The following is a 115343-nucleotide window of genomic DNA, read 5'->3' as shown; positions in this document are numbered from 1 at the left end:
CACGGCCCGACCGTGCTCGTATCGGCCCGCCACGACGGCGTCGACAACGTGATGGCCGCCGCGTGGGCGTGCGCGCTGGACTTCATGCCGCCGAAGCTGACGGTCGTGCTCGACAAGTCCGCGAAGACGCGCGAGCTCGTCGAGCGCAGCGGCACGTTCGTGATCCAGGTGCCGACGGCCGCGCAGATTCAGCTCACGCACGCGGTCGGCAGCCACAGTCTTGCCGAGCGGCCGGACAAGCTGCGCGAGGCGGGCGTCACGCTGTTCGACGTCGCCGGGTACGACCTGCCGTTCGTCGCCGGCTGCTCGGGCTGGCTCGCGTGCAAGCTGATTCCCGAGCCGCACAACCAGCAGACCTACGACCTGTTCATCGGCGAAGTGGTCGGTGCGTGGTCCGACACGCGCGTGTTCCGTGACGGCCACTGGTATTTCGAGTCGGCCGATCCGGCGCTGCGCAGCCTGCACTACATCGCGGGCGGCAATTTCTATGCGATCGGCGAATCGCTGCACGTCGATCCGGACGCGCAGTAGGCGTCTGGTCACCGACCGTTCATCGTCAGGGCGCGCGGTTCACGCGCGCTTTTTCAATTCCGCCAGCATCGCTTCGGCGAACGCCTGCGCAACGCGCGGCAGCGTGCGCCCGCGTTTCGTGACGAGCGCGATCGGCCGCACGAACGCGGGATCGTCGATCGGCTTCGCGACCAGTTCGGGCTCGGCGCGCACCTCGCGCGCAGTTGCGGGCAGGATCGTCACACCGAGGCCGCCGCGCACCATCGCGACGGCCGTCATCATGTAGGTCGGCTCGCATGCGATGTCGGGCGTGCAGCCGGCCGCGTCCAGCGCGGCATCGACGACGCTGCGCACGCTCGTGCCCTGCGCGGTGAGCACGAGCGGCACGGCCGCGACGTCGGCCGTGCTCACGCGGCGCTTGCGCGCGAGCGGATGATCCTTCGGGCACACGGCGACGAGCCGGTCGGCGCCCGCATACAGCACTTCCAGCGATGCATCGAACGTGTCGCCGCCCGTCAATCCGAGATCGGCTTCCTCGTTGCGCACGAGCGCGGTGACGAGGCTCGCGACGCCGTCGCGGATCTCGAAACCCGCGCGCGGCACGTCGCGCCGGAACGACTGGATCAGCTCCGGCAGCACGCTGGATGCGAAGGTCGGCAGGCACGCGAGCCGCACCGAGCCGCTCGTGCCTTCGCCGAGCGCGCGCGCATCGCGCAGCACGCGCTCCATGTCGTCGAGCGAGCGCTGCAGCAGCGGCAGCAGCTCGCGCCCGGTCTGCGTGAGCGCGACGCTGCGGCTGTTGCGGTCGAACAGCCGCGCGCCGACGATTTCCTCGAGCCGGCGAATCTGCACGGTCAGCGCCGGCTGCGACAGGTGCAGCCGCGCGGCGGCGCGCGTGAAGTTGCCGGCGTGCGCGACGGTGACGAACGCGCGGATGTCGCGAAGATTCAGATCCATAACGATTCGTGATTGCTGCGATCAAATCATTTCAATTGTGCTATTGCTGCGCCGACCTTACGCTCGTCTCCAACAAAAGACAAGGTAGGAGACACGGATGCTGCCGTTACTCGGGCTTGGCACGATCGTCGTGCTGCTGGCCGCGATTCTGTCGAAGCGGATGTCGCCGCTCGTCGCGCTGATCATCGTGCCGATCGCGGCCTCGCTGATCGGCGGCTTCGGGCTGCATACCAGCAAGTTCGTCATCGACGGGCTGAAGGGCCTCGCGCCCGTGGTCGGGATGTTCGTATTCGCGATCCTGTATTTCGGCACGATCACCGATGCCGGCACGCTCGACCCGATCATCGACCGCATCCTGCGCGCGGTCGGCACGCGGCCGACGCGGATCGTGATGGGCACGACGCTGCTCGCGCTGCTGATCCACCTCGACGGCTCGGGCGCCGTCTGCTTTCTCGTGACGATTCCGGCCGTGCTGCCGCTGTACGACCGGCTGAAGATGGACCGGCGCGTGCTGGCCGCGGCCGTATCGATGGCCGCGGGCATCAACTTCCTGCCGTGGACGGGGCCGATGATCCGCGCGTCGGCGTCGCTGCACCTGCCGGTGTCGGCGCTGTTCAATCCGCTGATCCCGGTGCAGGCGATCGGGCTCGTGTTCGTGTTCGGCGTCGCATACTGGCTCGGGCGGCGCGAGGAGAAGCGGCTCGGCCTGTCGCGCGACGCTGCGTCCATCCCGCTGCCCAAGCGCGAGCTGACGCCCGACGAGCAGGCGCTGCGCCGGCCGCACCTGTTCTGGTTCAACCTCGTGCTGACGCTCGTCGTGCTTGGCACGATGGTCGTGATGGGCGAGAAGATCCCGCCTGCGATCATGTTCATGGTCGGGCTGTGCATCGCGCTGATGGTGAATTACCCGGACGTCGACATGCAACGCAAGCGCATCGACGCGCATGCGCGCGCCGCGCTGATGATGGCCGGCATCCTGCTCGCGGCCGGCGTGTTCACGGGGATCATGCAGGGCAGCGGCATGCTGAAGGCGATGGCGCAGGCGGCGGTCGGCTTCGTGCCGCCGTCGATGGCCGGCCACATTCCGGTCGTGCTCGGGATTGCGTCGATGCCGCTCAGCATGCTGTTCGATCCCGATTCGTTCTACTTTGGCGTGCTGCCCGTGATCGCCGAAGTGGCCGGCCAGTTGGGTGTGCCGGCGGTACAGGTCGGGCAGGCCGCGCTGCTCGGCCAGATGACGACGGGGTTCCCGGTCAGCCCGCTGACACCCGCGACGTTCCTCGTCGTCGGCCTGTGCGGCATCGAGCTGGCCGAGCATCAGAAATTCACGTTCCCGCTGCTGTTCGGCGCCTCGATCGTGATGACGATCGCGTGCGTCGTGCTGGGCATCTTTTGATTTTTTCTGGCGGCGCAACCCGCCGGACGACGGTACGGACATGACAGCACAACAACCTGAACGGCGTGTGCGCATCGGCGCGGGCGCTGGCTACTCGGGCGACCGGATCGAGCCCGCGGTCGAACTGGCCGAACACGGGCAGCTCGACTATCTCGTCTTCGAATGCCTGGCCGAGCGCACGATCGCGATCGCGCAGCAGGCGCGCCGCAAGGACCCGGCGCTTGGCTACGATCCGCTGCTCGACGCGCGGATGCATGCGGTGCTGCCGGTCGCCGTGCCGAACGGCGTGCGCATCGTGTCGAACATGGGCGCGGCGAACCCGCGCGCAGCGGCAATGCGCACCGCGCAGATCGCGCAATCGCTCGGCATCGCGGGGCTGAAGGTCGCGGCGGTCGAAGGCGACGACGTGCTCGATGTCGTGTTGCGCGGCGCATTCCGTTTCGAGGAATCGGGTGACGAAGTCGCCGCGTATCGCGACCGCATCGTGTCCGCGAATGCGTACCTCGGCGCCGCGCCGATCGTCGACGCGCTCGCGGCCGGTGCGGACGTCGTGCTGACCGGGCGCGTCGCCGATCCGTCGCTGTTCGCCGCGCCGCTGATCCACGCTTTCGGTTGGCGGATGGACGACTGGGACACGCTTGGGGCCGCGACCGTCGTCGGCCATCTGCTCGAATGCGCGGGGCAGGTGACGGGCGGCTATTTCGCGGATCCCGGCTACAAGGGCGTGCCGAACCTGGCGCGGCTCGGCTTCCCGATCGGCGAAGTCGCGGCCGACGGCTCGGTCGTGATCACGAAGGTGCAGCATGCGGGCGGCCGCGTGAGCGCGGCGACCTGCAAGGAACAACTGCTCTACGAAATTCACGATCCGGCGCGGTATCTGCAGCCGGACGTCGTCGCGGATTTCACGCGCGTCGCGGTCGCCGAGGAGGCGACGGACCGCGTACGCGTGACGGGCGGGCGCGGCACCACGCGTCCCGATACGCTGAAAGTGTCGGTGGCCTATGTCGACGGTTACATCGGCGAAGGCCAGATCTCGTACGGCGGCCCGGGTGCGCTCGCACGCGCGCGCCTCGCGCTCGACATCGTCCGCGAGCGGCTGGCGCTGACCGGTGTCGCGGCGACCGAGTGGCGCTTCGACCTGATCGGCGTCGATTCGCTGTATGGCGACGCAACGCCACCCGTGCGCGGCGACCCGGCCGAGGTGCGCGTGCGGGTGGCCGGCCGTGCGGCGAGCGCTGCCGAGGCCGCGCGGATCGGCAACGAAGTCGAGACGCTCTATACGAACGGGCCGGCCGGCGGCGGCGGCGCGTTCAAGTCGACGCGCGAGGTGATCGCCGTGCAGTCGGTGCTGCTGCCGCGTGCGGCCGTGACGCCGTCGTTTTCATTCGTGGAGGCATGATGCAACTGCGTGAACTCGCGCATGCGCGCACCGGTGACAAGGGCAATACGCTGAACGTGTCGGTGATTTGCCGCGATCCGCGTCATTACGATCATCTGCGCACGCATCTGGATGCGCAAGCGGTGAAGGCATGGCTCGCGGGCATCGTGCGTGGTGACGTCGTGCGTTACGAATTGCCGTCGCTCGGCGCGTTCAATTTCGTGCTGCGCGATGCGCTCGGCGGCGGCGTGACGCGCTCGCTCGCGCTCGATGCGCACGGCAAGTCGGTCAGTTCGGCGTTGCTGGCGATCGAGGTGCCCGACCCGGCGTGATGCGTGGCGTCGCCGCCGCCGGGCGGGTCGATGCCCGTTACGGAATCAGCAGTTCGCGACGCCCGTCCGCATGCTCGATGCGCTCGCCGGCGATGTGCAGGCGCTGATCGTTGCGATAGTCGTAGACCGCGCGCGATGCGGCGAGCTGGTCGAAATCGAATTCGACAGCATGACGCGATTCGGTGTTGCCGGCTTCGAAGATCAGGTTGCCGAACGGATCGGCCGCCAGGCTGCCGCCGGCGAACACGACGTCGTGCGTGCTGTCGCCGACGCGATTGGCGACCGCCGCGAACACCTGGTTCTCCATCGCGCGCGCCGACACCGACGTGCGGTGGACGTTGCGGTACGGCTCCATGTTGCCGTCGGTCACGAGGATCAGCTGCGCGCCGAGCGTCGCGAGCGCGCGCCCTGTTTCCGGAAATTCGCTGTCGTAGCAGATCAGCAGGCCGATCCGCACACCGCGCCATTCGACGGTCGCGTAGCGGTCGCCGGGCAGCACGACGCCGTGCTCGCTCACCCACAGATGCGTCTTGCGATAGCGCAGCGCGATGCCGTCGGGCGTCACGAACGCGGTCGTGTTGTAGAAGCGGCCGCCATCGTTCTCGATCAACCCGACCACGACCGCGACGTCGCGTGCGCGCGCGGCGGCGATCACCGCGCCCATGCTCGGCCCGTCGAGCGGCTCGGCGACTGCCGCGAGATTCGACGGATCGAGGAAGCCGGTGAGCTGCGCTTCGGGAAACATCACGATGTCGGTGCCGGGCGCGCAGGTTGCGATCGCCTCGAGCGTGCGCTGCAGGTTGTAGTGCGTGTCGCCGTCGCGACCGGCGAGCTGCACGATGTCGAGCTTCAGTTTCATGGGCGGTTTCGGGGGAAGAGGCCCGTCGCAGCAGGCGGCGGAGCGGTTGGAACGAGGTCCTAGTATGCGCCGAACCATTCGTTTGCCCATCCCGCCGACGCGTTAACCCGTCGGGGGTATTGATCTCGCGGGCGACGTGCCGGAAGCCATGGCGAAAAAAACGCCGACCCTTCTGCAAGGGTCGGCGAAGAGGTCCTGACTGACGAGGAGGTGCCATCAGAACCCAGGCCAGCGTCGGCCGCCCGTTTCGTCTCGAACGGGCAGGCAGGATCGGATCGCGCAAGGATAGGGGCGAGCGGTTCGTTTGCACAGAAGACGCAGCCGATAACGCGTATCGGCGGCACGGGAGGGGGAGCGAGCGGGGCACGTCACGCCGCCCGCCGATCGTCACGTATCGGTCTGGGCCTTCAGGAACAGCGAAAAAAGTTCAGACTGCGAATTGATCGAAAGCTTGGCGTAGATGTTGCGGCGGTGCACCTTGACCGTTTCCACCGAGATTTCCAGCTTGTTCGCGACTTCCTTGTTCGAGCGTCCGCTCAGGATCAGCCGGATCACGTCGAGTTCGTGTGCCGTCATCGTCCGTGCCGCCGCGACCGGCGCGTGTCGCACGCGGGCGCAGACGATCCAGTCCGGCGAGGATCGTGTCGGCCCCCCGTTTTGCGCGGAACGCGCGGCCGATAGCGGATCGCCGATAGCGGTGGTTCGCGCCGCCGCTAACCGTCGAGCAGCGCCCAGTCGAACAGTTCGCCGCGCGTGCGCAAGCCGAGCTTCGCGAACGCGCGCTTCACGTAGGTTTCGGCGGTGGAATGGCGGATGTCGAGCAGCGCGGCCGCTTCCGGTACCGAGCGGCCGCTCAGCAGCAGCTTGCAGATTTCCTGCTCGCGGCGCGACAGCCGCACATCCTGCCGCGCGACGCGCGTATCGAAGCCGTGATGCGACGGTGCGTGACCGGCCGCCGGCGCGATGCGCCGCGCGGCGCACGAACGCGCATGCATGTCGAGCAGCGGGAACAGCAGGTCGGCCATCTGCCGCAGGTGAAACAGCTCGTCGCGACTGAATGCGGCGTGATCGGTCGAGCGCGTGATCGACAGCGCGTACTGCACGTTCGCGTTGCCGTGCACGAGCATGCATTCCTGGGTGACACGCTGTTCGTCGAAGAAGCGCCGACGAAAATCGCCGTCGGGGAGGCCGCCGACGTGCCGCTGCAACAGCAGCTTGCCGTTCGTGCCGCGCACCGGCGCGACGAGCGGATCGGTCTGCCAGAAATCGCGGTAGTACGCGTCCATCAGCACGCACAGCTCGTGATGGCGGTCGCCCCAGCTTCCGAACCATTCGATCTGGTAGCCGGACGCAACACCCGGATCGGGCCGCCAGCGTTCGAGGTGGATCGCGTCGATGACGATGCTCTCGTTGACGAAGCCGGCGACGGCGTTGGCGAACCCGGCGGTGCCGGCCGCCCGGATCGCGTTGCCGAGTGTTTGCGGCCGCACGCCGATGACGGGGCCGCCGGGGTGGGGCAGGGCGGATGGAGGGGTGAGCATGACGGGCGCCCGGGAGGATGAACGATACGCAGACCATACGCGAGCGCCATGCGGGCGTCAGCCGGGGATTGCCCGTGTCCTTGCCCGTACCGGCTCGCGGCGGCAGTCCGCGTTACGCGTCGGTCTGCGCCTTCAGGAACAGTGAAAACAGCTCCGATTGCGAGTTGATCGCGAGTTTCCCGTAGATGTTGCGGCGATGCACCTTGACCGTTTCGGCGGAAATCGCCAGCTTGTTCGCGACTTCCTTGTTCGAGCGGCCGCTCAGGATCAGCCGGATCACGTCGAGTTCGCGTGCGGTCAGCGGCGTGCCGAGCCGCGCCATCGCCTGCTCGAAGCCGTCGTGTGCGCCGGGCCGGCGCGGCGGCGCATGGTCCGCGGATGCAGGCTCGAACGCGAGCCGCTGCCGCATCAGCCCGGCCACCCACGGCCGGATCAGGTCGAGCAGCGCCACCTGCCCTGGGCTGAAGCGTCGCTTGTTGCCGAGCGACAGGCACAGCGTGCGCGCATCGTCGAGCACGACGTTGAACTGCACTTCGTCCTCAACGACGTTGTGCGTGAAATAGAGCGTGTAGTACTCGGTATCGCGGAAGCATTCGGGCGCGACGTCGGACAGCCGGAACAGGCCGCTCTTCGGCGCGTCGCGGTTCGCGATGTAGAACGGGTCGAGCTGGTACAGCCCCTGCACGTAGTCGCGGAACAGCGGATCGGGGCCATCGCCTTCATACGCGCATTCGGCGAATACCTGCGGGCGGCCGTCGTCGAACATCAGCGCGACCCAGCTGTCGACCGCGACGTATTCCTCGATCAGCCGGACCAGCGACAGCCAGAAGCCCGGCTGGTCGAGCGACTCGATGAGCCGTCCGACCGAGCGGTGCCAGGCGACATCCTGCAACGTGAGGTTCATGCGTAGGTCCATGTCGGGCAGGTGCGATGCGCGCTTGCGGAGCCGCGCCGTGCGTGTACGCTACGGGCTCGCGGGCGGATTCCCGCGCACATCGTACGGAGCCTGGGTGAAGAACGAGATCGTAACGCCGGCCGGCGCGAATGGCGAGGCCGTACGCCGCCGGCGGTTGGCGGCTGCCGCCGCGCTTGGCGCGCTCGCGGTACTCACGGCGCTCGTCGCGCTGTCGCCTGTTTATGCCGCCGAGCCGGTTCAGCTTGCCCCGCCGTTGAAGACCTTCGTCCACGACACTTACGGCAAGTGGCGGGCCGACCGCAAGGGCTGGCAGGCGGACGGGGACGACTTCATCTACGCGCCGTGCGGCTCGCTGCGCGTCGCGACCGCGGATGGCCCGCGCACGCTGCTCGCGATGTGCGGCGAGACCGAGGCAGCGGTACAGAACGGGACGCCGGGCATGGATTCGGACGCGTCGACCGGCACGATCGACCTGTACGTGCTGAAGCCGACGGCCGACGGCAAGACGCTCGAGCCGATCGTGAAGAAAACGGAGATCGCGTCGGGCAAGCGCGGCGAGCCGGGCACGGTGCGCATCGAGCGCCTCGGGCCGCACCTGTTCGGGTTCGTCATCGGCGAAGGGGACATGCGGCAAGGCTATACGCAGGCTTTCCGTTCGATCTGGCTGCCGTACGGCAATGCGCTGGTGCTGGCGGCAGCGCGCATCGACGAGGCGCTCGACAATACGGAGTCGAGCGAATGTGCGAACGCGCGGGCAAGGTGCGAGGAACGGCGTTTCGAGGTTGCGCCGGACCTGACCGGCACCGGCGACGTTTATCCGCTGACGGTCACGGAAACGGGCACGCGCGGCGACAAGGCCATCCACGCGCGCCATACGGTGACGTTCGACGCGGCACGCGGCCGCTACGTCGTGCCGAAGGCATTGCGCGAAGGGTACTGATCCTTCGCGCAGGCACGGGCGGCGTTGCGCCGCCCGCGCATCACACGTACAGGTAGCGTACGAGGTGGAAGAACACCGGCGCGGCGAAGCAGATCGAGTCGACGCGATCGAGCATCCCGCCGTGGCCGGCGATCATCGAGCCCCAGTCCTTCGTGCCGAGCGAGCGCTTGACGGCCGACAGCACGAGCCCGCCGACGAAGCCGGCAATCACGATCGCGAGCGAGATCCCGAATGCCGCGCCGAAGCTGAACGGCGTCACGCGATACAGCGACGCGCCGCACAGCGTGGCCAGCAAGCCGCCACCGACGAAGCCTTCGATCGTCTTCGACGGCGACAGCTGAGGTGCGATCTTGCGCTTCCCGAACAGCTTGCCGACGACGTATTGCAGCACGTCGCTGATCTGCACGACGAACAGGAAGAAGAACAGCAGCAGCGCGTTCTGCCCCGCGTAGTGCGGGATGTCGAGGATCAGCACGGCCGGCGCATGGCTCAGCCCGTACACGCACACCATCAGCGCCCAGTTGATCTTCGCGTTGCGGCTCAGGAACTCGCGCGTGTCCTGCGTGAGCGCCGAGACGAGCGACATCGCGAAGAACAGGTGCACGGGCACGAAGATCGAATACATCCCGTACCAGTTGATTCCGAGCAGCAGGTACTGCACGGGGATCGCGACGAAGAACGCGATGAACAGCGTCGTATGGTCGCTCGCGGTGGTCGGCGTGAGCGTGATGAACTCGCGCAGCGTCAGGTACGACAGCAGCGCGAACACGAGATACGTGACGTTGTTGCCGAGGCCGATCGCGATGGCCATGATCGCGATCATCGCCCACCACGCGCGGATGCGCTGGTTCAGGTTGACGATGGTCGCGCTCTGGCCGCCGCTGCGCGCGCCGAGGATCGTGCCGATCACGGTCGCGACGACGAGCACGGCCGTGACGCCCGCGACCAGTTCCCAGAAGATTGTTCGCATTGTTGATATCCGGAAAAGGGAGAAGAGGGCGCCGCGCTCAGCCCGCGGGCCGCTGCGGTGGCGCGAGCGCGACGACGGCATCGCGCATGCGGGCGAGGAACGTCGGCTTTTCTTCCTGGGCGCCGAGCGCGTCGTTCGCGCCGAAATGCACCTTGCAGATCAGCGGCACGGGCCAGATCGCGCCTTTCGGCATGATGCGCTGGAGGTTCTCGAGGTAGACGGGCGCGAGCGCGACGTCCGGGAACTCGGTCGCGAGATGGAACAGCCCGCTCTTGAACGGCTGCGGCAGGACGTCGGCGCCGCGCGTGCCTTCCGGGAAGATGATGATCGAGTGGCCCTGCCGCAGCGCGTCGCGCACGGGGTCGAGCGGGTCGCCGCCGGATTCGCGGTGGCGGTCGATCAGCACGACGTTCAGCAGCTTCTGCGCGATGTGCCGCTTCATGTCGCTGCTGTCCCAGTAGTCGCGCGCGGCGACCGGCCGAACGACCGCGCGCACGTCGCGCGGCAGCGCGGCGAGGATCGCGAGCGTGTCGATGTGGCTCGTGTGGTTCGAGAAATAGATCTTCTGCGTCGGGGACGGCGGCGCCTGATGCCAGACCGGATACGCGCCGGCGACGAGCCGCACGATGGACAGCAGGAAATCGCGCTGCCAGACGTTGAGGATGTTCATCGGCGCGGTGCCTCCTGCCTGCCTGCATGGCCCGCTGCGCATGCGCGGCGGGCGGGACCCCGGAATGCCGGCGCGGCAGGATGCGCGCCGGACGGCCCTTGTTTAAATTTTTTCAAGTTCGTGGCTGCCTGTCGCAGGTCCGCGATAATCGGACGGTTCGCCGTCGTCACGCCACGTTGCGTAGCGGCGAATGCGCCGGTGGGCGGCGTGACGATCGGCTGTTGCACGAGCGCCCGTTCGCAGTTCGAAGGGGTCTTCGCTGCGATCGGGCCAGCGGATTATCGCGAGTTTCCGTCAAAAATGCCAGATTGCCGCCGCGCGGGCGCGCCATGCGCGTGCTTGACGCATCGGGGCGGCTCGGCGACGATGAGGGCCGTCCACTGAAGGCCGACGCAGGCCGTTTTGCCGCCCGGGGCATGGCGGCGGGAACCGTGTCGGACCGTGCCGCGCGAACAATATGAATACGAAACGATGAGCCTCTACGCACTCAAACCCAAATTCCAGAACCGTCTGCGCCCGTTCGCGAACTCGCTCGCCGAGCGCGGCGTCACGGCCAACCAGGTCACGTTGTTCGCGGCTGGCGGCTCGATCGTCGTCGGTGCACTCGCCGGGCTCGGCGTGTTTGCCCGCGCGCTGTTCCTGCTGATCCCGCTGTGGCTGTTCGTGCGGATGGCGCTCAATGCGATCGACGGGATGCTTGCGCGTGAGCACAACCAGAAGAGCACGCTCGGCGCATACCTGAACGAACTTGGCGACGTCGTGTCCGATGTCGCGCTCGTGCTGCCGTTTCTCGCGATTCCGGCGTTCGCTCCGGCGGACGTCTGGCTGTTTGCGCTGACGGCCGTGATCGTCGAATGCGCGGGGCTGATCGGCCCGCTGGTCGGTGTGAGCCGCCGCTACGACGGCCCGTTCGGCAAGAGCGACCGCGCGCTCGCGCTCGGCGCGTTCGCGCTGTGGATCGGGCTCGGGTTTCCGGTCGGCGGTGTCGCCGCATGGCTGTGGCGGCTGCTGATCGTGCTGTCGATCGTGACCGTGGTGCGGCGCGTGCAGGCCGGCATCGCGGAAAAGGGTTGAAAGAGTAGTAACGGCAGTCAAAGGCAGTGGCGGTACCGGGCGCCGGAGGGCGGCGCACCAAGATACGAATAACGAAACGAGAGAAAAACACATGAGCGCACGCACGGCACGTGAGGCCGACTTCATCACGCACGACGGCGAGACGCTGTTCTATCGTCACTGGCCCGCGACGGGCCCACATTGCCGCGGCGCCATCGTGCTGCTGCATCGCGGCCACGAACATTCGGCGCGTGTCGCGCACCTCGTCGACGAGCTCGACCTGCCCGATTTCGCATTCTTCGCGTGGGACGCGCGCGGCCACGGCCGTTCGCCCGGCGCGCGCGGCTACAGCCCGAGCGCGGCCGCGTCGGTGCGCGACCTGCAGACCTTCGTCGAACATATTCGCGACACGCACGGCATCGCGATCGAGGACATGGCCGTGGTCGGCCAGAGCGTCGGCGCGGTGCTCGCGGCGACCTGGGCGCACGACTACGCGCCGCCGATCCGCGCACTCGTCGTCGCATCGCCGGCGTTCCACATCAAGCTCTACGTACCGTTCGCGCGGCCGGGCCTGCGGCTGATGCACAAGCTGCGCGGGCTGTTCTACGTGAACAGCTACGTGAAGCCGAAGTTCCTCACGCACGATCCCGAGCGGATCGCGAGCTACGCGTCCGATCCGCTGATCACGCGACCGATCGCGGTCAACATGCTGCTCGACCTGCACGACACCGCGCAGCGGATCGTCGCCGATGCGGCCGCGATCACCGTGCCGACGCAACTGCTGATCTCGGGCGCCGACTGGGTCGTGCATCGCGGCCCGCAGGACCGCTTCTTCGAACGGCTCGGCTCGGCGCGCAAGGAGCGCATCGTGCTGCCGGGCTTCTATCACGACACGCTTGGCGAGCGCGACCGCGCACAGGCGCTCGCGCCGCTGCGCGCGTTCGTGCTGCGCGAGTTCGATGCGCCGAGCCCGCGCGTGTCGCTCGCCGACGCCGACCGGCGCGGCGCGTTCCACGACGAATACGCGGCGCTCGGCCGCCCGCCCGCGAACGCGTTCGCGCGTGCGTACTGGGCGCTCACGCGCGCCGGCTTGAAAGCGGGCGGCGCGCTGTCGGACGGCATCGCGCTCGGGTTGCGGCTCGGCTTCGATTCGGGCTCGACGCTCGACTATGTGTACCGCAACCGCGCGCAGGGGCGGCTCGGCGTCGGCGCGCTGATCGACCGCACGTATCTCGATTCGCCGGGCTGGATCGGCATCCGCCAGCGCAAGGTGCACCTGCAGGAGCTGATCGGTACGGCGATCGGCCGTCTGCGCGGCCACGGCACGCCGGTGCGGATCGTCGACATCGCGGCCGGCCACGGGCGCTACGTGCTGGATGCGATCGCCACGGCCGCCGAGCGCGACGGCGCGGCGCCCGACGACATCACGCTGCGCGACTACAGCCCGCCGAACGTGGAAGCCGGGCGTGTGCTGATCGCACAGCGCGGGCTCGAGCCGATCGCGCGTTTCGAGCGCGGCGACGCGTTCGACGAGACGTCGCTCGCGACGCTGGAGCCGCGCCCGACGCTTGCGATCGTGTCGGGGCTGTATGAACTGTTCGGCGAGAACGCGCTGATCGAACGCTCGCTGCGCGGGCTCGCGCAGGCCGTGCCGCCGGGCGGTTATCTCGTCTACACGGGGCAGCCGTGGCATCCGCAGCTCGAATTCATCGCGCGTGCGCTGAACAACCATCGCGGCGAGTCGACCTGGGTGATGCGGCGCCGTTCGCAGGCCGAGATGGACGAACTCGTCGCGCGAGCGGGCTTCCGCAAGCTCGATCAGCGGATCGACGAGATGGGCATTTTCACGGTCAGCCTCGCGCAGCGGATCGACGCGTCATGAGCGAATTCGGCGGCGGAGCGCGCGGTCTGGCGGCGCAGGCGTCGGCGGCCGGCGCACGCGACGCGTCGTTCGCGCTGCGCTTCGGCTGGCTCGTGGCGATGGGCGCCGTGTTCTTCTCCACGTATGGCTTCGCGAACTGGCTCGCGGCGCGCCGGACGGCGGTGCCGACCTTCGCGTTCGGCTGGGAGCACGCGATCCCGTTCGTGCCGTGGACGATCGTGCCGTACTGGTCGATCGATCTTCTGTATGCGCTGTCGTTCTTCTTCTGGACGCGCCGCGACGATCTGCTCGATCACGTGAAGCGCTTGCTGACCGTGCAGCTGGTGTCGGTCGCGTGCTTCATCGCGTGGCCGCTGCGCTTCGGATTCGAGCGGCCCGACGCGGGCGGCGTGGCCGGCGCGCTGTTCACGCTGCTGATGGGGTTCGACAAGCCGTTCAATCAGGCGCCGTCGCTGCACATCGGCCTGCTCGTCGTGCTGTGGGCCGTCTATGCGAAGCATGTGCGCGGTACGGTCGCGCGCATCGTGTTGCATCTGTGGTTCGCGGCGATCGGCGTGTCGGTGCTGACGACCTACCAGCATCACGCGATCGACGTGCCGACCGGCGCGGCCGTCGGCTGTCTCGCGCTGTTCCTGTTTCCGCTGCGCGATGCCGCGGGCCGGTTGCCGGGCGCCGATGGGTCGCCGGGCGCGGCCGGCCGCGCGCTCGCACGCCGTTATGCGCTCGGTGCGGCGCTGGTCGCGCTCGCGGCGCTGTGGTGCGTGCCCCGCGCACCGGGCTGGGCGCTGGCGGCCGGGTGGGTCGCGCTGGCGCTCGCGTGCGTCGCGTGGGCCTATCGGCGCGGCGCACCCGGTGCGTTCCAGAAGGATGCGCACGGGCGCTTCCCGGTATTCATCCGCTGGCTGCTCGCGCCGACGATCGCCGGTGCATTCGTCAATTCGCGGCTGTGGACGTTCCGGCAGCCGGCCCCGGTGCGGATCGACGAACGCGTGTCGATCGGCCGCACGCCGACGACGCGCGAAGTACGGCGCCACGGCTTCACGGCGCTGGTCGATCTGACCGCCGAGATGCCGCGCTGGACGGCGGCCGATGCGTCGCTTGCGTATGCGGCCGTGCCGCAGCTCGACCTCGTCGCACCGACCGCGGTGCAGCTCGCACAGGCCGTCGCGGCGCTCGAGCGCCTGCACGGCGAAGGGCGCGACGTGCTGGTTTGCTGCGCGCTCGGCTACGGGCGCAGCGTGTTGTGCGCGGCCGCGTGGCTCGCCGCTCGGCGCGGGCTCGGCGATGCGCGCGACGCGCTGGCCGCGGTGCGCGCGGTGCGGCCGCACGCGGTGTGGTCGGACGATGGCGTGGCCGTGCTGCAGCACTGGATCGATCGCCGTCGCGGCGCGGCAGGCAGCGTGTGATGCGCGATCCGTCCGCACCGTTCAGGATTGCCGCCGCGCGCGGCGCGCTCGATGCGGGCGCGTGGGCGATCGCGGCCGCGCTGGCCGCGGCCGGCGCGGGCTGGTGGATTGCATCGGGCTGGGCGCCGGCGACGATCGCGCGTGTGCTGCTGGCGGTCGTCAGCACGGGCTCGGGGATCGCGGCACTGTGGTACGCGGTGCGCATCGAGATCGACCGCCGGCTGTTCGCCGCGCTCGCGCGGGCGGCGGGCGACGGGTCGGTCGACGACGGGCTCGCGGCGCTCGACCGCGCGCTCGCCGATCTCGGCTGGATCGACGCGGCGAAGGCCGGGCGCGCGCTCGATGCGCGGGTGCGCGGCGCGGTCGGGCTGTGCCGGGCCGGCGTGCTGATCGCGATCGTGCAGTGGCTCGCGGTCGGGCTCGCGATCGCCGTTCCACCAATCGGCTAGCGCCACGACACGCCAATCACGGGCGGGCCTTTGCCCCGCCTTCCAGGTGGACTTCCTCCGGGCGCGTGTTACGCGTGCATCGCACGTTGCGATCGCGTCCGCTTGGCCTCGTACATCGCCTGATCGGCATGCTCGATCAGCGCGGTCATCTCGGTGCCGTCGTCGGGCATCATCGCGATCCCGACGCTGACGCCGAGCCGCAACGCGCGCCCCTCGAATTCGAACGGTTCGCCGACCTGTTGCGCGAGCCGCGTGCATTGCGCGCGCGCGTCGTCGCGGGTGCCGATGTTCGGCAGGATCACCGCGAATTCGTCGCCGCCGACACGTGCGACCGTATCCGAGCGCCGCACCGCGCCCTGCATGCGCGTGGCGATCTCGCGCAGCGCGGCGTCGCCCGCGCGGTGGCCGAACCCGTCGTTGATCGGCTTCAGCCCGTCCATGTCGATGTTGAGAATGCCGAGCCGGCCGTTCGCGCGCAGCGCCGTGTGCATCGACTGCCGCAGGCGGTCGTAGAACAGCGCGCGGTTCGGCAGGCCCGTGAGCGCGTCGTGCGTCGCACGCAGGTACAGCTCGTTCGCCTCGTTGCGCGCCGCGTGAAACATCGCGGCGGCGATCAGCTCGGCCGTCAGCCGCAGCGTGCCGGCGTCGGCGGGCGAGAAACCGTCGACGTCCGGCGACATCACCTTCAGCACGCCGACCGTCGTGTCGGCATGCGTGAGCGGCATCACGAGCATCGAGCGCAGGCCGACCCGGCGGCACGCATCGCGATCGACGCGCGGGTCGGTTTCCGAGTCGACGCAGTGCAGCAATTGGCCTTGCTGCACGCACAGGCCCGACAGGCTGCCCGAGCGGCGCAGCCGCAGCCCGAGCATCCCCGCGGCGGTGCCCGACGCGGCGCGATACACCATGTCGTCGCCTTCGGCGAATTCGATCGCGGCGGCGCTCGCGCCGGTGAGCAGCGGCACCTGCTCGGCCACATAGGCCATCACGCTGCCGAGGTCGAGGCCGAGCTTCGCGATCTCGGTCTGGACGGCGATGACGCGCAGCAGCGTGTCGGGGGACGGGGTGGCGGTGTCGACGATTTGATTCAAGTCAGTTTTCCGTGAAAGAAAGCGCATCCGGCGTCGCGGGATTGCGGTAGCATACGCGCCGCCTCGCGGCAGCGCGTCCCGGGCGGTCCGCAACGGATCGCCGCCAGCCAGCCGCACCGCGCCGCGCCGCGCCGCGCCGGCAGTATGCCGTTCGGCCCGTTCGGCGACAACGGCGCAATTCTTACCATTCGTCCCTCTCGTGCAGTATTTCCGACAGGATTGAGGTTTTTTTCGCTTCATCGTCACGAATTCGCGTAAGTTTTGTCCTATTTTTGAGATAGTGTGACGAATGGGTGCGCGCCCGTGCCAGGTGCGCGCAGCACGACGACGGCCATTAAAGAATTCGCCGCGTTGTTTCGATAAATGCATCAGGCCAGTTCGCCATATGAGGGGAAGCAGTGGGGATGTGCACTCACGGGCATAGCTGCTTAGCGCGCGTCGGTTCCGACGTGCTTGATGACCGGATCAACAAGACTAAACGGAGGGGCGCATGAAGCCGGCCGCGTCGCTGCTCGCCCTGTCGGCCGCCATGGTTGGCGCCTTCCACACGGCCGCGTTGTCGGCCGCGCCGATGCCGGCGGTGCCGGTCGCCGCGTCGGCTGCCGGGCTCGCTGAAGCGTCGGCGCCGGCGCTCGCGGCTGCACCGGCCGCGGCCAGCGCCTCGTCCGCCGGCTTGCCGGCGACGACCGTGCATCTGCCGTTCGCATCGCTTGGCGCGTTCGATCCGCTGCGCCTGCGCGGCGCCGACGACGCGCGCACGATCAACGCGGGCGTACGGCTCGACCGTGTGGTGACGGGCGCGCGGTTGCGCCTGACCTACGCGTATTCGCCGTCGCTGGTGTTCCCGATGTCGCACCTGAAGGTGTCGGTGAACGGCGAGGTGATCGCAACCGTCCCGTTCGACGCCGCGCGCGCGGGCCGCACGGTCACACAGGACATCCCGATCGATCCGCGTTACTTCTCCGATTTCAACCAGATCGGCCTGCGCCTGATCGCGCACTACACGCTCGACCATTGCGAGGATCCTTCGAACTCCGCGCTGTGGGCCGACGTGAGCCCGACGAGCGAGCTGATCCTCGACGAATCGCCGATACGCCTGCCGAACGATCTCGCGCTGCTTCCCGCGCCGTTCTTCGACCGGCGCGACAACGGCCGCGTGCGGCTGCCGTTCGTGCTGCCGGCCACGCCCGATTCGGCGACGCTGCGCAGCGCGGGCGTGCTCGCGTCGTGGTTCGGCGCGCTGGCCGACTACCGGCATGCGCGCTTCCCGGTGTCGTCCGGGCTGCCGGCCGACGACCAGGCCGTGGTGGTCGGCACGGCCGCGACGCTGCCGGCCGGCCTCGCGCTGCCGTCGGTCAGCGGCCCGCTGCTCGCGGTTGCCGACAACCCGGCCGCGCCGGGACGCAAGCTGCTGGTCGTCACGGGCCGCACGGCGGCCGAGGTCGACGACGCGGTCGCGACGCTCGTGCTCGGCCGCGCGGCGCTGTCGGGGCCGGCGGCCACGGTCGCGCACGTCGATCTCGGCGCGCCGCGCAAGCCGTACGACGCGCCGCGCTGGCTGCCGGTGAACCGGCCGATCACGTTCCGCGAGCTCGTCAACGATCCGCGCGAGCTGGAAGCGCGCGGCACGACGCCCGACGCGATCCGCCTGAACCTGCGCGTGCCGGCCGATCTCCATTCGTGGAACGGCGCGGGCGTGCCGATCACGCTGCGTTATCGCTATACGGCACCGACCGTGCAGGACAATTCGACGCTCGCCGTGGAGATCAACGACCAGCTCGTGAAGTCGTACCGGCTCGGGCCGGCCCACGCCGAGGACGCGCGCGGCCGCATGCAACTGCCGTTGCTGTCGGTACCGGAAGGGCGCGTGACGAGCGATGTCGACATCCCGGCGTTCCGCGTCGGCAGCGGCAACCAGCTGCAGTTCCGCTTCACGCTCGATTCGCAGAAGACGGGGCTTTGTTCGAGCACGGCGTCCGAGCCGCAGCGCGCGGCGATCGATCCCGATTCGACGATCGACTTCTCGCACTTCGTCCACTACGCGCAATTGCCGAACCTCGCGTTCTTCGCGAACAGCGGCTTCCCGTTCACGCGCTTCGCCGACCTGTCGCAGACGGCCGTCGTGATGCCCGACCGGCCGTCGCCGCAGGAGCTCGAGGCTTACCTGACGATGCTTGGCCACATGGGCGAATGGACCGGCTTCCCGGCGCTGCGCGTGCAGGTCGCGCGACCGGGCGACGTGGCCGCGCTGGCGGGCAGCAAGGATCTGCTCGTGATCGACGGCTCGCCCGCGTCGCCGCTGCTCGCGCGCTGGCGCTCGGCGCTGCCGCTCGCGTTCGGCGAGCAGGGCGGTGCGGGCGGTGACGGCGCCACGCGCGTCGCGTTCACGGTGAAGGAGCGCTGGCGCAACGGCGTCGGTCTTGCCGACGGCGGCGCGCATATCGAACAGACGGGCCCGCTCGCGGCGCTCGCCGGGTTCGAGCTGCCGGGCAGCCGCGGCCGCAGCGTCGTCGCGCTGACGGCGACCGATCAGCCGCGCCTCGGCGATCTGCTCAACGTGTTCGAGAATCCTGGCCTCGTGTCGCAACTGCAGGGCGACCTCGCGGTGGTGCGGCCGGGGCAGGTCGACAGCCTTCGTGTCGGCGAGCCCTACGTGGTCGGTTTCGTGCCGTGGTATGCACGCGTGTGGACGCATGCGGCACGGCATCCGGTTGCGCTCGGCGCGGTCGGCGTCGTCGCGGGGCTGCTGCTCGCGCTCGGCGTGTTCAGCGTGCTGCAGAGAATCGCCGCGCGTCGACGGGGGATGTGACGGATGGCGCGGGTTATGACGAAGCGACGGGCAGCGCGGCCGGCGCGGCGTGTCGGCGCGACACTCGCGCTGGCGCTTGCGGTGACGTGCGCGGCGGCTGGCCTGGCCACGCGCGCGCAGGCCGCGGGCGCCACCGCGCCCGATGCGGGATGCAGCGCGGCGTGGCCGCGCTGGGACGCGTTCAAGCGCGATTTCATCTCGGCTGACGGCCGCGTGATCGACGTCGGCTCGGCCGATTCGCGCACGGTGTCGGAGGGGCAGGCGTATGGACTTTTCTTCGCGCTGGTCGCGAACGACCGGCGCATGTTCGACACGATCCTCGCATGGACCGAGAACAACCTCGCGCAGGGCGACCTGAGCGCGCACCTGCCGGCGTGGCTGTGGGGCCGGGCGCCCGACGGCGCGTGGCGCGTGCTCGACGCCAACGCGGCGTCGGACGCCGATCTGTGGATCGCGTATGCACTCGTCGAGGCCGGACGACTGTGGCACGAGCGCAGCTATACGGCACGCGGCGCGCTGCTCGCGAAGCGCGTGCTCGACGACGAGACGGCGAGCGTGCCGGGCCTCGGCCTCACGCTGCTGCCGGGGCCGACCGGTTTCAAGCTCGCCAATGGCCAGTTCCGCGTGAATCCGAGCTATTCGCCGCCGCAGGTGATCCGCGCGCTCGGCGCGCGCCTGCCCGACGACCGGCGCTGGGCCGCGCTGGTCTCCAGTACCGGGCGCGTGCTGCTCGACACCGCGCCGAAAGGCTTCTCGCCGGACTGGGCGCTGTATCGCGCGGGCACGGGCTTTGGCCCCGATCCGGAGACGCATGCGGAGAGCGCGTACAACGCGATCCGCGTGTATTTGTGGGCCGGCATGCTCGACCGTGCCGATCCGCTCGCCGCGCCGCTGCTCGCGCGCTTCGCGCCGTTCGCCGACTACATTGCCGCGCATGGCGCGCCGCCGGAGAAGGTCGATACGACGACGGGTGTCGCGGGGCCGAACGACGGCAACGGCGGGTTTTCGGCGGCGGCCGTGCCGTTCCTCGACGCGCGCGGCCAGCGTGCGCTCGCGGATGCGCAGGCGGCCCGCGTCGATACGCTTGCGCGCCAGTCGCCGCCCGGCTATTACACGAGCGTGCTGACGCTGTTCGGCCTCGGTTGGCGCGACGGGCGCTACACGTTCGGCGCGGACGGCACGCTCGACACGCGCTGGGGAGGCCGCTCGTGCGCCGCCCGCTGAAACGCGCCGCGCCGCATGTCGCGGGCTTTGCGTGGCTCGCGTCGTCGGTGTGTGCGGCCGCACCTGCCACCGCATCCGACACGGCGATGCCGAAGACTGCCGCGAGGGCAGTATCCGCTTCCGCCGATGCGCAGCGCCAGCTCGACACCGCGCGGATGTGGGGCGTCAAGCATCGCGACGACCTCGCGCGCGACGCGCTGCGCAAGGGGCTGCTGATCGCGCCGGGCGATCCCGAACTGCTGGCCGAACAGGTCCGCGTGCTGTTGCGGCTGGGCGATGCGAAGGGCGCGCAGGCGTCGCTCGCGCGCCTGCAGGCGCAGTCGCCGAATGCGCCCGCCACACGGCGGGTGGCCGACGAATACCGAGTGGCGACCAGCGGGCGCGGCGAGATGGCGCAGATCCGCCTGCTCGCGCGCAGCGGCCGCTCCGACGAGGCGGCCCGGCGGATCGTCGCGCTGTTTCCGAACGGTGCACCGTCGGGCGCGCTCGGCGCCGAGTATTACGAGATCCTCGCGAATGCGCCGGGCGGGCGCGAATCGGCGATCGCCGCGCTGCGCCGCACGATCGCGGCCGATCCGCAGGACACCGGTTCGGCCATGGCGCTGGCACGGCTGCTGAACCAGCATGCCGACACGCGTGCGGAAGCGAACCGGATCGCCTGGTCGCTCGCGAAGCGGGACGACGCCGACCATACGGAGGCGATGTCGCTGTGGCGGCGCGTGCTGCAATCGACCGGCAACGACCCCGCGTATCTCGATGCGCTGCACGCGTATCTCGCGCTCGTGCCGGACGACACCGAATTCCGCGGCCGCGTGGCCGAACTGGACAGCCGCCGTGATGCGCAGCGCCGGCTCGAACGCAATCCCGACTACATCGCGCAGCAGCGCGGCCTGCAGGCGCTCGAGCGCGGCGATCTGGCGGCCGCCGATCCGTTGCTCGCCCGCGCCGCGCGTGCGCGGGCCGACGACGCCGACGCGGTCGGCGGGCTCGGCCTGTTGCGTCTGCGCGAAGGGCGGCACGACGAGGCGCGCGCGTTGTTTGCGCGGGCGGCAACGCTCGCGACCGACCAGCGCGGCAAGTGGCAAAGCCTGGCGCGTACCGCGCAATTCTGGGGGCTGCTCGCGCAAGGGCGCGCGGCGGCTGCCGCGGGTCGGCCGCAGGATGCCGAGCGTGCGGCGCGTGCGGCGCTTGCCATGCAGCCGAACAGCCCGGACGCGAAGCTGCAGCTTGCCGATGCGCTGCTCGCGCAGCGCGACTGGGCGCGCGCGGAGCCGTTGCTGCACGAGTTGCTGGCCGCGCGTTCGCCGAGCCCGTCGGCCGTGCGTGGCGCGGCGACGCTGTATGAAAACACCGACCGCGCGGATCGGATCGGTCCGCTGCTCGACGCGCTGCAAGGGCGCGTGACGGGCCGCGACGATCGCCGCGCGCTCGACAGCCTGCGCGCCGATCTGCTCGCCAGCCAGGCGCGCGCGCTTGCGGACAAGGGCGAACGCGGGCCCGCCGCGCAGCGCTACGAGGCGGCCGTGCGCGCGGCGCCCGACGCGCCGTGGACGCGCTTCGCGCTCGCGCGCCTCTATCGCGACATGGGGCTGCCGCAGCTCGGCCGCACGGTGATGGACGACGGGCTCGCGCAAAGCGATACGCCCGAGATGCGTTACGCGACTGCGCTGTACCGCAATTCGCTCGACGATATCGCGGGCGCGCAGGCCGCGCTGGCCCCCGTCGACGACGCGCACCGTTCGGACGGGATGCGCGCGCTCGCACGCAAGCTCGACGCCGAAGGCATGCTGGCCGACGCGCGCGGCGCGCTTGGGCGCGGCGACCGCGCCGCGTTCGCGGCATCGCTCGCGCATGCACAGGCCAGCGCGCCGGACGATCCCGACATGCTCGCCGCGATCGGCGCGCAATGGATCGACGCGGGCGAACCCGAGCGCGGCCTTGCGCCGCTGCACGACTGGATCGTCGCGCATCCGCGCGAAGCCGATGCGGACGTGCGGCTGCGCTATGGCGATCTGCTCGGCAGCGCGGGGCGCGACGATGCGCTCGCCGCGTGGCTCGACGCGCTGCGTCGCGAACCGTCGCTGACGCCCGCCCAGACAGCGCGGCTCGAGGACCAGTCGCTGCGGCTCGTGCTGCGGCAGACGGACGATGCGATCGCGCAGCAGGACTATGCACGGGCGCGCCAGCTGCTCGATCGCGCGAGCCCGGCCGGCCGTGCGGACAAGCGCTACGCGCTCGAACTGGCCGATCTCGAACGCGCGCAGGGCCATTACGGTGCGGCGCGCGACGCGCTCGCGCCGGTCGTCGCGCGCACGCCGGACGACGCCGATACGCAGCTCGCGCTCGCGCGCATCGACGAGGACAGCGGCAACCGTGCGGCGGCGCTCGCACGTGTGCAGGCCGTGCTCGCACGCACGCCGGACGACGACGTCGACACGCAACTGTCGGCCGTGCGCCGCCTGAACGCACTGCGCCGCTCCGACGAGGCCGCGCAGGTGACCGGACGGCTGCATGCCGCGTATCCGGAGCGCGCCGACGTGACGGTCGCGGCCGGGCGCGTGGCCGAGGCACAGGGCCGCTATGACGACGCGGCGTCGCTGTACCGGCTGTCGCGTTCGCAGGAGCGCACGGCGGGCGTGAGCCCGGGCCGCGACGGCCTGACGCCCGCGCAGGCCGCGTTCGCGGATCTCGAGCAGCGGCGGAACCCGGAGATCGAAACCGGCTGGATGCCCTCGTACAAGTCGGGCGACGAAGGCATTTCGTCGTATCGCGCGCAGCAGGTGCCGATCTACGTGCAGATGCCGATCCGCTACGACGGGCATGTGTTCGCCCAGATCGACACCGTCCATCTGGATCCGGGCACGCTCGACACGAGCGACCCGAACGCCTATTCGCTGCAGACGTTCGGGACCTACGCGGCGCTCAGGGCACAGAACGGGCTGCCCCCTCCGTTCCAGTTGAATCAGCCGGCCGCCGCGCTGATCGCGAATCCGCCGGGCTCGCTGCACCAGTCGATGACGGGTGTCGCGCTCGGCGCCGGCTATCGCACGGACGCATGGCGCTTCGATCTCGGCACGTCGCCGCTCGGCTTCCCCGTGCATTACCTGGTCGGCGGCGTACGCTATCGCCTCGACGCGGGCCCGGCGAGCTTCACCGTGAATGCGTCGCGGCGGCCGGAAACGAGCAGCGTGCTGTCGTACGCGGGGATGCGCGACCCGTGGACGGGCGCGGTCTGGGGCGGCGTGCGCCGCGACGGCGTGAACCTGCGCGCGTCGGTCGACGTCGGCCGCACGAACCTGTTCGCGGAACTCGGCGCGGGCGTGCTGTCCGGCCGCAATGTCGAACGCAACGCGGAAGTCACGCTGCGCACCGGCTTCACGGTGCCCGTGTACGAGCGCGCGACGATGAAGGTCAACACCGGTCTCGTCGGCAGTGCGTGGCACTACGCGCAGAACCTGCGCTACTACACGTACGGGCAGGGCGGTTACTACAGCCCGCAGCGCTACCTGTCGCTCGGCGTGCCGATCGAATGGGCGGGGCGGCGCGACGCGCTGTCGTGGGACCTGACCTTCACGGGCGGGATCTCGAACAGCTACGAGAAGGATTCGCTGTACTACCCGACGTTCTCGGGCCAGCGGGCCGAGCAGGTCGTGGCCGGGTTCGTGTACGCGGGCAGCTCGACACGCGGCGTGTCGTTCTCGTACGGCTTCAACGGCATCGTCGAGTACCGCGTGAATCCGCACCTGAGCGTCGGCGCGCAACTGCAGATCGACCGGTCGCACGACTATGCGCCGAGTTCAGCGCTCGTGTACCTGCGCTATGCGTTCGATGCACGCGCGCAGCGTAGCTGGCTCGTCACGCCGACGCCGGTACGGCTTTATTCGGATTACTAGGGGAACGCGTGAATACGGAATTCGATGCCACCCGTCCCGTGCTCGGCGCCGCCGGCTTGCCGGGCCGCTTGCGCGCGTTGCTGCGCATGGGGCCGGCCGGCGGCCGCGTCGGCCCGCTGAGCCGGCTCGCGATCGACGGCCTGCCCGACACATGGACGCAACTGGAGGCGGGCGGCCTGTACGCGATCTACGCGGCCGGCGGCACGCCGGCGTGCGACGCGCTCGTCTGGGAAAGCGCGCGACAGGCACGTACGCGCGACGTGACGGTCGTGCTCGCGCGCGATGCGGCACGCGTCGCCGGCCAGATGGAATCGCTCGGTTTCGCAGGTGGCGCGCAGCCGGCCGGCTGGCCGCGCAACCTGAACGTGCTGGCGATGCCGCCGGCGGCCGAGCCGGCCGAAGGCGATGGCGCGCGCGCAACCGCCGACGCGCCGCGCCGCGCGGCGCCGGGCCCGTTCGCGCGGCTGACCGGCGGCCTGCGTGCGATGAAGCGCTACGGTTTCCGCGCGCGTTCGCTGTATTTCGTCGAAGGCGCGCAGCGCTGGTTCAGCTGGGACGACCCGGTCGCGCTCGCGGATGAAGCGCACGCACTGGCCGACTGGTGCCGGACACGCCGGATCGCGCTCGTGCTGCTGCTCGATCCCGAGTCCGCGCGGGCAGGCGACGTCGTGCGCACCGACGATGCGCCGCTCGTGCGCGATGCGGACCGCACGCCGCGCAGCGGCTTCCACGGTATCTGTTCGGGCGTCGCGCAGTTGCAGCGCACGCACGGCGAACTGCTGTGGATCGTCGATTTCTGGCGGGCGGGCGACACGCTTGCGGCCGGGGAAGTGCGGCCGCTGCGCTTTGCGCCGGGAGGCCGGCTGTCCGCGAGCGTCGATGGCGGTGCGACCGAACCGGCGCACCGGATGAAGCTCGCGAGCGACGAGGATCGTGTCGTCGTCAGCCGCGCGGTGCTCGACGGCACGAATCGCGTGCCTGCCGACTGGGAAATCGTCGAAGACAACGCGGCCGTCGTCGCGGCGTGCGCGCATGCCCAGGCCGCGACCGCGGTGCTCGCGTTCCGTTCGCATGCGCAGCTCGAAGCGTTGTGCGCGGACGTGCATGCGTTGCGCCGGCAATGCGGCGGCGCGCTGAAGATCGCGGTCGTCGAACGCGGCGAGGTGCTGCGCCAGCAGTTCGAGATGCTCGTGCTGAGCGTCGGCGCGAACCGCGTCGTCGCGCGCGATTTGCCGGTCTCGCGGATGCAGGCGGCCGTGCATGCGCTGCGCGGCCAGCTCTACGCGCGGCCCGTCGCACCTGACTATCGCGCGGCGCTCGCGGCCGCACTCGGCGATTCGGTGCTCGGCTATCTGCCGGTCGGCGCGTTCTGCCTGCGTATTCGCGCGGTGCTCGATCGAGGCGCCGTGCTCGCGCTGCCGCACACGCTCGCGAAGATCACGCTGCTGCCTGGCGTGTCGCATGTCGACGCATTGCGGCAATGCCATCCGCGCCGCGCGGGCGACGTCGTGACGGCCGACCCCGGACATCTGTTCGTGTTCCTGTTCGCGTGCGAACCGGTCGACGCCGACGATGCGCTCGCGCGGATCTTCGACGTGCCGGTCGACACGCTGTCCGATCGCGTCGTGTGCCTCGGGCAGGGCAGCATCGACACCGAGCTCGACGCGCTGAAGGCCGAGAACCGCCGCACGCCGATCGCCGACTACAGTGACCTGTTCGCCGCGACGCGCCCGGCCGGCGGCGTGCGCACGCCGCCCGCGGGCGCCGAGCTCGGCGTGAGCCCGGCCGAAGCAAGCGAGGCGATCGCGGAAATCGATGCAATCGTCGCGCTCGAGGCGATCGGTGCGACGCCGGCGGCCGAAGCCGTCGACGCACCGGCGCCGCATCCCGTCATTCCCGCCGCGCGTGCGCGCGGCGCTACCCGCAGCGCGATGCCGCTGCGCAAGCAGGAGCGCGCATGATTGCCGCACTCGTCATCGGTTTCATTGGCGGCATCGTGATCGCGGTGCCGGTGTGGATCATCGCTCAGCACCTCGGCATCGGCCGCGGCTTCCATGCGCCGCGCGGGATCGACCGGCACGACGCCGTGCCGTGCGAACTCGTGCCGGTCGCGTTGCGCGGCCGGTTGCTGCCCGGCTCCGTTGGCGGCGACAAGGCGGCACGATGAAGACGATCGCCATTACGTCGACGACCGGCGGCGCGGGCCGCACGACGCTTGCCGCCGCGCTCGCGGTGCTGCTTGCGCGCCGCGGACGGCCGGTCGTCGCCGTCGAATTCGATGCGCAGAACCTGATGGGCGCGACGCTCGGCCTCGACACGCTGGCCGAACACGGCCTCGCGCAAAGCGTGCTCGGCGGCGCCGAGCCGTGGCATGCGCATACGTGGCGCAATGCCGACGGCGTGCTGTTCGTGCCGTACGGACAAGTCGATGCCGCCGATGCCGCCGCATGCGATGCGCGGCTCGTGGCCGATCCCGCATGGTTGTCGCGCGCGCTGGACGAGATTGCGCTGCCGGCCGAGGGCGTCGTGCTGGTCGACACCGCACGCTATCCGTCGCCGCAGGCCGAGCAGGCGATCCGCCGCGCGGACCTGACGCTCGTCGTCGTGCCGCCGGAGCCGACCGCCTGCGCGACGACGGCCGCGCGGCTCGGTGCGCTCCGGGCCGGCGCCGGTGAACTGCAGATCGTCGTGAACCGGCTGAATCCGGCACGCGACATGCAGCGCGATGCGCTCGCGATGCTGCGCGCGGTCGCGGGGCCGGCATCGATGCTCGAACAGCGGATCCACGTCGACGCGGCGGTGCCCGAAGCGCTCGCACGCGGCAGCTGGATCTTCGACGACGCGCCGTATTCGCAGGTGTCGCACGACCTGAACGGCATCGCGAACTGGGTTCATGCGTGGCTGACGGCCGTCGCCGCGGGCCGCACCGGAGCGGCGCGATGAAGCCCGCGTTCGCGCCGCGGCTGCGCATGTTCGGCCGCCGTGTGGCCGACTGGTGCGCACGCGGCATCGGGCTGCCGGCCGAGCGCACGCTGGTCGACTGGCTCGTGCGGCTGTTCTTCCACGCGCCGCGGCCCGGCCGGCCCGATCACGTGCGCCGTTGGGTGCGCGTCGCGTTCCTGCGGCTCGCGCACGACTGGGGCGTGCTGCAGCCGCTCAGTCCGCGCGAATGGCTGTGGCGCGCGATCGTGCGCGCGCCGCGCGCAGCCGATGGCCGGCCCGCGCGCGATCCGCTTGCGTGGTTCGACAAGACCGTCGTGCCCGTCTACGTGGCCGTGCGCGCGGTCGGCCGGCGCATCGACGCGTTGCTCGAACGCCTGCCGTGGGTGCGCTGGGGCGGCTGGCTCGATGCACGCGCGAATGGCGTCGGCCGGCGCCGCTGGCTCGCACCGCTGCTGCTCGTGGCCGGCGCGCTGCTCTGGGCCGCGGCCGGGATGTCGCCGCTGATGCCCGGCGCGCAGTTCGCGTTCTTCGCGATCGTCGCGGTGCTGGCACTCGCGCTGCGCCGCCTGCCGGGCCATCTGCCGACGCTCGCGCTCGCGTCGCTGGCGCTGCTCGCGACGGTGCGCTACGTGTGGTGGCGCACGACGCAGACGCTCGATTTCCGCAGCCCGGTCGAGGCTATCGCCGGCTACCTGCTGTACGGCGCCGAAGCCTATACGTGGATGATCCTGCTGCTCGGCTTCGTGCAGACCGCATGGCCGCTCGACCGGCCGATCGTACCGCTGCCCGACGATCCCGACACCTGGCCGACCGTCGACATCTACATCCCGACCTACAACGAGCCGCTGTCGGTCGTGAAGCCGACGGTTTTCGCCGCGCAGAGCATCGACTGGCCGAGCGCGAAGCTGCGCGTGTACCTGCTCGACGACGGCAAGCGCCCCGAATTCGAGGCGTTCGCGCGCGAGGCCGGCATCGACTACGTGACGCGAGACGATAACCGCCACGCGAAGGCCGGCAACATCAACCGCGCGCTGCCGAAGACGCACGGCGAATACATCGCGATCTTCGACTGCGATCACGTGCCGACGCGCTCGTTCCTGCAGACGACGATGGGCGTGTTCCTGCGCGATCCGAAGTGCGCGCTCGTGCAGACCCCGCACCATTTCTTCTCGCCCGATCCGTTCGAGCGCAACCTCGGCACGTTCCGCGAGATCCCGAACGAGGGCAACCTGTTCTACGGGCTCGTGCAGTCGGGCAACGACCTGTGGAACGCGACGTTTTTCTGCGGCTCGTGCGCGGTGCTCAAGCGCACCGCGCTGGAAGAGGTCGGCGGCGTCGCGGTGGAAACCGTGACCGAGGATGCGCACACGGCGCTCAAGCTGCACCGGCGCGGTTATACGTCGGCGTACCTGCCGACCGTGCAGGCGGCCGGCCTCGCGACCGAAAGCCTCGCCGGCCACGTGAAGCAGCGCACGCGCTGGGCGCGCGGGATGGCGCAGATCTTCCGCATCGACAACCCGTTCCTCGGGCGCGGGCTCGGCCTGATCCAGCGGATCTGCTACGGCAACGCGATGCTGCACTTCTTCTACGGGATTCCGCGGCTGGTGTTCCTGACGATTCCGCTCGCGTACCTGTTCTTCCACCTGTACTTCATCAATGCGTCGTCGCTCGCGCTCGCGAGCTACGTGATCCCGTACCTCGTGCTCGCGAACGTCGCGAACTCGCGGATGCAGGGGCGCTACCGTCATTCGTTCTGGGCCGAGGTCTACGAATCGGTGCTCGCGTGGTACATCGCGCTGCCGACCACGGTCGCGTTCTTCAGCCCGAAGCACGGCAAGTTCAACGTGACCGACAAGGGCGGCAAGATCGACGAAGGCTACGTCGACTGGTCGACGTCGAAGCCGTATCTCGTGCTGTTCGGGGTGAACGTGCTCGCGATTGCCGCCGGCCTGTGGCGGCTGGTGGCCGACCAGGGCGACGAGGCGTCGACGATCCTGATCACGCTCGGCTGGACCGTGTACAACCTCGCGATGCTCGGCGCGGCGCTGGCCGTCGCGCGCGAGACCAAGCAGGTGCGCGTCACGCACCGGATCGCGATGCGCGTGCCGGCCATGCTGATGCTGCCCGACGGGTCGACGGCCGCATGCTTCACGAGCGACTACTCGACCGGCGGCCTCGGCCTCGAAGCGGTGCCGGGCCTGCCGCTCGCCGTCGGCGACACGCTGACGGTGTGCGTGACGCGCGGCGATCGTGCGTTCCCGTTCCCGGTGCGCGTGACCCGCGTGACGCCGACGCATGTCGGCGTGAGCTTCGAGGAACTGACGCTCGAACAGGAGCGCCAGCTCGTGCAGTGCACGTTCGGCCGCGCGGATGCCTGGCTCGACTGGCACGAGGGCGAACGCCTCGACACGCCGCTCGGCGGGCTGAAGGAGGTGTTGCGTATCGGCCTGGACGGCAATGTGCGAATGTGGAAGGGTGCGGCGCGTGGCCTGCTGGCCATGCTGGCGCCGAAACTCGATCGGGCGCGCGACTGACGCGGCGCTCATCATGGAGTGGGTTAGATGACGTTCTGGAATCTGTATTTCATCCTGAAGTTCGCGCTGTTCGCGACCGGGCGCCTGCAGCCGTTCTGGCTCGCGAACCTCATGTTCGCGGTGGCACTCGTTGCGAGCGCGCCGATCCGGCAGCGCGCGTGGCGCATCGTCCGGCAGGTCGTGGCGATCGCGATCGCGGTGCCGCTGCTCGCACGCGAGATGCATGCGCCGCCGCTCGCGCGTCTCGTCGACGCCGCGCGCGAAGTGAGCACGTTCCGCCTGGACTACTGGATGGAGCTGCTGCCGCGCCTGCTGCCGCCGTTGCTGGTATTGACGGTCGTCGGCGCGCTGATCGTCTATTTCATCGTCAACCGCTGGTTGCGCGTCGCGACGTTCGTGATGGCCGTGCTGATCGTGATGCCGTTGTGGCAGGCCGGCAGCGGGTTGATGGCGCGCGTCGTCGCGCCGCCCCAGCAGCAGGCGAACCTGACGGGTGCCACGCGCGCCGACCAGCCCGAGGACCACAACGCGGCGCTCGCGACGTTCCGCGCCCAGGAGTCGCAGCGGCAGGTCGCGTTCGGCCATCTCGGCAACGATCCGGCCGCGCAGTTCGACGTGATCGTGCTGCACGTCTGCTCGCTGTCGTGGGACGACCTCGATGCGGCGAAGGTGCGCAACCATCCGATGCTGAACCACTTCGACTACCTGTTCACGAACTTCAGCACGGCCGCGAGCTACAGCGGCCCGGCGGCGATCCGCGTGCTGCGCGCGAGCTGCGGACAGCAGGCGCATGCCGACCTGTACAAGCCCGCGCAGCAGCAGTGCTACCTGTTCTCGCAACTGGCGCGCGCCGGCTACTCGGTGCAGTCGCTGCTGAACCACGACGGCCATTTCGACAACTTCCTGCAGGTGATCCACGACAACATCGGCGTGGCCGATGCGCCGATGATCTCGAACACGGCCGCGCCCGTCGCGATGCACGCGTTCGACGGTTCGGCGATCAAGGACGACTATGCGACGCTCGCGAACTGGTACGCGCAGCGCGCGTCGGTGCCGGGGCCGGTCGCGCTGTACTACAACACGATCAGCCTGCATGACGGCAACCGGGTCGTCGGCAGCTCGCTGACGAGTATCGACTCGTACCCGCAGCGCGCGACGAAGCTGATGAACGATTTCGACCGGCTTGCCGACCTGATCGCGCAGTCGGGCCGCCGCGCGGTGATCGTGTTCGTGCCCGAGCACGGCGCCGCGCTGCGCGGCGACAAGAACCAGGTCGCGGGCCTGCGCGAAATCCCGACGCCGCGCGTCGTGCACGGGCCGGTCGGCGTGCGGCTCGTCGGCTTCGCGGGCAACCATGGCGCGACGACCGTGATCGACCAGCCGGCCAGCTTCCTCGCGCTGTCGCAGTTGATGTCGAACCTGGTGTCGAACAGCCCGTTCAAGCCGGGCACGACGCTCGCGCAATACGCGGCGGACCTGCCGCGCACGCGCATGGTCGGCGAGAACGAAGGCACGGTGACGATGCAGACGGCCGCGGGCTACGCGGTGAAAACTCCGGATGGCGTATGGATCGACGAACAGTAATTCTCCCGGGCGATGGCGACGGCGATCGCCTGTCGCAGCCGAACGACGTGCGCGGTCTCGCGCGGCATCTGCCCGCGCTCGATCCCGAGCGCTATGTCGACGAACAGGCGCGCCGCGCGTTCATCGAGTCGCTCGATCGCTGGCCGACGCTCGCGAAATTGATGGGATTGAAGCCGTAAACGCACGACGGCCGGCATGCATGCCGGCCGTCGCGTCGTTGCGGGCGAACTGCCTATTGCCTAGTGCGCCTTGCGCTCCGGCTGGCGCGTCCATTCGTTTTCTTCGCCCGGCACCTTGCCGAACGTCTGATCGGCCCACGCGGCGCGCGCGGCATCGATCTTCGCGCGCGTGCTCGACACGAAATTCCATTCGATGAACCGCTCGCCCGGCAGGTGTGCGCCGCCGAGCAGCATCACGCGCGCGCCGTTCGCGCTGGCGAGCGCCACGGTCGCGCCCGATTCGAGCACGGCCATCGTCGCGGGAGCGAGCGGCGTGCCGTCGACGGTGAGATCGCCGTCGACGAGATACACGCCGCGCTCGTCGTGTTCTGCATCGAGCGCGAGTTGCCCGCCCGCCATGAATTCCGCATACGCATAAAGAGTCGGCGAGAACACGGCGACCGGCGACGTGAGCCCGAACGCGGTGCCCGCGATCACGCGCACGTTCGCGCCGTCGCGCGCGAACGACGGCAGCGTGTCGGCCGCGTGGTGAACGAACGCGGGCGTGGTGTCTTCATGCTCGACCGGCAGCGCGACCCAGGTCTGGATCCCGTGCACCGGCTGATCGTGCGGACGGTCTTCGTCGGGCGAGCGTTCCGAATGCACGATGCCGCGGCCGGCCGTCATCCAGTTCACGTCGCCCGGCACGATCTTCTGCCGGAAGCCGAGGCTGTCGTGATGCATCAGCGAGCCGTCGAACAGGTAGGTGACGGTCGCAAGCCCGATGTGCGGATGCGGCAGCACGTCGATGCCGCGGCCGGCCGGCAGCACGGCCGGGCCCATTTCGTCGAAGAAGATGAACGGGCCGACGAGGCGCGCGGCGCGCGCGGGGAGCACGCGGCGCACGACGAGGTTGCCGATGTCGCTTTCGCGCGGCGTGAGCAGGGTCTTGATCGATGCGGACATGGTGGGGATTCTCGTGGTCGATGCGGAAAGCGTCAGGCGATCGCCGTGTCGATCGTGACCGGATGCGTGAGGATCTTGTGAACCGGGCACGCGTTCGCGATCTGCAGCAGGCGCTCGCGCTGTTCGCCGGTCAGGTCGCCGTCGAGCGTGATGCGGCGCACGATCGTGCTGCCCGCGCTGCCCGATTCGTGCGCGAGCTTCACGTGCACTTCGGCGAGCGGCCAGCCCTTGCGTTGCGCGTACATCTTCAGCGTGATCGCGGTGCATGCGCCGAGGCTCGACAGCAGCAGCGCCACGGGCGTCGGTGCCGCATCGCCGCCGCCGAGCGACGCCGGTTCGTCGGCGCGCCACTGGTGCACGCCGTCGCTGAAGTGGACGAGGAAATCGACCGAGCCGATGCTCGCTTCGACGGACAGTTCGCTCATTGCAGTTCCATAGGGTAAAGGGGGAGGGCCGGCGTCGGGGCCGGACGTTACGGTTCGAGCAGCCGCTGCAGCCGCAGTTCCTCGAAATCGAGCTCCGATTCGATCCGGTGCAGCACGGCATCGTCGACCTTGCCGTCGCGATGCAGGTCGAGCAACGCCTGGCGCGACACGCCGACGAGTTCGAGTTCGACGCGCAGCATGCGCGCGCGCACGCCGGCCGGTGCGGCGCCTTGCCGGTGCGCGCGTTCGTTGGACGTGACGCGGTTGCGGTATTCGGCGAGCAGGCGGTCGAGCGACTGGCGTTCGAGATCCGACCCGCGTTGCTCGCGCGCATCGAGTTCGGCGAGCGCCGCGCCGAACGTATGCGCGCGCACCGCGTGCTCGGACATCGTGTGACGTGCGGCCGGGCGCAGCTTCAGCACGCGGATCAGCGGCGCGAGCGTGCCGCCCTGCACGACGAGCGTCGCGATGATCAGCAGGAACGTGCTGAACAGGATCAGGTCGCGGCCGGGGAAGTTGCTCGGCAACGCGATCGCGGCCGCGAGGCTCACGACGCCGCGCATGCCCGACCAGCCGAGCACGATGGCCTCGCGCCACGACCACGGTGCGTGGCCCGCGCGCGGCGCGCGCAGGCGGCCCGGCAGCCACATCGCGACGAACACCCACACGACGCGCGCGCCGATCGCGGCGGCCGTCGCAGGCAGCGCGACGCGCAGGCCGGCCATCAGCACCGCGCCTTCGTGGTTCACGCGCGCGAGGATCGCGTGCAGCGCGAGACCGATCAGGATGAACACGAGCGCGTCGAGTACGAACACGATCGCTTCCCACGTCGCCTTCGCCTTGATCCGCATGTCGGCGTCGAACACGCGATGCTGGCGCACGCCGAGCACCAGGCCGCAGGTGACGACCGACAGCACGCCCGAGCCGTCGACGGCTTCAGCGATCCCGTAGCTGCCCCACGCCATCGCGAAGGTCACGACGATGCCGAGCATCGGATCGCGCAGGCGCGGCAGCACCCAGCACATCGCATGGCCGCAGGCGAGGCCGACCGCGATGCCGATCAGCGTGAGCGAGAAGAACAGGCCGGTGGCGCTCGCGGTCGTGATCGACACGGCAAGCGCGGCCGATACGGCCATCTGGTACAGCAGCAGGCCCGACGCATCGTTGACGAGGCTTTCGCCTTCGAGCACCGCGACGAGCCGCGCGGGCAGCGGATGGCGCTGCAGGATCGCCTTGGCGGCGACCGCGTCGGGCGGCGACACGATCGCGCCGAGCGTGAAGCACGCGGCCCACGGCAGCGACGGGTTGGCCGCATGCACGGCCACCGCGACCGCGACGGTCGTGAACGCCACCGCGCCGAGCGCGAGCGACGCGATCGATGCGAGCTCCTGCCGGAATTCCTTCCACGCGGTGTAGAACCCGCTCGACATCAGCAGCGGCGGTAGCACGGCCGCGAGCAGCAGCGCCGGGTCCATGTCGGGCACGCGCCTGCCGGCGATCGCGACCACGCAGCCGCCGAGCAGCAGCACGACGGCCGGTGGAATCGAGATGCGTTCGGCGAGCCACGTGAGCGCACCTGCGCCGCAGATCAACAGCAGCAGGTAATGAAACAGTTCGACGTTGGTCATGAGCGGCCGGTCGTGATAGGGGACATCACGACGGCTTGCGGTCGTTCGTCGTGCCGCCCGGCAGCGTGCCGAACATGTGCTGGCTGCACTGCGCGTCGCGCCACGCTGTGTTCAGCCGGTGGCCCGACAGCATCCTGCGCGCAAGCGGCAGGATCTGCTCGCCGGCGAGCATGCCGAGCAGGCCGGTGAGCGCGATGATCGGCGGCGCAGGCGAATTCACGCCGAGCGTGCCGTAGATGACGCCGGCGAGGATGCCGGCGCACAGCGACAGGAAATACGGTTTCATGGTGAGTATCCCGTGATGGCCGACGAGCGACGCGGTGCGTGTCGTCAAGGTCTTGAAAGCGTATCGGGTTTGCGTGAAGAAAAAAAGGGCGGGTAGCCCCGATCGGGCATCGATTCCGGAATCGGATCGATTCCATTTCTTGGGTGTTCGCGCCGCGCGTTTGCGGCTTAAATATTTCGAGCCGGATGACGATCCGGCACCGACGTACCTCCGGCTCCTCCCGTTTTGACGGTCGAGGCAGGCCCCCTTTTTTCGTTCACAGGACACCTTGCGCCATGAGCAATCCGAAACTTGAAGTACTGACGCCGCAGAACAGCCAGCTGATCTTCATCGACCAGCAGCCGCAGATGGCGTTCGGCGTGCAGTCGATCGATCGCCAGACGCTGAAGAACAACGTCGTCGGGCTCGCGAAGGCCGCGAAGGCGTTCAACATTCCGACCACGATCACGACGGTCGAGACCGAGAGCTTCTCCGGCCATACGTTCCCCGAGCTGCTCGACGTGTTCCCGAACCAGAAGCTGCTCGAACGCACGTCGATGAACTCGTGGGACGACCAGAAGGTACGTGATGCGCTCGCCGCGAACGGCCGCAAGAAGGTGATCGTCTCGGGCCTGTGGACGGAGGTTTGCAATACGACGTTCGCGCTGTGCGCGATGCTCGAGGGCGACTACGAAATCTACATGGTGGCCGACGCATCGGGCGGCACGTCGCAGGCCGCGCACGACTTTGCGATGCAGCGGATGGTGCAGGCCGGTGTCGTGCCCGTCACGTGGCAGCAGGTCGTACTCGAGTGGCAGCGCGACTGGGCGCGCCGCGATACGTACGATGCGGTGATGTCGCTCGTGCGCGAGCACTCGGGGGCGTACGGCATGGGTGTCGACTACGCATACACGATGGTCCACAAGGCTGCGCAGCGCACCGCGACGCCGCACGAGTCGGTCGCGGCAGTCCCGGCGAAGTAACGGGCCGCCGGCTGCGATCGTCGCGCGGGATGCGGCGATCGCCTGCCATCGGCCATCGCGCGTTCAGGTGTCGGGCAGCGCCCACGGTGCGTGCGCGAAGTGCTCGGCGAGGAAGTCGAGCAACACCGTCACACGCGCGGCGCGCAGCATGCCGGGCGGCGTGACGAGGTTCACATTGATGTCCGCGATCTTCCAGTCGTTCATCACTTCCTCGAGCTCGCCGCGCTGCATCGCTTCCCACACGAGGAATTCGGGCTGCAGTGCAAGGCCGTGACCGGCGACGAGCGCCGGAAGGATCACGTCGGCGTTGTTGGTGCGGATGCGTCCGTGTACGGACACGCCGACTTCGTCGCCCGAGGCCGGGTGACGGAAGCGCCAGTGCTCGGGCGTCGGCAGGTTCGTGTAGGTGAGGCACACGTGCTGTTCGATGTCGCGCGGGTGCGCGGGACGGCCGCGCCGGTCGAGGTACGCCGGTGCCGCGACGAGCGGCCGGCGCACCGCGCAGAGGCGACGCGAGCGCAGCGACGAATCGTTGAGCTCGGCGATGCGGATCGCGACGTCGAAGCCGCCGGACACGATGTCGACGATGTGATCGGTGAGCACGAGGTCGATGTCGACGCGCGGATAGCGCTCGAGAAACGCGGGCAGCACCGGCGACAGGTGGCGCAGCCCGAACGACATCGGCGCATTCACGCGCACGAGGCCGTGCGGTTCGAGCGCCTGTGCGGACGCCTCGTTCTCGATCAGCTCGGCGTCCGCGAGCAGGCGGATCGCGCGGTCGCGCAGCAGTTCGCCAGTCGGTGTGAGGGACAGCTTGCGCGACGTGCGGTACAGCAGCATCGCACCGAGACGTTTTTCGAGGCGCGCGATCGCTTTCGACACGGTCGGTTGCGACACGCCGAGCATGTCGGCGGCTTTCGCGAACGAACCGGTCTCCGCGACGCGCGCAAAGATGGCCCAGGCTTCGAGATCAGGAAGGTGTTGCATGGTCGGAATGGATGGCAGGGAAGCGAAACGGATGCGACGTGCCGCGAGGGTGCGTGCGCGATGCAGGTGATTCTAATCCGGCCGGGAGAAAAATCGTTATGGAATCTTATCTACTTTCGTTGGGCGCCGGCGTGCTGATCGGCGTCGTATACAGCGTGATCAAGGTGCGCTCGCCGGCACCGCCGCTGATCGCGCTCGTCGGCCTGGCCGGCATGCTGATCGGCGCACAGGCGATCGCGCCGGTCCGTCACTGGCTCGGCTTCTGACCGCATCGAGGACACTTCATGAGCGCAACCGATACTCAACCCGATCTCATCCTGCACAACGGGCGCATCACGACGCTCGATCGTGCGAACCCGGTCGCGACCGCCGTCGCGATCAAGGACGGCCGCTTCGTCGCGGTCGGCGGCAACGCGGACATCGTGCCGCTCGCGGGCCGCGCGACGAAAGTCGTCGACCTCGACGGCCGCACCGTGCTGCCGGGCCTGATCGACAACCACACACACGTGATTCGCGGCGGCCTGAACTACAACCTCGAACTGCGCTGGGACGGCGTGCGTTCGCTCGCGGTCGCGATGGAGATGTTGAAGCGCCAGGTCGCGATCACGCCCGCGCCGCAATGGGTGCGCGTGGTCGGCGGTTTCACCGAACACCAGTTCGCCGAGAAGCGCCTGCCGACGATCGAGGAACTCAACGCGGCGGCGCCCGACACGCCCGTGTTCATCCTGCACCTGTACGACCGCGCGCTGTTGAACGCGGCCGCGCTGCGCGTGGTCGGCTACACGAAGGACACGCCCGAGCCGCCGGGCGGCACGATCCTGCGTGACGCGGCAGGCAACCCGACCGGGCTGCTGCTCGCGAATCCGAACGCGACGATCCTCTATGCGACGCTCGCGAAAGGGCCGAAACTGCCGTTCGACTACCAGTACAACTCGACGCGCCACTTCATGCGCGAGCTGAACCGGCTCGGCGTGACGGGCGTGATCGATGCGGGCGGTGGCTCGCAGAACTATCCCGACGACTACGAGGTGATCCGCAAGCTGCACGATGCAGGCGAGATGACTGTGCGGATCGCATACAACCTGTTCACGCAGAAGCCGAACGCGGAGAAGGAAGACTTCGTGAACTGGACGAAGAGCGTCACGTATCACGACGGCACCGACTACTTCCGCCACAACGGCGCGGGTGAGATGCTGGTGTTTTCGGCGGCCGACTTCGAGGACTTTCGCGTCGCGCGGCCGGACTTGCCCGCACAGATGGAAGACGATCTCGAAGGTGTCGTGCGCGTGCTCGCGCAGAACCGCTGGCCGTGGCGCATGCATGCGACGTACGACGAAACGATCAGCCACGCGCTCGACGTGTTCGAGAAGGTGAACCGCGACATTCCGCTCGACGGGCTGAACTGGTTCTTCGATCATGCGGAAACGGTCTCCGAACAATCGATGGACCGGATCGCCGCACTCGGCGGCGGCATTGCGGTGCAGCACCGGATGGCGTACCAGGGCGAGTACTTCGTCGAGCGTTACGGCGCGAAGGCGGCCGAGGCGACGCCGCCCGTCGCGAAGATGCTCGACAAGGGGCTCAAGGTGTCGGCTGGTACGGACGCGACGCGCGTCGCGTCGTACAACCCATGGGTGTCGCTCGCGTGGCTCGTGACGGGCAAGACGGTCGGCGGCTTGCGGATGTATCCGCAGCGCAACCTGCTCGATCGCGAGACCGCGCTGCGCATGTGGACCGAGTACGTGACGTGGTTCTCGAACGAGGAGGGCAAGAAAGGGCGGATCGCGGTCGGGCAGCTTGCCGACCTGATGGTCCCGGATCGCGATTTCTTCACATGCGCGGAGGACGATATCGTGGACACGTCCGCGTTGCTGACGGTGGTCGGTGGAAGGATCGTATGGGGCGCGGGGCCGTTCGCGTCGCACGACGCGCCGATTCCGCCCGCGATGCCTGACTGGTCGCCGGTGCGCGAATACGGCGGTTATGGCGGCTGGGGGGCGACGCAACGCAACGGTGCGCCGCTGCAGCGTGCAGCCGCCACGGCATGCGGCTGTTCGAGCGCGTGCAACGTGCACGGGCACGCGCATGCGGGTGCGTGGAGCCGTGCGTTGCCGACGTCGGACGCGAAGGGCTTCTGGGGCGCGTTCGGCTGTTCGTGCTGGGCGGTTTGACGTGGCGGCCCCGACCAACCCCGGCGGCGTCGGCAATCCGGCATGGGTCCGCGCGCTGCTCGCGCAGCCGTGGGTCCTGCCGCTCGTGCGCCTGGCGCTGGTGTCCGCGTACCTGATCGGCGGCATCGCGAAGGCGCTGGACTTCGGCGGCGCGGTCGCGGAGCAGGCGCATTTCGGCTTGCAGCCGGCCGCGCTGTGGGCGGCGCTCGCGATCGCGGTCGAGATCGCCGGCTCGCTGTGCGTGGCGTTCAACCGTTTCACGTGGCTCGGCGCCGGCAGTCTCGGCATGTTGACGCTGGTCGCGATGGCGGTCGCGAACGATTTCTGGAACCGCACGGGCGCCGAGCATTTCATGGCACTCAATAGCTTTTTCGAGCATCTCGGACTGATCGCGGCACTCGTGCTCGCGACGCTGCTCGCCGATACGAAGCACGCGGCCGGTGACGGCCGCGCCACTCGATGACGATGAAACAACCAGGAAAACCCTTCATGAAAACCATTCGTTCCGTGTTGCTCGCCGCGATGATCGCGGGCGGTCTCGCCGTCGCGCCTGTCGCATTCGCGAAGACGCCGGTCACGAAGGCCGTCGCGACGCCGGCCGTGGCGGTCGGCCCGCAGTACGACACGACGCACGTGTGCGTGCCGCCTGACGATTTCGACCGCTTCACCGACAGCTTCGTCGCGACGTTCGGCGGCAAGAAGTCGAAGCAGGGCGTGTTCCAGGTCACGCCCACGCCGAGCCAGACGATGTCGCAGCTCGTGCTCACGCCGGTCGGCACGATCTCGGTGTTCGGCTTCAAGACGCCGATCCCGTATCCGTTCTGCGCGGAGCGCACCGGTTATCTCGTCACCGATCTCGACGTCGCGATGAAATCGGCTCGCGCGCACGGTGCGGACGTGGTCGTCGACACATTTCCCGATCCGATCGGCCGCGACGCGATCATCCGCTGGCCGGGTGGCGTGAACATGCAGCTGTACTGGCATACCGAAGCGCCGCGCTACGACGCGCTGGAGACGGTGCCCGAGAACCGCGTGTACGTGTCGCCGGAAAGTGCCGACAAGCTCGTACGCGACTTCGTCGCGTTCTCGCACGGCAAGGTCGTGTCCGACGTGCGCAACGCCCCGGGCGTCGAGATTGGCCGGCCGAACGACACGTACCGCCGCATTCGCATCGAATCGGGCTTCGGCAAGATGACGGTGCTCGCCACCGACGGCCATCTGCCGTACCCGTTCGGCCGCGAGATGACCGGCTACGAAGTGACCGATCTCGCCGCGACGCTGAAGAAGGCGCAGGCCGCGGGCGTGACGGAGCTCGTGCCGGCGTTCACGTCGGACGGCCGCGACGCGGCGCTCGTGCAGTTCCCGGGCGGCTACGTCGCCGAGATCCACGCGGGCGCGGCGCGATGAAGCACGAGGACACGATCCTAGCCGCAGTGGCCGGCTTCGTCGACACGCTGAGCTTCGTCGCGCTGTTCGGGCTGTTCACTGCGCACGTGACGGGCAACTTCGTGCTGATCGGTGCGGGCATCGCGGGTTTCGGCCAGGGTGTCGTGCTGAAGCTCAGCGTGTTTCCCGCGTTCGTGTGCGGTGTGATCGCGAGCAGCCTGATCGCGCGGTCGATGTCCGCGCGGCCCGCGTGGCAGGGTACGCGGGCGCTGCATGCGGTGCAGGCCGTACTGCTGCTCGGCTTTTGCGCGGCCGGCGTGTGGGCGACGCCCGTCACGCATCCCGACAGCCTGCCGGCGCTCGTGGCCGGCATCGTCGGCACGTTCGCGATGGGCGTGCAGAACGCGCATCCGCGTGTGATCCCGCGCGCCGGTGTGCCGAACACGGTGATGACCGGCAACGTCACGCAGGCGATCCTCGACGTCGTCGACATGTTGTCTCCCGGCACGGCCGACAGCGTGCGCGCGGACGCCCGCGCGCGCTTCGCGAAGATGCTGCCGGCCATCGTCGCATTCGCGCTCGGCGCGGCGTGCGGTGCGCTCGGGTTCCGCCACGTCGGGTTCCCGGCGCTGCTCGCGCCCGTCTGCGCGCTGGCGGCGCTCGCGCTGTGCGCGTCGCAAGCGGCCGGCACCGTCAAGCAGGAGCACGCATGAGTCAGTGGCGGGAACGAAGACATCGCGTGCGCGGCTTCGATCGTGCGGCCCGCGCGTCGGTCGTCGCGGGGCTGCTGCTCGCGGGCGCCGATGCTGCATTCGCGGAAGCGGCAAGCGCGACGACAACGCAATCGGCCACTGACGGCACCGCCGCGACCTGCACGGCCAAGCGGCCGACCGTGCTGTTCAACCGCTGGCAGGAAGACTGGTCGGTGCTCGCGAATCCATGCGTGCCGCGCGCGCCGCTCGACGGGTTGAAATACATCCCGCCCGGCAACGATCCGGCCTCCAATCTGTCGCTCGGCGTGAACCTGCGCGAGCGCCTCGAGACCAACGACGCGCCGCTGTTCGGCATCGGCTCCGCGCAATCGGATACCTACCTGATCCAGCGCGTCGAAGTGCATGCCGACGCGCATCTCGGCCAGCACTGGCAGTTCTTCGTGCAGTTGCAGGACGACCGCGCATTCGGCAAGAACACGATTACGCCCGTCGACAAGAACCCGCTCGATCTCGAACAGGCGTTCGCGACCTACACGGGGGCGCTCGGCGGCGGCACGTTCAAGTTCCGCGTCGGCCGGCAGGAGATGGCGTTCGACTTGCAGCGCTTCATCGCCGCGCGCGACGGCCCGAACGTGCGGCAGGCGTTCGATGCGGTGTGGGCCGACTACGAGTACCAGAAGTGGCGCTTCATCGGATACGCGACGCAGCCGGTGCAGAACCGCACCGTGTCCGCGTTCGACGACGTGTCGAACCGCGATCTCACGTTCAGCGGCGTGCGCTTCGAGCGGCAGTCGGTCGGGCCCGGCGACCTGTCGGGCTACTGGTCGCGCTACAACCGCAGCAACGCGCGCTTTCTCGATGCGAGCGGCGCCGAGCGGCGCGACGTATGGGACCTGCGTTATACCGGTACGCAGGGCCGCTTCGACTGGGACCTCGAAACGATGTTGCAGACGGGCACGGTCGGCAGCAGCTCGATCCGGGCATGGGCGGTGGGCTCGATCGCCGGCTACCGGCTCGACGCGCCGTGGTCGCCGCGCGTCGCGCTGCAGGTCGATGCGGCGTCGGGCGATCGGCATCCGCACGACGGCCGCGTCGGCACCTTCAATCCGCTGTTTCCGAACGGCTATTACTTCACGCTGGCGGGATTTACGGGCTACTCGAACCTGATCCACGTGAAGCCGTCCGTGACGCTGAAGCCGTCGTCGAACCTGTCGCTGCTTGGCGCGCTCGGTTTCCAGTGGCGCGAGACGACCGGCGACGCGGTCTACCAGCAGGGCAACGCGGTCGTGCCGGGCACGGCAGGCAAGGGCGGGTTGTGGACGGGGATGTACGTGCAGCTGCGTGCGGACTGGACGATCGCCGCGAACCTGATCGGTGCGATCGAGGCCGTGCATTTCCAGGTCGGCGATGCGATCCGGCAGGCGGGCGGGCACAACGCCGATTACGCCGGCGTCGAGCTGAAGTACGGCTGGTAACGCACGCGCGTACCGATGAGAAAAGGGCGGCCGGGAGGCCGCCCTTCGTGCGTTCGGGCCGGCGATGACACCGGCCCGTTCGTCGCGATGCCGTTACAGGTTCGGCGACAGCGCCAGTGCGTTCGTCAGGTCGCCCATCGGCTGGCCGCCGTTCGCCTTGAGCGCGTCGTCGCGCTGTTGCAGGCCCGCGAGGCGCGGCAGCGAGAAGCGGCGCGTGATGAAGCGCAGGATCGACGCGGTGTCGTACTGCGTGTGGTCGACGAAACCCTTCTTCGCGAACGGCGACACGATCAGTGCCGGAATACGCGTGCCCGGGCCCCAGCGATCGCCCTTCGGCGGCGACACGTGATCCCAGAAGCCGCCGTTTTCGTCGTACGTGACGACCACGACCATGTTCTTCCACTGCGGGCTCGCCTGCAGGTGCGCGATCACGTTCGCGATGTGCTGGTCGCCGCTCGACACGTCCGTGTAGCCAGCGTGTTCGTTCAGGTTGCCCTGCGGCTTGTAGAACGCGACTTGCGGCAGCGTGCCCGCGTCGATCGCCTTGATGAACTCGCTGCCGTCGGTGCCGCCGTCGAGCAAGTGCTGCGCGCGGCTCGTGCTGCCAGGTGCCTGGTTCGCGTAGTAGTTGAACGGCTGGTGGTGCGGCTGGAAGTTCGGCGCCGTCATGTTCGGGCCATAGATCACGTTCGCCGTGCCGCTCTGCGCGGCCTGCAGCGCCTGGTTCCACGCGCCGCCGTACCACGCCCACGACACGCCGGCGCTGGTCATCAGGTCGCCGATGTTCTGCTGCGACTGCGGCGGCAGCGTCGACGCGGCCGACGGGTCGGCGAGGTTCGGATCGCCGCCCGACGCGGCCTTGTTGCCGCTCGGTTGATACGGCGGCTGCATCGTGTTGATCGCGTAGAAGTCCGGCGTCAGGTTGCCCGAGTTCACGAACTTCGGCGTGCCGTCGAGCGCGGATGCCGGCGAGTTGGTCGCGAGTTGCAGCGACTTGCCGTCGGCGGCGACGGCCGAGATCGAGCCGGCGGCCGGGCTCTTGTCCGCGTTCGCGTAGAACGGCGCGCATGCGCAGATCAGGTACTGGTGATTCAGGAACGAGCCGCCGAACGCGCCCATGAAGAAGTTGTCGGCCAGCGTGAACTGCTGCGCGATCTTCCACAGCGGCAGCTTCGTCGCGTCGGGCGTGTAATGGCCCATCACGAGGCCGCCCGAGTCGGCCCATGCGGCGAACATGTCGTTCTTGCCGCCGTTGATCTGCATCTGGTTCTCGTAGAAGCGGTGATACAGGTCGCGCGTCGTCACGCTCATCGGCGTGTTGAAACCGCTCGGGTCGTCGATCGCGAACGGCGCGTTCGGCAGGTTCGCCGTCATCGCTTCCGTCACGGCGGGCGTCACGCCCTTCGCGGTCAGGCCGCCCCAGACCTTCGGCAGCGTCGCGAGCGGCTGGCCGTTTCGATCCTTCTGCTGTGCGCTGGCCGCGGTCACGTTCTGCAGGCCGTTCGCGCCCGGGAAGTTGCCGTACAGGTTGTCGAAGCTGCGGTTTTCCGCATAGATCACGACGACGTTCTTCACCGTCGACAGGCCTTGCTGCTGCACGTCGTCGCCGCCGCAGGCGGTGAGGGCGGCCGCCGCCGCAACGGCGATCGGTGTAAAGCGAATCCAGGCGTGGTTTTTCATCCGTTGTACTCTCTATCTCTCTCTTGTCGCGTGGGGAACCGGCGCATTCGTGTACCGCCGGTTCGCGAGGTGACCGTGGCATGTCCGGCTGCACGCATTTTGAGGGTGCGATTTGACAGGCGGGTGTAGGCGTCCTTTCGATTAGCTGTCGGCGAGTCGTCATGCAATGGTCATGCGGCTGACATAAACTCCGGCCGCTCCTGAACCTACTTTCCGACGAATCGATGAAGCCTCGCCAACCGACAGCCGGCGCGTTCGCGCGTTCGTGGCTGCATCTCACCGGCGCGTTTGCGCTGGCCGCCGCGCTCGTCACCCTTGCCGGCTGTGACGGACAGCCCGGTGCCGGTACGCCGACCACACAGGCTGCGAGCGCGGCGAGTGCGCCGGGCGCCGCGAATCTGGTTGCGTCCGCAACGGTCGCCGCGAGCGGCGCCGTGGTCGCGACGAACCAGCCGCAGACGCGCGCGCAAGTTTACGAAGGCGTGCGCCGGATGACGGCGCTCGGCAAGCAACTTTTCTTCGACCCTACGCTGTCAGGTTCCGGCAAGCTCGCGTGCGCGTCGTGTCACAGCCCCGATCACGCGTTCGGCCCGCCCAATGCGCTGGCCGTGCAGTTGGGCGGCGACGACATGAAGCATCCGGGCTTTCGCGCGGTGCCGTCGCTGAAGTACCTGCAGGGCGTGCCGCAGTTCACCGAGCACTTCCACGATTCCGACGACGAAGGCGACGAGAGCGTCGATGCAGGCCCGACGGGCGGCCTCACGTGGGACGGTCGCGTCGATACGGGCGCCGAGCAGGCGCGCATTCCGCTGACTTCGCCGTTCGAGATGAACAGCTCGCCCGCGAAGGTCGCGCAGGCCGTGAAAGCCGCGCCGTATGCGGACGAGTTCCGCGCGGTGTTCGGCGTGAAGGTGCTCGACGACGATGCGGCCACGTTCAAGGCTGTGCTGCGCGCGCTCGAAACCTTCGAGCAGACGCCGGAACTGTTCTCGCCGTACACGAGCAAGTACGACGCGTATCTCGCAGGCCATGCACAGCTCACGCCGGCCGAACTGCGCGGGCTGCAATTGTTCAACGACGAGAAGAAGGGCAATTGCGCGAGCTGCCACATCAGCCAGCGTGCGCTCGACGGCACGCCGCCGCAGTTCAGCGATTTCGGGCTGATCGCGATCGCGGTGCCGCGCAACCGCGCGCTGCCCGTCAACCGCGACCCACGCTTCCACGATCTCGGCGCGTGCGGCCCCGAGCGCACCGACCTGAAGGGCCGCGACGAATTCTGCGGGCTGTTCCGCACGCCGTCGCTGCGCAATGTCGCGCTGCGCAAGACCTTCTTCCACAATGGCGTCTATCACACGCTCGAGGACGTGATGCGCTTCTACGTCGAGCGCGACATCCATCCGGAGAAGTTCTACCCGGTCGTGCACGGCAAGGTTCAGATTTACGACGACCTGCCGAAGCGCTACTGGCCGAACATCAACCGTGAAGCGCCGTTCGACCGCAAGCGTGGCGAGCAGCCGGCGCTGAACGCGGCCGAGATCAAGGACGTGATCGCATTCCTCGGCACGCTGACTGACGGATATCAGCAGACGGCCGCGTCGGCCGGGCACTAGAAGACGTCTGATGCGCCACGCATGCTATGCTCGCTCGCTAACGGGCGCGGTGCGAGCCGGAGGGCCGGCCCCCGGTTCGCCGGCCTGCACTGCGCCGTTCGATCGAACATCCAAGGAGAACAACATGTCGATGCGTGCATCCCTTTCCGTCGTCACGCGTGTGCTGGCCGGCGCCGCGTGCGCAGCCGCGATGCTGCCCGCCCACGCGCAGAACAACCTGAACTTCCTGAGCGACACGCCGCTCAGCTACTTCAGCAAGACCGACCGCGCGTCGCTCGCGAAGGCCGCCGCGCAGGTGCGCGACGAAGGCAAGGACGGCGAGACCACGACGTGGCAGAGCAGCGGCCGCGGCACGCAGATCGATGCGAAGCTCACGCCGTCGACGTCCGAGAGCGACGGCAAGACCTGCCGCGAAATCGCCACCGAAATCACCGCGAAGGGCCAGACGATGACGCTCAAGCCCGTCTACTGCAAGACGGCCGCGGGCAAGTGGCAGCTGCAGAAGCGCTGAGCACGCGTGTGATGAGGCGGGGCGGCGCGCCGCGCACGGTGTCGTGCGGCGTCGTGATCCTCGATGCGGCCGGTCGCGTGTTCCTCGCGCACGCGACGGATACCTCGCACTGGGACATCCCGAAGGGGCAGGGCGAGCCTGGCGAGACGCCGGTCGACGCCGCGCTGCGCGAGCTGCTGGAGGAAACCGGCATCGAATTCGCGCCGGCGAGGCTGCTCGATCTCGGTCGCTTTGCGTACCGGCACGACAAGGACCTGCACCTGTTCGCGGTGCGGGTGGCCGAAGGCGAGATCGATCCCGCGCACTGCACGTGCACGTCGCTGTTCCCGAGCCGTCGCGACGGCTCGATGATTCCCGAGATGGATGCGTACCGCTGGACCGCGCCGGGCGACATCGACGCGTATGCGAGCCGCAGCCTCGCGCGGCTGTTTCGCACGAAGCTGTCGCTGGTGGAGCTGCATCGGCGGTTGTCGGGCGGGTGAACAGGCGGGGCCGCATTCGTGGCCGTGTTCCGCTTCGATGCATGCAATAAAAAAACCGGCCTCGAGCCGGTTTTTTCATGGTCACGCGACGGTGGCTGTCGAAGCCGCCCGCCACGTGCGGAGCGGGCCGTCAGGCCGGCTTGCCCCAGCTGTCGCGCAGCCCGACGATCCGGTTGAACACCGGCTTGCCCGGCTTCGAATCGACACGGTCGGCAACAAAGTAGCCGTGGCGCTCGAACTGCAGGCGCGTTTCCGGTGCGATGTCGCCGTTGCCTGGCTCCAGATAAGCCTGCACGATCTTCTTCGAATCGGGATTCAGCGCTTCGAGGAAGTTCGCGCCGCCGGCGTCCGGGTGCGGCTCCTTGAACAGGCGGTCGTAGATCCGCACTTCGGCCGGTTGCGCATGCTTCGCGCTGACCCAGTGGATGTTGCCCTTGACCTTGTACGTGTTCGCGCCTTCCGTGCCCGACTTGCTGTCCGGGAAGTAGTTGCAGTGCACGGCCGTCACGTTGCCGTCGGCGTCCTTGTCGAAGCCCGTGCATTCGATCACGTAGCCGTAGCGCAGGCGCACCTTGTTGCCCGGGAACAGGCGGAAATAGCCCTTCGGCGGGTTCTCGACGAAATCCTCGCGCTCGATCCACAGCTCGCGCGAGATCGGGAACGTGCGCACGCCGCGATCGGGGTGATGCGGATGCACGGGCGCCGTGCATGCTTCCTCGAGGTCTTCCGGATAGTTGTCGATCACGAGCTTCAGCGGATCGAGCACCGCGACCGTGCGCGCGGCCTTGTCGTCGAGGTCGTCGCGCAGCGCGCCTTCGAAGATGCTCATGTCGATCCACGAATCGATCTTGGTTACGCCGATCCGTTCGCAGAACAGGTGAATGCTCTCCGGCGTGAAGCCGCGACGGCGCACGCCGACGATCGTCGGCATCCGCGGGTCGTCCCAGCCGTCGACGTGACCTTCGGTGACGAGCTGCAGCAGCTTGCGCTTGCTGGTGATCGCGTACGTGAGGTTCAGGCGCGAGAATTCGATCTGTTGCGGCAGCGGGCGCGTGAACATGCCGGCTTCCGCGAGTTCGTTCAGCACCCAGTCGTACAGCGGGCGGTGATCTTCGAATTCGAGCGTGCACAGCGAATGCGTGATGCCTTCGAGCGCATCCGAGATGCAGTGCGTGTAGTCGTACATCGGATACACGCACCACGCGTCGCCGGTGCGATAGTGGTGCGCGTAGCGGATCCGGTAGATCACCGGGTCGCGCATGTTCATGTTCGGCGAAGCCATGTCGATCTTCGCGCGCAGCACGTGCTCGCCTTCCTTGAACTCGCCGGCCTTCATGCGGCGGAACAGGTCGAGGTTTTCTTCCGGCGTGCGCTCGCGGAACGGCGACGGCTTGCCGCCTTCCGTCAGCGAGCCGCGGTTCGCGCGCATTTCATCGGCGCTCTGGCTGTCGACATACGCCTTGCCGCGCTTGATCAGCAGCTCGGCGAACTCGTACAGCTTGTCGTAGTAGTCGCTCGCGAAATACTGATGATCGACCGCGTCCTTGCGCCAGTCGAAACCGAGCCAGCGCACCGCGTCGACGATCGAGTCGACGTACTCGACGCTTTCCTTTTCCGGGTTCGTGTCGTCGAAGCGCAGGTGGCACACGCCGCCGTAGTCGCGCGCGACGCTGAAGTTCAGACAGATGCTCTTCGCATGGCCGATGTGCAGATAGCCGTTCGGCTCGGGCGGGAAGCGTGTCTCGACGCGGCCGCCCCATTTGCCGGTGCGGTTGTCGTCGTCGATGATGTTGCGGATGAAATTGGAAGCCGCGGGGGCGTCGTTGCGTTCGGTGCTCATGCGGTTGGCGTCAGGTTGTGTCGGCGCGTCGCGCCGGTTTAATCCTGTAATTCTACCTGACCGGGGTCCGTCCCGCGCGGCTTGCGGGTCCGGCACCGTGCGTTCGCGCTGCGTACCGCAATATATCGAGTGTGTGTCGGCTGTAACACGACGTAAATCGGATTGCCCGCGCCGTTCGGGTTTTCCTATGATGGCTTTACCGATACAACGCCGCCATTCGTATTTTTTTCCGGGCGGAAGGAAGCCAATAACCATGATGAAGAAGACCACCTTTCTCGTTCGCACCGCGGTGATCGTCGCGGCCCTGTCGCAACTCGGCGCATGCGCGATGACGCATACGCAACGTAATGCCGGTATCGGCGCGGCCGCAGGCGGCGCGCTCGGCTACCTGATCACGGGCGGCCCGGTCGGCACCGTCGCCGGTGCGGCGGCAGGCGGCCTGGTCGGCGCCGGCGTACGCTGATCGAGGCCGGCGGGCGCCCGCGACGCGGGTGCCGCTGAACGCCGGCCGATCGTGACGCCGGTCCGAACGCGTCACGACCCGCATGAATTTCACGCACATCCCCGGTTTTTGACAGGCAGCATCAGGGAGAGGAGGGTGTGCGACACTTCGTCGACGCCACATCACGATTCCAATCGTCGACGAATCCTCCATGAGCGACCCCTTCGTTTTCGTCCTGCCGGGCTACGGCAATTCCGGCCCGCTTCACTGGCAGAGCCGCTGGGAGCGTGCCGACGCGCGCTTTTCGCGAATCGCCATGCCCGACTGGGACCGCGCGTTCCGCAACGGCTGGTGTCTCGCGCTCGACCGTGCGGTCGAAGCCGCGCGCGGCCCCGTACTGATTGCCGGCCACAGCCTCGGCACGCTGACCACCGCATGGTGGGCGACGCGCTATGCGCGCCCGGCCGCGCTCGCGAAAGTACGCGGTGCGCTGCTCGTCGCGTTGCCCGATCCCGCCGGGCCGGCGTTTCCGGCCGACGCGCACGGCTTCGGCCCGGTGCCGCATGAGCGGCTGCCATTTCCGACTTGCGTCGTCGCGAGCAGCGACGACCCGTACGGTTCGCTCGCGTTCGCGCGCGGTTGCGCGCACGCGTGGGGCAGTGAATTCCGCGAGATCGGCCCGCGCGGCCACATCAACGCGGACAGCGGGCTCGGCGACTGGCCGGCCGCCCAAGGCTGGCTCGACGCGCTCGCGCGGTAGGCGGGCGAGCGCCACCACGCGAGCCTGACGCGTCAGATCGCCTGTTTCGCCTTCAGCGCGGCAATCCGCGCATCGTCGTAACCGAGCATGTCGCGCAGCACGTCGTCGGTCTGCGCGCCGAGCAGCGGCGGGGCCGTGCGCGCGTCGGGCGGCGTCGCGCTCATCCGGATCGGGTTGCGTACGAGCTTCACGTCCGCGCCGCACGGGTGCGGCAGCGACACCTGCATCCCGCGCGCGACCACCTGCTCGTTGTCGAACACTTCGTCGAGATCGTTGATCGGCCCGCACGGCACGCCGGCCGCTTCGAGCACGGCGATCCAGTCGGCCTTGCCGCGCGCCTTCACCATCTCCGCGAGGATCGGCACCAGCGTGTCGCGATGGCGCACGCGCGACGGGTTCGTCGCGAAGCGCTCGTCGTCGGCCAGTTCGGGCCGGCCGCCGGCCTCGACGAACTTGCGGAACTGCCCGTCGTTGCCGACCGCGACGATGATCCAGCCGTCGCTCGTCTGGAACGTCTGGTACGGCACGATGTTCGGATGCGCGTTGCCCCAGCGCACCGGCGGCTTGCCGCTCGCGAGGAAGTTGGTGTTCATGTTCGCGAGCAGCGCGACCTGCACGTCGAGCAGCGCCATGTCGATGTACTGGCCTTCGCCCGTCCGGTCGCGGTGCGCGAGCGCGGCAAGCACGGCGATCGTCGAATAGAGGCCCGTCGCGAGATCGGCGATCGCGACGCCGGCCTTCTGCGGGCCGCCGCCCGGCTCGCCGTCGCGCTCGCCGGTGATGCTCATGAAGCCGCCGATCCCCTGCACGATGAAGTCGTAGCCCGCACGGTGCGCGTACGGGCCCGTCTGGCCGAAGCCGGTGACCGAGCAATAGACGAGATCGGGCTTCACTGCGCGCAGCGAGTCGTAATCGAGCCCGTATTTCTTCAACTGGCCGACCTTGTAGTTCTCGAGCACGACGTCGCTTTGCGCGGCGAGTTCCCGCACGATCTGCTGGCCTTCGGGCGTCGCGATGTCGATCGTTACCGAGCGCTTGTTGCGGTTCGCCGCGAGGTAGTACGCGGCCTCGGCGGTATCCGCGCCGTCCGCGTCCTTCAGGTACGGCGGCCCCCAGTGACGCGTGTCGTCGCCGGCGCCGGGGCGCTCGACCTTGATCACGTCCGCGCCGAAATCGGCGAGCGTCTGCGCGCACCACGGGCCCGCGAGCACGCGGGTGAGATCCAGCACGCGGATATGGCTCAGGGCACCCATCGTCGAATTGTCTCCTTTCATGGCTGGCCTGCCTTGTCAGGCAAGGCCGATTGGCATGCCGAGCATCTTAAGGCGAATCGGCCGTCCGGGTGGCCCACCCGGCCCGTCCGGAGGGCCGAGCCGCTTTGCCGGCGCTTTGCCCGGAAGCCGGCCCCGATCCCGTATAATCGATCGTTTCCGAATCCATGCCGTCGCGCGCCCGTCAAGGGCGCCGGCGTTTGAAGCCGTCTTTGCCAGACTGTCCCCGCACGCCATGAAAGCTGCCGAAATCCGCGAGAAATTCCTCAAATTCTTCGAATCGAAGGGCCACACGATCGTCCGATCGTCGAGCCTCGTGCCCGGTAACGACCCCACGCTGATGTTCACGAACTCGGGCATGGTCCAGTTCAAGGACGTGTTCCTCGGCACGGATCCGCGCCCGTACTCGCGCGCCACGACGGCGCAGCGCAGCGTGCGGGCGGGCGGCAAGCACAACGACCTCGAGAACGTCGGCTACACGGCGCGCCACCACACGTTCTTCGAGATGCTCGGCAACTTCTCGTTCGGCGACTACTTCAAGCACGACGCGATCAAGTTCGCATGGGAGCTGCTGACCACGGTCTACCAGCTGCCGAAGGACAAGCTGTGGGTGACCGTCTACCAGGAAGACGACGAGGCGTACGACATCTGGGCGAAGGAAGTCGGCGTGCCGACCGAGCGCATCATCCGCATCGGCGACAACAAGGGCGCGCGCTACGCGTCGGACAACTTCTGGACGATGGGCGATACGGGCCCGTGCGGCCCGTGTACCGAAATCTTCTACGACCACGGCCCGGACGTGTGGGGCGGCCCGCCGGGATCGCCTGAAGAAGACGGCGACCGCTACATCGAGATCTGGAACCTCGTGTTCATGCAGTTCAACCGCGACGCGCAGGGCAACATGACGCGCCTGCCGAAGCAGTCGGTCGACACCGGCATGGGCCTCGAGCGCCTCGCCGCGGTGCTGCAGCACGTGCACAGCAACTATGAGATCGACCTGTTCCAGAACCTGATCAAGGCCGCCGCACGCGTGACCGAGATCAGCGACCTCACGAACAACTCGCTGAAGGTGATCGCCGATCACATCCGCGCGTGCTCGTTCCTGATCGTCGACGGCGTGATCCCCGGCAACGAAGGCCGCGGCTACGTGCTGCGCCGGATCGTGCGCCGCGCGATCCGCCACGGCTACAAGCTCGGCCGCAAGGGTTCGTTCTTCCACAAGCTGGTGGCCGACCTCGTTGCCGAGATGGGCGTCGCGTATCCCGAGCTGAAGGAAGCCGAACAGCGCGTGACCGACGTGCTGCGCCAGGAAGAAGAGCGCTTCTTCGAGACGATCGAGCACGGCATGTCGATCCTCGAAGCCGCGCTGGCCGATGTCGAGGCGAAGGGCGGCAAGGTGCTCGACGGCGAACTCGCGTTCAAGCTGCACGATACCTACGGCTTCCCGCTCGACCTCACGGCCGACGTGTGCCGCGAACGCGGGATGACGGTCGACGAGCCGGCATTCGACGACGCGATGGCGCGCCAGCGCGAGCAGGCGCGCGCGGCCGGCAAGTTCAAGGCCGCGCAGGGCCTCGAATACACGGGCGCGAAGACCACGTTCCACGGCTACGAGGAAATCGCGTTCGACGACGCGAAGATCGTTGCGCTGTACGTCGACGGCTCGTCGGTCAACGAAGTGAAGACCGGCCAGGATGCGGTCGTCGTGCTCGACCACACGCCGTTCTACGCGGAATCGGGCGGCCAGGTCGGCGACCAGGGCGTGCTCGCGAACGCCGCGACGCGCTTCGCGGTGGCCGACACGCTGAAGGTGCAGGCCGACGTGATCGGCCATCACGGCACGCTGGAGCAGGGCACGCTGAAGGTCGGCGACGTGCTGCGCGCGGAAATCGACGCGCATCGCCGCGCCCGCACGCAGCGCAACCACTCGGCTACTCACCTGATGCACAAGGCGCTGCGCGAAGTGCTCGGCGCGCACGTGCAGCAGAAGGGTTCGCTGGTCGACGCGGAAAAGACCCGTTTCGACTTCGCGCACAACGCGCCGATGACCGACGACGAAATCCGTCGTGTCGAGCAGATCGTCAACAACGAGATCCTGGCCAACGCGCCGGGCATCGTGCGCGTGATGCCGTACGACGAAGCGGTGAAGGGCGGCGCGATGGCGCTGTTCGGCGAGAAGTACGGCGACGAAGTGCGCGTGCTCGACCTCGGTTTCTCGCGTGAACTGTGCGGCGGCACGCACGTGAGCCGCAGCGGCGACATCGGCTTCTTCAAGATCGTCGTCGAAGGCGGCGTCGCGGCCGGCATCCGCCGTGTCGAGGCGATCACCGGCGACAACGCGGTGCGCTACGTGCAGGAACTCGACGCGCGCGTGAACGAAGCAGCGGCCGCGCTGAAGGCGCAGCCGTCGGAACTCACGCAGCGTATCGCGCAGGTGCAGGACCAGGTGAAGTCGCTCGAGAAGGAGCTGGGCGCGCTGAAGTCGAAGCTCGCGTCGAGCCAGGGCGACGAGCTCGCGCAGCAGGCCATCGAAATCGGCGGCGTGTACGTGCTGGCCGCGACGCTCGACGGCGCCGACGCGAAGACGCTGCGCGAAACGGTCGACAAACTGAAGGACAAGCTGAAGAGCGCGGCGATCGTGCTGGCGGCCGTCGAAGGCGGCAAGGTCAGCCTGATTGCAGGCGTCACGCCGGACGCGAGCAAGAAGGTCAAGGCCGGCGAGCTCGTGAACTTCGTCGCGCAGCAGGTCGGCGGCAAGGGCGGCGGCCGTCCGGACATGGCGCAGGCAGGCGGCACCGAGCCGGCCAACCTGCCGGGCGCGCTGGCCGGCGTGAAGGGCTGGGTCGAAGAGCGGCTCTGATCGTCACGTCATCGATGCGGTGCCGTTTCACTGACGGCATCGCATGAGTTAAAAGACGACCCGATCGGCGGATGCCGGTCGGGTCGTTTCGTTTGTGCGCGTCGATCGATGCGGCGACGCGTGAACACGGGTCAGGCCGTCGCGGTCACCGTCGGCTTCGCCTCGTCGGCAGGCCGCTGCACGGCCTCCGTGAGCGCATCGCGCAGCGCGGCGAGGGCAGCCGACGCGTACCCCTGCCGCCACGCGAGCAGCGTGTCGATGCCCTCCAGTTCGGGGATGACGTGCGCGGCAATGTTGCCGGTCTCGGGCTGCAAATCGAGCACCGAACGCGGCGCGACCGCAACGCCCGCACCGGCCGCGACACACGCGACGATCGCGTGATACGAGCCGAGTTCGAGCACGCGCGCCGGCTTCACGCCATGCGCCGCATACCACCGCTCGACGTACTTGCGATACGTGCAGCCACGCTCGAACGCGATCAGCGTCGGCAGGATCACGTCACGCGGCGTGCGTACCGGCGGATGGCCGCGCGGTGTCAGCAGCACGAGATTCTCGCGGAAGATCGGCACCGTCTCGAACGTGTCGGGCAACGTGCCCGGCTCGGGCGGGCGCGCGAACAGCGCGGCATCGATCTCGAAGTCGCGCACCCGGTCGATCAGCCAGCCCGTCGTGCCAGTCTGCAGTTCGAGCGACACATCGGGCCATGCGTGGTGATAGTGCGCGAGTATGGTCGGCAGCCGGCTCGCGGCCGTGCTTTCCATCGTGCCGAGCCGCAGCCGGCCGCGCGGCGTGTCCTCGCGCACGGCGTCGCGCGCCTCGTCGGCGAGCGCGAGCAGGCGCTCCGCATACGGCAGCAGCGTGTGCCCGGCCGGCGTCAGCACCAGCCGGCGGCCGTCGCGCACGAACAGCGCCGCACCGAGTTCCTCCTCGAGCTGCTTGATACGCGTCGTGACGTTCGACTGCACGCGATTGAGCTTGGCCGCCGCACGCGTCACGCCGTTCTCGCGCACGACTGCCCGGAATATCGCCAGCGCGGCCAGGTCCATGATTCTCTCCAAGGGATGAGTCGATTCTCAATTATTCATTTTTCGAGAATGTTTGGTCAAGCTACGATGGAAGCACTCCGATTCCCGATCCGGCCGGCGCGCTGAGTGCCGACCGCTGCCGCCATGTCCCGCTTCGATGCCCCGACCGCCGCTGCCGGCGTGCTTTCGTCAGATCAGGCCGACCGTCGTGCCCGCGCGGCCGCGCTGGCCTGCATGATCGGTCTCGCCGTCGTGCTCGGCGTCGGCCGCTTCGCGTTCACGCCGTTGTTGCCGCTGATGCTGGCCGACGGCTCGATCGGCCTGAAGGCGGGCGGCTGGCTCGCATCGGCGAACTACGCGGGTTACTTCGCCGGCGCGGTCAGTTGCGCGGCGCTGCGCGTCGCGCCTGCGCGGATGGTCCGCTTCGGGCTCGTGGCCACCGTGCTGCTGACGGCCGCGATGGGCGTCGGCCACCTGCTGCCGGTGTGGCTCGCGGTGCGCTTCGTCGCGGGCGTCGTCAGCGCGTGGACGTTCGTGTTCGTGTCGCAGTGGGGATTGCGGCGTCTGGTCGAGCTGCATGCGCCGGAGTGGAGCGGCGTGATCTACGCGGGGCCCGGTGTCGGCATCGTGCTGACGGGGCTGATCGGCAGCGCGCTGGCCGGTCAGCGGGCGGCGTCGGGCTGGCTGGGCTTCGCGGCGCTGTCGGCCGTGCTGTCGGTTGCGATCTGGCGCACGTTCGGCACGGCGCCGGCGCAAGCGGCACCGCCATCCGTCGCCGCGCCGCATGCGGCCGCCGGCGCGACGGCAGCGTCGACGGCACCGGCTTCCGGCACGCGAAGCCGTCGCACGGACGCCGCGTGGCTCGTCGCGCTGTACGGGGCGCCGGGTTTCGGCTACATCATCACCGCGACGTTCCTGCCGGTGATCGCGCGCGCCGCGCTGCCGGCCGGCTCGCCGTGGCCCGACCTGTTCTGGCCGATGTTCGGCGCAGCGCTGATCGTCGGCGCGATTTCGGCCGCGCGGCTGCCCGGGCACTGGGACAACCGGTTGCTGCTGGCGGCCGGCTGCGCGACCCAGGCACTCGGCATCGTGGCCGGGATCGTGTGGCCGAACGCGGCCGGGTTCTCGGTCGGCAGTGCGTTGCTCGGCCTGCCGTTCACCGCGATCACGCTGTTCGCGATGCGCGAGGCGCGACGCCTGCACGGCGAGCGCGCGGCCGGGCTGATGGGCTATGCGACCGCGTCGTACGGGATCGGGCAGATTCTGGGGCCGCTCGTCGCGGCGCCGCTGGTTGCGCGGTACGCATCGTTTACGCCGGTACTGTGGCTCGCAGCCGCGGTGCTGATGGTTGGCGCGGGGGGCTTTGCGGTGAACGCCGGCGCAAGCCGGTGTCGAACGGAAAAGTGAATAGGACTGCGATGGTTCTATCTGAGCCAGCCGATACACGTCTCAAATTGAACGAAAAACGCTGCGCAGATTTCGTACTTGATCTACATACACACAGACTATCCATCTGTAGCATGCCGCGGATCATTTGATTGCCGAAGCGTGTTCGGCATTTCGACTCGGGTAGTGTGACGCATGTGGGTAGATCTAGTTGGAATCGCGGTCCGTCGCCGGGGCGATATCGGCCGCTGTCCTGTTGCCGGCTCCCGCGCGGCTAGCGGGTGTGGCGAGGGTATTGAGGGCCGCGGCATCCCGCGCATGGCCGTGGGCGTCGGCCGTGCGATGTGCATGTCGCTGTTGTGCGGAACGGGCGCCGCGAGCCTGCCCGGGCATGCGTATGCGCAGGCACCGAACGCCGGAGCCGCGATACGCGACGTCGAAACGTCACGGCCGAATCTGCCGCCGGAAGCCGCGCCCGATCTCGAGATCGTCCCGTCCGGCGCCGCCGCACAGCCGCTACCCGAAACCGGGCCTCGCGTTCTGGTACGCACGTTCGAGATCGGCGGCAATACCGTGTTCGACGACGCAACGCTGCAGGCATGCGTTGCCGATCTGACCGGCGAGATGCTGGGCTTCGCCGACCTGCAGCGTGCGGCCGAGCGGATCACCACCTACTATCGCGAGCGCGGCTACGTGCTCGCGCGTGCCTATCTTCCGAAGCAGGAGATCGATGGCGGCGTCGTGCGTATCGAAGTCGTCGAAGGGCGCTACGGCCGCATCGAGATCCAGAACCATTCCCGCGTATTCGATGCCGTGCTGCGTCAGCCGCTCGCCGCATTGCGAGCGGGCGATGTCGTGCACGGCTCCAGTCTGGAGCGCAGCCTGTTGCTGGTCGACGATCTGGCGGGTGTCGGCGCGCGCGGCACGCTGCGCCCCGGCGAGGCGCCCGGCACGACCGATCTCGTCGTCGACACCGAGCGCGGGGCGCCTGCGTCCGGATCGCTCGAATTCGACAACTTCGGCGACGTGGCGACGGGGCGGTATCGCATCGGCGGCAGTGTCGACGTCAACGCGCCGTTGCGTCTCGGCGATCGTCTGAGCCTGCGCGGGCTCGTCAGCAACGAGCGGCAACGTTATTACCGCGCCGGCTATCAGGTGCCGGTCGGGCCGGCGTCGACGCGCGTCGTCGTCGCCTATTCGTCGCTGCATTACCGGCTTGCCGGGCGCTTTTCCGACCTCGAGGCGAGTGGGCGCGCGAGCGTGCAGACCGTCTACGTCGCGCAACCGATCGTGCGTGCGCGCAATCTCGGCCTGACCGCACAGGTTCAGTACGAGAACAAGAACCTGCATGACGAATACCGCGTCTTTTCGCAGCGCAACGACAAGAACGTCGGCTTGTGGACATTCGGGCTCAGCGGGAACAGCCAGGATGGCTGGATGGGCGGCGGCCGCAACGGGTTCTCCGTGATGTTCGGCATCGGGCGCTTGCGCAGCAACGATGCGTTGAAAGCGAACGCGCTGACGAAGGCGATCGGCAGCTTCACGAAGCTGAACCTGAACGTGCAGCGCATTCAGGCCGTGGGCGGCCGGTTCCAGGTGTATGCGCAGGCCAGTGCGCAGCTTGCGTCGCGCAATCTCGATTCATCGGAGAAATTCAGCCTCGGCGGCCCATACGGTGTGCGCGCCTACGCGCTCGGCGCCGGTAGCGGCGATCAGGGCTGGCAGGCCAGCGCGGAGTTGCGTTATCTCGCCGCGCCGGGATGGCAGGTCAGCACATTTGTCGACGCGGGTTACGTGCAGCTCAACCGGCATCCGTGGACACATGAGCGCAACAAGCAACATTTGCAGTCGGCGGGATTGAGCGCGAACTGGTACGGCACGAATCGTCAGGTCACGCTGACGGCTGCATTGCCGCTCGGCGGGGGAGGCGATTCGCCGACCCGTGCGCCGGGTATGTGGGTTCAGGCCGCGCGGTACTTCTGAGCGTGCTGATCGCCGCCCGTCTTGGAAGGACGCGCATGCGCACAACTGCGGCCTGCTGAAGGCGGACGGCGGCGAGGTGCTGATGACGGCGCGGGCGGCGAACGGGTTGCTGAACGCGGTGGTGAACAACAGCGGGACGATCGAGGCGCACGGGCTGGATGCGCGCGACGGGAAGATCGTGCTGGACGGCGGTCGATGGCGGCGAGCGGTGCGAAGGCAGCGATGACGGTCAACGCGGCGGCCACGCGGGCGTCCGTTCGAACGGGCGGCGGCTGGCCGCCGGCAAACTCGCTAGAATGAAGCCTTTCCCGCGCCGAGCGGGTGCGCGGGCAGCCGGGAGGCGGCCGTCCGGCGCTCGCCAGATCCTCACCGATGACCACCGCCGACTACCGCTTTTGCCCGCGCTGCGCGAGCCCGCTGACCGAGCGCGCCGATCCCGACCATGAAGGCGGCCGCATTCGCCAGGCTTGCCCCGACGACACCTGCGGCTATGTGCACTGGAACAACCCGCTGCCCGTCGTTGCCGCGATCGTCGAACTCGACGGCAAGATCCTGCTCGCACGCAACGCGGCCTGGCCCGAGGGGATGTTCGCGCTGATCACCGGTTTCCTTGAAAACGGCGAAACGCCCGAGGACGGCATCGCGCGCGAGGTGTTCGAGGAAACGGCGCTGAAGGCCGAGCACGTGTCGCTCGTCGGCGTCTACGAATTCATCCGCAAGAACGAGCTGATCATCGCGTACCACGTGCGTGCGTCGGGCACGGTCGCGCTGTCGCCGGAACTGCTCGAATACCGGCTCGTCGATCCGCCGCTGCTGCGCCCATGGCGCGCCGGCACGGGCGTCGCGCTCGCCGACTGGATGCGTGCGCGCGGCCTCGATTTCGAGTTCGTCGACCGGCCGGGCCAGTGACGGGCCGGCCTGCCCGCAGGGTGTCATCCGCCGCGCCGCGAGCGATCGCGACGCGGCGTTCCGCTTTTCGCCCGCGTGCCGTGCCGCACGGCCGCCGCGCGTCGTCCTCGTCGTTCCCATCGTCCTGACCGCCATCGCCATGTCCGACAAGCCGCAGCCGCGTCCGCGCGACGCCTATCGCCACTTCCTGCCGATCACGACCCGCTGGATGGACAACGACGTCTACGGGCACGTGAACAACGTCGTCTACTACAGCTACTTCGACACCGTCGTGAACGAATACCTGATCCGCGCGGGCGTGCTCGACGTCGAGCACGGGCAGACGATCGGGCTCGTCGTCGAGACGCAGTGCAACTACTTCGCGCCGCTCGTGTTCCCGCAGTCGGTCGATGCGGGGCTGCGTGTCGTGAAGCTCGGCACGTCGAGCGTGCGCTACGAGGTCGGCCTGTTCGCGCAAGGCGACGCATCGCCGGCCGCGCAGGGGCATTTCGTGCACGTGTACGTCGATCGCGGGACACGCCGCCCCGTGCCGCTGCCCGACACGCTGCGCGCCGCGCTCGAACCGCTCACGGCCTGACGACTCGCGGTGCACGCGTTCGCGCTCCAGGTCTTCAGCGGCCTCAGCTACGGCTTGCTGCTGTTCATGCTGTCGGCCGGACTCACGCTGATCTTCAGCGTGCAGGGCGTGCTCAACTTCGCCCATGCGAGCTTCTACATGCTCGGCGCGTATGTCGGCTACAGCATCGCGGCCCGTGCGGGCTTCTGGCCGGCGCTCGTGCTCGCGCCGCTTGCGGTCGGGCTGCTCGGCGCCGGCTGCGAACGCACGCTGCTGCGCCGCGTGCAGGCGCACGGCCATACCAACGAACTGCTGCTGACCTTCGGTCTCGCGTACCTGATCGGCGAGGGCGCGAAACTCGTCTGGGGCCTCGCGCCATTGCCGGCGCCCGTGCCGCCGTTGTTCGACGGTGCGCCCGTGAGCGTCTTCGGCCTCGCGTTGCCGCGCTACCGGCTGTTCATGATGGCGATGTCCGCGACGATGCTGGTCGCGCTCGGCGCGCTGCTGCGCGTGTCGCGCATCGGGCTCGTCGTACGTGCGGCGCTCACGCATCGTGCGGCCGTCGAGGCGCTCGGCTACGACGTGCCGCGCGTGATGACGGGCCTGTTCGGCGCCGGCACCGCGCTCGCGGCGCTCGCCGGCGTGATCGGCGCGCCGCTCGCGGTGATCGAACCCGCGCTGGCCGAGACCGTCGGGTCGGTCGTGTTCGCCGTCGTCGTGATCGGCGGGCTCGGCTCGCTCGGCGGCGCGTTCGTCGCGTCGCTCGCGGTCGGTTTCGCGCAGACCTTCGCGGCCGCGAGCGACACGTCGCTGCGCGACCTCGCGTTATGGGCCGGGATCGCGTTGCCCGACAGCGTGGCCGCGGTGTCGATCGCGCAACTCGCGCCGCTGGTGCCGTACCTGCTGCTCGTCGCGATGCTGGTCGCGCGGCCGCGCGGGTTGTTCGGAGAACGGGTCGATGCGTAGCCGCGTGCTCGCCGGATGCACGCGCTGGGCGCTGTTCGCCGCGTGCCTGGTGCTGCCCGCGTGGCTGTGGCCACAAGGCGCGGTGCTCGGCTATCTCGCGCAGACGGCCGCGCTCGTCGTGCTCGCGCTGTCGTACAACCTGCAGCTCGGCACGACCGGGCTGCTGTCGTTCGGGCATGCGGCGTTCGCGGGCCTCGGCGCGTTCGCGGCCGCGCACTGGTTCAACCATATGGGCGGCCCGCTGCCGTTGTTGCCGCTCGTCGGCGGCGTGGCCGGCGCGGGATTCGGATTCGCCGCCGGGTTGCTCGCGACACGCCGTTCCGGCACCGCGTTCGCGATGATCACGCTCGGGCTCGCCGAATGCGTCGCGGCGGCCGCGTGGAGCGTGCCGGCGTGGTTCGGCGGTCTCGGCGGCGTGCCGATCGACCGCGCCAGCGGCACGCCGTGGGGCAACTGGCATTTCGGTGCACCGGCACACGCGTACACGGTGATCGCCGCGTGGTGCGTCGTGTCGGCGTGGGCCATGCACGCGCTGACGCGCACGCCGCTCGCGCGGCTCGCGAACGCGGTGCGCGACAACCCGGCGCGCGTTGCCGCGCTCGGCACCGATCCGCGCCGCGTGCGGCTCGCGATGGTCACCTGCGCGTCGTTCTTCGCCGGTATCGCCGGCACACTGACGTTGATCGACATCGAGATCGCGACGCCCGACAGCATGTCGATGGCGCGCTCGGCAACCGTGCTGATCGCCGCGGTGATCGGCGGCACCGGCGCGTTCTTCGGGCCGGCGGCCGGCGCCGCGGTGCTGACCGCGCTGAGCATCGGCGTCGCGGGCGTGTCGCGCGCGTGGGCGCTGTATCTCGGCGTGCTGTTCGTCGCGATCGTCGTGGCCGCGCCGGGCGGGATCGCGGGGATTGCGCGGGCACTCGCACACGCGATGCGACGCGATGCCCCGACGGCCGAGCGGTGGCGGATGTTGTGCGCCATCGGCGCGTGCCTGTTCTGGGGCGTTGCGATCGTCTGCGCGGCCGAGCTCGGTTATGCATGGCGCTTCGCGCAGGACGACGGCTCGGGTCTCGCATTCGGCGCGTGGGGCATCGATGCCGATACACCGGCCGGCTGGGCCGTCGCGTGCTCGGCGGCCGGCATCGGCACGCTTCTGTGGGGCTGGCGCGCGCGGTTCGTGCAGGGCAGCCAGGCCGGCAAGCGGGAGGACGCGCGATGAACGGCAACGCGATCGCGCTGCATGGCGTCGTGCAGCGTTTCGGTGCGCAGACCGTGCTCGACGGTGTCGAACTGAGTATCGCGGCCGGCGAGCGCCATGCGCTGATCGGGCCGAACGGCGCGGGCAAGTCGACGCTGTTCGGCGTGATTGCCGGTGCGACACGGCCGACGCGCGGGCGGGTCGTGCTGCACGGCGTCGACCTGCGCGGGCGCGGGCCCGTCGTCGCGAGCCGCCTCGGCATCGGCCGCAGTTTCCAGCAGACGAGTGCGTTCGCGCGGCTGACCGTATTCGACAACCTGCGCTGCGCGGCGCTGCATGCGCCGGCCGAACGGCGGCGCTGGTGGAACCGGCTGCGCGAATCGGCGTCGGTCGATCTCGCGGCCGCGCGTGTGCTGCACGACATCGGGCTCGATGCGCGGCGCGACACGCTGGCCGCCGAACTGAGCTATGCGGAACAGCGCGCGCTCGATCTCGGGATCGCGCTCGCGAGCGGCGCGCGCACGCTGCTGCTCGACGAGCCGACGGCCGGCATGAGCCGCGCGCAGGCGGCGCGGATGATCGCGCTGATCCGCGCGACGACGCAGGGTCGCACGGTGCTGATGATCGAGCACGACATGGACGCGGTGTTCGGTTTCGCCGAACGCATCACGGTGCTCGTACGCGGCACGGTGGTCGCGACCGGCGCGCCCGATGCAATCCGTGCCGATCCGCGCGTGCGCGCCGCGTATCTGGGCGAGGGCCGCGCATGAGCGCACTGCTCGACATTCGCGGCCTGCGCGCGTGGTACGGATTGCAGCCCGTGCTCGACGGCGTCGATCTCGCGCTTGCGCCGGGCGAGACGCTCGCGCTGCTCGGCCGCAACGGCTCGGGGCGCTCGACGCTCGCGAAGGCCGTGATGGGGCTCGTGCGCACGACTGGCTCGGTGCGCATCGCAGGCACCGAATGCGTGGGCGCGCGGACGTTCGAGATCGCGCGGCACGGTGTCGCTTACGTTGCCGAAAGCCGCGACGTGTTCCCGCTGCTGACGGTACGCGACAACCTGCGGCTCGGCTTGCGCGGCGTACGCGGCTCGGCCGAACGCGCGGCGCTCGACCGCCTGTTCGACCGTTTTCCGCTGCTGGCCGCGCGCGCGGACGTGAAAGCCGGGCGGTTGTCGGGCGGCGAGCAGCAGGTGCTCGCGCTGGTGCGCGCGCTGGCCGGCCACCCGCGCGTGCTGATCGTCGACGAGCCGGCCGAGGGGCTCGCGCCGCTCGCGGTCGACGAAGTCGGCGCCTGCCTGGCCGCGCTGCAGGCCGATGGCGTCGCGATCCTGCTGATCGAGCAGCGGCTGCAGTTCGCGCCGCGGCTCGCACGGCGCGTCGCGGTGATGGGGCGCGGACGGATCGTCTACGACGGCGCGCTCGACGGCCTCGGCGGCGAGGTCGCCAATGCGTGGCTGAGCGCCGGCTGACGGCACGTGATCGATTGTTCGGCAAACTCCGCCAGTCAATTCGTTGCGAGCCGCTTTATCGCTGCCGCGCCGCACAGTAAATTTCCAGTCATGCCGGTTGCCGCAGCAACGTATCCACGCGGCAAACGGCGCCAACCATCGAACGTCTTCTGACTGAGGAATGAAATCATGAGCAAGCTGGCAGGCAAGGTCGCGATCGTCACGGGCGCCTCGAAGGGCATCGGCGCGGCCATCGCGAAGGCACTGGCCGTCGAAGGCGCGGCGGTCGTCGTCAACTACGCGAGCAGCAAGGCAGGCGCCGACGCGGTCGTGAGCGCGATCGTCGAAGCGGGCGGCCGTGCGGTCGCGGTCGGCGGCGACGTGTCGAAGGCAGCCGACGCGCAGCGCATCGTCGATACGGCGATCGACACGTACGGCCGTCTCGACGTGCTCGTCAACAATTCCGGCGTGTACGAATTCGGGGCGATCGAAGCGATCACCGAGGAGCACTATCGCCGGCAGTTCGACACGAACGTGTTCGGCGTGCTGCTGATGACGCAGGCAGCCGTCAAGCATCTCGGCGAAGGCGCGAGCATCGTCAACATCAGCTCGGTGGTGACCAGCATCACGCCGCCGGCCAGTGCCGTGTACAGCGGCACGAAAGGTGCGGTCGACGCGATCACCGGCGTGCTCGCGCTCGAACTCGGCCCGCGCAAGATCCGCGTGAACGCGATCAACCCCGGCATGATCGTGACCGAAGGCACGCACAGCGCGGGCATCATCGGTTCGGATCTCGACAAGCAGGTGCGCAGCGAGACGCCGCTCGGCCGCCTCGGCGAGCCGGACGACATCGCGTCGGTGGCCGTGTTCCTCGCATCGGACGATGCCCGCTGGATGACCGGCGAGCACCTCGTCGTGAGCGGCGGGTTGAACTGATCCCGCGGGACTGCGCGATCGGCGCGCGTGCGCCGATTGCGTCGTTACGCGAGCATCGCCAGCGCGTTCGCGCCGACGTGCCATTGCAGGCACTCGACGACGAGCGCGTGATTGTCTTCGGAATCGAGCCCCGCGATGGTCATCGCGCCGACGATGCCGGCCCCGGCAATCCGCAACGGCACGCCGCCGCCGTCGAGCGCATAGTCGTCGGCGGACAATCCCTGCGACTGCAGCGACCAGCCGGCGCGGCGAAAGCGTGCGCCGACCGCGAGCGAACTCAGGCCGAAACGCAACACGGTGTTCTGCCGGCGGCGGATCGCGTCGCTGTCGCTTGCGCCGCTGCCGTCGAGCGCGCAGTAGAACAACGGCGCTTGCTCGCCGACGATACTCACCGCGATCGGCAGCCCGCGACGCGACGCGAGGTTGACCGCGATTTCCCCCATCCGCCGGGCGACGGCCGCATTGAAACGCGGCAACGCCGGATTCGACGCGTCGTCGTCGAAGGCGTGGGGTTCGAGGCGAAAATGGGTCGTCACCATGGCGGCTCCGTGGCGTCGCCGGCTCAGTGTGCGCGTGCCGGGCGTCGCGTCGTCACGGGCCGCGCGCGGGCCCGTCTTCCGTTCAATGCTTCAGCGTTCTTCAGCGTTTCGGCGCCGCATCGATCATCCACTCGTGCGCGGGATCGTTCTTGAACGCCCATGCGCGGCTCGGCCCGGCCATCACGTTCAGGTAGTACAGGTTGTAGCCGTGCGGTGCGACGACCGGGTGATAGCCGCGCGGCACCATCACGACATCGTGGTTCTCGACCGCGCACGCTTCGTCGAGGCTGCGATCGTCCGTGTACACGCGCTGGAATGCGAAGCCCTGCGGTGGATCGATCCGGTGATAGTAGGTTTCCTCGAGCGACGTCTCGTCGGGCGCCGCGTCGCGATCGTGCTTGTGCGGCGGATAGCTGCTCGAGTGGCTCGCCGGCGTGACGACTTCGACGACGAGGAGGCGCTCGGCGGCCGGGTTGTCGCCCATCAGGATGTCGCAGACGTAGCGCGTGTTGGTGCCTTGCCCGCGCACCGAACGGCGCATCCGTTCGCCGTCGAGACGCCGCACGGGCTTGTCGCCGCTCGCGTACGGCGCGGTGCACAGTGCGATTTCCGCATCGCGCGTCGCGACCAGCGTGACGGTCTTGCCGCCCGGCACGTACAGCGCGTCCGGCGACATTTCCTCGAACACGCTGTCGCGCTTGCCGAGCGCGTCGTAGGTTTCGCCATCGACTTCGGCACGCACGGTGCCCGTCAGCACGACCACGCACAGCTCGCGCGCGCCAGTGTCGAGCATTTCGGTATCGCCGGCCTTCAGGCGCAGCGCGCGAAAGCCGACATGCTTCCAGCCGGCCGATTCCGGCGTGACGTTGCAGATTTCGCGCTCAGGCGACGCTTTGACCAGCAGGGGAGAAATCGTCATGGGGTGGGGCTCCGCAATAGGGTGGGGCTCAAGCGCTCAGGCACTCAACCGGTCGACGATCGCGCGCAGCGACTCGTAGCCCTTCTTCGCATAGGCATAGCTCGGCGCGACGGCCGGATCCTGCTCGGCCTCGACGACGAGCCAGCCTTCGTAGCCGGCGTCCTTCAGCGTGCGCAGCGTCGCGTCGTAATCGAGCGCGCCGTCGCCCGGCACCGTGAACGTGCCGTTGATCACGCCGTTCAGGAAGCTCCAGCCGCCGTTGCGCGCCTGCGTGACGACCTGCGGCCGCACGTCCTTGCAGTGCACGTGCGCGACGCGCGACACGTGCTTCTTCAGCAGCGTCACCGGATCGGCCGCGCCGCCGAAATACGCATGGCCCGTGTCGAACAGCAGGAACACCTTAGCCGGATCGGTCAGCGCCATCAGGCGGTCGACGTCGTCGGGCGACTCGACGTACGCGCCCATGTGGTGATGGTAGGCGAGCTTGATCCCGTAGGTCGCGAGCAGGTGCGCACCGAACGCGTCGAGGCGCGCCGCGTAGCGCTGCCAGGCGCCGTCGTCGACGAAGCGCGGCCGTTTCGCGACCGGCGTGTCGATGCTGCCCTGGATCGTGCCCGCGCATTCGCCGTAGACCACGACCTTCACGTCGTTGAACTGCAGCTTCGTCATGTGCGCGCGGCAGCGCTCGATTTCCGCGGCGACCGCATCGGCGTCGCTCATGCCGGGCGCGACTTCCGCGAGGAAGCCCGAATACCAGCCGGACACGCACACGAGGCCGAATTCGGCGAGCTTCGCCTTCAACTCGGGGCCCGTCTTCGGAAACTTGTTGCCGAGCTCGAAGCCCGCGTAGCCGATTTCGGCGCCTTCCTTCAGTGCCGTTTCGAGCGGCGTCTCGCCGCCGAGCGACGGCAGGTCGTCGTTCATCCACGACAGGGGATTGATGCCGATGCGGACGTTCCAGCTCATGACGTGCTTCCTTGGTTCGGATGTGTTTTTTCGCGGGGTGGGTTCGTGGGCAGCGTGCGTCATCAGCGCCGCTGCCGCGTTTTCGCGTCGAGATACGCGCGGTGCGCGTTCTCGACGCCCGCGCGTTCGGATACCTGCGGCACTGCGACTTCCCACCACGCGCCGCCATCGTCGGTCGTGCGCTGGTGCGTGGTGTCGATCACGAGCACCTGGCTCGTCTTCGCCGCGCGGGCGCGCGTCATTTCGCGGCGCAGTTCGGCGATGTCGCGCACGTGCACGGCTTCGGCGCCCATCGCGCGCGCATGCATCGCGAAGTCGATCGTCGAGCGTTCGCCGCCTTCGGGCACGCAATCGTCGAGCATGTTGTTGAAGCTTGCGCCGCCGCAGTTCAGCTGCAGCCGCTCGATGCAGCCGTAGCCGCGGTTGTCGAGGATCACGACGATGATCTTGCGGCCGAGCATCACGGAGGTCGCGAGCTCCGCGTTGAGCATCATGTACGAGCCGTCGCCGACGATCACGATCACTTCGCGTTCGGGGCGTGCGAGCTTCGCGCCGAGGCCACCCGCTACTTCATAGCCCATGCACGAGTACGCATAGTCCATGTGATAGTTGCCCGGTACGCCGCTGCGCCACAGCTTGTGCAGTTCGGCCGGCAGCGTGCCGGCCGCGCAGACGACGAGGTCGTCGCGCGCGCTGTCGCGTCCCGCGTCGGCCGCGGAGTCGCGCACCGCGCCGATCACTTCCGCGTCATACGGCAGCGTGTCCTTCGGGATGCGCGTCGTCAGTTCGGTCACGCGTGCGTTCCACGCGGCGGCCTGGTCGCGGTTCGCTGCCGTCCAGGCCGGATCGGCGTGCCAGCCGGCCAGCGCGGCCGACAACTGGCCGAGGCCCGTACGTGCGTCGGCGATCAATTGCCGCCCGCGTTTCTTGCCGGCGTCGAACGGCTGCACGTTCAGGCTCAACAGCGTCGCGTTGCCGAACAGCGCATGCGAGCCGGTCGTGAAATCCTGCAGCCGCGTGCCGACCGCGAATACGACATCGGCCTGCGCGGCCGCGCGGTTCGCGGCGGGCGAGCCCGTCACGCCGATCGATCCGAGGTTCAGCGGGTGATCCCACGCGAGGCTGCCCTTGCCGGCCTGCGATTCGGCGACCGGCACGCCATGCGCGTCGGCGAACGCGCGCAGCGCGTCCCATGCCTGGCTGTACAGCACGCCGCCGCCGGCGACGATCAGCGGCTTCTTCGCGGCCTTCAGCACGTCGAGCGCGTCGGCGAGTTCGAGCGCGTCGGCCGGCGGCCGGCGCATCCGGATCACCGGCGGCGCGAAGAAATCCTCGGGCCAGTCGTACGCGAAAGTCTGCACGTCCTGCGGTAGCGCGAGACACACGGGGCCGCACTGCGCGGGGTCGGTCATCACCTGGATCGCGCGCGGCAGTGCGACGAGCAGTTGCTCGGGCGACGTGATGCGGTCGAAGTAGCGCGTCACGGGGCGGAAGCAGTCGTTCGCGCTGACGTCGCCCTGTTCGAAATCCTCGACCTGCTGCAGCACGGGGTCGGGCAGCCGCGACACGAACACGTCGCCGGGCAGCAGCAGCAGCGGCAGCCGGCCGACGTGCGCAAGCGCCGCCGACGTCAGCATGTTGGTCGCGCCGGGGCCGATGCTCGACGTCGCGGCCATCATCCGCTGGCGGAAATTCGCTTTCGCGAACGCGACGGCCGCATTCGCCATCCCTTGTTCGTTGTGCGCGCGGAACGTCGGCAGCCGGTCGTTCTCGGCATGCAGCGCTTCGCCGAGCCCGGCCACGTTGCCGTGGCCGAAGATCGCGAACACGCCGCCGCAGTACGGCAGGATTTCGGTGCGGCCGTCGGGCTGGACGACTTCGGCGCGCAGGGCGGCCAGGTAGCGCACGAGCGCCTGGCTGACGGTCAGTCTCACGGTGGTGGTCATCGTCGGTCGATAGAGAGGAGTCGGGTGGTCGTCACGGGCACATGCATCAGGCTGCTGCGGCGGCGCGCGCGGCGGCACGGCGGCCGAGCCACGCGTCGACCAGTTGCGTGAAGTTGCCGGCGACTTCGTCGATCAGCGCCTGGTCGTCGATGCGGCCGGCGAACCAGTTCAGCGATGCATCGGCCCACAGCGTGCGCCCGACCATGAAGCCCTTGACGATCGGGTTGGTCGCCGAGCGGAAGCTGTCGACGAGGTATTGCAGCGGCTGGTTCAGGCCGAGGATCACCGCGCCGCGGCAGTGCGGGTCGCGCTCGGCGATCAGCGCGGCGAGCCGCGTCCAGCCGTCCGCGCTCAGCGGCGTGAGCTTCCACCATTCGGGCTTCACGCCGAGGTTGTAGAAGCGCGCGACCGTGCGCAGCACCGCGTCGTCCTCGGTGCCGGCCGGCGTGACCGCGCGCGGCGGAATCATTTCGAGCAGCAGCTCGTTGCCGCTGGCCCGCGTGGCTTCCCACAGTTCCAGCACGCGCTGCTCCTGCTCGACGCGCAGGTCGACGTCGTCGTCGGGGTGGTAGTGGACGAGGCATTTCACGACCTGTTCGGTCGGCCAGTGCGTGAGCGACGAGCCGACCGAGCGCGTCTCGTCGAAACGCAGCGGCCGTGAGCCCGGCAGCTCGACCGGGCGGCCGACCCACCAGCCGCGTCCGGTGGCCGACGCGAGTGCGTCGCTGCCGTAGGCGCCGCCGTCGATCAGCACGCCGACGTGACCTTCGATATGACGATCGCGCTCGACCTGTTCGACCGCGCGCACGAGCAGGCGCTTCAGCGTCTTGATCCGCGTTTCGTCCGCGCCGGCCTGCACCGCGAGTTCGTAGAACTGGCTGCGGTGGTCGAACGCCATCACGCACAGGTCGTCCCAGTCGCGGCGCGGCACCGTCACGCGATGCAGGTGCGCGAGCGTGCGGTCGGCGTCGACCACCGGATTGCGGCTGCCGTCGAACCAGTGCGCGAGTTCGGCCGGCGTCGGCATCGCGGCCGAGCACGCGTGGCGCGACACGACGATCGCGCCGCACGCGTTCGCGATGCGCGTCGCTTCGGCCCAGTCGCTCCCGCGCAGCAGCCCCGACAGCAGGCCCGACAGGAATGCGTCGCCCGCGCCGAGCACGTTGAGCACCTCGACGCGTTCGCCGAGGAAGGTCGGCGCGGCGTCGATGCTGGCCGGAATGTCGCCTTCGATCACGCAGCAGCCGAGCGCGCCGCGCTTGACGACCAGCGTTGCGTTCGTGATCTTGCGTACCGCCTGCAACGATCCGATCAGGTCGTGCGGCACGCCGCCCGCGATCAGGAATTCCTCTTCGGTGCCGACCAGCAGGTCGAATTCACCGAGCACCTGCTGCAGCTGCCGCGTTACCTGCGCGTCCGGCACGTAGCGGTTCTCGCCCGCGCCGCGCGCGGTCAGCCCCCACAGCACGGGCCGGTAGTCGATGTCGAGGATCCGCACGACGCCGTGGCGGCGCGCATAGCCGAGCGCGGTCAGCGACGCCTCGCGCGTGCCCGGTGTCGAAAGATGCGTGCCGGTGATCGCGAGCGCCCGGCAGCCGGCGATGAAGTCCTCGCGGATCTCGTCTGCGCGCACGGCCATGTCCGCGCAGTTCTCGCGCACGAACAGCAGCGGGAACGTGTCGCGATCCTTCAGCCCGAGCAGCACCAGCGCGGTGAGGCGCTCGCTGTCGGTCTGCAGCTGGCTCGTGTCGCAGCCTTCGCGCTCGAGCGTCTCGCGCAGGAAGTGGCCCATCTGCTCGTCGCCGACGCGCGAAATCATCGCGGTCTTCAGCCCGAGCCGCGCGACGCCGAACGCGACGTTGCCCGACGAGCCGCCGAGATACATCTGGAAGCTGCGCGCATCTTCGAGGCGGCTGCCGTACTGCTGCGCATAGAGATCCACGGCCACGCGGCCGAGGCAGGCGAGATCGATGGGGCGGTCACTCGGAAAGTTCAGCTGGCTCATATCACGTGTCACGCTCGCGGCCGGCGGTCGGCGTTGCCGGCGGATTAGGGGACCGATCCTTTGGCCGCACGCCGTGACGTGCGCTGCACGACGCGAGACTGCCTGCCGCAGGGAATCGGGCTACGGACGCAGTCTAGACTTTTTGGAAATCCAGTTCCCTAGGTGAAATCACGTAGAAATAAATTTCCAAATCGTAGAGGAAGTGATCTACAGTTTCATCCGGATGCTTCAGTCCGTATCGGACTCGGCCCGGCGGCGCGCAACGCGCCGTCTTCCGCCCCCCGGAGATGAGGAGACAGATTGATCATGAAGACCAAGCTGATGGCCGTCGCGGCCGCCGCGATCCTGGCTGCGCCGCTCGCGCATGCCGAGAAGATCGGCGTGACGATGGCGTCGTTCGACGACACGTTCCTGACCATCCTGCGCAACAGCATCACCGACGCAGCGAAGAAGGACGGTGCGACGGTGCAGATCGAGGACGGCGGCAACGACGTCGGCAAGCAGTTGAGCCAGGTCCAGAACATGATCGCGCAGAAGGTCGACGCGATCATCGTGAACGCGGTCGATACCGACGCGACGCCGAAGATCACGAAGATGGTGACGGCCGCGAAGATCCCGCTCGTCTACGTGAACCGCAAGCCGGTCGATTTCGACAAGCTGCCGGCCGGCGTCGCGGTCGTCGCGTCCGACGAAAAGCAGTCGGGCACGCTGCAGGCGCGCCAGGTGTGCAAGCTGCTCGGCGGCAAGGGCGACCTCCTCGTGCTGATGGGCGAGCTGTCCAACGAATCGGCGCGCGCCCGCACCAAGGACATCGAGGACGTGATCGCGACGAAGGACTGCTCGGGCATGAAGATCGTCGACAAGCGCGAAGGCAAGTGGAGCCGCACGCAGGGCCAGGACATCACGATGAACTGGCTGAGCTCCGGGACGAAGTTCGACGCGATCATCTCCAACAACGACGAGATGGCGATCGGCGCGATCAATGCGCTGAAGGCCGCGCGCAAGTTGACGCCGAAAACGGTCGTCGCGGGTATCGACGCGACGCCGGACGGTCTCGCGTCGATGAAGGCCGGCGAGCTGAAGGTGTCGGTCTACCAGAACGCGGTCGGGCAGGGCGCGCAGTCGGTGGCCGCCGCGCTGAAGCTCGCGAAGAAGCAGCCGGTCGACCGCTACGTGAACGTGCCGTTCGAGCTCGTGACGCCCGAGAACATGAACCAGTACGCCAAGCACTGACCGGCGGTCCGTTGAACTGCGCGGGCCCGGCATCGCCGGGTTCGCGCGCGCTTTGTCGAGGAACGTCCATGTTTACAGCCAGGGTCGCGCGCCCGATGGCCGGCGGCGATGCACCGGCCGCTTCATCCGGCGGATCGTCCGCCGCGCCGGCTTCTCCCGCCGCCGACTGCGTGCTCGAGGTACGCGGCGTCGGCAAGTCCTTTCCCGGCGTCGTCGCGCTCGACGGCGTGCAGTTCCGCGTGCGCCGCGGCACCGTTCATGCGCTGATGGGCGAGAACGGCGCCGGCAAGTCGACGCTGATGAAGATCATCGCGGGCGTCTACACGCCCGACCAGGGCGAAATCCTGATCAACGGCGAACCGGTCGTGCTGAACGGTCCGCTCGATGCGCTCGACCGCGGGATCGCGATGATCCACCAGGAACTCAACCTGATGCCGTACATGACGGTCGCGGAGAATATCTGGATCCGCCGCGAACCGAAGAACCGCTTCGGCCTGATCGATCACGCGGCGCTGCGCCGCCAGACGGCCGCGTTGTTCGAGCGGCTGTCGATCGACATCGATCCGGAAACCGACGTGCGCACGCTGACGGTCGCGAGCCGCCAGATGGTCGAGATCGCGAAGGCCGTGTCGTTCGACTCCGACGTGCTGATCATGGACGAGCCGACCTCCGCGCTGACCGACAAGGAAGTCACGCACCTGTTCCGGATCATTCGCCAGCTGCGCGAGCAGGGCAAGGGCATCGTCTACATCACGCACAAGATGAACGAGCTGTTCGAGATTGCCGACGAGTTCTCGGTGTTTCGCGACGGCAAGTACATCGGCACGCATGCATCGAGCGACGTCACGCGCGACGACATCATCCGCATGATGGTCGGGCGCGAGATCACGCAGATGTTTCCGAAGGAAGAAGTGCCGATCGGCGACGTCGTGCTGTCGGTGAAGGATCTCGGCGTCGACGGCGTGTTCCGCGACGTGAGCTTCGAGCTGCGCGCCGGAGAAATCCTCGGCGTCGCGGGCCTCGTCGGCTCGGGACGCTCGAACGTCGCGGAGGCGCTGTTCGGCGTCGTGCCGGCCACGTCGGGCGAGATCCGCATCGACGGCAAGCCGGTGCGGATCGCGACCCCCGCGCAGGCGATGAAGCACGGGATGGCCTTCCTCACCGAGGATCGCAAGGACACCGGCTGCTTCCTGAATCTCGACCTGCTCGCGAACATGGAAGCGGCGGTGCTCCGCAACCGCTACGTGAAGTTCAACTTCGTACAGCAGGCGCAGCTGAAACGCGACTGCGAGGAAATGAGCCGGACGCTGCGCGTGAAGTCGCCGGGGCTGCACGAGGAAATCCAGAACCTGTCGGGCGGCAACCAGCAGAAGGTGCTGATCGGCCGGTGGCTTCTCACGCAGCCGCGCATCCTGATCCTCGACGAACCGACGCGCGGCATCGACGTCGGCGCGAAGGCCGAGATTCACCGGCTCGTCAGCGCGCTGGCCGGCAAGGGCGTCGCGGTGCTGATGATCTCGTCGGAAATGCCGGAAGTGCTGGGGATGAGCGATCGCGTGATGGTGATGCACGAAGGGCGCATGACCGGCATCGTCGATCGCAAGGACGCCGACCAGGTCCGCATCATGGATCTCGCGTCGCGCTGAGCCGAATCAAGATTGGAGACAAAGAAATGGGCAACCTGAACCCGGTCGCGGATGCGCAGACCATGACACTCAAGTCGCGGCACACGAAGTGGCCGCCCGAGCTGAGCATCTTCCTCGTGCTGGTCGGCATCAGCCTGTTCTTCGAGATCGTCGGCTGGATCGTCGTCGGCCAGAGCTTCCTGTTCAATGCCGAGCGGCTCGAGATCATCGTGCTGCAGATGGCCGTGATCGGCATCATCGCGGTCGGCGTGAACCTCGTGATCATCACCAGCGGGATCGACCTGTCGTCGGGGTCGGTCGTCGCGGCCGCGGCCGTCGTATCGGCGAGTCTCGCGCAGGTGTCGGACTTCCCGCGCGCGGTGTTTCCGCACCTGACCGACCTGCCGATCATCTGGCCCGTGCTGGCCGGCGTGTGCGTCGGGCTGCTGGTCGGCCTGCTGAACGGCACGCTGATCGCGATGACGGGCATCCCGCCGTTCATCGCAACGCTCGGCACGATGGTCGCCGCGCGCGGCTTCGCGAAGTGGTTCACCAACGGGATGCCGGTGTCGATGCTGACCGACCCGTTCGCGGCCATCGGCGCGGGTGCGAATCCGGTGATCATCTTCCTCGTGATCGCCGCGATCTTCCACGTCGTGCTGCGCTATACCCGCTTCGGCAAGTACACCTATGCGATCGGTGCTAACCGCCACGCGGCTGTCGTGTCGGGCATCAACGTCACGCGCCATCTGATCTTCGTCTATGCGATCGCGGGGCTGCTGAGCGGGATTGCAGGCACCGTGACGGCCGCGCGTGCGATCTCCGGCCAGTCGGGCATGGGCGTGATGTACGAGCTCGATGCGATCGCGGCCGTCGTGATCGGTGGCACGTCGCTGTCGGGCGGCCTCGGCCGCGTGACGGGCACCGTGATCGGCGTGCTGATCCTCGGCGTGATGACGTCGGGCTTCACGTTCATCCGCATCGACGCGTATTACCAGGAGATGGTGAAGGGCGCGATCATCGTCGCGGCCGTGATCGCCGACCAGTACCGCAACAAGAAGACGCGTCGCTGAACGCCCGCGTCGTGCCGGTAACCGCATTCGCGAAGGAAGCCTGATGAAGATCGCGCTGGACCCTTACATGATTCGCCACCTGCCGCTCGACCGGTTGCCGCACGCGGTGGCTGAACTCGGCTACGACCAGATCGAGCTGTCGCCGCGCAGCGATTTTCTCGACTGGTGGGTGATGCCGCGCGCGACGCGCGAGCGCATGGCCGCGTTCCGGCAGGCGATGCGCGCGAGCGGCGTCGGTCTCGCGTCGCTGCAGCCGATGTACCGCTGGGCGAGCCCGTTCGAGGACGAGCGTCAATGGGCCGTGCGGTGCTGGAAGAAGGCGATCGAGGTGGCGGTCGAGATGGAGTGCGCGCTGATGGTGTCGGAGTTCGGGCGCGGCGCGTCGCCCGAGCGTTCGGTCGGCGAGCGGCCGGGCGCGAACCCGAAGGAGCTGTGCGAGGCCGCTTGGTTCCGGTCGATGGACGAGTTGCTGCCGATCCTCGAGCGCGAACGCATCGTGCTGTCGGTCGAGCCGCATCCGGAGGACTGGATCGAGCAGTTGCAGCCGGCGATCGACATCGTCACGAATCTCGCTTCGCCGTCGCTGAAGCTGTCGTATATCGCGCCGCACACGTTCTACTACGGCGACGACATGGCCGCGATGATCGCGCGGGCCGCGCCGATCCTCGCGCACGTGCGCGTGGCCGACACCTTCGACCACCGCAAGAGCAGCCAGCTGCGCTACATCGTGAACCCGCCCGGATCGAACCAGATCCGCGTGCACCAGCATCTCGACATCGGGCAGGGCGAGATCGATTGGGACATGTTTTTCCGTGCACTCGGCGCGGCAGGCTTCGACGGTGTGATGTCGTCGTGCGTGTTCGCGTGGGAGGACCGCGCGGAAGCGTCGTCGCGCTACATGCGCGAGACGATCCAGCGCTTCGTCGATCGTCATTTCGATCGCACCGTGCGCTGACCGATTGCTGACCGGCGCGGCACGGGCCGCGCCGCTGATGAACGACTGGAGACTCGTAGATGACCTTGCAAATCGGCGTGATCGGCTGCGGCGCGATCGGCCAGGACCATATCCGCAGACTGACCCGCACGCTGTCCGGCGCACGCGTCGTGGCCGTTAACGACATCGATCCGCAGCAGGCGCGCGACGCGGTGACGAAGTACGGACTCGATGCCGAGATCTACGCCGACGGCCACGAAGTGGTCGCGGCCGCCGACGTGCAGGCCGTGCTCGTCACGTCGTGGGGGCCGACGCATGAAGCGTTCGTGCTCGACGCGATCGCGCGCGGCAAGCCCGTGTTCTGCGAGAAGCCGCTCGCGGTGACGGCCGACGGCTGCATGCGGATCGTCGAAGCGGAAGTCGCGCACGGCAAGCGGCTCGTGCAGGTCGGCTTCATGCGGCCGTACGACGAAGGCTATCGCGCGCTGAAGCGCGTGATCGACAGCGGCGAGATCGGCGCGCCGCTGATGCTGCATTGCGCGCACCGCAACCAGTCGGTCGGCGAACGCTACACGACCGACATGGCGATTACCGATACGCTGATCCACGAACTCGACGTGCTGCGCTGGCTGCTCGGCGAGGACTACACGAGCACGCAGGTCGTCTATCCGAAGAAGACGCGCCATGCGTCCACGCATCTCGCCGATCCGCAGATCGTGCTGCTGGAAACCGCGAGCGGCGTGCGCATCGACGTCGAGATCTTCGTGAACTGCCAGTACGGCTATGACATCCAGTGCGAGGTCGTCGGCGAGCAGGGCATCGCGAAGCTGCCCGATCCGCCGGCCGTCGGGCTCAAGCATGCGGCGCGGCAGTCGGTCGAGATCATGACCGACTGGAAGGAGCGTTTCATCGCATCGTACGACGTCGAGCTGCAGGCGTTCATCGACGGCGTGCGGCAGGGCGCGCTGACCGGGCCGTCCGCGTGGGACGGCTACGCGGCGGCGGTCGCGGCCGATGCCTGCGTGAAGGCGCAGAAGAGCGGCGCGGTCGAGCCGATCGCGATGGCCGACCGTCCCGCGTTCTATCGCGGCTGATCCAAGGCCACGCGCCGCTCGCCGGATTGACCGACATGACGATGAAAATTGGTTGCGCCCCGTGCTGCTGGGGCGTCGACGACGTGAACAACCCGCACCTGCCGCCGTGGCGGCACGTGCTTGCCGAGGCCGCGCAGGCCGGCTACTCGGGCATCGAGCTCGGGCCGTACGGCTACATCCCGCTCGAACTCGACGTGGTGAGCGCGGAGCTCGAGCGGCAGCGCCTGAGCATCACCGCCGGCACGATCTTCGACGACCTCGTGTCGCCGGAGAACCTGCCGAACCTGCTGCGCCAGACGCGCGACATCTGCGCGCTGATCACACGGCTGCCGAAATTGCCGACGCAGGCCGGCCAGCGCTACGCGACGCCGTACCTGGTCGTGATGGACTGGGGGCACGAGGAACGCGACTACGCGGCCGGCCATGCCGATCGCGCGCCGCGGCTGTCCGATGAATGCTGGGCCCGGATGGTCGAGCACATCCGGCAGATCGCGACGATCGCACGCGACGAATTCGGCGTGCGCCCGGTGATCCATCCGCATGCGGGCGGCTACGTCGAGTTCGCGGACGAGATCGACCGGATCGTTGCCGATATTCCGGCCGACACGGCCGGCCTCTGTCTCGACACCGGCCACCTGCATTACTCGGGCATGGACCCGGAAACCTGGCTGCGCCGCCATGCGGCGCGTCTCGACTACGTGCACTTCAAGGATATCGACGCGGCCGTGTACGACGCGGTGATGGGCGAGCACATCGCGTTCTTCGCCGCCTGCGCGCGCGGCGTGATGTGCCCGATCGGCACCGGCGTGCTCGACTACCGGTCGATCCGCCGCGCGCTCGACGACATCGGCTACGCCGGGTACATCACGATCGAACAGGAGCGCGACCCGCGCAATGCCGGCACGAGCCTGCGCGATGTTGCCGCGAGCCGCGCGTTTCTCGCATCGGCCGGCTTTGCATGACTCACTGAACCCGCACCAGGAACACCACCATCATGATTGACGGACAGATTCTGCTTGGACATTCGATTCGCTGGGGCATGGTCGGCGGCGGGCTCGGCAGCCAGATCGGCTACAGCCATCGGTCGGCCGCGATGCGCGACGGCAGCTTTCAGCTCGTCGCCGGCGCATTCGACATCGATCCCGAACGCGGCCGCCAGTTCGGCGTGAAGCTCGGCGTCGCGGCCGAGCGCTGCTATCCCGACTACGCGACGATGTTCGACGCCGAGGCGCGCCGCCCGGACGGGATCCGCGCGGTGTCGATCGCGACGCCGAACAACACGCACTTCGAGATCTGCCGCGCCGCGCTGAGCGCGGGGCTGCACGTGGTCTGCGAGAAGCCGCTGTGCTTCACGACCGAGGAGGCCGAGGCGCTGCAGCGCCTGTCGGTCGAGAAGAACCGGATCGTCGGCGTCGCGTACGGCTATTCCGGACACCAGATGATCGAGCAGGCGCGCGAGATGATCGCGCGTGGCGATCTCGGCGAGATCCGCATCGTGCAGATGCAGTTCGCGCACGGCTTCCACAGCGAGGGCGTCGAGGCCGCGAGCGCCGCCGCGCGCTGGCGCGTCGACCCGAAATTCGCGGGCCCGAGCTACGTGCTCGGCGACATCGGCACGCATCCGCTGTACATCTCCGAGGTGATGGTGCCGGAGCTGAAGATCAAGCGGCTGATGTGCTCGCGGCAGAGCTTCGTGAAGAGCCGCGCGCCGCTTGAGGACAACGCGTTCACGATCATGGAATACGACACCGGTGCGGTCGGCTATGTGTGGTCGAGCGCGGTGAACGCCGGTTCGATGCACAGCCAGAAGGTGCGCGTGATCGGCTCGAAGGCGAGCATCGAATGGTGGGACGAGCATCCGAACCAGTTGCGCTACGAAGTGCAGGGGCAGCCCGCGCAGGTGCTCGATCGCGGGATGGGCTACCTGCATCCGCAGGCGCTGCGCGAGGACCGCATCGGCGCCGGTCATCCGGAAGGACTGTTCGAGGCCTGGTCGAATCTCTACGCGCGCTTCGCGCTCGCGATGGATGCGGCCGATCGCGGCGACGCCGACGCATTGAAGCAGATCCGTTATCCGGACGTTCACGCGGGCGTCGAGGGCGTGCGCTGGGTCGAGAACTGCGTGCGCTCCGCCGACGCGGGCAGCGTCTGGGTCGACTATCGCTGAGCAGGGCAGGCCGGCTGCGCGGGGAACGTCATGTTTGCGCACCGACAGCCGGCCTCGGTACACGCCCTAATCTTTACGACGTCGCGAGAGCGTTGGACAATCGCTTCCAGTCTTGCCGTGGAGCGAGTGCAAGTGATGATCGAGCGCGTGGGAGCGAGCGGGCGGCGCGGGCCGTGCCGCAAACGTGATTAAATTCGCCCTTCATGCATGTATCCAGGTGAGTCCCGGGCCGCGTCCGCCAGCATCGCGCGCGCATCGGGGCCGTCAACTTCGCGCTATCCGATGAGTTCATCCGAGAAACCTCCCGCCACCGTCGAGCAGTTCCTGCAGCATCTGACGCAGGAATACGACGGTCTCAGCAATCGCCTGAAGGTGATCGCGCGACACGTGGAAACGCATCGGGACCAGCTTGGCCTGGAAGGCATCCAGTCGCTCGCGGAGGCATGCGGCGTCCAGCCGTCGGCCGTCGTGCGCTTTGCGAAGCACTTCGGCTTCTCCGGTTTCTCGGAGATGCAGCGGCTGTTCCGCGAAGGGCTCGCGCAGCAGATCGCGCCGGGGCGTGCGTACAACTTGCGGCTGCGCGACGTGATCGAGGCGGGCTCGTCGAGCCTGCAGCCCGAACAGATCGCCGACGAGTTCATCAAGGGCAGCATTGCCGGCATGCAGCAGCTGCGGCAGACGCTCGATTCGCAGGCGCTCGCGCAGGCCGTCGACCTGCTCGCCGACACGCAGGCGATCTGGATCGCCGGCTCGCGGCGCGCGTTTCCGATCGCCGTGTATCTGGACTATGCGCTGCAGCACACCGACAAGCGCATCGGGCTGTTCAGCGCGCTCGGCAGCATGCATCTCGGGCAGATCCGCTCGGTGCGCGAGGGCGACGTGATGATCGTGATCTCGTTCATGCCGTATGCGGAGGAAACCGTGCAGGTCGCGCAGCAGGCCGTGCAGCGCGGCGCGCGCGTGATCGCGATCACCGACAGCCGGATGAGCCCGCTCGCGCGGGAGGCCGAGGTGACGCTGATGGTGCAGGACAGCGAGACATTCGGCTTTCGCGCGCTGACGGCCACGATGGGCCTCGCGCAGAGCCTGTTCGTCGCGCTCGCGTACCGGCTCGAGCTGTCGTACCTGCCGACCGCCGACGGCGCGCACGGCTCGAAAGCCGGTTGACCTTTACTGCCGGCGAGCCGCCCGCGACCTCGATCGGCGGGCGGCTCGCCGGCTGGCTTACTTCGCGGTCGGCATCGCGAATTCGGCACCCTTGCCGATGCTCGACGACCAGCGCTGCATCACCGACTTCTGGCGCGTGTAGAAGCGCACGCCTTCCTCGCCGTACGCGTGCATGTCGCCGAACAGGCTCTTCTTCCAGCCGCCGAAGCCGTGCCATGCCATCGGCACCGGGATCGGCACGTTGATGCCGACCATGCCGACCTGGATGCGTCGCGCGAATTCGCGCGCGATGCCGCCGTCGCTCGTGAAACACGACACGCCGTTGCCGAACTCGTGTGCGTTGATCAGGTCGACCGCTTCGCCGAAATCCTTCACGCGCACACAGCCGAGCACGGGCCCGAAGATTTCTTCCTGGTAGATCCGCATGTCGGGCGTCACGTGATCGAACAGCGTGCCGCCCGTGAAGAAGCCCGCTTCGCGGCCCGGCACGCGCAGCCCGCGGCCGTCGACCACCAGTTTCGCGCCTTCGTTCACGCCTTGCTCGATATAGCCTTCGATGCGCTTGAGCGCTTCGCCGGTGACGATCGGGCCCATCTCGACTTCCGGCGACATCCCGTCGCCGATCACCAGCTTGCGGGCGCGCTCGGCCACCAGCGGCACGATCTGGTCCGCGACGTCGCCGACCAGCACCGCGACGCTGATCGCCATGCAGCGTTCGCCGGCCGAGCCGTACGCGGCGCCGATCAGCGCGTCGACCGCCTGCTCGAGGTTCGCATCGGGCATCACGACCAGATGGTTCTTCGCACCGCCGAGCGCCTGCACGCGTTTGCCCGACTGCACCGCGCGCTGCTGCACGTAGGCCGCGATCGGCGTCGAGCCGACGAAGCTGACGGCCTGCACGTCGGGGTGGTCGAGCAGCGCGTCGACCGCGCCCTTGTCGCCCTGCACGACGTTGAACACGCCGGCCGGCAGCCCGGCCTGCGTGAGCAGGTCGGCGATGAACAGCGCGGCCGACGGGTCGCGCTCGCTCGGCTTCAGCACGAACGTGTTGCCCGTCGCGATCGCGACCGGGAACATCCAGCACGGCACCATGCACGGGAAGTTGAACGGCGTGATGCCCGCGACGACGCCGAGCGGCTGGCGCATCGTCCAGTTGTCGATGCCGGTGCTGACCTGGTCGGTGAAGTCGCCCTTCAGGAGCTGCGGCACGCCGCATGCGAATTCGACGATGTCGATGCCGCGCGCGACTTCGCCCTGTGCGTCGGAGAACACCTTGCCGTGCTCGGCCGTGATGATCGCCGCGAGCGTGTCGCGGTGTTCGTTCATCAGCTGCAGGAAGCGGTGCAGCACGCGCGCGCGGCGGATCGGCGGCGTCGCGGCCCAGGCCGGGAATGCGGCGTGGGCGGAGGCGACCGCCTGCTGCACTTCGCTGTCGTCGGCGAGCGCGACGCGGCGCACCGCGCGGCCCAGCGCCGGGTTGAGGACGTCCTGGAAGCGGCCGCTGCGGCCGGCAACGGGCGCGCCGTCGACATAGTGGCCGACGTCGGCGTCGGACGTGTAAGCGGGAACCGGATTCATCGTGTCTCCTGGGGATGAGGTGAGGGTGGACCGGGACTAGTCTATGCACCCCGGCAAATCGGGAGAAGACCGCGAAACTTGATTCACTGTTCAGAATTCTGAATAATCGGTGGATGAATCAGCAAAATGTCCAGGCGCTCTGGCCGCATATCCATTCGCTGACGGTGCTGGCCGCGGCCGGCAGTTTCACGGCTGCCGCGCAGCGGCTCGGCATCAGCAAGGCCGCGATGAGCCAGCGCATCGCCGATCTCGAAAAGGCGGCCGGCGTGCCGCTCGTGCGCCGCACGACGCGCAGCGTGCGGCTCACCGATGCGGGCCAGACGCTCGTCGACAGCACGCGCGACGCGTTCGAGTCGATCGGGCAGCACTTCGCGCGCGTGAAGGATCTGGCCGGCGAGCCGCGCGGCCTGCTGCGCCTGACGGTGCCGGTCGCGCTCGGCCGCCAGCAGGTCGTGCCGCACCTGCCCGATTTCCTGCGGCAGCATCCGGGCGTGCAGATCGAGCTGGACCTGTCCGACCGGCTGCATTCGCTGACGCAGGAGGGGTTCGACCTCGCGATTCGTCATACGACCACCGCGCCGCAGACCCACGTCGCATGGAAACTGTGCGACACGCGCTCGCTGCTGGTCGCGAGCCGCGACTACCTCGACGCACGTGGCGCGCCGCGCCACCCGAACGAGCTCGTCGATCACAGCTGCCTGTGCTACCTGCGCGACAACGAGCCGGCCGCCTGGAGCTTCGAGCCGCACGGCCGGCGGCGCGAGCGCGTGAGCGTGCCCGTGCGCGGCAGTTTCGCGGCGAACAACAGCGAGGCGATGCGCGAGGCCGCGCTCGGCGGGCTCGGCATCGCGCTGCTGCCGGATTTCAGCGCGCAGCGCGATCTCGACGCCGGCCGGCTCGTTGCGTTGCTCGACGGCTGGCGGCCGTCGGGCGCGTTCGGCGATCACATTTTCGCGATCCGCCCGTACAGCCCGGTCGTGCCGAGCGCGGTGCGCGCGCTCGTGCGGCACCTGCGCGAGCGGCTCGCGGGCGGCTTCTCCGGCGCGTGAGCCCGGCACCCGCGCATGCCGCGCCACGGGCTGCCCGGGCAGGCACGGCGGCGCTGCGGTAAAATCGCGGCTTCCTCCCGCGCCGCATGTGGCGCGTCATTCGAAGGTCGAAAGCCGATGCAGATTCACAAGGAAGTGGATGCGCGCGGGCTCAATTGCCCGTTGCCGATCCTGCGCGCCAAGAAAGCGCTCGCCGATATGGAAAGCGGGCAGATCCTCAAGGTGCTTGCGACCGACCCGGGCTCGCAGCGCGATTTCGCCGCGTTCGCGAAACAGACGGGCAACGAAATCGTCGAATCGACGACGCAGGACAAGACCTTCGTGTTCCTGATGCGCCGCCGCTGACGGCCCGCATCGCCTGCCGCGCCGCGCCGCGCCGCGCGCCGGCCGGGCCTCTCTGACAATTCTTAAACCTCACTGCGTGACGGGCTGCGTATACTGACCCGGCCGGTCGTCCGCTCCCAGCGGACGCGCCGGCCACGGTACGTCGCAAGGCGGGCACGGGGGCCATGCCTGACGCTACCGTCGTACAACGGGGAGAGGACATGTCCTTCAGACCAGGGACCCTTCGAAGTCCGTCCGGAGCGCAATGCATTGCGCCCGCGCGCGCGTTGGAATTGAGCCGGATCGAGCTCGATCCGCAACAGGATCGCCATGCGCGTGCCGCGCTGGAGGCCTACGCGGATTCGGCTGCGGCCGATATGCCGTGGCTGGCCGAGTGGCTTGACGAACGGCTACGCGAAGCCGCACAGGACGACGGCTCGGGCCCGACCTACTGCGGTGCGACGATCGAGCGCGTGTTCGATCTGGCGCAGGCGTGGGCGGCGAGCCAGCCCGACTACGCAGCGACTGCGTGGGAGCGCGTGCGTGGCCAGCTGCAGCGGATGCTGGTTCAACCGGCGCTGTCGGAGCTGCCGTCGCCACGTGTGCCGGCGGACGATTTTGCCGAGCCGGTGGCCGGCATCGCGGGCGCCGATTAGGCGTCAGAATGCGCGACAGGAAGGATTATTCGAAGAAAGGACGGTAGTCCGCGCAATTTCTTGGCGAATTTCATACTACTATGATGAAATCGCCGGTTCGTCCGTACCCCGTTTTTGAGATATCTAACCGGGGTCGCCGGTTTGCGCAGGTGGCGCGAACGGCGAACGACGGCTCACCGGCCGATATCCGGACGCCGCGCACGTGCTGCGTGGCCGGGGTAGGCGCGGGAGTTGAATGGACGAATCGATTTCGATTTGCGGGGTGCTATGAGAATTGCTGTACTGGATGACGATCCGGCCCAGACGGATTTCGTCAGTCAAACGCTGACGGCCGTTGGCCATACGTGCTATGCGTTCAAGGAAGGCAAGGCCCTGAAGAAGCGCCTGCAGCGCGAGACATTCGATCTGCTGGTGCTCGACTGGAACGTGCCCGACATGTCGGGCGAGGAAGTGCTCAAGTGGGTGCGTGCGAACCAGACCGAGCACAGCCTGCCGATCATCTTCATGACGAGCCGCGACGACGAGGCGGGGATCACGCAGATCCTCAACGCCGGCGCCGACGACTACGTGGTCAAGCCCGTCTCGGGCCCGATCCTGCGCGCACGCATCGGTTCGCTGCTGCGCCGCGCGTATCCGGTCAACGCCGAGGCCACCGTCCGCGAGTTCGATCAGTTCCGTTTCGACGTGAACCTGAAGCAGGCCTACGTCGGCGACAAGGCCGTGAGCCTCACGCAAAAGGAATTCGAGCTCGCGCTGCTGCTGTTCCAGCACCTCGACCGGCCGTTGTCGCGCGCGCACATTCTCGATCTCGTGTGGAAACAGGCGACCGACATCCCGTCGCGCACGATGGACACGCACATCTCGATGCTGCGCACCAAGCTCGGCCTGCGGCCCGAGAACGGCTATCGCCTCGCGCCGATCTACGGGTACGGCTATCGGCTCGAGCGGGTCGGCCAGGGAGAACCGGAGTGACCACGGGAATCACGCAGCGCACGGCGAACCTGCGCACGGCGGCGCTGCGCGCGGCCTGCGCGGTCGCGTTTGCGTTCGCCGCTCAGCACGCGGCGGCGCAACCGCCCGCTGCCGCGGGCAAGATGGTCGTGTACCGCACGCAGGCGGGCGACACGCTGTACGACGTCGCCGCGCGCTATCTGCAAGGCTCGGACGACTGGCAACTGCTCCAGCAGATCAATGGCGTGCCCGCGCCGAAGCACCTGCAGCCCGGTGTCGCGCTGAAGCTGCCGGTTGCGCGCCTGCGCAAGGAAAAGCTGACCGCGCGTGTCGTCGCGGTGCAGGGCACGGCCGAGCGCGCGTCCGGTGAGGCTTACACGCCGCTTGCGAACGATGCGACGCTCACCGAGGGCGATCGCGTGCGCACGGGCGCGAACGGCTTCGTGACGCTCGAGCTTGCCGACGGCACGCACATGAGCCTGCCGCCCGACAGCCAGCTCGACCTGAAGGCGCTGCGCCGCACCGTGCTGACCGGCACGCTTGATCGCGAGTTCGAACTCACGCGGGGCTCGGTCGACAGCGAAGTCACCCATTTGAAGAAACGCGACGACCGCTTCCAGATCCGCTCGCCGTCGGTCGTCGCCGGCGTGCGCGGCACGCGCTTTCGCGTGAACTACGACGCGGCCGGCAATGCGTCGACGCGCGTCGAAGTGCTCGACGGCACCGTCGGCGTCGCGGGCAACCGGCAGCCGGCCGATCCGACGCTCGTGCATGCGAACTTCGGCAGCGTCGCGACGTCGTCCGGCGCGGTCGGTGCGCCGGTCGAACTGCTGCCGGCACCGGCGCTCGCGCATCCCGACAAGGTGCAGGACGAACCCGACGTCGCATTCGACGTCGCGCCGCTCGCGCAGGCGCATGCATACCACCTGCAGATCGCGCATGACGCGGGGATGCTCGACCCCTTCCGCGAAACGCGCACCGTTTCGTCTCGTGCGGTGTTCCGCGACGTGCCGAACGGCACGTATTTCGTGCGGGTGGCCGCGATCGACGCGAGCGGTCTCGAAGGCGTGCCACGCATCTATGCGTTCGAGCGGCGCCTGATGGGGCTCGACGCGAGCGCGTCGCCCGGCGCGGACGGCTACGAGTTCCGCTGGTCGCCGAACGGTTCCGGCAAGGATGCACGCTACCGGTTCGTGCTGTCGCGTTCGAAAGACCTGAGCGTGCCGGTCGTCGACCAGGTCGGCCTGCAGGCGCGCAAGATCACGATCGCGCGCCTGCCGCCCGGCGACTACTACTGGGCCGTGACCGTCGAGGAATTCGAAGGCGGCAAGTTCTACGAGAAGACCAGCCCGGTCAGCGCGTTCACGTTGTCGCGTTGATCCGCGGCGCATGAAATCCGGCTCCGTTTCCCCACGGCGGCACCTCGGCCGCCGCTTCCTCATCGAATGGATCGCGATCGGCTGCCTCGGGATCGCGGTGATCCTCGCGTGCGCGCTCGGCCGCCTGTCGTCGAGCGTCGACGGGCTGATCTACGACCGGCTGCTGATGCTGCGCAGCCTGCCGCTGTCTCCGGATGTGGTCGTCGTCGACATCGACAACCAGAGCGTGTCGGCGCTCGGCCGCTGGCCGTGGTCGCGCGAAGTGCATGCGCGGCTGCTCGACACGCTGGCGCGCGCGCAGCCGGCCGCCGTCGTCTACGACGTGCTGTTCACCGAACCGTCGCCGGAGGATCGCGCGTTCGCGGACGCGATGAGCCGCGTGCCGACCTTCCTGCCCGTGCTGCTGAGCCCGGAGCAGGCGGACGGCACGCGCAGCGTCGATCCGCCGGTCGCCGCGCTCGCGGCACGCGCGACGGGGCTCGGTCACATCAATCTCGAAGTCGATCGCGACGGCATCGTGCGCAGCGTCGCGCTGTTCGAAAGCGACGGCCGCGTGCGCTGGCCGCAATTGATGGTGCCCGTGTACCGCGCGATCCAGGCCGGCCGGCTGCATCCGGTCGGCGGCATGCCGGGCGCGAATGCGCACGACCTGTCGCGCGATGCGGCCGGCGAGGGCCGCTACCTGATCCCGTTCAGCCGCAATACGCCGGCCTATCCGACGCTGTCGTTCGACGACGTGCTCGAAGGGCGCGTGAAACCCGATGCGCTGCGCGGCAAGATCGTCGTCGTCGGCGTGACGGCGTCCGGGCTGTACGACCGCTTCGCGACGCCCGTGTCCGGCGAGTTCGGCCCGCTGGCCGGCGTGTATATCCATGCGAACGTGCTCGACATGCTGGCGACCGGCAGCGCGATCTCGCCCGCGTCGCGCCTGGGGCTGTTCGCCGCGTCGCTGCTGCCGCTCGCCGCGCTGCTCGGCGGTTTCATGATGCTGTCGCCGTGGCGTGCGCTGCTGCTGACGATGAGTCTCGCCGTGCTCGCCGTGCTCGCGAGCCTGGCGCTGCTGTTCGAGGCGCGCATCTGGCTGACGCCGGCGCCGGCGATCTTCGGGCTGATCGCCGTCTACCCGATCTGGAACTGGCGGCGCCTGGAAATGACGATGTCGTACCTGCGCCGCGAGCTGCAGCGGCTCGCCGACGAGCCGCACCTGCTGCCCGAGGCGCCACGCACGCGCAGCGTCGGCGGCGACGTGCTCGAGCGGCAGATGGCGCTGATGGCGCAAGCGGCACAGCGCGTGCAGGACATGAAGCGCTTCGTGTGGGACAGTCTCGACAGCATGCCCGAGCCGATCTTCGTGACCGACCTGGCCGGCACCGTGCTGATCGCGAACCATGCGGCGAAGCGCTACGGGTCGCGGCTCTCGCTGCCGCTGCCGGAAGGGCGGCCGCTGCGCAACGCGCTCGGCGAGCTGACCTTCATGAAGACCGTCGACGGCAATGCCGAACACGATGTGGCGATCCGCGAGCACTGGCCGGCCGTGCTCGACCCGACACTCGAGGCCGAACACGACGCGATGGCGCGCGGCATCGAGGTGCGCGATCGCGACGGGCTCGACCATCTGTTACGCTACGCGGCCTGTACGAACGCGCAGGGCCGCGTGACGGGCTGGATCGCGGGCCTCGTCGACGTGACCGAGCTGCACGCGGCCGAGCGGCAGCGCGAGGAAGCGCTGCACCTGCTGTCGCACGACATGCGCTCGCCGCAGGCGTCGATCCTCGCGCTCGTCGAGATCGAGCGCGACCGCGTCGACACCGACGCGATGCGCGGGCTGCTCGCGCGGATCGAGCGCTATGCGCATCGCGCACTGTCGCTGGCCGACGAGTTCGTGCAGTTGGCGCGCGCCGAGTCGCAGGTGTACCAGCTCGAGGTCACGAGCCTCGTCGACGTGCTGATCGATGCGAGCGACGAGGTGTGGCCGCAGGCGCAGGCGAAACATATCCGCGTCGACACCGAAGCTGGCACCGACATGTGCTGGGTGCGCGCGGACCGCTCGCTGATCACGCGCGCCTTCGTGAACCTGCTGAACAACGCGGTCAAATACAGTCCATCCGACACCGTGATCACGTGTACGCTGACGGTCGAGCACGCATCGAAGCGGATGTTCTGTACGATTCGCGATCAGGGGTACGGCATTGCGCCGGAAGATCAGCGGCATCTGTTCGAGCGTTTCAAGCGATTCCATGCCGGCGAGCGGCCCGAGATCTCGGGTTCCGGGCTCGGCATGGCGTTCGTGAAGACGGTCGTCACGCGCCATGGGGGCAGCGTGTCGGTCGATAGCGAAGTGGGTGTCGGCACCGCGGTGACGGTGTCGCTGCCCGCGATCGACGAGCCGTCCGCCTGACAGGGCCGGGCACGACGGCAGGTATCTGGGGAAAGCCATGAGAAAGGAATGGGCAGCGGCCGCGCTGGCGGCGTCGCTGTTGACAGGTTGCGCCGGCGTGACGAGCGGCGTGAGTACGGTCGGGCAGCCGAATGCGTTTGCATCCGGCGCGCACGGCTATGACTTCGTGCGAACGGCCGCGCAGGCGGGCGACACCGAATACCGGCAGATCGAGACGCTCGTGCGCGACGAACTCGCGCGCCGCGGCTTCGATGCGCAGCCGCTCAAGGACGCGCGCTACCGGCTGTCGATCGCCTACGCGACGCAGCCGGCGTCGGTCGCGGCGGTCGCCGACCAGTGCGGCGCCGCGAGCAGCGCCTGCGTGACGGTCGACGGGCCGGCGCCGTTCGCGCTGCCGTTCATGGGCACCGTGTATCGCCATGTGCTTACGCTGCGTTTCGTCGACGCGCGATCGGGTGCCGACGTCTACCGCGTATCGGCTGCGCTGCGCGATCGCGACCCCGGCACACAGCTGGCCGCGCCGGCGCTCGTGAAGAGCGCACTGGCGAAGGTGCCGTTCGGCGACGGCAGCGGCTGGCTCGTCAAGACGAAAAAAGACGACGCAGGCGGGATGCCGGGCGTCGTCTCGGTGAAGCCGGCCGAAGCGCACTGAGCGCCGGCCGGTGAGGTGAGGGCGGGCTCGCCGCGGCGAGCCCTTGCCGCGTTCAGGCGGCCGGATGCGCGCCGCCGCGCGTGCGCAGGTACGCGTCGAAATCGGCGCTGACTTCCGGGTGACGCAGCGCGAATTCCACCGTCGCCTTCAGGTAGCCGAGCTTGCTGCCGCAGTCGTAGCGCGTGCCCTGGTACTTGTAGGCCAGCACTTGTTCATCGGCGAGCAGCGCCTGGATCGCGTCGGTGAGCTGCAGTTCGCCGCCCGCGCCGGGTTTCAGCGCGCGCAGGTGTTCGAAGATCCGCGGCTTCAGGATGTAGCGGCCGACCACGCCGAGGTTCGACGGTGCGACTTCGGGCGCCGGCTTCTCGACGATCGCCGACATCTTGACGATCGATTCTTCCCATTCCTTGCCATCGACGATGCCGTACGACTTCGTGTCCGACGGCGGGATCTCTTCGACGCCGATCACCGAGCTGTGATAGTGGTCGAATACGTCGACCATCTGCTTCATCACGGGCGGATTGCCGTCGAGCAGGTCGTCGGCGAGGATCACGGCGAACGGGTTGTCCGCCACGAGCTTCTCCGCGCACAGCACCGCATGGCCGAGGCCGAGCGCTTCCGGCTGGCGCACGTAGAAGCAGTCGACATGGCTCGGCTTGATGCTGCGCACGAGCTCGAGCAGCTTTTCCTTGCCGCGCGCCTCGAGTTCGGCCTCGACCTCGTACGACTTGTCGAAATGATCCTCGATCGCGCGCTTGCTGCGCCCGGTGACGAAGATCATCTCGGTGATGCCCGCGGCGATCGCTTCCTCGACCGCATACTGGATCAGCGGCTTGTCGACGACGGGCAACATTTCCTTCGGGCTCGCTTTCGTTGCCGGGAGGAACCGCGTGCCGAGACCGGCAACGGGGAACACGGCCTTGGAAACTTTCAGCATGATCGAACCTTTATTCCTGTAATCGACTTGTCAGACGGTTTATGTTCACGTTCGCATTATAGTGAACGCAAACGGCCTTACCCTTTGTTACGCAGGCAACCGATCGAGCTGCGCGCGCAGTTTTTCGAGCGTGCTCTGGAATTCCGCGACGCGTTTCTGCTCCTGTTCGACCACGGCCGGCGGCGCTTTCGCGACGAAGGCCTCGTTGCCGAGCTTCGCGTTGCACTTCACGATCTCGCCCGTCAGGCGCGCGATTTCCTTCGACAGACGCTCGCGCTCGGCCGCGACGTCGATTTCCACCTTCAGCACCAGCTTGTTCGGGCCGACGATCGCGATCGGCGCGCCGTGCGCTTCCTTGTCGAGCGTCGCTTCGTCCGCGAGGATCTGCACTTCCGACAGGCGCGCGAGCGCCTGGACGTACGGCGCGAACGAGCGCAGGCGGTCGGCATCGCCGGCAGCCAGCAGCGGCACCTTGGTCGCCGGCGACAGGTTCATCTCGCCGCGCAGGTTGCGGCATGCGTCGACGATTGCCTTCAGGTCGGCCGCCCACTGCTCGGACGCCTCGTCGATCTTCTGCAGGTTCGCGAGCGGATACGCCTGCGTCATCAGCGACGCTTCGCCCTCGGCCTTGCCTTGCGGATAGCGGCCGGCGAGCGGCGCGACCTTCTGCCAGAGCGCTTCGGTGATGAACGGGATGACCGGGTGCGCGAGGCGCAGCACCGTTTCGAGCACGCGCAGCAGCGTACGGCGCGTCGCGCGCTGCTGTTCCGGCGTGCCGTTCTGGATCTGCACCTTCGCGAGCTCGAGATACCAGTCGCAGTACTCGTCCCACACGAACTTGTAGATGCCGCTGGCGATGTTGTCGAAGCGGTAATCGGCGAAGCCCTTCGCGATGTCGGCCTCGGTACGCTGCAGCAGCGACACGATCCAGCGGTCGGCCGCCGAGAAGTCGAGGTAGCCACCGGGGCCGCAATCGCCCGCGCCGCACACTTCCGGCTTGTCGCTGCCGCAGTCGTGGCCTTCGCAGTTCATCAGCACGAAGCGCGTCGCGTTCCACAGCTTGTTGCAGAAGTTGCGGTAGCCTTCGCAGCGAGCGAGGTCGAAGTTCACGTTGCGGCCGAGCGTCGCCATCGACGCCATCGTGAAGCGCAGCGCGTCGGTGCCGAACGCGGCGATGCCGTCCGGGAATTCCTTGCGCGTCTTCTTCTCGATCGTCGCAGCCTGCTTCGGGTTCATCAGGCCCGTCGTGCGTTTCGCGACCAGCGTCTCGAGGTCGATGCCGTCGACGATGTCGATCGGGTCGAGCGTGTTGCCCTTGCTCTTCGACATCTTCTGGCCTTCCGCGTCGCGCACGAGGCCGTGCACGTAGACGGTGTGGAACGGCACCTTGCCGGTGAAGTGCGTGGTCATCATCACCATCCGGGCGACCCAGAAGAAGATGATGTCGAAGCCCGTGACGAGCACCGACGACGGCAGGAAGTGCTGCAGTTCGGGCGTTTCGTTCGGCCAGCCGAGCGACGAGAACGGCACGAGTGCCGACGAGAACCACGTGTCGAGCACGTCCTCGTCGCGCTTCAGCGCGCCCGCGTAGCCCTTGGCGGTGGCCTGCGCGCGCGCTTCTTCCTCGTTGCGCGCGACGAACACCTCGCCGTTCTCGCCGTACCACGCGGGAATCTGGTGGCCCCACCACAGCTGGCGCGAGATGCACCAGTCCTGGATGTTCTCGAGCCACTGGTAGTAGGTGGTCGTCCAGTTTTCCGGCACGAACTTGATCTGCCCGTTGCGCACGACGTCGAGCGACGTTTCGGTGATTGACTTGCCCGGGGTGAACGTGCCTTCCGGCGCCGGCTTCGTCATCGCGACGAACCACTGGTCGGTCAACATCGGCTCGATCACGACGCCCGTGCGGTCGCCGCGCGGCACCATCAGCTTGTGCGGCTTGACGGAGTCGAGGAAGCCCTCTGCATCGAGGTCGGCGACGATCGCCTTGCGCGCGTCGAAGCGGTCGAGGCCGCGATACTGCTCGGGGCCGTTGTCGTTGATCTTGGCGTCGAGCGTCAGGATCTCGATCGGCGCGAGGTTGTGGCGCAGGCCGACCTGATAGTCGTTGAAATCGTGCGCGGGCGTGACCTTCACGACGCCCGTGCCGAACTCGCGGTCGACGTAGTCGTCGGCGATCACCGGGATCTCGCGGCCCGTCAGCGGCAGCGTGACGAGCTTGCCGATCAGGTGCGCGTAGCGCTCGTCTTCCGGGTGCACCATCAGCGCGACGTCGCCGAGCATCGTCTCGGGGCGCGTGGTGGCGACGGTCAGCGAGCCCGAGCCGTCGACGAGCGGGTAGCGGATGTGCCACAGGTGGCCGTTTTCCTCTTCGCTCGCGACTTCGAGATCCGACACCGCGGTGAGCAGCACCGGATCCCAGTTGACGAGGCGCTTGCCGCGGTAGATCAGGCCCTGTTCATAGAGCGTGACGAACACGTCGCGCACGGCGGCCGACATCTTGTCGTCCATCGTGAAGTATTCGCGCGACCAGTCCGGCGACGCGCCTAGGCGGCGCACCTGGCCGGTGATCGTCGACCCCGATTTTTCCTTCCATTCCCACACGCGCTCGACGAACTGCTCGCGGCCGAGGTCGTGGCGCGACACGCCCTGCGCGTCGAGCTGGCGCTCGACGACGATCTGGGTAGCGATCCCCGCGTGGTCGGTGCCCGGCACCCACAGCGTGTTCTCGCCGAGCATCCGGTGGTAGCGGGTGAGGCCGTCCATGATCGTCTGGTTGAACGCGTGGCCCATGTGCAGCGTGCCCGTGACGTTCGGCGGCGGCAACTGGATCGCGAAATCCGGGCGGGACGGATCGAATGCCGGGGCGGCATAGCCGCGTTTTTCCCACTCCGGCCCCCATTGGGACTCGATGGTGTGGGGCTCGAAGCTCTTCGCAAGCGTGTTGTCGCTCATGTTGGAAATCTGCCGAAAAATGCGTGAATTGGATGCCGAATCTGACAATTATAAATGGATGCCCATCGGCCAGCCATCGCCTTGCCGCCACGGGCCTGTCGCGACGGGGCCGCAGCGCGCCGGCAGCGCGTCCGCAACGTGCGGCCGAACGGATCGGGAACGGCATCGCGCGGCCGACTTATAATGTCGGGTCCGCATTTTTCTCGCCCGTCCGCTGCCGCTCCATGCCCGATCTGCTCGCCAATCTGAACCCCGAACAACTCGCCGCCGTCACGTTGCCGAACGAACCGGCGCTGATCCTTGCAGGGGCGGGCAGCGGCAAGACCCGCGTGCTGATCACGCGCATCGCGTGGCTGATCCAGCAGGGCTACGCATCGCCGCCCACCGTGCTTGCCGTCACCTTCACGAACAAGGCCGCGCGCGAGATGATGGCGCGCCTGTCGGCGATGATGCCGATCGATACGCGCGGGATGTGGATCGGCACGTTCCACGGCCTGTGCAACCGGATGCTGCGCACGCACTGGCGCGACGCCGGCCTGCCGCAGACCTTCCAGATCCTCGACACGGCCGACCAGCTGTCCGCGATCAAGCGGCTGATGAAGGCCGCGAACGTCGACGATGAAAAGTACCCGCCGAAGAACGTGCAGTACTTCATCAACAACGCGAAGGAGCAGGGGCTGCGTCCCGACAAGGTCGACGCGACCGACAACTTCAATCGCAAGTTCGTCGAGCTGTACCAGGCATACGACCAGCAGTGCCAGCGCGAGGGCGTCGTCGATTTCCCGGAGCTGCTGCTGCGCTGCTACGAGCTGCTCGCGTACAACGCGCCGCTGCGCGCGCACTACCAGGCGCGCTTCCGGCACATCCTCGTCGACGAGTTCCAGGACACCAACAAGCTGCAGTACGCGTGGCTCAAGATGCTCGCGGGCGGCGAGAATGCGATCTTCGCGGTCGGCGACGACGACCAGTCGATCTATGCGTTCCGCGGCGCGAACGTCGGCAACATGCGCGACTTCGAAGACGAATTCCGCGTGCGTAACCTGATCAAGCTCGAGCAGAACTACCGGTCGCACGGCAACATCCTCGACGCGGCCAACCAGCTGATCTCGAACAACGCGCACCGCCTCGGCAAGAACCTGCGCACCGACGCCGGCCATGGCGAGCCCGTGCGCGTGTACGAGGCGAGCACCGATTCGCAGGAAGCCGGCTGGATCGTCGAGGAGATCCGTTCGCTGATCAACACCGGGATGGCGCGCAGCGAAGTGGCCGTCCTGTACCGCAGCAACGCGCAGTCGCGCTCGATCGAGCACACGCTGATGTCGTCGGGCATCCCGTACCGCGTGTACGGCGGCCTGCGCTTCTTCGAGCGGCAGGAAGTGAAGCACGCGCTCGCGTACCTGCGCCTGATCGACAACCCGAACGACGACACGGCGTTCGTGCGCGTCGTGAACTTCCCGACCCGCGGGATCGGCGCGCGCTCGATCGAGCAGCTCGCCGACGCCGCGCGCCTGTACGGCTGCTCGATGGCCGCCGCGATTCCGTACGTGACGGGCAAGGCCGGCACGAGCCTCGGCGGGTTCGCGAACCTGGTCGCGAAGATGCGCGCCGATACGCAGCACATGAACCTGCCCGACACCGTCGAGCACATCGTGCGCGCCAGCGGTCTCTCCGATTTCTACCAGGGCGAGCGCGAAGGCCAGGACCGCCTCGAGAACTTGCAGGAACTCGTGAACGCGGCCACCGCGTTCATCGCCGAGGAAGGCTACGGGCTCGACACGCCGGCCCGCTCGATCCCGTTGCGCGCGGGCGCGATCGCGGCGCCCGAGCTCGGCACCGCGACCGACGATCCGGCGCTCGACGTGCTCGATCCGGCGTCGCCCGCCGATCCGGCACAGAACCCCGACACGATGACGCCGCTCGCCGGCTTCCTGTCGCATGCGTCGCTGGAGGCCGGCGACAACCAGGCGCAGGCCGGCCAGGACGCCGTGCAACTGATGACGGTGCACGCGGCGAAGGGGCTCGAATTCTCGGCCGTGTTCATCACGGGCCTCGAGGAGGGGCTGTTCCCGCACGAGAACAGCGTGCTCGAATCCGACGGCCTCGAGGAAGAGCGCCGGCTGATGTACGTCGCGATCACGCGCGCGAAGGAGCGGCTCTACCTGTCGTTCGCGCAGAGCCGGATGCTGCACGGCCAGACGCGCTACAACGTGCGCTCGCGCTTCTTCGACGAGCTGCCCGAGCACGTGCTGAAGTGGCTGACGCCGAAGGTCGAGGCCGGTTCGCGCTGGGGCGGGCGTTCGGACAACGCCGGGTACGGGCGCGACTGGTTCGCGCGGCCGGGCGGCGGCAGTCGCGAGCAGATCGTCGACGCGGCCGTGTCCGCGCCGCTGCCCGCGTTCGCGAACAAGCAGCGCGCCGCCGATACCGGGTTCCGGGTCGGCCAGCAGGTGTTCCATACCAAGTTCGGCGAAGGCACGGTCACCGCGCTCGAAGGCAACGGCACCGATGCGAAGGCGCAGGTGAAATTCAAGCGGCACGGCGAGAAGTGGCTCGCGCTCGCGGTCGCGAAACTGCAGGCGGTGGAATGATGGGCGTCGACTTGGTGGGGACGGCTTCGACCCGTCCGCTCGGCATTCTGGCGGCGCTGCCCGAGGAACTCGGCGACCTGATCGCCGCGATGCGCGCCGATGGCGCGATGAAGACGGTCACCCTCGGCCGCCGCGATTATCACGTCGGCACCGTGCACGGCGCGGCCTGCGTCGTCACGCTCGCGCGGGTCGGCAAGGTCGCGGCCGCCGCGACGGTCAGCGCGCTGATCCACGTGTTCGGCGTGTCGGGCGTCGTGTTCACCGGTGTGGCTGGCGGCGTGTCGCGCACGGTGCGGGTCGGTGACGTCGTCGTGGCCGATACGCTGCTGCAGCACGATCTCGACGCATCGCCACTCTTTCCGCGCTACGAAGTGCCGCTGCTCGGCATCACGCGCTTCGCGACCGACGCGGCGCTGACGGCGCGCCTGCGGGCTGCCTGCACGCTGTTCGTCGCGGAAGAGGGGGCGCAGTTCGCCGAGCGCTTCGGGCTTGCCGGCGCGACGCTGCACGCGGGGCTCATCATCAGCGGCGACCGCTTCGTGTCGAGCGAGCGCGAGGTCGTCGCGCTGCGCGACGCGCTGCCGGACGCGCTCGCGGTCGAAATGGAAGGCGCCGCTATCGCGCAGGTGTGCGCGGAGCACGACGTGCCGTTCGCACTCGTGCGCACGATTTCCGATACGGCCGACGACCACGCGACGCAGTCGTTCTCGCACTTCCTGTCGGCGATCGCGAGCAGCTACTCGTCCGGCATCCTCAAGCGTTTCCTGACGCTGCATGCGACGACGGCGGCCTGAAGCCGCCGTCGTATTCTCCCTTCGAGCCGATCGACCGGCCGCGGCGCACGCGCCGCGGCCGGCTCGTCACGCCTTCTTGCGCCGGCTGTTTTCGAGATTCGGCAGGAAGATCGTCAGCACGCCGATCAGCGGCAGGAACGAGCACACCTTGTAGACGAACGTGATGCTCGTCGCATCGGCGAGCTGGCCGAGCACGGCCGCGCCGACCCCGCCAAGCCCGAACGCGAAGCCGAAGAACAGGCCCGCGACCATCCCGACCTTGCCGGGCATCAGTTCCGTCGCATAGACGAGGATCGCGGCGAATGCCGACGCCAGCACGATGCCGATGATCACGGTCAGCACGCTCGTCCAGAACAGGTTCGCGTACGGCAGCAGCAGCGTGAACGGCGCGACGCCGAGGATCGATACCCAGATCACGTACTTGCGCCCGATCCGGTCGCCCACCGGCCCGCCGATCAGCGTGCCGGCCGCCACGGCCGCGAGGAACACGAACAGGTGGATCTGCGCGGCCTGCACCGACAGGTGGAACTTGTCGATCAGGTAGAACGTGAAATAGCTGTTGATGCTCGCGAGGTAGAAGTACTTCGAGAACACGAGCAGCACCAGCACGCCGATCGCGCTCATCACGCGGCCGCGCGACAGCGTCGGATGGCCGGCCGACACGGCCTTCTTCTTCATCGACGGATGCTTCTTGTACCAGTGGCCGATCTGCGTGAGCACGATCATCGCGACGAGCGCGGCCGCCGAGAACCACGCGATGCTGTGCTGGCCGTGCGGAATGATCACGAGCGCGGCGAGCAGCGGCCCGAGCGCGGAGCCCGCGTTGCCGCCGACCTGGAACACCGATTGCGCGAGCCCGTGCTGGCCGCCCGACGCCATCCGCGCGACCCGCGACGACTCCGGATGGAACACCGACGAGCCGCAGCCGACGAGCGCCGCGGCCACCAGCAGCATCGGGAAACTCGACGCGACCGACATCAGCAGCAGCCCCGCGAGCGTGAAGCCCATGCCGACCGGCAGCGAATACGGCTTCGGACGCTTGTCGGTATAGAGGCCGACGAGCGGCTGCAGCAGCGACGCGGTGATCTGGTACGTGAGCGTGATCAGGCCGATCTGTGCGAACGACAGCGCGAACTGGCTCTTGAGCATCGGATAGATCGCGAGGATCAACGACTGGATCATGTCGTTGAGCATGTGCGAGAAGCTGATTGCGCCGAGCACCGGGTAGACGGTGCTCGGCGCGGCTGGCGCGGACGGCTGGGCGGCGGCTGCGCCGGCTCCGGAGTCGAGGCTGGTTTCCATGTGAGCTGAACGAGTTGAGGTGGCGGGCGCGCTCTGATGGGGATCGGCGCGTTGTTGATTCGTTGATGCGTCAAAGAAGTGTAATGTGGCGTATCGAGAATGTCAGGCCAAGTTTTATCGCAAATCGGACATTCGTCGGATAGATCGGACGATGCGTATTTTTTTGGACGGGTATAACGCTGGCGGCGCGTCCGGCCTTCAGCGGCGGCCGCGCCGGGGGCCGGTGCGTGTTTTACCGGACTCAAGAAACGGCGGTGGCGGCCGTAGAACGACCCAATGACAACAGGCGCGCCGCGCCCGGCACCGGCTACCCGCCGGGCGGGCGAGGGACGCGCGGCATGGCCAGCCATCGCGGGAATGCCGGAGCGCCGGACCGCCGGGACCGACCTTTCCGGCAGCGTGATCCATACGGGGATAGTTCGATGAAAGCAGCATCTTTGCATCCACAGCCTGGTGCGGCGGCCGCCGCACCCGACGTTGCCGCGGCTCGCGCCGCACGGCGCACGCGCGCGACGCGCCGCGAGCGCCGGCCGTGGACCGTCAAGGCGACGTTGCGCGCCGCATTTGCGATCCTGCTGGCCGGCACGCTCGCGATCGGCGTGTTTTCGCTGTGGCAGATCAGCCGGCTGAACGCGTCGATCGCGTCGGTCTACGAGCAGGGCCACGTCGCGAGCCGTGCGGCGCAGGAGGTCCGGGCCGAGGTGCTGCGCGCGAGCCGCGCGCAGAAGATGCTGCTGACCGCGACCACCGCAAAGGAGCGCGACGAACTCGGCGCCGAGGTCGGCGCGGGGCTCGCGTCGATCGGCCAGGCGCTCGGCACGCTGCAGCGTTACGCGGATCCGGCCGATGCCGACGATTCGGCGCGGCTGCGCGCATTCTCGACGGCCGTCGGTACGTGGAGCGCGCATCTGCGCGATTTCGTCACGCTCGTGCGCGCGCAGCCGCTCGACCTGTCGCAGATGAACTGGCAGGTCGGCACGCAGGACGTGTCGCTGCTGGTCGAGACCGGCAAGCTCGAGAAACTCGTCGCCGAACTCGTGAAGACGCGCGGCGAAAAGTCGAAGGCGACGCTCGATGCGTCGGCCACCATCTTTTCGTCTTCGTTCGCGATGATCGCGGCGATGACGGCCGCGCTGATCGTGCTCGCAATCGTGATCGCCGAGCGCGTCGTGCGGCGTCTCGCGTCGCAACTCGGTGGCGAGCCGGCCCATGCGAAGGCGATCGCCGCGGACATCGCGCGCGGCGACCTGACGCGGCCGATCACGCTCGGCCGGCACGATCGCGACAGCATGGTGCGCGCGCTGGCAGAGATGCAGACGGGGCTTGCGGCGACCGTCGGCGAAATCGCCGTCAGCGCCGAGGCCATCGCGGCCGCGTCCGGCGAGATTTCGACCGGCAACCTCGACCTGTCGCGGCGCACCGAGCAGCAGGCCGTCGCGCTCGAGCGCACCGCGGCCAGCATGGAGCAGCTCACGTCGACCGTGCGGCAAAACGCCGAGAATGCGCGGCAGGCGAGCGCGCTCGCGGCCAATGCGTCGGTGGTGGCGGAGACGGGCGGTGAAGTCGTCGGGCGCGTGGTCGCGACGATGAGCGAGATCGACGACAGCGCGAAGAACATTCGCGACATCATCGGCACGATCGAGGGTATCGCGTTCCAGACCAACATCCTGGCGTTGAACGCGGCGGTCGAGGCCGCGCGCGCCGGCGAACAGGGGCGCGGCTTCTCGGTGGTCGCGGGCGAGGTGCGCCTGCTCGCGCAGCGCGCGGCAACGGCGGCGAAGGAGATCCGCGCGCTGATCGGCGCGTCGGTCGAGCGCGTCGCGAACGGCGCGGCGCTCGCACACGATGCCGGCCGCACGATGGGCGACGTCGTGCGCGCCGTCAAGCGCGTGACCGACATCATCGGCGAGATTTCGGCGGCGTCGGACGAGCAGAGCGCCGGGATCGACGAGATCGGCCGCGCGGTCACGCAGATGGACGCCGGCACGCAGCAGAACGCGGCGCTCGTCGAGCAGGCGGCCGCTGCCGCCAACGCGCTCGACGAGCAGGCTCAGGCGCTGAAGTCGCTGGTCGGGCGTTTCCGCATCGCGGCCTGAGCGTGCCGGGCCGTCCGGCCGTTACGACTTCTTCTGCTTGTCCGGATCGATGATGACCGTGCAGGTCGTGCCCGCCGACAGCACCACGTCGGCCGGCACTTCGTCGATCTTGATGCGCACCGGCACGCGCTGCGCGAGGCGCACCCAGTTGAACGTCGGGTTCACGTCCGCGACGAGGTCGCGGCTTTGCGGGTTGTCGCGATCGTAGATGCCGCGCGAGATGCTCTCGACGTGGCCCTTCATCACGCCGCCGCTCATCAGCCGCATCTCGGCCGGCGCGCCGACCTTCACGCGCGGCAGCTTGGTTTCCTCGAAGTAGCCGTACACCCAGAACGAGTGGCTGTCGACGATCGCGAGCTTCGCCTGGCCGGCCACCGCGTAGTTGCCCTTGAACGTCTGCAGGTTCGTGACGTAGCCGTCGACCGGCGCGACGACGCGCGTGCGCTCGAGGTTGAGCTTCGCGGCGTCGAGCGCGGCGATGGCCTGCTGGTACTGCGCGTCGGCGCTCGACGCGCTGTGCGCGGCGTTTTCGCGGTTTTCCTTCGACACGACGAGCGCATCGAGATCCGCGCGACGGGCCGCGTCGTCGCGGCGCATCTGCAGTTCCGCACGGCGGGCGGCGACGGCCGCCTGAGCCTGCTCGACGGCGATCTGGTAGTGCGACGGGTCGATCTGCATGATCAGGTCGCCTTTCTTCACGAGCTGGTTGTCATGCACGGGCAGCTCGACGATCGCGCCCGACACGTCCGGCGCGACGTTGACGATCTCGGCGCGTACGCGCCCGTCGCGCGTCCACGGGTCGTCCATGTAGTGCACCCACAGCGAGCGCCCGATCAGGATCGCGACGAGAAGGATGACGGCGGTCGCGACGAAGCCGAAGAGTTTTCTGAGAATCATGATGGTTCGGAATCAACGGTAAACGGCGAGACTCAGTCCGCCGCAAATGCAGACGAGAAGGCAGGCCCGGAACAGCGACGGGTGCCAGACGAGACGGTAGAGGCCCGTATAGGCGAGCAGGCGGTCGACGGCCCAGGTCGCGAGCGCGCCCAGGACGAACATCAGCACCACCGTCGGCATGTAGGCATCGAGAATGGCGATTTCACGCGGCATCATGACGAGGCTCCTGGTTGGGGACGCACGGGGCGGTTGCGGTTGAGCGGCTCGAGCGGCGATTCCGGATCGAGCAGCGCGGTACGCACGAAATGCAGGTGGCTGAGGATGCGCTGCAACCGGTGGCGCTCCTCGCGCGACGGCTCGAACGCGTCGAGCGTCTGCCGCGTCGCGTCGATCGCCGCATTGGTCGCGGCGAGCGTCGCGTCGAAACGCGCGGCGTTCGGCTTCGTGAACAGCGTGGCCAGCGCGGTGCGCATCGTCTCGATCGCGCGACGCCACGGCATCGCCGGCGCATAGCGCGGGTCGGGCGGCAGCGTCGCCAGTTCGTGGCGCAGGTCGATCGTCGCGTTGCCGGCTTCGAGCACCGCGAACATCCAGCGCAATGCGTCGCGCTGCACGTCGGGCTGGTCGGCCGACAGCGTGTGCGCCTGGTACATCAGGTCGCGCGCGCCGCTCTCGAAGCGCGTGCGCAAGCCGGCGAGCCTTGCATGGCCGGCCGCGACGGCCTGATGGCGGAGGTCGGCGAACAGCCGCTTCTTGAGCCACGGCGCGGTCGGCGGGAACAGTACCGCGAACGCGATCGCCGACACCAGCATCGACAGTACGAGCGCGAGCGCATCGTTCATGAAGCTGGTCGGGTCGTAGTGCGTGATGCTGTCCGGGCCCGCGAGGAAACAGAAGAAGATCAGGTAGCCCATCCCGTAGCCGGCGAGCTTCGGTTTCAGCGTCATGTAGATGCCGATCGCGAGCAGCGGCGCGAGTGCCACGCACAGCAGCGGGAAGCCGTCGATGTGCGGATAGATGCCGAACGTCAGCAGGAATCCCGTGCAGACGGCAAGTGCCGTGCCCATGCCCATCTGCGCGGACATCGCGGTCGGACGCGGCGTCGACGACGCGAGCGCGCAGGTGGCCGCTGCCGTCAGCGTGAGCGTCACGCCGCTCGGCCACGCGGTCTCGATCCAGAACCAGCCGAGCACGAGGATCACGGTCGCGGTGCGGATCGCCGCGATCACCATCGCGGTCATGTTGGTGCGCGGTTCGTAGCGTTCGATCCAGCGTTCGCGCTCGTGCGTCGCGGTCGACAGCGATGCGTAGGTTGCCGCGTACTCGTGCAGGTCGGTGATGAAGCGGTACAGCAGCTCGGCGGCCGTATCGAAGTCGAGCAGCGGAAAGTCCGGCTGCGTTTCGAGCGCCGCGCGCGTCGCACGGATGCGGCGCGGCAGCGCGTCGCGCCACGCGAGCAGTTGCTGGGCCGCGTGGCCCGCATCGGTCGACGTGCGCACGGGTTCGCCGGCGTGCGTCAGCAGCAGCGGCGCGATTTCGCGAAAGTACGGCTCGATCGCATCGATCGCGGCCTGCGCGCCGGCCGCATGCAGCCGGTTCATCAGCTGGTGCAGCGCATGGAAGCGGCTCGATGCGCTCATGAACTCGCTGTTCAGCCGCGCGAGGCGGCCGCTGCGCATCCGCGTGTCCGGATCCTCGAACACGGCCATGCTGCGCGCAGCTTCGAACCCGACCACATCGGCGACGAAGCGCGTATGGATGGTTTCGATATGTGCGCGGTCGAGCGTGCCCGACAGCGCCGACGCGACGTAGTCGACGAAGCTGCCGAAGCGCTTGCGCACCGTCGTGCGCATCTGCTCGCCGGTGGTCTGCGGAAACACGAGCGCGCTGACCACGCCGGCCGACACGATCCCGACCATGATTTCGGCCACGCGCGTCATCGCGCTCATGAACGCGCCGTCCGGGTGCTGCGAAGCGGGCAGCCCGATCAACGCGGTCGTGTAGCCGGCCAGCAGGAAGCCGTAGCTGCGGAAGTTGCGGTTGCGCGCGGCGCCGGCCGTGCACAGCGCGACCCACAGCGCGACGGCCAGCAGGAACAGCTGCGGCTGCTGCGGGAACAGCCCGACGAACGTGAGCGTCGCGATGAGCCCGAAGATCGTGCCGGCAACGCGGTAGAAGCTCTTTGCGAGCACCGCGCCGCTTTGCGGCTGCATCACGATGAACACCGTCGTCATCGCCGTTTTCGGCGCGGGCAGGTCGAGCCGCATCGACACGCCGGTCGCGATGAACGCGGCGAGCAGCGCCTTGAACAGGTAGAGCCACGCGGCGCCGTCGGTGCGGGCCCAGTCGCCGAACGCGGCGGTCCAGGCCGCGAACGGGCCGCTGGCGGGTGTGGAAGCGGGGGAAGAGGCTGACATGGCAGGCGCTCCGCGTTACCGTGCGGCCGTCACGCCGGACGCGCCGGTGGTCGCGACCCGCGCGGGCCGGTCGGCTGCCGCCACGGGCTTGGTGCCCGACGCGGCGGCCGGCACAGCGGCGCCGATCGCCGTCTCGTCCTTTGACGGATGGCCGCCCCGCACGTCCGTGCCCGTCTCGACACCGCCGCCGAGCGCGGCCATCAGCTGCGCATGCACGGCGAGGCGTTCCGCATCGATGCGGGCGGCCGTCTCCTGCGCGCGCAGCAGCTGCTGTTGCGCGACCAGCACGTTCACGTAATCGGTCAGCCCGCGACGGAAGCCTTCGCGCGACAGCTGGTAGCTGCGGTCGTTGGCGGCCACCGAGCGCGCGGCGTCCTTCTTCTGCGTATCGAGCGAGCGGATCCGCACGACCTGGTCGGCGATGTCCTTGAGTGCGCCGACGATCGTCTGGTTGTAGCGCTCGACTGCCTGGTCGTAGCCGGCGTTCGCCGCGCCGAGCTGCGCACGCAGCCGGCCGCCTTCGAAGATTGGCAGCGACAGCGCGGGGCCGGCTGTCCAGCCGCCGTTCATCGCGCGCAGGAAGTCGGTGAACGGCGCGGTCACGCCGAAGCCGCCGACCGTCGCGAGCAGGTCGATGTTCGGGTAGAACGACGCCTTCGCGACGTCGATCCCGCGCGCCTGCGCGTCGACCGTCCAGCGCGCCGCGACGACGTCGGGGCGGCGGCCGAGCAGGTCGGCCGGCATCGCCGACGGCAACCCGGCCGGCGCGTCGAGCGACAGCTGCGGCCGCTTGATCGCGTCGCCGGCGCCCGGGCCCTTGCCGGCCAGTGCGGCGAGCTGGTGGCGCGCGAGCTGGATCGCTTCTTCGTAGCTGTCGATCTGGCGCTCGTAGTCGGGCAGCGTCGATTCCGCCTGGCTCACTTCGAGCTGCGTGCCGAGGCCGGCCTGCAGCCGCTTGCGCGCGAGATCGGCGAGCGAACGCTGGCGTTCGAACGTTTCATGCGCGAGGTCGAGCAGCGCGTAGTTCATCGACATGCCGATATAGGCGCGCACGACGTTGACTTCGAGTTCGAGCTTCGCCGCACGCGCGTCGGCGGCGGTCGCATGCGCGGTGTCGAGCGCGCGTTCGGTCGCGTTCTTGTCCTTGCCCCACAGGTCGAGGTGGTACGACAGGCCGAGCGTGCCGGTGTTGTTCCAGGTGTCGGTATTCGCGAGCGGGCCGGGGCCGTAGTACACGTTGTCCGGCCAGTGCTGGCGCATCAGCGAGAGGTTGCCGTTGATCTGCGGCAATTCGGCCGAGCGGGCCACGCGCGCCATCGCCTGCGCTTCGCGCACACGGGCCTCGGCGGCCGCGAGGGTCGGGTTGCCGGCCTGGGCGGTGGCGATCCACGTGTCGAGCTGCGGATCGCGATAGGCACGCCACCAGTCGGCCGCGGGCCAGCCCGCGTCACGGTCGGCCGCGCGGATCGCGGCGCCGGCGTCGAGCGCGTTCGCCTCGATGCGGGCCGATTGGGGCTTGTTGTTGTCGCCCATGCTCGCGCATCCGGCCATTATTAATGAGACTGCAAGAACCGCCAGTGCGAGCGTCCCTTTTGTCGCCGGAGACTGCACGATTTTCTCCCTTTCGGATATAGATGAGTCGGATGCGATTATATTTTTCAGTGATTCCTGAATAAATGGACAACGGTGCAAGTCATTTTTACGAATCCTGAGATAATATTTGTTGGCCCCTGTGCAACAATCCCTCCGGATTCACACGGGTAATGGGATGGATACGTTACAAAACATGCGGGTGTTCGTCCGCGTGGTCGACGCGGGAAGCTTTACCGCGGCCGCCCAGCAGATGAATTCGACCACCGCCTACGCATCGCGCGCGGTCTCGGATCTCGAGGCACACCTGCGCACGCGTCTCCTGAACCGCACGACGCGCCGGATCGCGCTGACCGAAGCCGGCGAGCGCTACCTGCAACGCTGCGAGCAGATCCTGGCGTACGTCGACCAGGCCGAAGCCGAGGCCGGCGACGCGCACGCGCGCCCGTCGGGCAAGCTGAAGGTCCATTGCTTCACGAGCCTCGGCCAGCACTACCTGGTGCCGGCGATCGCGCGCTACCGCGAGCGCTATCCGGACGTGCACGTCGAGCTGACGCTCGCGCAGCGGATGCCCGACCTGCTCGACGAGGGGTACGACGTCGCGATCGTCGTCGGCCGTGACCTGCCCGATTCGGGGCTCGTGTCGCAGCGGCTCGGCGAGAGCTACAGCGTCGTCTGTGCATCGCCCGGCTACGTCGAGGCGCATGGCGTGCCGCAGCGGCCGGCCGATCTCGCTCAGCACGTGTGCCTCGGGATGGTCGCGCCGGGTTTTCATTTCGATGAATGGGCGCTGGCGGGGCCGAACGGCGACGAGGTCGTCCCGATCACGGCGCCGCCGTTCCGCGTGAACGTCGCCGAGGCGCTCGCGGTGGCCGTGCGGGAAGGGATGGGGGTCGGCGGGTTGCCGCTCTATTCGGCGATCGGCTGGTTGCGCAGCGGACACATCGTGCGCGTGATGCCGGAGTACCGGTCGCACGTGATGAACATCTACGCGCTGTATCCGTCGCGCCAGTACCTCGATGCGAAAATTCGCACCTGGGTCGATTTCCTGCGCGACGAACTGCCGGCCACGCTCCAGGCCGACGAAGCCGCGCTCGAGCAGTACACGCGTGCGACATGACAGCGCGGTTGCCCGCAATCTGACGAGATTTGTCCTTCACGCAACATTTTTTTACGAACGCGTGTCAGACAGTTTGATACTGTGAGAATTAACGAGATACGCAACCCCGGAGTAGCAATGGATACGCACCTGATGATCGGCCTTGGCGTCCTGCTGGGCGCGGCCGCTGCCGCCGCGGCGACGCGCGACCTGCTGCGCGCGATGAAGGCGAAGGCGCAGATGAAGCCGGTTCCGGTCCGCGTGCGCGAGCCGCGCCGCCCCGGCCGCTGATCCTGCCGTCACGCGTGGAGGCGGGAAGGTCGCGCAATGCGGCCTGGCGGGCCGGTGTTCAGCCGAGCTCGACGACCTTGTCCCACGCGAATGCGGTGTTTTCCCGTTCGCCGGTACGCCGGTGGATGTAACCACGCGGGTTGCACACCACGCGCGTGCCGCCGTCCGCAACGTAGTCGAATGACGTATGGGTGTGGCCGTGGAGCCACAGATCCACGGGCGGCCGCACCAGTTCCGCCATGTCCGTCACGAACCCCGCCGAAGCGAGATCTTCCGCATAGCGTTCCGCCAGCGAGTGCCGGTGCGGCGCATGATGGGTGACGACGATCGTCTTGCCCGCGAACGGCGTCGCGAGTTGCGTTTCGAGCCACTTGCGACTTTGCCGGTGCAGCGCGATCGCGTCGGCCGGCGAGAAATCCCGTTCGGCAGCGCCCGGCGTACCCGGTGCCGCATGCAGCGCCGCGTCGTGCGGCCAGGTCACCTGGATCAATCCCTTGAAATCGAGCATCACGCGCAGCGCGGCGTCGATCGCGCCGGCCATGCTGGCTTCGTCGTGGCCGAACAGCGAAAAATCGGCCCAGAGCGTCGTGCCGAGCACGCGGAAGCGCTGCTCGGGATCGATGTAGACGCCGTTGTTCAGGTAATGCACGTTGTCGAGCGTGTGCGCCGCGTCGCGCATGGCCGCCTCCAGCGCGCCGAATTCCCCGTCGTAGTACTCGTGGTTGCCCGGCACGTAGACCACCGGCACGGCCGGGTCGAACGTTTCGGCGGCCCAGCGCAGGCCTTCCGCGTGATTGTGGATGTCGCCGGCCAGCACGACGAGATCCGCGTCGGCATGCGCGATCGCGTCGGGCTGATTGCTTTCGAGATGCAGGTCGGACAGGACGCGGACTTTCACGGGCGGGGCTCCGGAGTGGGCGGCTTCAGCGCAGGACCTTGCCGGGATTCATCAGGCCGCGCGGGTCGAGCGCGGACTTCAGCGTGCGCATCAGCGTCGTTTCGACCGGCGACTTGTAGCGCTGCGCGTCGTCGATCTTCAGCTGTCCGATCCCGTGCTCCGCGCTGATCGTGCCGTGATGGCGGTGCACGTTGTCGTAGACGATCCGGTTGATCGGCGCCTGGAACGCCGCGAGGAACGCCTTCGCATCGCCGCCCTCGGGCATCTGCACGTTGTAGTGAAGGTTGCCGTCGCCGAGGTGGCCGAACGTGACCATCCGCGCGCCCGGCGCGGCCTGCTGGATCGCTGAGTCGGTCTCGTCGATGAAGCGCGCGACCGACGAGATCGGTACCGCGATATCGTGCTTGATGTTGAGCCCCTCGTCGGCCTGCGCGAGCGGAATGTGCTCGCGCAGATCCCAGAATGCGCGCGACTGCGCGAGATTCTCCGCAACCACGGCGTCGACCACGAGCCCGGCCTCGAACGCTTCTTCCATCAGTTTCTCGAACAGCGCGCGCGCATGCGCTTCGCTTTCGTTGTCGGACAGTTCGAGCAGCACCGTCTGCGCATGCGTCTGCGCGAACGGGTAGCGCAGTTGCGGGTAGTGCTTGCCGACCAGCTGCATGCAGAAATCCGACATCAGCTCGAAGCCGGTCAGGAGCGGCCCGGCGGCGCGCTGCGCGAGCGACAGGAAATCGAGCGCCGCGTGCGGCGATTCGAGTGCGGCGAGTGCCGTGACCTGCGCGGCCGGCAGCGGATGCAGCTTCATTACGGCCGCCGTGATGATCCCGAGCGTGCCTTCCGCGCCGATGAACAGGTCGCGCAGGTCGTAGCCCGTGTTGTCCTTGCGCAGTCCGCGCAGGCCGTCCCAGATTTCACCCTGCGGCGTCACGACCTCGAGCCCGAGGCACAGCTCGCGCGCGTTGCCGTAGCGCAGCACCGCGGTGCCGCCCGCATTGGTCGACAGGTTGCCGCCGATCGTGCAGCTGCCTTCCGCCGCGAGGCTCAGCGCGAACAGCCGGTCGCCTTCGCGGGCGCGCGCCTGCACGTCGGCGAGAATCACGCCGGCTTCGACGGTGATCGTGTTGTTGTGCGGATCGAGCGCGCGCACGCGGTTCAGGCGCGCGACGCTCAGCACGGCCTGGCTGCCGCTCGCGTCGGGCGTGGCGCCTCCGGCGAGGCCCGTGTTGCCGCCTTGCGGCACGAGTGCGATGCCGTGCGTGTTGGCCAGCTTCACGAGCGCGGCGACTTCGGCCGTGTTCGCGGGCTTCAGCACCGCGCACGCGGTGCCCTTGTAGCGGCGGCGCCAGTCGGTCAGGAACGGTTCGGTATCGTGCGGATCGGTCAGCACGTAGTCGGCGCCGATCGCGTCGCGGCACGCGGAAACGAAAGCTTCGGAGGACATCATCACCTTGTCGCGTAAGGGTCAGGACGCGGCGCGCGACTTTTTCGCCGCGCGCTTGTACGGCGCGACGTAGGCCAGCGCCGCCACGAAGAAGCCGACGGCAAGCGCGGTCTCGCACCAGCCGAGCGTCGCCGACAGCCCGCGATCGGACATGCCGCGCACGATGCCTTCGGCAAAATAGACGAGGATCAGCATGCTCGCCCACTGCATCGTATAGATGTTACGCCGCCAGACGCCGGGCAGCGCGAGCGCGAGCGGCACGGCCTTCAGCATCAGCGCCGAGCCGCCCGGGCGCAGCGGCGCGAGCCACAGCTCCCACGCGAGCGACAGCGCGATCAGCGCGACGAGGCACGCGGCGGCGGCCAGCGCATAACGCGGCCGGGCCGCGACGGCGGGGCGGGCGGGGGCGTTCATGCGGCCTCGGCGGCCTGGGCGGCCTGGGCGGCCGACAGCGCCGCTGCCGCGCGCGCAAGCCGCACGCCGAGCGCGGCCGCGAGCGCCCTCTCATCCGCGGACAGCCCGCCGGGCGCCGTACGATCGTGCTGCGCGACGTGCGACGCGCCGTACGGCGTGCCGCCGGTGCGCGTCGTGCTGAGTGCCGATTCGGTGTACGGGATCCCGACGATCATCATCCCGTGATGCAGAAGCGGCAGCATCATCGACAGCAACGTCGATTCCTGGCCGCCGTGCAGGCTGCCGGTCGACGTGAACACGCTGGCCGGCTTGCCGGTCAGCGCGCCCGACAGCCATTGCGGCGTCGTGCCGTCGAGGAAATACTTGAGCGATGCGGCCATGTTGCCGAAGCGCGTCGGCGAGCCGAGCGCGAGGCCCGCGCATTCCTCGAGATCGCGCAGCTCCGCGTACGGCGGGCCGTCGGCGGGGATGTCGGGGGCAGTGGTTTCGCAGACGGTCGACACGGGCGGCACGGTGCGGATGCGCGCCTGCATGCCCGGCACGCTGTCGATGCCGTTCGCGATTGCGAGCGCGAGATCGCGCGTGGCGCCGTGACGGCTGTAATAGAGGACGAGAATGTCTTTCATGGGCTACGGAGCCGCGTGCGGCCGCGCGCGTGCCCGGTGCAGTCGGCCCCTGCTGGAATCGAGCGGCTATTATAGGGGCTGAAGCCGTCGCGCAGCGCGGCGGCGGCGCGCCGTGAGGCGCGCGGCATCAAGAAGGAGAAGTCGTTTGCCGAAGTTGAGCGTCGATCTCGACACCCTCAAGCGCCTCGCGCAGTTCGCGGCCCGGCGCAGTGCCGAGGATCGCATCCCGCAAGTGGCGGGCAGCCTGACCTTCACGACGATGCTGGCGCTCGTGCCGCTCGTGACGGTCGCGTTCGCGCTGTTCACCGCGTTCCCGATGTTCGCGTCGTTCCAGATATCGCTGCAGGGGTTCCTCGCGGATCACCTGATGCCCGCGCAGTTCAACATCCAGATCTTCAAGTACCTGAACCAGTTTGCGTCGAAGGCGAAGGGGCTGACGACGGCAGGCCTGATCGTGCTGGTCGTCACGTCGGTGATGACGATGATGACGATCGAATCGGCGTTCAACCTGATCTGGCGCGTGCGCAAGCCGCGGCCGTTCGCGCAGCGCGTGCTCGCGTACTGGGCGTTGATCACGCTTGGGCCCTTGCTGTTCGGCGTGAGCCTGTCGATCTCGTCCTACCTGTTTACGCAGTCGCTTGCGTTCACCGGCGCCGGGCCGTCCACGTCGATCGTCGAGTGGCTGCTCGCGCTCGCGTCGCTGCCGCTGACGGTGCTCGCGTTCACGCTGCTGTACGTGTACCTGCCGAACTGCGCGGTCGCGTGGCGCGACGCGGTGATCGGCGGGTTGTTCGCGGCCGTCGCGTTCGAGCTCGCGAAGCGCGGCTTCGGCTACTACGTGCGGCGCATTCCGACCTATACGGCCGTTTATGGCGCGTTCGCGGCGCTGCCGGTGTTCCTGCTGTGGGTGTATCTGAGCTGGTTCATCGCGCTGCTCGGCGCGATGGTGGCGTCCGCGCTGCCCGCGATCCGCGTCGGCCAGTTCCACCGCATCCACTATCCGGGCAGCGACCTGCTCGACGCGCTCGAGCTGCTCGCGCGGCTGGCCGAAGCGCGCGCGGCCGGCAAGCGCGGCCATACGGCGATGCGGCTTGCGACCATGTTGCGCTGCGACATGGAAACCGCGCAGCGGTTGCTGACGACGATGGAGGAGCAGGAATGGATTGCGCGGCTCGACGGCGGCGGTGAAACCACGCCGCGCTACATCCTGCTCGCGAACCCGGAGCAGTTGACGCTCGCGCAACTGTTCGACGTGCTGGTGATCGACCGCACGGAGCTGACCTACCAGCTGCAGCGCCGTGGCAGCCACGTCGAAGGCGCGGCGCTGCTCGCGGTGCTGTCGAGCGAGCGGTTCGACGTGACGCTAGCCTCGCTGATCGCCGCGCACCGGCTCGCAGGCGCACAGACGGCAGGCAACCCCGGGCAGGAGCCCGACGGCGTGCCCGACCCGCACGCGCGGCCGCCGCGGCCTGCGTGAAGGCGGAGCCCGGCGGTTACAGCGGAATCTTGCCGGTGCAGATGTCCTTGAACATCACCCAGTCGCCCATCAGGCTGTAGATCGGGTGCCGGAACGTGGCCGGGCGGTTCTTCTCGAAGAAGAAGTGTCCGACCCACGCGAACCCGTAGCCGCAGACGATCGCCGCCGGCAGCCACAGCCAGTTGCCGGTCGCGATCGCCATCGCGACGCAGCCGATCACGCCGAGCGAGCCGATGAAGTGCAGCCGCCGCGATGTCAGGTTCTGGTGTTCGTTCAGGTAATACGGGTAGAAATCCGCGAAGCTCGCGAATTGCTCCGAATGCGTATGCGCCATGGCCGTCTCCTCGGGCCGCTGTCGATGGGGCCATTGTGCGGCGGCTGGTCCGTGTCCGCAAGCGGGGGCGGGCCGCCGCGCCGGGCCGCGCTTTCCTTTTGACAGGCTTTCCGATAGGATCGAAAGAGATTTTGCATTCAAGCATGAGGGGACTACGATGCGCGTCAGCGATATTCTGAAAGTGAAGGGCAACACGCTGTTTACGGTGACGCCCGATAAACCGCTGCGCGAAGCGGTCGACACGATGGCCGAACACGATATCGGTTCGCTCGTCGTGATGGAGTACGGCGATCTGGTCGGGATGCTGACGTTCCGCGAGATCATCCTGCGCCTGCACGTGAACGGCGGTGCGATCGGCGACGTCCAGGTGCGCAAGGTGATGGACGAGCCGCTCACGTGTACGCCGGAAACCGACGTCAACGAAGTGCGCCGGATGATGCTCGAGCGTCACGCGCGCTACATGCCGGTGCTCGACAAGAAGGTGCTGATGGGCGTCATTTCGTTCTACGACGTCGCGAAGACGGTCGTCGAGGCGCAGAGCTTCGAGAACCGGATGCTGAAGGCGTACATCCGCGACTGGCCGGAATCGGAAGCCGAAGCGCACAAGCCGTGAACCGCGCCGCGCCCGGCACCTTGATGCATGGGCGCCGCCATCCGGCATGCGGCGGCGCAGGCTTGTCCTGCGCCGCCGTTTTTTCAACGACAACACGAGGCCCGCGCAGCTTCGCCGAGACGACGCGCGCGTATTCCGCATGAGCGATCACACGCAAGCCACTTCGGAGCGGCGCGACGAACGGCGCGCCCACGCATCGCAGTTCGACCTGCTGCGCGAGCGCCGCTTCGCCCCGTTCTTCACGACCCAGTTCCTCGGTGCGCTGAACGACAACGTCTTCAAGATCGGCTTCACGTCGCTCGTCACCTATCACACCGCGCGGTTCTCCGGCGTCGACGCCAAGACGGCCGCGTTCCTGATTTCCGCGATCTTCATTCTGCCGTTCGTGCTGTTTTCGGCGACGTCCGGCCAGATCGCCGACAAATACGACAAGGCGACCCTCACGCGCTTCGTGAAGACCTTCGAGATCGCGCTGATGCTCGTCGGCGCGGCCGGCTTCGTCACGCATAGCGCGACGCTGCTGTATCTGTGCACGTTCATGATGGGGATGCACTCGACGCTGTTCGGGCCCGTCAAATATTCGTACTTGCCGCAGCATTTGGGCGAGCATGAGCTGGTCGGCGGCAATGGTCTCGTCGAAATGGGTACGTTCATCGCGATCCTGATCGGCACGATCATCGGCGGCGCGGCCGCGGGCATCGAAGGCGCCGGCGAGCGCGTGCTCGCGGTAAGCGTCGTCGTGATCGCGCTCGCGGGGCGGCTCGTTGCACAGCGTGTGCCGTCGACGCCGGCGCCGCAGCCCGATCTCGTGATCAACTGGAACCCGTTCAGCGAAACGTGGCGCAATCTCGGGCTCGCGCGCCAGAACCGCACCGTGTTCCTCAGCCTGCTCGGCATCTCGTGGCTGTGGTTCGTCGGCGCGACGTTCCTCACGTCGTTCTTCAATTTCGCGAAGGACGTGCTGTCCGCGAGCCCCGACGTCGTCACGATCCTGCTCGCGACGTTCTCGGTCGGCATCGGCCTCGGCTCGCTGCTGTGCGAGCGGCTATCGCAGCGGCGCGTCGAGATCGGCCTCGTGCCGCTCGGCTCGATCGGCATCAGCGTGTTCGCGATCGAGCTGTATTTCGCGAGCCACGCGCTGCCGTCGCCCGGCCATCTGCTGTCGGTCGGCGAATTCCTGGCCGGCGCGCGCCACTGGCGCATCCTGGCCGACCTGTTCCTGCTCGCGATGTTCGGCGGCTTCTACAGCGTGCCGCTGTATGCGCTGATCCAGAGCCGCAGCGCGCCGACGCACCGCGCGCGGATCATCGCCGCGAACAACATCCTGAACGCGCTGTTCATGATCCTGTCGGCCGTGATGGCGATGGGGCTGACCAAGGCCGGCGTCGACATCCCGGGGCTGTTCCTCGTCACCGCGCTCTTGAACGTGATCGTCGCGACGTATATCTACCTGCTCGTGCCCGAGTTCCTGCTGCGCTTCGTCGCGTGGGTGCTCGTGCATACCTTCTACCGGATCCGCCTCGTGCATGCGGAGCGGATCCCGGCGGAAGGGGCGGCCGTGCTCGTGTGCAACCACGTCAGCTACGTCGATGCGCTCGTGCTGGCCGCCGCGAGCCCGCGCCCGATCCGTTTCGTGATGGATCACCGGATCTTCAAGACGCGCTTTGCGAGCTGGGTGTTCCGGCATGCGAAGGCGATCCCGATCGCGCCGCGTCACGAGGATCCCGCGATGCTCGCGCGGGCGTACGACCTGTGCGAGGCCGCGCTGAAGGACGGCGAGCTCGTGTGCATCTTCCCCGAGGGCAAGCTGACGAAGACGGGCGACATCAACACGTTCCACCACGGCATCACCGAGATCCTGGGTCGCACGCCGGCACCGGTGATCCCGATGGCGCTGCGCGGGCTGTGGGGCAGCTATTTCTCGCGGCATTCCGATGCGCGGATGCCGCGTCCCATCAAGCGCGGCATGATGAGTCGGCTGACGCTGGCCGTCGGCGAGCCGATCCCGGCGTCGGTCGCGACGCCCGAGTCGCTGCAGGCGGCGGTGACCGAGCTGCGCGGCGCGCGGAAGTAGGCGGGTGCCGGCGCACCGCACCGGCATTCGGCTGCTGCCGGGCCGGAACGGGCATTCGGCTGAGACAATCGGGCCGCACCGGCATGTGCCGTGCGGCCGGCCGGCGTTTCATGCGGCCCGCGGGCCCGGGACGGCTGGCATAATAGCGGTTTACCTCTTTTTCTCGACCGGCAAACGATCGATCTGCCTGCGGCACGGGCAGCGCATCGGTTTGCCCATTTCTCTTTGGGCGGTTCCATCATGTCCGGCAATACCCTCGGCACGCTTTTCACTGTCACGACCTTCGGCGAATCGCACGGTCCCGCGATCGGTTGCGTGATCGACGGCTGCCCGCCGGGGATGGGGCTGACCGAAGCCGACATCCAGGTCGAGCTCGATCGCCGCAAGCCCGGCACGTCGCGGCACGTGACGCAACGACAGGAGGCTGACGAGGTCGAGATCCTGTCGGGCGTGTTCGAAGGCGTGACGACCGGCACGCCGATCGCGCTGCTGATCCGCAACACCGACCAGCGCAGCAAGGACTACGGCAACATCGTCGAGACCTTCCGTCCCGGCCATGCCGATTACACGTACTGGCAGAAATACGGCATCCGCGACTACCGCGGCGGCGGTCGCTCGTCCGCGCGCCTGACCGCGCCGATCGTCGGCGCAGGTGCGGTTGCGAAGAAGTGGCTGCGCGAGCGCTTCGGCGTCGAGGTGCGCGGCTACATGAGCGGCCTCGGTGAGATCGACGTGCCGTTCGTCGATTGGTCGCACGTGCGCGAGAACCCGTTCTTCTCGCCGAATGCGGCGGTCGTGCCGGAACTCGAGGCGTACATGGATGCGCTGCGCAAGGATGGCGATTCGATCGGCGCGCGCATCGACGTCGTCGCATCGGGCGTGCCGGTCGGCTGGGGCGAACCCGTGTTCGACCGTCTCGATGCCGATATCGCGAAGGCGATGATGAGCATCAACGCGGTGAAGGGCGTCGAGATCGGCGCGGGCTTCGACAGCGTCGCCCAGCGCGGCTCGGTGCACGGCGACGAGTTGACGCCGGGCGGTTTCGTCGGCAACCATGCGGGCGGCGTGCTTGGCGGGATTTCGACGGGGCAGGACATCACCGTGTCGATCGCGATCAAGCCGACGTCGAGTATCCGCACGCCGCGCCGTTCGATCACGAAGGCAGGCGACGAAGCGACCGTCGAGACGTTCGGCCGCCACGATCCTTGCGTCGGCATTCGTGCGACGCCGATCGCGGAGTCGATGCTTGCACTGGTGCTGATCGACCATGCACTGCGCCATCGCGCGCAGTGCGGCGACGTCGAGACGTCGACGCCGAAGATTGCCGGCAGCGCGACCTGACGCAAGCGGGCGGGGTGCTTCGAGCTTCGCCTGACAGTCGTGCCGGGAATGCAAAACGGGGCGCTGCTTCAAGCAGCGCCCCGTTTCGTTTGTGGCGGCCCACAAAAACGCGCCGCTCGTGGCGGCGCGCTATGGCGGA

Annotated in this window: 99 protein-coding genes and 1 pseudogene (1 of these 100 running past the window's edge); 65 read left to right on the top strand and 35 right to left on the bottom strand. The window is 68.5% G+C overall.

From position 1 onward, the window contains the following. Positions 1–531 carry the 3' portion of a flavin reductase family protein gene (locus U5809_RS26230; protein WP_322088645.1) on the top strand. 54 nt of this gene lie to the left of the window's left edge, so 531 of the gene's 585 nt are visible here — the last part of the coding sequence; the start codon falls outside the window, past its left edge; it ends in the stop codon at positions 529–531. A gap of 39 nt (positions 532–570) precedes the next feature. Here the strand turns inward: U5809_RS26230 and U5809_RS26225 are convergent, their stop codons facing one another. Then, the gene (locus U5809_RS26225) at positions 571–1467 is read right to left on the bottom strand and encodes a LysR family transcriptional regulator (protein ID WP_322088644.1); all 897 of its coding nucleotides are present in this window, start codon (positions 1465–1467) and stop codon (positions 571–573) included. Between the two features lie 97 nt (positions 1468–1564). Here U5809_RS26225 and U5809_RS26220 point away from each other — a divergent pair, with 97 nt between their 5' ends. Genes U5809_RS26220 through U5809_RS26210 form a run of 3 tightly spaced genes read left to right on the top strand, consistent with a single transcriptional unit; the run spans position 1565 to position 4573 of the window. Next, entirely contained in the window at positions 1565–2863 is a 1299-nt protein-coding gene (locus U5809_RS26220; protein ID WP_282507259.1) for a CitMHS family transporter, read from the top strand. Positions 2864–2903: 40 nt separating this feature from the next. Beyond that, on the top strand, positions 2904–4262 hold the full coding sequence (locus U5809_RS26215; protein WP_322088643.1) for an acyclic terpene utilization AtuA family protein: 1359 nt from the start codon (positions 2904–2906) through the stop codon (positions 4260–4262). Beyond that, positions 4262–4573 (top strand): hypothetical protein, encoded by a 312-nt coding sequence (locus tag U5809_RS26210; protein WP_322088642.1) that lies wholly within the window; start codon positions 4262–4264, stop codon positions 4571–4573. Before U5809_RS26215 ends, U5809_RS26210 begins: the two co-directional genes overlap by 1 nt. Positions 4574–4760: 187 nt before the next feature. On the opposite strand, the pseudogene U5809_RS26205 reads toward U5809_RS26210, so the two are convergent. From U5809_RS26205 to U5809_RS26190, 4 genes and pseudogenes are all read right to left on the bottom strand, one after another. Further along, positions 4761–5432 (bottom strand): annotated as a pseudogene (locus tag U5809_RS26205) (nitrilase-related carbon-nitrogen hydrolase); the annotation flags it as partial. A gap of 387 nt (positions 5433–5819) precedes the next feature. After that, positions 5820–6008, bottom strand: coding sequence for a response regulator transcription factor (locus tag U5809_RS26200; protein WP_322088640.1), 189 nt, complete (start codon positions 6006–6008; stop codon positions 5820–5822). A gap of 137 nt (positions 6009–6145) precedes the next feature. After that, entirely contained in the window at positions 6146–6973 is an 828-nt protein-coding gene (locus U5809_RS26195) for a helix-turn-helix transcriptional regulator (protein WP_322088639.1), read from the bottom strand. A gap of 112 nt (positions 6974–7085) precedes the next feature. Further along, a complete protein-coding gene (locus U5809_RS26190) occupies positions 7086–7877 on the bottom strand; it encodes a response regulator transcription factor (RefSeq protein ID WP_322088638.1) in 792 nt (263 codons plus the stop codon). 118 nt (positions 7878–7995) lie between these two features. On the opposite strand from U5809_RS26190, the gene U5809_RS26185 reads away from it, so the two are divergent. Beyond that, positions 7996–8829: a topoisomerase IV gene (locus U5809_RS26185; RefSeq protein WP_415877961.1), complete on the top strand. Its 834-nt coding sequence runs from the start codon at positions 7996–7998 to the stop codon at positions 8827–8829. A gap of 40 nt (positions 8830–8869) precedes the next feature. Here U5809_RS26185 and U5809_RS26180 read toward each other — a convergent pair whose 3' ends face one another. After that, positions 8870–9799, bottom strand: a complete 930-nt coding sequence (locus U5809_RS26180; protein WP_282507266.1) for a phosphatidate cytidylyltransferase — start codon at positions 9797–9799, stop codon at positions 8870–8872. 37 nt (positions 9800–9836) lie between these two features. Continuing rightward, a complete protein-coding gene (locus U5809_RS26175) occupies positions 9837–10469 on the bottom strand; it encodes a lysophospholipid acyltransferase family protein (RefSeq protein ID WP_322088636.1) in 633 nt (210 codons plus the stop codon). Between the two features lie 471 nt (positions 10470–10940). Here U5809_RS26175 and U5809_RS26170 point away from each other — a divergent pair, with 471 nt between their 5' ends. From U5809_RS26170 to U5809_RS26155, 4 genes are all read left to right on the top strand, one after another. Next, positions 10941–11543 carry a CDP-alcohol phosphatidyltransferase family protein gene (locus U5809_RS26170; protein ID WP_282507268.1) on the top strand — a complete coding sequence of 201 codons (603 nt, stop codon included), beginning with the start codon at positions 10941–10943 and terminating at the stop codon, positions 11541–11543. Positions 11544–11634: 91 nt separating this feature from the next. Further along, positions 11635–13404: a bifunctional alpha/beta hydrolase/class I SAM-dependent methyltransferase gene (locus tag U5809_RS26165; protein WP_282507269.1), complete on the top strand. Its 1770-nt coding sequence runs from the start codon at positions 11635–11637 to the stop codon at positions 13402–13404. After that, the gene (locus U5809_RS26160; protein ID WP_322088635.1) at positions 13401–14810 is read left to right on the top strand and encodes a phosphatase PAP2/dual specificity phosphatase family protein; all 1410 of its coding nucleotides are present in this window, start codon (positions 13401–13403) and stop codon (positions 14808–14810) included. The genes U5809_RS26165 and U5809_RS26160 overlap by 4 nt, the downstream gene beginning before the upstream one ends. Beyond that, entirely contained in the window at positions 14810–15259 is a 450-nt protein-coding gene (locus U5809_RS26155) for a hypothetical protein (protein ID WP_322088634.1), read from the top strand. The genes U5809_RS26160 and U5809_RS26155 overlap by 1 nt, the downstream gene beginning before the upstream one ends. A 68-nt stretch (positions 15260–15327) precedes the next feature. Here U5809_RS26155 and U5809_RS26150 read toward each other — a convergent pair whose 3' ends face one another. Continuing rightward, on the bottom strand, positions 15328–16350 hold the full coding sequence (locus U5809_RS26150; protein WP_322088633.1) for a sensor domain-containing diguanylate cyclase: 1023 nt from the start codon (positions 16348–16350) through the stop codon (positions 15328–15330). 490 nt (positions 16351–16840) lie between these two features. Between U5809_RS26150 and bcsB the strand changes: the two genes are divergently transcribed. The 9 genes from bcsB to U5809_RS26105 are packed head-to-tail and all read left to right on the top strand — an operon-like array spanning position 16841 to position 31516. Continuing rightward, positions 16841–19159 carry a cellulose biosynthesis cyclic di-GMP-binding regulatory protein BcsB gene (gene bcsB, locus U5809_RS26145; RefSeq protein WP_322088632.1) on the top strand — a complete coding sequence of 773 codons (2319 nt, stop codon included), beginning with the start codon at positions 16841–16843 and terminating at the stop codon, positions 19157–19159. A 3-nt stretch (positions 19160–19162) separates the two neighbouring features. After that, positions 19163–20383, top strand: coding sequence for a cellulose synthase complex periplasmic endoglucanase BcsZ (bcsZ, locus tag U5809_RS26140; protein ID WP_322088631.1), 1221 nt, complete (start codon positions 19163–19165; stop codon positions 20381–20383). Continuing rightward, the gene (locus tag U5809_RS26135; protein WP_322088630.1) at positions 20368–24276 is read left to right on the top strand and encodes a cellulose synthase subunit BcsC-related outer membrane protein; all 3909 of its coding nucleotides are present in this window, start codon (positions 20368–20370) and stop codon (positions 24274–24276) included. The genes bcsZ and U5809_RS26135 overlap by 16 nt, the downstream gene beginning before the upstream one ends. 8 nt (positions 24277–24284) lie before the next feature. Beyond that, positions 24285–26237, top strand: a complete 1953-nt coding sequence (gene bcsE, locus U5809_RS26130; protein WP_322088629.1) for a cellulose biosynthesis protein BcsE — start codon at positions 24285–24287, stop codon at positions 26235–26237. Next, on the top strand, positions 26234–26443 hold the full coding sequence (locus U5809_RS26125) for a hypothetical protein (protein WP_322088628.1): 210 nt from the start codon (positions 26234–26236) through the stop codon (positions 26441–26443). The genes bcsE and U5809_RS26125 overlap by 4 nt, the downstream gene beginning before the upstream one ends. Further along, entirely contained in the window at positions 26440–27219 is a 780-nt protein-coding gene (gene bcsQ / locus U5809_RS26120; RefSeq protein ID WP_176047085.1) for a cellulose biosynthesis protein BcsQ, read from the top strand. The genes U5809_RS26125 and bcsQ overlap by 4 nt, the downstream gene beginning before the upstream one ends. Continuing rightward, entirely contained in the window at positions 27216–29753 is a 2538-nt protein-coding gene (bcsA, locus tag U5809_RS26115) for a UDP-forming cellulose synthase catalytic subunit (RefSeq protein ID WP_322088627.1), read from the top strand. Before bcsQ ends, bcsA begins: the two co-directional genes overlap by 4 nt. 27 nt (positions 29754–29780) lie before the next feature. Beyond that, positions 29781–31337: a cellulose biosynthesis protein BcsG gene (bcsG, locus tag U5809_RS26110; RefSeq protein ID WP_322088626.1), complete on the top strand. Its 1557-nt coding sequence runs from the start codon at positions 29781–29783 to the stop codon at positions 31335–31337. Then, the gene (locus U5809_RS26105; RefSeq protein WP_322088625.1) at positions 31319–31516 is read left to right on the top strand and encodes a hypothetical protein; all 198 of its coding nucleotides are present in this window, start codon (positions 31319–31321) and stop codon (positions 31514–31516) included. The genes bcsG and U5809_RS26105 overlap by 19 nt, the downstream gene beginning before the upstream one ends. 60 nt (positions 31517–31576) lie before the next feature. On the opposite strand, the gene U5809_RS26100 is transcribed toward U5809_RS26105, so the two are convergent. From U5809_RS26100 to U5809_RS26085, 4 genes are read right to left on the bottom strand one after another with little or no spacing between them, the layout of a single operon-like run. After that, complete coding sequence (locus U5809_RS26100) at positions 31577–32461, bottom strand: pirin family protein (RefSeq protein ID WP_322088624.1); 885 nt, start codon at positions 32459–32461, stop codon at positions 31577–31579. A 32-nt stretch (positions 32462–32493) separates the two neighbouring features. Next, positions 32494–32886 carry an OsmC family protein gene (locus U5809_RS26095; RefSeq protein ID WP_322088623.1) on the bottom strand — a complete coding sequence of 131 codons (393 nt, stop codon included), beginning with the start codon at positions 32884–32886 and terminating at the stop codon, positions 32494–32496. 47 nt (positions 32887–32933) lie between these two features. Continuing rightward, positions 32934–34514 (bottom strand): sodium:proton antiporter, encoded by a 1581-nt coding sequence (locus U5809_RS26090; protein WP_322088622.1) that lies wholly within the window; start codon positions 34512–34514, stop codon positions 32934–32936. Positions 34515–34539: 25 nt separating this feature from the next. Beyond that, on the bottom strand, positions 34540–34800 hold the full coding sequence (locus U5809_RS26085) for a XapX domain-containing protein (RefSeq protein WP_322088621.1): 261 nt from the start codon (positions 34798–34800) through the stop codon (positions 34540–34542). Positions 34801–35075: 275 nt separating this feature from the next. On the opposite strand from U5809_RS26085, the gene U5809_RS26080 reads away from it, so the two are divergent. Further along, positions 35076–35762 carry a hydrolase gene (locus tag U5809_RS26080; protein ID WP_176047092.1) on the top strand — a complete coding sequence of 229 codons (687 nt, stop codon included), beginning with the start codon at positions 35076–35078 and terminating at the stop codon, positions 35760–35762. Between the two features lie 63 nt (positions 35763–35825). On the opposite strand, the gene U5809_RS26075 is transcribed toward U5809_RS26080, so the two are convergent. Next, complete coding sequence (locus U5809_RS26075; protein ID WP_322088620.1) at positions 35826–36749, bottom strand: LysR family transcriptional regulator; 924 nt, start codon at positions 36747–36749, stop codon at positions 35826–35828. A 98-nt stretch (positions 36750–36847) separates the two neighbouring features. Between U5809_RS26075 and U5809_RS26070 the strand changes: the two genes are divergently transcribed. From U5809_RS26070 to U5809_RS26045, 6 genes are read left to right on the top strand one after another with little or no spacing between them, the layout of a single operon-like run. Beyond that, positions 36848–37015 (top strand): DUF1427 family protein, encoded by a 168-nt coding sequence (locus U5809_RS26070; RefSeq protein ID WP_043182444.1) that lies wholly within the window; start codon positions 36848–36850, stop codon positions 37013–37015. A gap of 18 nt (positions 37016–37033) precedes the next feature. After that, positions 37034–38920: an amidohydrolase gene (locus U5809_RS26065; RefSeq protein ID WP_322088619.1), complete on the top strand. Its 1887-nt coding sequence runs from the start codon at positions 37034–37036 to the stop codon at positions 38918–38920. A 1-nt stretch (position 38921) separates the two neighbouring features. Then, entirely contained in the window at positions 38922–39383 is a 462-nt protein-coding gene (locus U5809_RS26060; protein WP_322088618.1) for a DoxX family protein, read from the top strand. Positions 39384–39409: 26 nt separating this feature from the next. Then, positions 39410–40327, top strand: coding sequence for a glyoxalase (locus U5809_RS26055; RefSeq protein ID WP_322088617.1), 918 nt, complete (start codon positions 39410–39412; stop codon positions 40325–40327). Next, the gene (locus tag U5809_RS26050; protein ID WP_322088616.1) at positions 40324–41019 is read left to right on the top strand and encodes a YoaK family protein; all 696 of its coding nucleotides are present in this window, start codon (positions 40324–40326) and stop codon (positions 41017–41019) included. The genes U5809_RS26055 and U5809_RS26050 overlap by 4 nt, the downstream gene beginning before the upstream one ends. Then, complete coding sequence (locus U5809_RS26045; protein WP_322088615.1) at positions 41016–42494, top strand: alginate export family protein; 1479 nt, start codon at positions 41016–41018, stop codon at positions 42492–42494. The genes U5809_RS26050 and U5809_RS26045 overlap by 4 nt, the downstream gene beginning before the upstream one ends. Before the next feature lie 93 nt (positions 42495–42587). Here U5809_RS26045 and U5809_RS26040 read toward each other — a convergent pair whose 3' ends face one another. After that, positions 42588–44174: an acid phosphatase gene (locus U5809_RS26040; protein WP_322088614.1), complete on the bottom strand. Its 1587-nt coding sequence runs from the start codon at positions 44172–44174 to the stop codon at positions 42588–42590. Between the two features lie 224 nt (positions 44175–44398). Here U5809_RS26040 and U5809_RS26035 point away from each other — a divergent pair, with 224 nt between their 5' ends. The 3 genes from U5809_RS26035 to U5809_RS26025 all read left to right on the top strand — a co-directional run bounded on the left by U5809_RS26035 (position 44399) and on the right by U5809_RS26025 (position 46777). Next, a complete protein-coding gene (locus U5809_RS26035) occupies positions 44399–45784 on the top strand; it encodes a cytochrome-c peroxidase (RefSeq protein WP_322088613.1) in 1386 nt (461 codons plus the stop codon). Positions 45785–45908: 124 nt separating this feature from the next. Then, entirely contained in the window at positions 45909–46295 is a 387-nt protein-coding gene (locus U5809_RS26030; protein WP_322088612.1) for a hypothetical protein, read from the top strand. Between the two features lie 11 nt (positions 46296–46306). Beyond that, a complete protein-coding gene (locus tag U5809_RS26025; protein ID WP_322088663.1) occupies positions 46307–46777 on the top strand; it encodes an NUDIX hydrolase in 471 nt (156 codons plus the stop codon). A gap of 130 nt (positions 46778–46907) precedes the next feature. Here U5809_RS26025 and U5809_RS26020 read toward each other — a convergent pair whose 3' ends face one another. Beyond that, positions 46908–48617 carry a glutamine--tRNA ligase/YqeY domain fusion protein gene (locus U5809_RS26020; RefSeq protein WP_322088611.1) on the bottom strand — a complete coding sequence of 570 codons (1710 nt, stop codon included), beginning with the start codon at positions 48615–48617 and terminating at the stop codon, positions 46908–46910. A gap of 253 nt (positions 48618–48870) precedes the next feature. On the opposite strand from U5809_RS26020, the gene U5809_RS26015 reads away from it, so the two are divergent. Continuing rightward, entirely contained in the window at positions 48871–49080 is a 210-nt protein-coding gene (locus tag U5809_RS26015; RefSeq protein WP_006497729.1) for an ornithine acetyltransferase, read from the top strand. 190 nt (positions 49081–49270) lie between these two features. Beyond that, the gene (locus U5809_RS26010) at positions 49271–49819 is read left to right on the top strand and encodes an alpha/beta hydrolase (protein ID WP_322088610.1); all 549 of its coding nucleotides are present in this window, start codon (positions 49271–49273) and stop codon (positions 49817–49819) included. Positions 49820–49851: 32 nt separating this feature from the next. Here the strand turns inward: U5809_RS26010 and U5809_RS26005 are convergent, their stop codons facing one another. Beyond that, positions 49852–51072, bottom strand: a complete 1221-nt coding sequence (locus U5809_RS26005; protein ID WP_176047104.1) for a CaiB/BaiF CoA transferase family protein — start codon at positions 51070–51072, stop codon at positions 49852–49854. Positions 51073–51325: 253 nt separating this feature from the next. Here U5809_RS26005 and alaS point away from each other — a divergent pair, with 253 nt between their 5' ends. After that, positions 51326–53950: an alanine--tRNA ligase gene (gene alaS / locus U5809_RS26000; RefSeq protein ID WP_322088609.1), complete on the top strand. Its 2625-nt coding sequence runs from the start codon at positions 51326–51328 to the stop codon at positions 53948–53950. A gap of 131 nt (positions 53951–54081) precedes the next feature. Here the strand turns inward: alaS and U5809_RS25995 are convergent, their stop codons facing one another. Next, positions 54082–54996, bottom strand: coding sequence for a LysR family transcriptional regulator (locus tag U5809_RS25995; protein ID WP_322088608.1), 915 nt, complete (start codon positions 54994–54996; stop codon positions 54082–54084). Positions 54997–55119: 123 nt separating this feature from the next. On the opposite strand from U5809_RS25995, the gene U5809_RS25990 reads away from it, so the two are divergent. The 10 genes from U5809_RS25990 to U5809_RS25945 all read left to right on the top strand — a co-directional run bounded on the left by U5809_RS25990 (position 55120) and on the right by U5809_RS25945 (position 64362). After that, positions 55120–56382 carry a YbfB/YjiJ family MFS transporter gene (locus tag U5809_RS25990; protein ID WP_322088607.1) on the top strand — a complete coding sequence of 421 codons (1263 nt, stop codon included), beginning with the start codon at positions 55120–55122 and terminating at the stop codon, positions 56380–56382. A gap of 297 nt (positions 56383–56679) precedes the next feature. Continuing rightward, positions 56680–58344: a ShlB/FhaC/HecB family hemolysin secretion/activation protein gene (locus U5809_RS25985; protein ID WP_322088606.1), complete on the top strand. Its 1665-nt coding sequence runs from the start codon at positions 56680–56682 to the stop codon at positions 58342–58344. Between the two features lie 76 nt (positions 58345–58420). Further along, the gene (locus tag U5809_RS25980) at positions 58421–58570 is read left to right on the top strand and encodes a hypothetical protein (protein WP_322088605.1); all 150 of its coding nucleotides are present in this window, start codon (positions 58421–58423) and stop codon (positions 58568–58570) included. 146 nt (positions 58571–58716) lie between these two features. Continuing rightward, positions 58717–59253, top strand: coding sequence for an NUDIX domain-containing protein (locus U5809_RS25975; RefSeq protein WP_096470705.1), 537 nt, complete (start codon positions 58717–58719; stop codon positions 59251–59253). A gap of 139 nt (positions 59254–59392) precedes the next feature. Continuing rightward, positions 59393–59830, top strand: coding sequence for a thioesterase family protein (locus U5809_RS25970; protein WP_322088604.1), 438 nt, complete (start codon positions 59393–59395; stop codon positions 59828–59830). Between the two features lie 9 nt (positions 59831–59839). Further along, complete coding sequence (locus U5809_RS25965) at positions 59840–60775, top strand: branched-chain amino acid ABC transporter permease (protein ID WP_322088603.1); 936 nt, start codon at positions 59840–59842, stop codon at positions 60773–60775. After that, on the top strand, positions 60768–61997 hold the full coding sequence (locus tag U5809_RS25960; protein ID WP_322088602.1) for a branched-chain amino acid ABC transporter permease: 1230 nt from the start codon (positions 60768–60770) through the stop codon (positions 61995–61997). The genes U5809_RS25965 and U5809_RS25960 overlap by 8 nt, the downstream gene beginning before the upstream one ends. Then, the gene (locus tag U5809_RS25955) at positions 61994–62746 is read left to right on the top strand and encodes an ABC transporter ATP-binding protein (protein WP_322088601.1); all 753 of its coding nucleotides are present in this window, start codon (positions 61994–61996) and stop codon (positions 62744–62746) included. Before U5809_RS25960 ends, U5809_RS25955 begins: the two co-directional genes overlap by 4 nt. Next, positions 62743–63447 (top strand): ABC transporter ATP-binding protein, encoded by a 705-nt coding sequence (locus U5809_RS25950; protein WP_322088600.1) that lies wholly within the window; start codon positions 62743–62745, stop codon positions 63445–63447. Before U5809_RS25955 ends, U5809_RS25950 begins: the two co-directional genes overlap by 4 nt. A 168-nt stretch (positions 63448–63615) precedes the next feature. Beyond that, positions 63616–64362, top strand: a complete 747-nt coding sequence (locus tag U5809_RS25945; RefSeq protein WP_176047115.1) for an SDR family NAD(P)-dependent oxidoreductase — start codon at positions 63616–63618, stop codon at positions 64360–64362. 44 nt (positions 64363–64406) lie between these two features. Here the strand turns inward: U5809_RS25945 and U5809_RS25940 are convergent, their stop codons facing one another. From U5809_RS25940 to U5809_RS25920, 5 genes are all read right to left on the bottom strand, one after another. Further along, positions 64407–64901, bottom strand: coding sequence for a heme-degrading domain-containing protein (locus tag U5809_RS25940; protein ID WP_322088599.1), 495 nt, complete (start codon positions 64899–64901; stop codon positions 64407–64409). A gap of 100 nt (positions 64902–65001) precedes the next feature. Further along, the gene (gene iolB / locus U5809_RS25935) at positions 65002–65820 is read right to left on the bottom strand and encodes a 5-deoxy-glucuronate isomerase (RefSeq protein ID WP_322088598.1); all 819 of its coding nucleotides are present in this window, start codon (positions 65818–65820) and stop codon (positions 65002–65004) included. 36 nt (positions 65821–65856) lie between these two features. Continuing rightward, positions 65857–66786 carry a myo-inosose-2 dehydratase gene (gene iolE / locus U5809_RS25930; RefSeq protein ID WP_322088597.1) on the bottom strand — a complete coding sequence of 310 codons (930 nt, stop codon included), beginning with the start codon at positions 66784–66786 and terminating at the stop codon, positions 65857–65859. A 62-nt stretch (positions 66787–66848) separates the two neighbouring features. Beyond that, positions 66849–68732: a 3D-(3,5/4)-trihydroxycyclohexane-1,2-dione acylhydrolase (decyclizing) gene (iolD, locus tag U5809_RS25925; protein WP_322088596.1), complete on the bottom strand. Its 1884-nt coding sequence runs from the start codon at positions 68730–68732 to the stop codon at positions 66849–66851. Positions 68733–68778: 46 nt separating this feature from the next. Then, the gene (locus tag U5809_RS25920; protein WP_322088595.1) at positions 68779–70737 is read right to left on the bottom strand and encodes a bifunctional 5-dehydro-2-deoxygluconokinase/5-dehydro-2-deoxyphosphogluconate aldolase; all 1959 of its coding nucleotides are present in this window, start codon (positions 70735–70737) and stop codon (positions 68779–68781) included. Positions 70738–71043: 306 nt separating this feature from the next. Here U5809_RS25920 and U5809_RS25915 point away from each other — a divergent pair, with 306 nt between their 5' ends. The 8 genes from U5809_RS25915 (at position 71044) to U5809_RS25880 (ending at position 80030) form a co-directional block, all read left to right on the top strand. Next, positions 71044–71970 (top strand): sugar ABC transporter substrate-binding protein, encoded by a 927-nt coding sequence (locus U5809_RS25915; RefSeq protein WP_282507311.1) that lies wholly within the window; start codon positions 71044–71046, stop codon positions 71968–71970. Between the two features lie 68 nt (positions 71971–72038). Next, positions 72039–73616, top strand: a complete 1578-nt coding sequence (locus U5809_RS25910) for a sugar ABC transporter ATP-binding protein (RefSeq protein WP_282507312.1) — start codon at positions 72039–72041, stop codon at positions 73614–73616. Positions 73617–73642: 26 nt separating this feature from the next. After that, positions 73643–74668 (top strand): ABC transporter permease, encoded by a 1026-nt coding sequence (locus U5809_RS25905; protein ID WP_059234792.1) that lies wholly within the window; start codon positions 73643–73645, stop codon positions 74666–74668. Between the two features lie 43 nt (positions 74669–74711). Further along, on the top strand, positions 74712–75623 hold the full coding sequence (locus U5809_RS25900) for a sugar phosphate isomerase/epimerase (protein ID WP_322088594.1): 912 nt from the start codon (positions 74712–74714) through the stop codon (positions 75621–75623). Between the two features lie 59 nt (positions 75624–75682). After that, on the top strand, positions 75683–76696 hold the full coding sequence (locus tag U5809_RS25895; RefSeq protein ID WP_322088593.1) for a Gfo/Idh/MocA family oxidoreductase: 1014 nt from the start codon (positions 75683–75685) through the stop codon (positions 76694–76696). 35 nt (positions 76697–76731) lie between these two features. Further along, positions 76732–77658, top strand: coding sequence for a TIM barrel protein (locus U5809_RS25890; protein WP_322088592.1), 927 nt, complete (start codon positions 76732–76734; stop codon positions 77656–77658). Positions 77659–77690: 32 nt separating this feature from the next. Then, positions 77691–78863 (top strand): Gfo/Idh/MocA family protein, encoded by a 1173-nt coding sequence (locus U5809_RS25885; RefSeq protein WP_282507316.1) that lies wholly within the window; start codon positions 77691–77693, stop codon positions 78861–78863. Between the two features lie 282 nt (positions 78864–79145). Further along, positions 79146–80030 carry a MurR/RpiR family transcriptional regulator gene (locus tag U5809_RS25880; protein WP_309287801.1) on the top strand — a complete coding sequence of 295 codons (885 nt, stop codon included), beginning with the start codon at positions 79146–79148 and terminating at the stop codon, positions 80028–80030. 57 nt (positions 80031–80087) lie between these two features. Here U5809_RS25880 and U5809_RS25875 read toward each other — a convergent pair whose 3' ends face one another. After that, on the bottom strand, positions 80088–81608 hold the full coding sequence (locus tag U5809_RS25875) for a CoA-acylating methylmalonate-semialdehyde dehydrogenase (RefSeq protein WP_322088591.1): 1521 nt from the start codon (positions 81606–81608) through the stop codon (positions 80088–80090). A 113-nt stretch (positions 81609–81721) separates the two neighbouring features. On the opposite strand from U5809_RS25875, the gene U5809_RS25870 reads away from it, so the two are divergent. The 7 genes from U5809_RS25870 (at position 81722) to U5809_RS25840 (ending at position 89017) form a co-directional block, all read left to right on the top strand. After that, entirely contained in the window at positions 81722–82657 is a 936-nt protein-coding gene (locus tag U5809_RS25870; protein ID WP_322088590.1) for a LysR family transcriptional regulator, read from the top strand. A gap of 117 nt (positions 82658–82774) precedes the next feature. After that, positions 82775–83002, top strand: a complete 228-nt coding sequence (locus U5809_RS25865) for a sulfurtransferase TusA family protein (protein WP_006402122.1) — start codon at positions 82775–82777, stop codon at positions 83000–83002. Between the two features lie 200 nt (positions 83003–83202). After that, positions 83203–83637: a peptidase gene (locus tag U5809_RS25860; RefSeq protein ID WP_322088589.1), complete on the top strand. Its 435-nt coding sequence runs from the start codon at positions 83203–83205 to the stop codon at positions 83635–83637. A 267-nt stretch (positions 83638–83904) separates the two neighbouring features. After that, on the top strand, positions 83905–84609 hold the full coding sequence (locus U5809_RS25855) for a response regulator transcription factor (protein WP_006490421.1): 705 nt from the start codon (positions 83905–83907) through the stop codon (positions 84607–84609). Next, positions 84606–85967, top strand: coding sequence for a FecR domain-containing protein (locus U5809_RS25850; protein WP_322088588.1), 1362 nt, complete (start codon positions 84606–84608; stop codon positions 85965–85967). The genes U5809_RS25855 and U5809_RS25850 overlap by 4 nt, the downstream gene beginning before the upstream one ends. 10 nt (positions 85968–85977) lie before the next feature. Next, positions 85978–88365: a CHASE2 domain-containing protein gene (locus U5809_RS25845; RefSeq protein WP_322088587.1), complete on the top strand. Its 2388-nt coding sequence runs from the start codon at positions 85978–85980 to the stop codon at positions 88363–88365. A 37-nt stretch (positions 88366–88402) separates the two neighbouring features. Beyond that, positions 88403–89017 (top strand): DUF4136 domain-containing protein, encoded by a 615-nt coding sequence (locus U5809_RS25840; RefSeq protein WP_322088586.1) that lies wholly within the window; start codon positions 88403–88405, stop codon positions 89015–89017. 52 nt (positions 89018–89069) lie between these two features. Here the strand turns inward: U5809_RS25840 and galU are convergent, their stop codons facing one another. Further along, complete coding sequence (gene galU / locus U5809_RS25835) at positions 89070–89954, bottom strand: UTP--glucose-1-phosphate uridylyltransferase GalU (RefSeq protein ID WP_322088585.1); 885 nt, start codon at positions 89952–89954, stop codon at positions 89070–89072. Positions 89955–90041: 87 nt separating this feature from the next. Further along, positions 90042–92909 (bottom strand): valine--tRNA ligase, encoded by a 2868-nt coding sequence (locus tag U5809_RS25830; protein WP_322088584.1) that lies wholly within the window; start codon positions 92907–92909, stop codon positions 90042–90044. A gap of 224 nt (positions 92910–93133) precedes the next feature. On the opposite strand from U5809_RS25830, the gene U5809_RS25825 reads away from it, so the two are divergent. After that, positions 93134–95497 (top strand): UvrD-helicase domain-containing protein, encoded by a 2364-nt coding sequence (locus U5809_RS25825; RefSeq protein WP_322088583.1) that lies wholly within the window; start codon positions 93134–93136, stop codon positions 95495–95497. Further along, positions 95494–96291 carry a 5'-methylthioadenosine/adenosylhomocysteine nucleosidase gene (locus U5809_RS25820; protein ID WP_322088582.1) on the top strand — a complete coding sequence of 266 codons (798 nt, stop codon included), beginning with the start codon at positions 95494–95496 and terminating at the stop codon, positions 96289–96291. Before U5809_RS25825 ends, U5809_RS25820 begins: the two co-directional genes overlap by 4 nt. A gap of 66 nt (positions 96292–96357) precedes the next feature. On the opposite strand, the gene U5809_RS25815 is transcribed toward U5809_RS25820, so the two are convergent. Then, positions 96358–97593, bottom strand: coding sequence for an MFS transporter (locus U5809_RS25815; RefSeq protein WP_322088581.1), 1236 nt, complete (start codon positions 97591–97593; stop codon positions 96358–96360). A gap of 422 nt (positions 97594–98015) precedes the next feature. Between U5809_RS25815 and U5809_RS25810 the strand changes: the two genes are divergently transcribed. Next, positions 98016–99689, top strand: a complete 1674-nt coding sequence (locus U5809_RS25810) for a methyl-accepting chemotaxis protein (RefSeq protein WP_282507328.1) — start codon at positions 98016–98018, stop codon at positions 99687–99689. A 21-nt stretch (positions 99690–99710) separates the two neighbouring features. Here U5809_RS25810 and U5809_RS25805 read toward each other — a convergent pair whose 3' ends face one another. Genes U5809_RS25805 through U5809_RS25790 form a run of 4 tightly spaced genes read right to left on the bottom strand, consistent with a single transcriptional unit; the run spans position 99711 to position 104614 of the window. Continuing rightward, positions 99711–100586, bottom strand: coding sequence for an HlyD family secretion protein (locus U5809_RS25805; protein WP_282507329.1), 876 nt, complete (start codon positions 100584–100586; stop codon positions 99711–99713). A 12-nt stretch (positions 100587–100598) separates the two neighbouring features. After that, positions 100599–100802 (bottom strand): DUF1656 domain-containing protein, encoded by a 204-nt coding sequence (locus U5809_RS25800; RefSeq protein ID WP_011351756.1) that lies wholly within the window; start codon positions 100800–100802, stop codon positions 100599–100601. Further along, on the bottom strand, positions 100799–103003 hold the full coding sequence (locus tag U5809_RS25795) for an FUSC family protein (protein WP_322088580.1): 2205 nt from the start codon (positions 103001–103003) through the stop codon (positions 100799–100801). Before U5809_RS25795 ends, U5809_RS25800 begins: the two co-directional genes overlap by 4 nt. 15 nt (positions 103004–103018) lie before the next feature. Next, a complete protein-coding gene (locus U5809_RS25790; protein WP_322088579.1) occupies positions 103019–104614 on the bottom strand; it encodes an efflux transporter outer membrane subunit in 1596 nt (531 codons plus the stop codon). Between the two features lie 157 nt (positions 104615–104771). On the opposite strand from U5809_RS25790, the gene U5809_RS25785 reads away from it, so the two are divergent. Both U5809_RS25785 and U5809_RS25780 read left to right on the top strand, forming a co-directional pair. After that, positions 104772–105713, top strand: a complete 942-nt coding sequence (locus U5809_RS25785; protein WP_175844354.1) for a LysR family transcriptional regulator — start codon at positions 104772–104774, stop codon at positions 105711–105713. Between the two features lie 117 nt (positions 105714–105830). Next, the gene (locus tag U5809_RS25780; protein WP_006476208.1) at positions 105831–105983 is read left to right on the top strand and encodes a hypothetical protein; all 153 of its coding nucleotides are present in this window, start codon (positions 105831–105833) and stop codon (positions 105981–105983) included. Between the two features lie 58 nt (positions 105984–106041). Here the strand turns inward: U5809_RS25780 and U5809_RS25775 are convergent, their stop codons facing one another. The 4 genes from U5809_RS25775 to wrbA are packed head-to-tail and all read right to left on the bottom strand — an operon-like array spanning position 106042 to position 109365. Further along, entirely contained in the window at positions 106042–106881 is an 840-nt protein-coding gene (locus tag U5809_RS25775) for a metallophosphoesterase (RefSeq protein WP_322088578.1), read from the bottom strand. Positions 106882–106906: 25 nt separating this feature from the next. Then, entirely contained in the window at positions 106907–108328 is a 1422-nt protein-coding gene (locus tag U5809_RS25770; RefSeq protein WP_322088577.1) for an FAD-binding oxidoreductase, read from the bottom strand. 18 nt (positions 108329–108346) lie between these two features. After that, positions 108347–108739: a DUF2069 domain-containing protein gene (locus tag U5809_RS25765; RefSeq protein WP_282507335.1), complete on the bottom strand. Its 393-nt coding sequence runs from the start codon at positions 108737–108739 to the stop codon at positions 108347–108349. Continuing rightward, entirely contained in the window at positions 108736–109365 is a 630-nt protein-coding gene (gene wrbA / locus U5809_RS25760) for an NAD(P)H:quinone oxidoreductase (protein WP_322088576.1), read from the bottom strand. The genes U5809_RS25765 and wrbA overlap by 4 nt, the downstream gene beginning before the upstream one ends. 145 nt (positions 109366–109510) lie before the next feature. Here wrbA and U5809_RS25755 point away from each other — a divergent pair, with 145 nt between their 5' ends. Beyond that, complete coding sequence (locus tag U5809_RS25755) at positions 109511–110842, top strand: YihY family inner membrane protein (RefSeq protein ID WP_322088575.1); 1332 nt, start codon at positions 109511–109513, stop codon at positions 110840–110842. A 16-nt stretch (positions 110843–110858) separates the two neighbouring features. On the opposite strand, the gene U5809_RS25750 is transcribed toward U5809_RS25755, so the two are convergent. Further along, the gene (locus tag U5809_RS25750; RefSeq protein WP_011351766.1) at positions 110859–111176 is read right to left on the bottom strand and encodes an Mpo1-like protein; all 318 of its coding nucleotides are present in this window, start codon (positions 111174–111176) and stop codon (positions 110859–110861) included. Positions 111177–111333: 157 nt separating this feature from the next. On the opposite strand from U5809_RS25750, the gene U5809_RS25745 reads away from it, so the two are divergent. From U5809_RS25745 to aroC, 3 genes are all read left to right on the top strand, one after another. Beyond that, positions 111334–111789 carry a CBS domain-containing protein gene (locus tag U5809_RS25745; RefSeq protein ID WP_006488504.1) on the top strand — a complete coding sequence of 152 codons (456 nt, stop codon included), beginning with the start codon at positions 111334–111336 and terminating at the stop codon, positions 111787–111789. A gap of 139 nt (positions 111790–111928) precedes the next feature. After that, complete coding sequence (locus U5809_RS25740; protein ID WP_322088574.1) at positions 111929–113863, top strand: MFS transporter; 1935 nt, start codon at positions 111929–111931, stop codon at positions 113861–113863. A gap of 240 nt (positions 113864–114103) precedes the next feature. Then, a complete protein-coding gene (gene aroC, locus U5809_RS25735; protein ID WP_322088573.1) occupies positions 114104–115204 on the top strand; it encodes a chorismate synthase in 1101 nt (366 codons plus the stop codon). Positions 115205–115343: the final 139 nt, after the last annotated feature.

It is taken from the genome of Burkholderia sp. BCC1999 (assembly GCF_905339975.1).
In the GTDB taxonomy this organism is placed as follows: Bacteria; Pseudomonadota; Gammaproteobacteria; order Burkholderiales; family Burkholderiaceae; genus Burkholderia.
This window is presented reverse-complemented; position numbering and strand designations above follow the sequence as displayed.

Coding starts and splice junctions, on each gene's coding strand:
- U5809_RS26075 (WP_322088620.1), bottom strand. CDS start 36,749: ATGCAACACCTTCCTGATCTCGAAGCCTGGGCCATCTTTGCGCGCGTC.
- U5809_RS26015 (WP_006497729.1), top strand. CDS start 48,871: ATGATGAAGAAGACCACCTTTCTCGTTCGCACCGCGGTGATCGTCGCG.
- U5809_RS25860 (WP_322088589.1), top strand. CDS start 83,203: ATGTCCTTCAGACCAGGGACCCTTCGAAGTCCGTCCGGAGCGCAATGC.
- U5809_RS25845 (WP_322088587.1), top strand. CDS start 85,978: ATGAAATCCGGCTCCGTTTCCCCACGGCGGCACCTCGGCCGCCGCTTC.
- U5809_RS26225 (WP_322088644.1), bottom strand. CDS start 1,467: ATGGATCTGAATCTTCGCGACATCCGCGCGTTCGTCACCGTCGCGCAC.
- U5809_RS25825 (WP_322088583.1), top strand. CDS start 93,134: ATGCCCGATCTGCTCGCCAATCTGAACCCCGAACAACTCGCCGCCGTC.
- U5809_RS25785 (WP_175844354.1), top strand. CDS start 104,772: ATGGATACGTTACAAAACATGCGGGTGTTCGTCCGCGTGGTCGACGCG.
- U5809_RS26080 (WP_176047092.1), top strand. CDS start 35,076: ATGAGCAATCCGAAACTTGAAGTACTGACGCCGCAGAACAGCCAGCTG.
- U5809_RS26170 (WP_282507268.1), top strand. CDS start 10,941: ATGAGCCTCTACGCACTCAAACCCAAATTCCAGAACCGTCTGCGCCCG.
- U5809_RS25875 (WP_322088591.1), bottom strand. CDS start 81,608: ATGAATCCGGTTCCCGCTTACACGTCCGACGCCGACGTCGGCCACTAT.
- wrbA (WP_322088576.1), bottom strand. CDS start 109,365: ATGAAAGACATTCTCGTCCTCTATTACAGCCGTCACGGCGCCACGCGC.
- U5809_RS25840 (WP_322088586.1), top strand. CDS start 88,403: ATGAGAAAGGAATGGGCAGCGGCCGCGCTGGCGGCGTCGCTGTTGACA.
- U5809_RS25820 (WP_322088582.1), top strand. CDS start 95,494: ATGATGGGCGTCGACTTGGTGGGGACGGCTTCGACCCGTCCGCTCGGC.
- U5809_RS26200 (WP_322088640.1), bottom strand. CDS start 6,008: ATGACGGCACACGAACTCGACGTGATCCGGCTGATCCTGAGCGGACGC.
- aroC (WP_322088573.1), top strand. CDS start 114,104: ATGTCCGGCAATACCCTCGGCACGCTTTTCACTGTCACGACCTTCGGC.
- iolB (WP_322088598.1), bottom strand. CDS start 65,820: ATGACGATTTCTCCCCTGCTGGTCAAAGCGTCGCCTGAGCGCGAAATC.
- U5809_RS25895 (WP_322088593.1), top strand. CDS start 75,683: ATGACCTTGCAAATCGGCGTGATCGGCTGCGGCGCGATCGGCCAGGAC.
- U5809_RS25905 (WP_059234792.1), top strand. CDS start 73,643: ATGGGCAACCTGAACCCGGTCGCGGATGCGCAGACCATGACACTCAAG.
- U5809_RS25985 (WP_322088606.1), top strand. CDS start 56,680: ATGGCCGTGGGCGTCGGCCGTGCGATGTGCATGTCGCTGTTGTGCGGA.
- U5809_RS26030 (WP_322088612.1), top strand. CDS start 45,909: ATGTCGATGCGTGCATCCCTTTCCGTCGTCACGCGTGTGCTGGCCGGC.
- U5809_RS26195 (WP_322088639.1), bottom strand. CDS start 6,973: ATGCTCACCCCTCCATCCGCCCTGCCCCACCCCGGCGGCCCCGTCATC.
- U5809_RS25940 (WP_322088599.1), bottom strand. CDS start 64,901: ATGGTGACGACCCATTTTCGCCTCGAACCCCACGCCTTCGACGACGAC.
- U5809_RS25780 (WP_006476208.1), top strand. CDS start 105,831: ATGGATACGCACCTGATGATCGGCCTTGGCGTCCTGCTGGGCGCGGCC.
- U5809_RS25945 (WP_176047115.1), top strand. CDS start 63,616: ATGAGCAAGCTGGCAGGCAAGGTCGCGATCGTCACGGGCGCCTCGAAG.
- U5809_RS26155 (WP_322088634.1), top strand. CDS start 14,810: ATGCGCGATCCGTCCGCACCGTTCAGGATTGCCGCCGCGCGCGGCGCG.
- U5809_RS26220 (WP_282507259.1), top strand. CDS start 1,565: ATGCTGCCGTTACTCGGGCTTGGCACGATCGTCGTGCTGCTGGCCGCG.
- U5809_RS25975 (WP_096470705.1), top strand. CDS start 58,717: ATGACCACCGCCGACTACCGCTTTTGCCCGCGCTGCGCGAGCCCGCTG.
- U5809_RS26105 (WP_322088625.1), top strand. CDS start 31,319: ATGGATCGACGAACAGTAATTCTCCCGGGCGATGGCGACGGCGATCGC.
- U5809_RS25770 (WP_322088577.1), bottom strand. CDS start 108,328: ATGATGTCCTCCGAAGCTTTCGTTTCCGCGTGCCGCGACGCGATCGGC.
- U5809_RS26210 (WP_322088642.1), top strand. CDS start 4,262: ATGCAACTGCGTGAACTCGCGCATGCGCGCACCGGTGACAAGGGCAAT.
- U5809_RS25765 (WP_282507335.1), bottom strand. CDS start 108,739: ATGAACGCCCCCGCCCGCCCCGCCGTCGCGGCCCGGCCGCGTTATGCG.
- U5809_RS25885 (WP_282507316.1), top strand. CDS start 77,691: ATGATTGACGGACAGATTCTGCTTGGACATTCGATTCGCTGGGGCATG.
- U5809_RS25995 (WP_322088608.1), bottom strand. CDS start 54,996: ATGGACCTGGCCGCGCTGGCGATATTCCGGGCAGTCGTGCGCGAGAAC.
- U5809_RS26125 (WP_322088628.1), top strand. CDS start 26,234: ATGATTGCCGCACTCGTCATCGGTTTCATTGGCGGCATCGTGATCGCG.
- U5809_RS26100 (WP_322088624.1), bottom strand. CDS start 32,461: ATGTCCGCATCGATCAAGACCCTGCTCACGCCGCGCGAAAGCGACATC.
- U5809_RS26010 (WP_322088610.1), top strand. CDS start 49,271: ATGAGCGACCCCTTCGTTTTCGTCCTGCCGGGCTACGGCAATTCCGGC.
- U5809_RS26190 (WP_322088638.1), bottom strand. CDS start 7,877: ATGAACCTCACGTTGCAGGATGTCGCCTGGCACCGCTCGGTCGGACGG.
- U5809_RS26065 (WP_322088619.1), top strand. CDS start 37,034: ATGAGCGCAACCGATACTCAACCCGATCTCATCCTGCACAACGGGCGC.
- U5809_RS25740 (WP_322088574.1), top strand. CDS start 111,929: ATGAGCGATCACACGCAAGCCACTTCGGAGCGGCGCGACGAACGGCGC.
- U5809_RS25865 (WP_006402122.1), top strand. CDS start 82,775: ATGCAGATTCACAAGGAAGTGGATGCGCGCGGGCTCAATTGCCCGTTG.
- U5809_RS25870 (WP_322088590.1), top strand. CDS start 81,722: ATGAATCAGCAAAATGTCCAGGCGCTCTGGCCGCATATCCATTCGCTG.
- U5809_RS26045 (WP_322088615.1), top strand. CDS start 41,016: ATGAGTCAGTGGCGGGAACGAAGACATCGCGTGCGCGGCTTCGATCGT.
- U5809_RS25915 (WP_282507311.1), top strand. CDS start 71,044: ATGAAGACCAAGCTGATGGCCGTCGCGGCCGCCGCGATCCTGGCTGCG.
- U5809_RS25815 (WP_322088581.1), bottom strand. CDS start 97,593: ATGGAAACCAGCCTCGACTCCGGAGCCGGCGCAGCCGCCGCCCAGCCG.
- U5809_RS26070 (WP_043182444.1), top strand. CDS start 36,848: ATGGAATCTTATCTACTTTCGTTGGGCGCCGGCGTGCTGATCGGCGTC.
- U5809_RS25960 (WP_322088602.1), top strand. CDS start 60,768: ATGCGTAGCCGCGTGCTCGCCGGATGCACGCGCTGGGCGCTGTTCGCC.
- U5809_RS25810 (WP_282507328.1), top strand. CDS start 98,016: ATGAAAGCAGCATCTTTGCATCCACAGCCTGGTGCGGCGGCCGCCGCA.
- U5809_RS26160 (WP_322088635.1), top strand. CDS start 13,401: ATGAGCGAATTCGGCGGCGGAGCGCGCGGTCTGGCGGCGCAGGCGTCG.
- iolD (WP_322088596.1), bottom strand. CDS start 68,732: ATGACCACCACCGTGAGACTGACCGTCAGCCAGGCGCTCGTGCGCTAC.
- U5809_RS25990 (WP_322088607.1), top strand. CDS start 55,120: ATGTCCCGCTTCGATGCCCCGACCGCCGCTGCCGGCGTGCTTTCGTCA.
- U5809_RS25750 (WP_011351766.1), bottom strand. CDS start 111,176: ATGGCGCATACGCATTCGGAGCAATTCGCGAGCTTCGCGGATTTCTAC.
- bcsZ (WP_322088631.1), top strand. CDS start 19,163: ATGGCGCGGGTTATGACGAAGCGACGGGCAGCGCGGCCGGCGCGGCGT.
- U5809_RS26050 (WP_322088616.1), top strand. CDS start 40,324: ATGAAGCACGAGGACACGATCCTAGCCGCAGTGGCCGGCTTCGTCGAC.
- iolE (WP_322088597.1), bottom strand. CDS start 66,786: ATGAGCTGGAACGTCCGCATCGGCATCAATCCCCTGTCGTGGATGAAC.
- U5809_RS25920 (WP_322088595.1), bottom strand. CDS start 70,737: ATGAGCCAGCTGAACTTTCCGAGTGACCGCCCCATCGATCTCGCCTGC.
- U5809_RS25970 (WP_322088604.1), top strand. CDS start 59,393: ATGTCCGACAAGCCGCAGCCGCGTCCGCGCGACGCCTATCGCCACTTC.
- U5809_RS26090 (WP_322088622.1), bottom strand. CDS start 34,514: ATGACCAACGTCGAACTGTTTCATTACCTGCTGCTGTTGATCTGCGGC.
- U5809_RS26180 (WP_282507266.1), bottom strand. CDS start 9,799: ATGCGAACAATCTTCTGGGAACTGGTCGCGGGCGTCACGGCCGTGCTC.
- U5809_RS26055 (WP_322088617.1), top strand. CDS start 39,410: ATGAAAACCATTCGTTCCGTGTTGCTCGCCGCGATGATCGCGGGCGGT.
- U5809_RS26165 (WP_282507269.1), top strand. CDS start 11,635: ATGAGCGCACGCACGGCACGTGAGGCCGACTTCATCACGCACGACGGC.
- bcsQ (WP_176047085.1), top strand. CDS start 26,440: ATGAAGACGATCGCCATTACGTCGACGACCGGCGGCGCGGGCCGCACG.
- alaS (WP_322088609.1), top strand. CDS start 51,326: ATGAAAGCTGCCGAAATCCGCGAGAAATTCCTCAAATTCTTCGAATCG.
- U5809_RS26040 (WP_322088614.1), bottom strand. CDS start 44,174: ATGAAAAACCACGCCTGGATTCGCTTTACACCGATCGCCGTTGCGGCG.
- U5809_RS25890 (WP_322088592.1), top strand. CDS start 76,732: ATGACGATGAAAATTGGTTGCGCCCCGTGCTGCTGGGGCGTCGACGAC.
- bcsG (WP_322088626.1), top strand. CDS start 29,781: ATGACGTTCTGGAATCTGTATTTCATCCTGAAGTTCGCGCTGTTCGCG.
- U5809_RS26025 (WP_322088663.1), top strand. CDS start 46,307: ATGAGGCGGGGCGGCGCGCCGCGCACGGTGTCGTGCGGCGTCGTGATC.
- U5809_RS26175 (WP_322088636.1), bottom strand. CDS start 10,469: ATGAACATCCTCAACGTCTGGCAGCGCGATTTCCTGCTGTCCATCGTG.
- U5809_RS26095 (WP_322088623.1), bottom strand. CDS start 32,886: ATGAGCGAACTGTCCGTCGAAGCGAGCATCGGCTCGGTCGATTTCCTC.
- U5809_RS26020 (WP_322088611.1), bottom strand. CDS start 48,617: ATGAGCACCGAACGCAACGACGCCCCCGCGGCTTCCAATTTCATCCGC.
- U5809_RS26215 (WP_322088643.1), top strand. CDS start 2,904: ATGACAGCACAACAACCTGAACGGCGTGTGCGCATCGGCGCGGGCGCT.
- U5809_RS26085 (WP_322088621.1), bottom strand. CDS start 34,800: ATGAAACCGTATTTCCTGTCGCTGTGCGCCGGCATCCTCGCCGGCGTC.
- U5809_RS26035 (WP_322088613.1), top strand. CDS start 44,399: ATGAAGCCTCGCCAACCGACAGCCGGCGCGTTCGCGCGTTCGTGGCTG.
- U5809_RS25955 (WP_322088601.1), top strand. CDS start 61,994: ATGAACGGCAACGCGATCGCGCTGCATGGCGTCGTGCAGCGTTTCGGT.
- galU (WP_322088585.1), bottom strand. CDS start 89,954: ATGCTGAAAGTTTCCAAGGCCGTGTTCCCCGTTGCCGGTCTCGGCACG.
- U5809_RS25855 (WP_006490421.1), top strand. CDS start 83,905: ATGAGAATTGCTGTACTGGATGACGATCCGGCCCAGACGGATTTCGTC.
- U5809_RS25950 (WP_322088600.1), top strand. CDS start 62,743: ATGAGCGCACTGCTCGACATTCGCGGCCTGCGCGCGTGGTACGGATTG.
- U5809_RS25805 (WP_282507329.1), bottom strand. CDS start 100,586: ATGATTCTCAGAAAACTCTTCGGCTTCGTCGCGACCGCCGTCATCCTT.
- U5809_RS25900 (WP_322088594.1), top strand. CDS start 74,712: ATGAAGATCGCGCTGGACCCTTACATGATTCGCCACCTGCCGCTCGAC.
- U5809_RS25800 (WP_011351756.1), bottom strand. CDS start 100,802: ATGATGCCGCGTGAAATCGCCATTCTCGATGCCTACATGCCGACGGTG.
- bcsA (WP_322088627.1), top strand. CDS start 27,216: ATGAAGCCCGCGTTCGCGCCGCGGCTGCGCATGTTCGGCCGCCGTGTG.
- bcsB (WP_322088632.1), top strand. CDS start 16,841: ATGAAGCCGGCCGCGTCGCTGCTCGCCCTGTCGGCCGCCATGGTTGGC.
- U5809_RS26005 (WP_176047104.1), bottom strand. CDS start 51,072: ATGGGTGCCCTGAGCCATATCCGCGTGCTGGATCTCACCCGCGTGCTC.
- U5809_RS25880 (WP_309287801.1), top strand. CDS start 79,146: ATGAGTTCATCCGAGAAACCTCCCGCCACCGTCGAGCAGTTCCTGCAG.
- U5809_RS25795 (WP_322088580.1), bottom strand. CDS start 103,003: ATGTCAGCCTCTTCCCCCGCTTCCACACCCGCCAGCGGCCCGTTCGCG.
- U5809_RS25910 (WP_282507312.1), top strand. CDS start 72,039: ATGTTTACAGCCAGGGTCGCGCGCCCGATGGCCGGCGGCGATGCACCG.
- U5809_RS25830 (WP_322088584.1), bottom strand. CDS start 92,909: ATGAGCGACAACACGCTTGCGAAGAGCTTCGAGCCCCACACCATCGAG.
- U5809_RS25745 (WP_006488504.1), top strand. CDS start 111,334: ATGCGCGTCAGCGATATTCTGAAAGTGAAGGGCAACACGCTGTTTACG.